The sequence below is a fragment of the Catenuloplanes japonicus genome, from assembly GCF_000717135.1.
Lineage (GTDB): Bacteria > Actinomycetota > Actinomycetes > Mycobacteriales > Micromonosporaceae > Catenuloplanes > Catenuloplanes japonicus.
Genome location: NZ_JNXY01000009.1, coordinates 461,372 through 543,678, shown reverse-complemented (window position 1 = coordinate 543,678; position 82,307 = coordinate 461,372). Strand labels below are relative to the sequence as shown.

The following is an 82,307-nucleotide window of genomic DNA, read 5'->3' as shown; positions in this document are numbered from 1 at the left end:
GCGGCGGTGCCGATTTCCGGTCAGCTTCCGGCGTCAGAGCGAGGATGAGGCGGGCCTCCAGGCCGCTATTTCACGAAATTTCGGGCACGGAGTGCCCGTACGATCACGGCGGCTCCACACCCCTACGCCGAAAGGTCAGTAAAGATCAAAAGGCCCACCCGAAGGCTGACGAAAGGGCTGCTCAAGATCCTTGCATACGCTACCGCTGTTATTCGGCCGGAATAGCAGCGGTAGCGTATGCAAGGATCTTGAATCCCGGATTCTGGAAGGATGCTCTCGGCCTGCGGGAGAGATCTGGTCGGCCGCGAGGGCGCTGTTGCTGGAATTCGGGCGCGAGCGCCGAACAGTCAGGCTTGGACCGAGCCGCCGATTATGAGAATCGCCCCGTTCAGCCGCGAACAGCGCCGCATGTTCGGCCCTCCGCCAGCCGAGGACGAGCCCTGCCATCGGGGGAACCGTCACCCGCGGGATGTCCGCCGCCTGCAAGCACCCGCCGCTACCAGGCCGACCGCTACCCACAGGCCACTTGCGACTCGCCGCCAGCGGGCCCCAAGTCGCGGGTCGCCGCCAGCGGGTCGCCGCCAGCAGGCCCTAACTCGCGGGCGCCACCAGCAGGCCTCCGCCAGCGAGCCGCCATTCATGGGCCGCAAGCCGCCCGCCGCACACGGGCGACTCGCGGCTCGCTGTCCGCAGGACGCAGGACGCAGGACGCCCGCTCCGGAGTCTGATCGACAGCCGGCGGCGCGTCGTGCTACCTTCCGGTCGCTCTTAATGGGAACGATTTTCATACGCGGGAGGTGGATATGAGGCGACGCGCGATAGTGGTTGTGGGGGTGCTGCTGGGCTGTGGGCTGGCGGGGCCGGCGCGCGCGGCTGAGTCGGTGGTGTTGTCGCAGGGGCATACGGATGCGATCGACGTACGCTACGTCGACGGGGTGCTGGGGCTGCGGGTCAATGACGACACGGTCAGCCCCGCGGTCTCCCGCGCCGTGGACGACGTCACGTTCCAGGTGCTGCCCGGCGCGCAAACCGAGGTGCCGGACCTGGACGCGTTCGCGTTCCTGGGTGCGCCCGGCACCCCGATCTGGATGCTGCCGCAGGTCCAGGACCCGAACCTGCTCTGGCCCGGCTGGAACACCACCACGCTCGCGTCCGGCACGTTCCGCAACGACTCGATCCGGCTCAGCCTGGTCGGGGTGGACGGGCCGGGCGCGGTCACGCTGTTCGACACCAGCTCGCTCGGTGCGCCGAACATCCGCTTCCGCAGTGCGGACGGTCTGCCGGACCGGCTCGACGTGCCGGTGCACACGCACGCGCACGCCAGCTGGGTGTTCGGCGCGACCGGTCGCTACACGCTGACCTGGCAGGCCGACGCCGTGCTCACGGACGGCACGGCGGTCTCCACCGGGCCGGTCGACTACCGGTTCGTGGTCGGGGACGCGGTGTCGCTCGCGATCTCCGGGCTCGCGGAGTCCTATGTGGCGGGTCAGGAGGTGACGTTGCAGGCGGTGCGGACGCCGCAGGGACCGTCCACCGGCTACCGCTGGTCGCGGCGTGCTCCGGGGGCGGACACCTTCACCGAGATCCCCGGCGAGACCGGTGCGGCGTACCGCTTCACCGCGACCGCCGCGCTCGACGACGCCGCCTATCGGGTCAGCCTCGCGGACGGCACGACCAGCGCACCGGTCACGCTCCGCATCAAGAGCGAAGATCCAGGCAGCGGGGGTACGCAGAAGAGCGTCACCGCCTCGATCGACGCCACGGCCGGCGCGCTCGTGATCAGCGTGCTGCCGGAGGACCGCGCGATCGTGCTCCCGCCGGCCGCGCTCTCCACCGGCGCGGACCGCTGGGAGACGGGCGGCGCGCTCCGCCCGGTCACGGTTACCGACACCCGTTCCGGCACGCCCGGCTGGAGCGTGTCCGGTCAGGTCTCCGGCGGATTCCGGTCCGCGGACGGCGCGGCGTTCGGCGGTGAGCACCTGGGCTGGACGCCGGCCGTCACGTCGCAGGGCGCGCGGCAGGGCGTGATCGCCGGGCCGGTCGCACCGGGGCTGGCCGCCGGCGCACTGCTCGCGTCCGCACCGTCCGGCCAGGGCCTCGGCACCGCGAAGCTCGACGCCCAACTGCGGCTGAGTGTGCCCACCGAGACCGCGGCCGGCACCTACACCGGCACGCTCACGCTCACGGCCATCTGACCCTCCCCTCAGGCGCCGGATCGCCGGGCCGGGCTGCGGCGCGGCTCCGGCGATCCGGCGCCTCGGCGGGACGGCGGCCGACCCACCCCAGGCGCCGCCGTCCCGCCGCCCTCTTCCGGATCGGGCGATTCCCCCATGCAGAAACACATTCCGTCACCGGCGGCACGAGCTCGCATCGGGCGATGCCCCGATGCACCAACGCCTCCCGGTGCCGCCGACCGCAGCACATCGGCGTCCGGCCACCGGCGGCACCAGCCCGGCTCGGGCGATGCCCTGATGCACGAACTCCTCTCACTGCTGGTGACGCCGCTGCCGGCCGTCCCGGCATCCCAGGCCGCAGCCGACCGGCGTCCGACCGCCGACGGCACGAGCCCGGATCGAGCGATGCCCTGATGCACAAACTCCTCTCACTGCTGGTGACGCCGCTGCTGGCCGTTCCGGTGCCGGCAGTCGCAACCCATCGGCACACCGCGGCGGGTACGGCCGATGCGGTGCTGAGCGGCGGATTCGTGTCGCCGGGTACGGGCGCGATCACCTGGTCCGTTGCGCCGGCCGGGCCGGCGGGGGCGGACGGGCGGGCCTCGCTCGACTACAAGCTTGATCCCGGTGCGACGGTCACGGACCGGGTGGTCGTCACGAATCACTCGGCGCAGGCGCTCACGCTGCGGATCTATGCCAGTGACGCGCTCACCACACCGGACGGCGGCTTCGACCTGCTGGCGGCGGACCGCACGCCGGTCGACGCCGGGGCTTGGATCACGCCGGAGCGGGACACGGTCGCGCTGCCCGCGTCGTCGCGCGTGGTCGTGCCGCTGGTGGTCGCGGTGCCGGGCAACGCGACGCCCGGCGATCACGTCGGTGGTGTGGTCGCGTCGGTGACGGCGCGGGCGACCGGGCCGGACGGGTCCGCGGTCGCGGTGGACCACCGGGTCGGCACGCGGGTGCACCTGCGGGTCACCGGCGAGCTGCGGCCGGAGCTGGCCGTGCGCGACCTGGGCATCGACAGCCACCAGAGCTGGGCGCCGTGGCGTCTGCCGGCGCTGACCAGCACGTTCACGGTCGCGAACACCGGGAACGTGCGGCTGATGGGTGCGCCCTCGATCCGTACCCGCGGAAAGGCCTTTGACGGTCCTGACCTGCCGCAGATTCTGCCGGGCGGGCAGCTGCGCGCCACCGTCGCCGCGGACGGGGTCTGGCCGCTGTTCCGGACCTCGGTGGAGATCGCGGTGACGCCGGTGGACCTGGACGGCCGGGCGCTCGCGCCGCGGGTCACGCGTACCACCGTGTGGCTGGTGCCCTGGCCTCAACTGGCCGTGCTGGGCGCGGTGCTGCTGCTCGTCGCGGCCGCGATCCTCGCCCGCCGGTGGCGCCGGAAGCGGATGGCGGTCGCGCTCGCCGCGGCCGAGCGACGCGGCCGTGAACTCGCCCTGACCTCGCACGACAAGGAGACGACGACATGAAGATCCTCAGTGCGGCGGTCGCGCTCGCGCTCGTGCTCACGCCGGGGGCAGCGCCGGCCGCGCCGGCCGACGGCGCCGATCTGATCACGGTGTCCGAGGACGGCGGCGGGTTGTCGCTGCGCTTCCGGGACGCCGCGGGTGCGGTGCACGATCCGGCCGCGATCACGCTCGGCCCCGGTGGCGGGCTGTCCGCGACCGTGCCCGACGACGCCGGCTACGCGTTTCTCGGGCCGCCGGGGCGCGCGGTGTGGTCACTGTCCGCCGGCGGGCCGCATTTTCCGAGCCTGGATGCCACGGGGGTACGGGACGGGAGCGCGATCTCGCTCCGGCTCGACTCGGTGGACGGTCCGGGTGGGTTCGCGGCCTACACGGTGTCGCGCTGGGGCGCGCCCACGGTGCTGCTGGACAGCGACGGACCGCGGAGCACCACGCTGCCGCGCGGCGAGCGGGTACGGAACGTGGCGTGGACGTTCGATGCCGGCGGGGTCTACCGGCTCGGGTTCACGGCCGGGCAGGGCGATCGGACCGCGTCGGCGGTCTACACGGTCGAGGTTCCGGTGATCGCACCACCGGCGAGCGGAGTTCCGGGCGGTGAGGGGCCGGCAGGCGGAACACCGCCGCACGGATCTCCCGCGGGCACTCCTCCGCCGGGCGAGGCACCTGCGGACGAGGCACCGGCGGGCGAGGCCCCGGTCGGCGGAGAGCCGCAGGGCACAGTTCCTCCGGGCACGGGCGCGGCAGACCGCGACCCGGCGGGCGAGGCTGAGCGGTCGATCAGTCTGCCGGCCGCGCCGGATGTGAAGGCGCAGGCCCGCGTGGCACCGTCCGCCACCGGTGCCGGCCGGGTGATCAGTGACGGGCATGTGGACCTGGGGCCGCAGTTGGAGGGCGGCGCCTGGCGGATCCGGTTGAAGGACGACGCCGCGAGCCCGCCTGCCTGGCTGGAGCTGTCCGATGTGGTGCTCAAGGTGACGGACAGGGCGAGGATCCCGGTACCGGCCGGCGACGGCTACGCGTTCCTCGGTGCCGCCGGCTCCCAGGTCCACCTGCTCCCGCAGACGCAGCAGTCCGGCATCGTCTGGCCCGGCTGGAACACGCAGCATGCCTCCGTCACCGCCGGCATCCGCGGCGACGTCACCTGGTCGCTGACGGGCGTCGACGGTCCCGGCGCGTTCGCGCTGTTCCTGACCAGCTCGTTCGGCACGCCGCAGGTGCTGTTCGACTCCAGGACGCTGCCGCAGAAGCTGTCGATCCCGCTCAACACGCACGCGCACGGCAACTGGGCGTTCACCGAGCCGGGCCTCTACCGCCTGACCGTGACGATGTCCGCGACCACCACGTCCGGCGCCCCGGTGACGGACACGCGCACGCTCACGTTCGCGGTCGGCGACGCCACCGATCCCGCACCGGGCTTCACACCGGGCGGCGGCCCTTCCGGTGGCTCCCCGGGTGGCTCCGGCCCGCTGCCGCTCACCGGCACGAACCTTCTGTCCGTTGTGGCCGCCGGCCTCGTGCTGATCGTGGCCGGTTTCGCCGCTGTCGTCATCGGTCGTCGCCGGACCGTGACCCAGCACACCCTTCCGCCCACTTAATGAAAACGATTATCGTTTGGCACGTGCTCGTCCACTGCGGACGACCATCACGAAGGAGACATTCAGTGCAGAGAACCCTCCGCCTGCTGGCCGGCACCGGCGCGGTCGCCGTGGCGCTGGTCGCGGCCGCGGGCCCGGCCCAGGCCCACCCGGGCCCGGTCGTGCTGAGCACCGGCCACGTCGACGCGATCGACGTGGAGTTCGAGGACGGCGCGCTCGAGCTCGCCATCCACGACGAGGAGTCCGACTCCGAGTTCGCCCCGTCCGACGCCGTGCTGCTGGTCAAGAGCCAGGCCAGGACCACGATCCCCGATGACCCGGCCTACGCCTTCCTCGGCACGGCCGGCGCGCCGGTCTGGCTGCTCCCCCAGGTGCAGAACCCGGACCTGCTCTTCGCCGGCCTCTCCGCCGAGGAGCTGGAGCCGGGCGTCTTCACCGGCGACCAGATCACGATCAACCTCACCGGGGTACGCGGCCCCGGCGACATCGCGATCTTCACGCAGGACGCGGTCGGCACTCCGACCGTGCTCGCGGACGACACGGACGGCCTGCCGGACGGCCTGCCGCTCGCGGCCGGCCAGCACGAGCACGTCAACTGGGCGTTCGGCAAGGCGGGCGTCTACCGGCTGACCGTCACCGCGTCCGCCACGCTGGCCGCGACCGGCGAGACCGTCACGTCCGACCCGGCCGTCTACACGTTCTCGGTCAAGCGATGAGGGCCCGCCTCGCCGCTGTCGCGCTGACCGCGGCCGTCGCCGGATCGCTGCTGGCCACGCCCGCACAGGCCGCGCCGATCACGCTGTCCGCCGGGCACGTGGACGTGCTCGACGTGGACTACGCCGGTGGCGTGGTCACGCTCGACCTGCGGGACGGCACCGGCAGCACGCCGGTCGACCGCAATCCGGCCGACGTGATCCTGGACGTTCCGGCCGCCGCCAGGACCACGGTGCCGAGCGGCACCGCCTGGTCGTTCCTCGGCACGGCCGGCAGCACCGTGTGGGTGCTGCCGCAGTCGCAGAACGCGAACCTGCTGTTCGCGGGCTGGGACACGACCGGGGCGACGGGCGCGCCCGCGCTCACGTTCCGGCTCACCGCGGTCAGCGGGCCGGGCCGGTTCAGCGTCTACACCACCGGGTCGTTCGGCACGCCGACGAAGCTGTTCGACTCCGGGGACGGGCTGCCGGACAGCCTGGCGGTGCCGGTGGGCACGCACGCGCACGCGAACTGGGCGTTCAGCGCGGCCGGCACGTACGCGGTGACGTTCGACGTGAACGGCGTCGCCGCGACGTACACCTTCCAGGTCTCCTGAGACCGGTCGCGCCCCGCGCGACGACACGGATCGCGGCCCACGCCGCAGAACAGATCGCGGCCCACGCCGCAGGACGAGGTCGCGGCCCGCTCCACCGGAATTGGAGCGGGCCGCGACGCCTACCAGCGTACGGAGTGACGGATGAGGGCATGGCTGGCGGCCGCGACCGTGCTGGCGCTGGGCGGGTGCGCGGCACCGCCCGCGTTCACCGGCGACGAGGACCGCGTGCAGGTGGTCACCACCACCGGCATCCTCGCGGACCTGGTCCGCAACGTCGGCGGCGACCGGGTGCTGGTCGACGCGCTGGTGCCGGACAACGCGGACCCGCACGGATACGAGCCGACGCTGCGCGACGTGCGCAACACGGTCTACGCGGACCTGGCGTTCAGCAACTACCTGCTGCTGGAGCCGGCCGCCGTGATCAAGGCGCTGGACGCGAACCTGCGGGCCGGCGTCCCGAACATCTCGCTCGCCGAGGGCGCCACGACGTACGCCGCGGAGATCATTCCGCTGGTCGAGGACGTCTCGCTGGACACGATCTGGCTGGGCCTGCGCGCGCACGGGACCGGCGCGAGATTCGGCGCCACCCGCTCGTCCGACGTGCGGCTCACGGCCACCGGCGTCGAGGGTCCCGGGGAGCTGACCGCCTACCTGACCGGCTCGTTCGGCAAGCCGGAGATGATATTTCACGGTAAAAGCGGCACCGCGGTCCTGCCCGCGGACGCGCACACGCACATGAGCTGGGCGTTCACCGAGCCGGGCATCTACCGGCTGACGCTGCGCGCGGACCTGGCCATCGCGCCCGACGCCGGCACCGTCCCGCTCGGCCCGCCGCGCACGTTCACGTTCGCGGTCGGCGTCGACCCGCACAGCGTGAACCCGCAGGCCGTGAACCCACAGGGCGTGAACCCGCAAGGTGCGGACGTGCTCGGCCAGGGCCACGCGGACCTCGCCGTCGACATCGACACCGGCGCGCTGTATCTCCACGCGGACCCGGACCTGCGCCTCGACCCGGCGACCACCGTGATCGAGGTCCCCGCGAAGGCGCTGCAGGAGATCCCCGGCGGCACCGCGTTCCGGTTCCTCGGCCGCGGCGGCGAGCGCGTCTACCAGCTGCCGCAGGCCGTGCTCGGCCGCCACGTGCACGGCGAGATCGACCCGCACCTGTGGCAGGACGCCGGGAACGCGCAGGCCTACACCGAGCTGATCCGGGACACGCTGATCGGCGTGGACCCGGCCGGCACCTCGGTCTACCGGGCGAACGCGGACCGCTACCTGTCCGAGCTGACCGCGCTCGACGCCTACCTCACCGAGACGATCGCGTCGATCCCGGTGTCCCGGCGCCACCTGGTCACCACGCACGACGCGTTCGGCTATCTCGCGCACGCGTACGGCATCCCGGTCGCCGGCTTCGTCACCCCGAACCCGGCCGCGGAGCCGAGCCTCGCGGACCGCCGGAAGCTCACCGAGACGCTGCGCACGCTGCGGATCCCCGCGGTCTTCCTGGAGCCGAACCTGCGCGCCCGCTCGTCCACGCTGGTCGAGGTCGCGCGCGAGCAGGGCGTCGCGGTCTGCGACATCTACGGCGACGCGTTCGACGACCGGATCACCACCTACCTCGCGATGATGCGGTTCAACGCGGACTCGCTCAAGCGCTGCCTATCCTGACGAAGGAATCCACTGTGTTGTCACTCGCGAGCCGCGTGCTGGTCGCCGCCGTGCTGGCCGTGCCGTCACCGGACGGCCTCTCCCAGAGCCTCGCCCCGGACCAGGGGCAGGCCACCGGGCCCGCCGTGCTGGAGGCCGGGCACGCCGACATCGGCCCGCGCTACCGCGACGGGGCCTGGACGATCCGGATCCACGACGACGAGCAGGTCCCGGCCGTGTGGCGCGACCCGGACGAGGCGGTGATCCGGGTCCGGGACGCGGCGTTGCAGCAGGTCCCGGACGATCCGGCCTACGCGTTCCTGGGCGAGACCGCGGGCGCGTCCGTGCACGTGCTGCCGCAGACGCAGCAGGAGGGCGTGGTCTGGCTCGGCTGGAACACACAGGACCCCGGCCTGCTGGAACACGCCGGGCGCGGCGTCACCATGCACCTGCGCGGCGTGCAGGGGCCGGGGCGGCTCACCGTGTTCCTGCAGTCCGGGACGCTGGGAGCGCCGCAGGTGCTGTGGAGCACGGACAACGCGTACCCGCAGGCGCTGTGGGTGGAGCGCAACACGCACACGCACGCGAACTGGGTGTTCGGGCGGCCGGGCGTCTACCTGGTCGCGCTGGACGTGACCGCGGAGCTGGCGGACGGCGGCACCGCCACGGCCCCGGCCACGCTGCGGTTCGCGGTCGGCGACGCGGCGAGCGCGGACCAGGCCCGCGCCGGGTCGCTCGACATCGCGCCGTCCGCGGCTCCGGCCGTACCCGCCGATGATCGTGATCTTCCGGTCTGGCCCCTCGGCGCGGCCGGGATCGTGCTGGTCGCGGCGCTGATCGGCGTGGGGGCACGCGGTGCCGTGGTGCGTCGCCGGGCCGAACGGGCGCGCTCGTGACCGTCCTCGCGCTGGAGAACGTGACGGTGCGGCTCGGCGGCCGCCTCGCGCTGGAGGACGTGACCATGAGCGTGGCGCGTGGCGAGTTCACCGCGCTGCTCGGCCCGAACGGTGCCGGCAAGACCACGCTGTTGCGTGCCGCTCTCGGTCTCACGCCGCTGAGCAGCGGAAAAGCCACGATCACCAGCGCGGGGTACGTCCCGCAGCGCCACGAGTTCGCCTGGGATTTCCCCGCGTCCGTCCAGGACGTGGTGCTCAGCGGCCTGGTCCGGCGGATCGGCCTGTTCCGTCGCCCGCGGGTGACGCACTGGACCGCCGTGTGGGACGCGCTGGACCGGGTCCGGCTCGCCGGCCTGCGGAACCGTCCGATCGGGGAGCTCTCCGGCGGGCAGCGGCAGCGGGTGCTGGTCGCCCGCGCGCTCGCGCTCGACCCGGCCGTGCTGCTGCTGGACGAGCCGTTCACCGGCCTGGACATGCCGTCGCAGGAGGTGCTGACCGCGCTGTTCGGCACGCTGGCCCGGGAGCGCGCCGTGCTGATGGCGACGCATGATCTCGCGGCCGCGGCGTACACCTGTGATCGCCTGGTTCTGATCAACCGCTCGGTGGTGGCGGCCGGCGCGCCGGAGGAGCTGCGCGACCGTGAGGTGTGGATGCGTACGTTCCAGGTCGGCGCGGACAGCCACCTGCTCAAGGCCCTGGGGATCTGAATGTCACCGCTGGACTTCCTGGCCGACCTGACCAATCCGGACCTGGCGTTCCTGCCGAAGGCGCTCGCGGTCGCGGTCATGTCCGCGATCATGTGCGGCGTGGTCGGCTGTTACGTGGTGCTGCGCGGCATGGCGTTCATCGGCGACGCGGTCGCGCACGCGGTGTTCCCCGGGCTGGCCGTCGCGTTCGTGCTCTCCGGCAGCCTGGTGCTGGGCGGCGTCACGGCCGGCGTGATCACGGCGCTGCTGGTCGCGGTCTTCTCGCAGAACCGGCGGATCAAGGAGGACTCCGTGATCGGGATCTTCTTCGTGGCCGCGTTCGCGCTCGGCATCGTGATCATCTCCCGCGCGCCCGGGTACGCCGGCTCGCTGCAGCAGTTCCTGTTCGGCTCGATCACCGGCATCCCGGACCGGGACCTGTTCGTGGTCGGCGGCACCGGCCTGGTCCTGGTGCTCGCGGTCGTGCTGCTGCACAAGGAGCTGGTCGCGGTCACGCTGGACCGGGAGATGGCCCGCGCGCTCGGCCTGCCCGTCTTCTGGCTGGACGTGATCCTCTACGTGCTGGTCACGCTGGCCGTGGTGATGGCGGTGCAGACCATCGGCAACATCCTGGTGCTCGCGCTGCTGGTCACGCCGGCCGCGGCCGCCCGGCTGCTCACCGACCGGCTGATCGTGATGATGCTGCTGGCCCCCGCGATCGGCGCGGGGTCCGCGCTGGTGGGCCTGTACCTGTCCTGGTCCTGGGACCTGCCGGTGGGTGGCACGGTCGTGCTGGTCCTGACCGCGGTCTTCCTGCTCGCCTACCTGCTGGCGCCCCGGCACGGCGTGCTGACCCGGCTGGTCCGGACCACCTGACCGGGTTCTCGCCGACCACGGCGGAGCCGGCTCCTCGCGACGAGCGGAGCGCCGGCGGAGCCCGACGCGGGGTGTGCCCGCGGGAGCAACGCTGATCCGGCCCGGCCCTGCTGTGCGGGCCGGCCGAGGAGATCAGCGGAACAGGCCGACCAGCGCCTTCTTCAGCGTGCCGTCGTGGCGCTCGCTGGACCAGAACGCGGTGTCCAGCGTGCGGCCCTCGCGGCGGGCCTGCGTGCAGTAGGCGCGCACCTCCTCCGCGACCGGCACGTCCGTGATGGCCAGCGCCGCGTTCGCCCGGTGGTGGTAGGCGGCCTCCTCCGCGTCGCGCACCGCGACCCGGCCGTCGTCGCCGTGCCGCGGCGCGACCGCGACCCGGCCGCCGAACAGCGGCACCAGCAGGATCCCGGACGGCCCTGAGTGCGGAATCAGCACCTCCGCGTTCGCCCTGGCCAGCGCCTCCGCCACGGCGCGCTCGTAGTGCGGCGCGACCGCGGCCTGCGCCTGCCGGGGATCCATCCGGGACAGCACCTCCGGCTGGACCCTGGCCGGGAGCGCGTCGTAGAGCGCGGTCGCGACCGGGCCGGGCAGGCGGTCGGCCAGCGTGACCAGCTGGTCGGCCGGCAGCGCGCGCAGCACGGTCACGGCGGCGTCGGTCGGCAGCTTCGCGGCGACGCCGATCAGCTGGGCCTCGGTCAGCAGTCCGACCACACGCTGTCGATAGTCGGGCTGCATCACCGGAAGCAACCGGGCCAGGTCGGCCGGGGTCAGCTCCTTGACGACCACCGGGAGGCGGTCGGGCGGCATGCCCTTCATCAGGGTCACGCCGTTAGCCGGCGGCGAACTCCTGATCATGACTATCAGCTGGGTAACGGGCATCATCCCGCCCATGAGCATAGTGGTCTCCCTATGGTCGACCGGCCTTGGAAGACCTGCTTACCGGGTGCTCAGGACTGGATAGCACGCCCAGGATGCGAGCGCCACTCACCGAATGGCGCTGATCACACGCTGTTCGAACAGAGTGGTGGCCCGGCAGATCTGCCGGGCCACCACTGTGCGTTACCTACTTGACGGTCCAGGACTGCTTGTCGTGGTGGACGCACCACCAGATGACGACCGGATTGCCGGCCTCGGTGCTGTTCCAGTCCATGCAGTAGTTGGCGTCCAGGTTGGTGTAGATGGTGTTGTCCGCGACGCGCCAGTTCTGCGCCTCGGTCGCGTTGCAGTTCGCCATCTGCACCCGGGTGTTGTCCGCGACCTTGGCCCACGCGACGTCCAGGCAGAGGTTGGACTTGTAGGACACGATCGTGCCGCCGAACCGCAGGTCCCAGCGCTGCGAGATGGCCGAGGCCGGGTCGCAGTCGGACAGCGTCAGGTAGGTGCCGTCCGTGCCCGCGCCCGCGTCGAGGCACTTCCCGGTGCCCTTGTGCACGATCAGCTGACCGGGCAGCGCCACCGGCGGCGGCGGGCTGGTCGTCTTCGGCGGCGTGGCCTTCGGGGACGCGCCCGCGGTCGGGCTGCCGGTCGGCGTCGGCGTGGCCTTGCCGGGCGTCGGCGTGGCGGACGTCGACGGCGCCGGACCGGCCGGCACGGTCAGCCGCGAGTCCAGCCGGTAGTACTCCGTGTAGTCGGTGACCTTCTGCAGGAACGCGCGGGTCACCGCGTCCGGCAGGCCACCGGCACGGCGGACCGTGTCCGGACCGGCGCGGAACGCGGCCAGCGCCAGCGCGTACGGGTCACCCTCCAGGCCGTCGAGCTCGTCGGTCAGGCGGCAGAGCACCTGGCCGACGGCCGGGACCGCGGAGGCCGGCTCCCAGGCGGACGCGCCGGCCGGTGCGTACTTCTCCCAGATGTCCGTGCGGAACTGCGCGACGCCGAGCCGCCCGTCCTCACCCAGCCGGCCGTCCTGGAACGCGGACGCGGCCATCAGCTCCGCGGCCACCGCGGCGGGCGTCACCTCCGGGCACACCTTGCCGGCGGCGTTCACCAGCGCGACGTAGTCGTCCGGCAGCGGCGTGGCCTCGGCCTTCGGTCCGGCCACCACGGACACGGCCTCGGTGATGCCGGCGCCGCCGAACTGCGGCAGGTCCGCGTAGTAGGCGGCGTAGCCGGCGGCCTCGCTGACGTAGAGCAGCGCCTCCTCCGGCACGTCGCCCGCCTCGGTCACCGCGGGCAGGCCCAGCCGGTACGCCGCGAGCGAGAGCCGCCACGAGTCACCGCCCAGCCCGGCCTCCCGGACCTGGCCGCTGAGGCTGCACATCTGGTGGGCGAGCGCGAGCGTGCTGGCCGTGATGTCGAACCGCGGCGCGTCCGCCCACGGCGCCCACTTCTTCCAGTCCTCGTCGTCCATGCCGGCGATGCCGGACCCGCCGGAGACCGTGCTGGTCGCGCCCGCCTCCAGACCGGACTCGGCCATCATCTGACCGGCCAGCCGGGCCGAGCTGACCGACGGGCAGGAGTGCGCGGCCTGCAGGATCGCGGACAGCTGGACGTCGGAGACCGGTTTACCGGTGATCTTCTCGTCGTCGGCGCGGGCGATGTCCCACCCCAGGACCGCTGCCGTCAGGACGGCGATGCCCAGGCCCGCGGCCAGGGCGGCCGTGCCCCGGCCACTGCCGCTCGGCAATCGGAGGCTGATGTTCGGCACAGTCCCACACCCTTCTACGCGCCGGAAGTCGCCCTGAGAACGAGATCCGGCACGCGAAGGTTCACGATGGGGTTCGGGTTTCGGTGGGGGGGGCGGAGCGAGGCGAGGTCCAGGTGTTGTCTGGGTGTGCGGCGTGGGCGCCCGGATACCGGTGTTGTATCCGGGTGTTCGCGCCGTGCGGCCAGGCGGCGCCTGGGCCACGCCGCAGCCCGTCCACCACCGAAACCCGAACCCCTAGGCGGAGGTACCTGCGGGAAGACGTGACATTGCGTGCTTGACCAGCGAGATCAACGCCTGCTTGCTCGACTGCCGGTCGCGGGCGTCGCACCAGACCAGCGGCACGGTCGGGTTGAGCTTGAGCGCGTCACGGATCTCACCCTCCGTGTACGGGCACTCGCCGAAGAACATGTTCACGGCCGCGACGAACGGGATCCCCCGCCGCTCGAAGTAGTCGATCGCCGGGAAGCTGGCGTCCAGCCGGCGCGTGTCCACCAGCACGATCGCGCCGATCGCACCGACCGCCAGCTCGTCCCAGATGAACCAGAAACGATCCTGGCCGGGTGTCCCGAACAGGTAGAGCACGATGTCGGCGTTGACGGTGATCCGGCCGAAGTCCAGAGCGACCGTGGTCTTGGTCTTGTCCTCGATGCCGGTCAGGTCGTCGATGCCCTCGCTCGGCGCGGTGAGCACCTCCTCGGTGGTCAGCGGCGCGATCTCGCTGACCGAGCCGACCAGCGTGGTCTTCCCGGTGCCGAATCCGCCCGCGACCACCACCTTGACGGATTTGCGGTTCACGTCAGTCAGTCCTTACTTGCCTAGAGACGCTGGAGTCGATCGAGAATGGTTTCGAGGAGCCGGTAGTCCGCCACCGTGCGCTCGGCGGGGTCGCCCAGCGCCAGGAAGCCGCGCTCGAGCAGCACGTCCACCAGCAGCTTCATCACGGTGAGCTGCGTGTTGAGGTACGCGGCGAGCTCGGCGACGGAGATCCAGCCCCCACAGCAGGACAGGATCTCCCGGTACTCCGGTTCCAGCGCCGAGGTGTCCACCGGCAGCGCCGTCACCTGGGTCGCGAGGTTGAGGCTGGTGTTGCGGGGCGAGGTGCGCCCGTTGACCAGCATGTAGAGGGGGACCAGCCGGCCCCCGGGCTCGCCGTCGTCTCCGTACCAGGTCTCGTCGGGCATTAGGCGGCGCCCTGGGGTACGCGCAACGTGGTGCCGAGGTACTGACCGATCCGGGTGACCAGACGGCCCATCTCGTACGCCACCGTGCCCATGTCCACGTCCTGGCCGCACAGCACCGCGAGCCGGGCGTGCGCGCCGGCCGCGGCCACGAACAGCGTGTGCCCCTGGTACTCGACGATCACCTGCCCGACCGGCCCGCTCTCGAACCGCCGACCGGTCCCGGCCGCCACGCTGTGCAGCGACGAGGCGCCGGCCGCGAGCAGCTCGGCGGCGTCCTGTGGCAGCTCGGTGGACTTCTGGATGATCAGGCCGTCCGCGCTCAGGACCACCGCGTGGAGCACGTCGGGGACCGTCACCAGCTCGTCGAGCATCCAGGTGAGATCGTTCTGCGATGTCGGGTCCATCAGGCTTTCCTGTCTCCGTCGGTACGTGGTCCGTCCGCGTCGTCGGCGGCGCGGCCGGCCTTCCAGCCCCGCTGGTACTGCGAGAGCCGGGATCGGGCCTGCTCCGGCGAGCGGGTGGTCTCCGGTGCCTGCGGGGCCTTGGCCGGTCCCGGCTCCTCGTCGCGCAGCTGCGGCGCGAGGTGCTCCTGCGGCCGGCGAACCGGCAGGTCCGGCCGTGACGGCGCCCTGGGCGCCGGCGGTGCGGGCGTGGGTGCGATCGTCTGACCTCCTACGGCGGGGATCCCGTCCTTGAGCGCCGGCATCTCGGCGGTGGGGTACGAGTCGTCCATCGGCGGTTCCGCCACGGCCACCGGAGCGGTCGTGGTCGCGGGGGTCTGGGTCGCCTGCGGTTCGGGCGCGCGGCGCGGCACGGCCGGGGGCACCGCCGCGGGCGGCGTGTTCCGCTCCCGGACCGCTCCGGTGTTCGCGGAGGCCGCGTCCGGCCCGGTCAGGATCAGGCGGGTGGGCAGCAGCACGATCGCCATCAGGCCGCCGTACGCGCTGGTGCGCAGCGAGACCTGGATGCCGCCGCGCTTGGCCAGCTCGGCGACGACCCAGAGGCCGACCTGCGCGCCGTCCCGCAGCGCGGTCACGTCCGGCGTGGGCGCGTCGGCGAGCAGTGCGTTCGCCCGCTGGAGCGCGTCGTGCGGCATGCCGACGCCGGCGTCCTCGATCTCGATGACCACGCCGTGGCTGGCCTGGCCGCAGCTGATGAAGACCTCGGACTCCGGCGGGGAGAACGTCAGCGCGTTGTCCAGCAGCTCGGCCAGCAGGTGCGTGGTGCCGGCCACCGCGGCCGCGGCCAGCGCCAGGTCCGGCGTGTTCCGCAGCGTGACCCGGCGGTACTTCTGCGTCTCGGAGATCGCACCGAGCAGCACGCGGCGCAGCGGCACCGGCTTGTGGAACCGGCGGCCGATCTGCCCACCGGCCAGGATGACCAGGTTCTCCAGGAAGCGCCGGGTCTGCGCGAGCTGGTGGTTGACGTCGAACAGTTCCGCGAGCACGTCCTCGTCGCCGAGCTTGTTCTGCAGCTCCTCGATGGTGCGCAGGCCGCGCTGCAGCGGGCGCTGCGGGCGCCGGGCGACGCCCATCAGCATCGCGGTACCGGCGGCGCGGGTCGCGGCCTCGTCCACGGCCGCGCCGACGGCCGCGGTCAGCGACCGGTTCAGCACGTCCGCGAGGCGGCCGATCTCGTCCTGGCCGTAGTCGCGCGTGGTCAGCTCGACGCGGGTGTCGACCTTCTCCCGCCGCCGCAGCCGGTCCATCATCTCCGGCAGCCGCTTGTCGACGATCGTGGCCGCATCCGCACCCAGCTGCTCCAGGCGGATCGAGAGCGCGCGGTCGACCAGGATCCGCGACTGGCGGACGGCCCAGACGATCGCGGCGATCGCGACCAGGACCGCGCCGAGGCCGACGACCAGCGCGATGATCAGCGCGGTGGTGCTCTCGTTCAGCTGGCGGGCGGAGACGTCACCGCCCTGGGTGATCGAGATGTCCAGCAGCGAGTCCGAGACCTGCGTGGTCGCGGTCTCCCAGGACTCCTGGTCGACGTTCAGCCCGTTGGGCACGCTGTTGCCCCAGGGGCCGGCCTCGACCAGCTCGTTCTCGGCCGCGATCAGGCGGGCCCAGGCCTCGCCCTTGAGCATCGCGTCGTACTTCTCCCGCGCGGCCGGCTCCAGCCGCCCGGACACCTCGTTCAGCGTCGCGTGGTACGACCCGACCAGGCCGGCGAACTCCCGGTGCTCCTCCGCGCTCAGCGTCTTCGCGCCGTAGGCGCTGCCGATCACGGAGCCGGCCCGGGACATCTGGTCGGCGACCCGGAACGCGTCGGTGGCGGTCAGACCGCCCAGCACACCGGCCTTGGCCGGGACCACGCGGGACTGCTCGTCGAAGAGCGCGGTGGCCGCGTCCATGATGCCGTTGTAGTACTCCGAGACCTTGTCCCGCGTGGTCGCCTTGTAGTCGATCGCGCTGCGCTGCTGCGGCAGCTGGTCCAGCCGCGCGACCAGGTCCTCCCACCGGGTGGTGATCGACCGCGGCGCCGAGGCCAGCGCGCCCTCCGCGGTGGAGCGCAGCGCCGCCAGCGTGGCGTCCGTGCGGGCGCGCTGCTGCTGCAGCTCCGGCCCGCCGGTGTTGGCCCGCGCGACGTAGTCGATGCTCAGCCGTCGTTCGCGCTGCACATCCGCGAGACCGGTGGCGGCCGGGATGGACACCTCCTGGACGCTGAGCGCGACCGCGCGGGTGTAGTAGCCGTTGAAGACCAGGTAGCCGGCGCCGGACAGCGCCAGAACCAGGGCCACGACGCTGGGGATGAGAACGAGCCGGATGACTCGCCGGCTGATCGACTGCTGTCGTCCGCCCTTCGCCGTCGAGGCTTTCGCCTGCGCAGCGTGGGGATCGGGTCGCTTCGTCACGATGCTGGGAGTCCTATGCCGTGGGCGGGCGTGCGACTGTGCCGCCGCACAGGATCACTGTGCGCCGGACAGCGAGGGCGATTCGCAGACCCTATCGTTCTCGCCCGGTTTGCACCACCCAGAGTGGACGATCCGGAGCCCCCAAAATGATGAGTCCACACAGGATGGTCGATTAGGGGTATTAGGGGGTCATCACCCGTTCCAGACCGTCCAGGATCAGGTCCAGCGTGAACTCGAACTCGGTCTGGCCGTCACACCATCCGAGTACCGGATCCGTCACGTCGTGCAATTCCGCGGCCACCATCGCGGTCACATGCGGCAGCACCTCCGCCATCGCCGTGATATCGGTCTCCGACGCCACGCCGGCCTCCGGCCGGAACAACTCCTGGGTGAATCCGAGCGCCATCGACCCGAACGAGTGAAGCGCCCGGTGCGCCAGCCGATACGACACCCCGTCCCCGGTCATCGTCCCCACGATCTCGTCGAAATACACGAACAGCCGCGGGGGTACGGAGGAGCGCGCGCCGAGCAGGGCCGGGCCCCACGGGTGGCGCACCATCACCTCGCGCGCGCCCAGGAAACGCCGCCGGAGCCGGTCCTTCCAGCCCGTACCCCCGCGATTCTGGTCCTGAATCTCTCTGATGAGCGCGTCGGCCAGGCCGTCGAGCAGCGCTTCCTTGCCCGGCAGGTGGTGGTAGAGCGACATCGCCTCCACGCCCAGCTCCGCACCGAGACGCCGCATGGTCAGCGCCTTCAGCCCTTCGGCGTCGGCCACGGCCGTCGCGGCGGCCAGCAGGCGGTCGCGGGTGAGCCTCTCTTGCGCCATGGGCCTACCTTACAACGTAAGGTTGCTACGTCCCTGGAGGACGCCATGCGCATCACCGGACTTCTCTACCTCGCCCTCGCCGTCGCGGGCGGTCTTGGATTCCTCACCGTTCGCCCGCGCCTGTTCGCCGACGGGGACCCCGCCGCCACGCTCGCGAACCTCACCGCGCACCCCACGCTCGTCTCGGCCGGCATCGCGCTGGAACTGCTGCTCGTGCTCACCCAGTCGCTCTGCGCGCTCTGGTTCTACCGGCTGTTCCGCCGGGTCGACTCGTTCGCCGCCGGCGCGATCGCCGCGTTCGGCCTGATCAACGCCGTGGCGGTGCTCGGCAGCGCGGCCACGCTCGGTGCGGCCGCGCAGGTCGCCGACGCGCCGTTCGGTGACGCGGCCGCCGTCGTGCAGACGCTCTACCTGCTCGGCGGCAACCTGTGGACCGCCGGGTCGCTGTTCTTCGGGCTGTGGCTGATCCCGATGGGCGCGTGCGTGCTGCGCGCCGGGATGCCGCGCGTGCTGGGATGGCTGCTGATCGCCGGCGGGGTGCTCTACGTGGTGAGCGCGTTCACCGCCTACCTGGTTCCGGGGCCGCTCACGGAGATGCTCGCGGTCCCGGCCTCGATCGGCGAGTTCTGGATGATCTTCTACTTGATCTTCTGGTCTGGGCCTAAAGACCTATCCGGTGGCGCCGAGTCGCGCCTACCATCTCCGCGGCCTGCACCGTCCGCGTAGTTGTTGGGAGCTCCCGTTGGCGTCGCACACCCCCGTCCCCGAGCCATCGGCCGGATTCTGGACCCGGCTCGGCCGGGACCGGCGGAGTCTCGTCGCCACCGGCTCCGGCGTGGCCGTGGTCCTGATCGCGGTCACCGCCGGCGCGGTCTCGCTGGCCTCGGCCTCCTCGTCGCCCGCCGCGTTGCCGCCGGCACCTTCCGGCTCCTCGCCTGCCGTCTCCTCCGCTCCCCCGGCGTCGGCCTCTCCGTCGCCGCCCTCGTCGCCCTCCGTGTCCCCCTCGGCCGCCGCCTCCCCTTCGTCGGCCGCCCCGGCCGCCGCCGCGCCCAAGACCGGCTGGATCCCGGTCGACCAGGCCGCGTGGAAGGCACAGCTGGCCTCGTACAACGCGCTGGGCTTCGATCCCGCCCCGGCCAGCGTCGGCAACATCCCCGAGTTCCGCGCGGACTGCACCTACAGCCACTCGCTCGCCGACGACCCGATCGTCGCCCCCGGTCTCCCCGGGGCGTCCCACATGCACACGTTCGTCGGCAACAAGACCACCGACGCCGGTACGGTCGCCGAAGACCTGATCAAGTTCACGGCCACCACCTGCGAGCCCAAGCAGGACCACTCGTCGTACTGGATCCCCACGCTCTACGACGCCGGCACCGGCAAGGCAGCCGAGCCCACCGGCTTCCGCGTCTACTACCGCTCGCTGATGTCGAACTCGACCGGCCAGCTCCCCATGCCCAACGGCCTCCGCATGATCGCCGGCGACGCCAAGAAGAAGAACCCCACACCGCGCGGCGCCACCGGCCAGTTCTACTGCGCCTACTGGGAGGCCGGCCACGACGCCGACGGCATCGCCCGCAGCACCAACGGCAACTGGCCCATCTGCGAGAAGCAGGCCTACCTCCACTACATCCTGCAGTTCCCCGACTGCTGGGACGGCAAGAACCTCGACAGCCCCAACCACAAGGACCACGTGGCCAACGGCTGGAACAACACCTGCCCCGCCAGCCACCCGGTGAAGATCCCCGCCATCGCCTTCGACATCCAGTACGGGGTCCAGGGCAGTGCGGCGGGTTATTATCTGGCCTCGGACAAAGAGGGTGCCAGCTCTTCTTCCATGCACGGGGACGCCTTTGTCATGTGGGACACCGACGTCATGAACAAACGCACCAAGAATTGCGTTCTGCAGCGCCGCACTTGCGATAATTACGGATATCTGAAGTAAGAGCGCCGACAGATACGTGAGCTACCTTATAGCCGGGCTATAAGGTAGCTCACGTATTTTCACGTGCGCAAAGCACACCATGGTGACCGCCTGGCTGCCGTATGCCGGCCGCTGCGCGACGGACCAAAGCCGGCGGCCCTGCCGATGACCTGCCCGGCATGTCCAGAGCCGATGGCAAACGGGGCAGACAGGCCGCGCGAAACCGGACCACCGCGGGGCTTGGCCAGCGAAGCCGGTAATTGCCTGCACCCCGCCCCGGCGTCGGTGGCTCTCGCCGGAGGCCCGCCGGAGGCAGATACCGCCGCCAATGCCGTCCGGCCCGGTCCGCTACGAGATCGGGCATTCAGTGCCCGAAATTTCGGCAAATAGCGGCCTTGGTACGACTACTCACCAGAACCTGACATCAGAATCGGCCGGCGGCTCAGGAATCGGAACCGATCCCGGTCAGCGTGCCGGGGGTGCTGCCTTACCGCGCGGCCGACACCGTCAGGCAGGCGTCGCCTGTGGCTTTGCCGATGACCGGGGTCTGGGACCGGGCGATGTCCGCGGACAGTGTGACGGTGTAGACCGCGCCGGAACGGAAGCGCTCGGGGGACGACACCGTGCCGAGGGCGGCCAGGCGTTCAGCGATGACCTTTTCGGTGTCGGTGCCGCCGGCCTGCATGCCTGCGTAGACCAGAATTCGGTGGTAGCCGCGGGCCGCGTCCGCGATCGGGTTGTGGCGGCAGTTGTTCTCCAGGACGCCTACCGGGCCCAGGGCGGGGCCGGCGTACCACTTCACGGCCGGCCAGGCGGACGGGTTGGCCAGGACCAGGTCTCCGGGGCGGTGGGCGGCAACGATCGCCTGCACGGCAGCGCGGTCGTCGAAACCGTTGGTGTAGGGGGCGGGGCCTGCGGCGGCGGCCGCGGCCGGGGCGATTCCGAATGCGGCCAGGGCGGCGATGCCGACCGCGCCCACGGAGGCGGGGATCAGGCGGGCCGGACGGCGGGCGGCGGTCAGCAGCGTGAACACGATCAGGTCGGCTGCGATCGCGGCGGCCACGAAGAGGGGCGGGAGCAGCTGGATGGCGAAACGGCCGTACAGCGGGACCGCGTGTGCCACGGCGGCCGCGAACGCGGTGGCGATCGGCGCCGCGAGGAGCAGGCCTCGCACCCACCGCGGGCCGGCCGTCCACCCAGGCACGGTCGACAAGGACGCGCCGGCGGAAGCCGGAGCAGAGGCGGAGGCAAGGGCGGCAGGAGCAGAGGCAGGAGAGGTCCCGCGGGGCCACCATGCGGCCGCGACGATGCCGATCAGCGCCAGCAGCCAGATGACGGCGGCGAGTTCCACGCGTACGCCGATCGGGTCGCCGGCCAGGGTGGCGGGGCGCTCGATCAACCATGTCACGGTGCCGCGTACGCCGGGCGGCGGGAAGCCGAGGCGGGCGTTCAGTGCGGCCAGCGTGTCGTCGCCGAGTGCGTACTTCAGCGCCAGCACGTAGTGGGCGATCAGGGCGGCGGCGAAGACGGCCACGCCGGCGGCGTGCTGCCGGATCGCGCCGAGCCAGCCGGCGGAGCGGATGGACACGATCACCAGGACCAGGGCAAGGCCGGGGGTCACCATGATGGCGGCGGTGCTGAACAGGCCGCTGACGGCGGCGGCGAGCCACCACAGCCAGGCGCGGTGCGCGCCGAGCAGGGCGAGGGTGAGCAGCAGGAGCACGGTGAACGCGTCGGCGGAGTACTGCTTGATCTCGGTGGAGTAGCGCATCAGGGAGCCGTTGACGGCCAGCAGCGTGACCAGGACCAGCGTGCCGGCGGGGCCTAGGAGACGGCGGCCGGCCCAGTAGGCGAGTACCAGGGTGCCGACGCCGAACAGCAGGGGGATGAGCCGCAGCGCGCGGCCGTCGTCACCCAGGGTGAGGAAGACGGCGCGCTGGGCCCAGAGCCAGCCGATCGGTGCGCTCTGGTCGTGGGAGAGGTCCGCGGCGAGCGCGGCGAAGCTCCGGTCCCTCAGGTTGATCGCGATCATCTGCTCGTCGAGCCAGAGCGGACGATCGGTGAACCAGCGGACCACCCGGGCCGCGGAGCCGAGGATGACGACGAGAATTGCCACTATGCGCACGATCGGGGAATGGTAGCCGAACGGCTCGACCGTCAGCCGAGCGACTTCAGCGTCCGGTCGAGCGTGCTGAAGACGATGTCGTCGCCGCCCTCCCAGGCGGGTACGGGATCGGGCTGTCCGGGCGCGGGAGAGTACAGCCACCAGAGGTTGCCCCACGGGTCGAGCAGTCGCGCGAGTGTTGACTCTCCGTAGAACGGCACGGGCGGGGTCACGACGGTCGCGCCGCGCGTGGCGGCCCGGTCCAGCACCTCGGCGGCGGATCGCACCCATACCTGCAGCAGGCCGGGGCGGGCGGGCCAGCCGTCGAGGCGGTCGGCGGCCATCAGGTCGACCGTGCCCATCCGTACCTCCGCGTGGATGAGTTTGCCGTCCGGCATGGGGGTGCGTGCCTCGGCGGTCTCGGTGACGTCGAAGACCTCGCAGACGAACGTGACAAATCCGGCCGCGTCGTCCACGATCACGAACGGGTTGAGCGCGGCGGCACCGGTGGGCGGGTTGAGGATCATCGGCCCAGCGTGGCAGTCATCTAGGTCAGCCGCTGACCGCACAGGCAAAGCAGGATCACGAGCGGCCGCGGGCGTACGACCGGAAAAGATTTTGATCCGACCTACAACCGGGCGCGGCCGGCTCGTGTCTTCCGTTCGTGACATGTCGACAGGAGCGGGCATGAGCGACACGACGGACGCCGATTACCTCGCGTACGTGCACGGTCGGATGGCGGCGCTGCGCCGCTGGGCCTACCTGCTCAGCGGCGACACGCATCAGGCCGACGACCTGGTGCAGGAGGCGCTGACGACCGTGTACTCGCGGTGGCACCGGGTGTCGAAGGCGGAGAACGTCGACGGGTACGTGCACCGGATCCTCGTGCGCACGTTCCTCAACGAGCGCCGCCGGGGCTGGTGGAAGGTGCGTCTGCTCGGCGGCGGGACCACCCCCGAGCGGCAGCCGGACCCGGAGGACGCGGCGGATCTGGAGGAGAAGCAGGTGCTGCGGGCCGCGCTGGCCCGGATCACGCCGAACCAGCAGGCGGTCCTGGTGCTGCGGTTCCTCTGCGATCAGAGCGTGGCCGACACCGCGCTGGTCCTCGGCGTGTCCGAGGGCACCGTCAAGTCCCAGACCGCACACGCACTGAGCGCCATGCGCAGGATCCTCGGCGAGCGGATGCCGAGCATGACCCTGGAGGTATCGCGATGAAACCGGATAACGAGGAAGAGCAGGCGCGGCGGATGCTGGCGCCGCTGGCGGAGGAGCCACCGGCGGACCCGCGCATCGACCTGGCGACGATCATGCGGGACGGCTCGCGCAAGCGGCGCACGCGCGCGATGGCGGGCGGTGCCGCGTTCGCGGCCGTGCTGGCGGTGACGGCCGGTGCGGGCTTCGCCGTGCTGCCGCTCGGCAACGCGGCGGGACTGCCGATGGCCGCGGGGAGCGCGTCGTGGGAGCCGTCCGCCCCGACGACGGTGCCGATCCCGACGACCGGTCCGGGTACGGCGCCGGAGGGCCGCAGCTGCGTGAGCCAGGATCTCAGTCAGGACTCGTCGCTGATGATCACGGATCGCACCGGCCGGTGGGCGGTGACCAGCACCGGCAAGTTCAGTGCGCCGGTGCTGGTCGAGAACGGCGATGAGCTCAGCGCGGTGCCGATGGAGGGCGAGGGCACCGGCGTGGTGCTGATCCCCACCCAGATCAACAGCGCCGGCGCGTTCGCCGCCTGGTCCTACAACACCGGACAGGCCTCGAAGGCCTGGGTGTACCTGAACAACACGCCGACGCTGCTCCAGGGCACGGACGCGCGCGCGGTCGCGATCGCCGAGACCGGCGGCGTCATCGGCGGCAAGGTGGACGAGCGGCCGGCGGTCTGGGCGTCTCCGGCCGCGGCGCCGACCATGCTGGAGCTGCCGTCCGGGCACAACGTCGGCGAGGTCGTGGCGGTCAGCGACGACGGCACCACCGTGGTGGGCACCACCGGCAACGGCCGGACCACGGAGATCACCTGGTCGGACTCGGTCGGCACCGGCACGCTCTGGCTGCCGGACGGCGAGGTCAGGGCGCTGCCGCTGCCCGAGGGCGCGGAATGGGTCCGGCCCACCGCGATGCGCGGTGACTGGGTGGTCGGCCTGGTCTCGGACGGAACCGCGTTCCGCTACAACATCGAGGCGGACGAGATCGAGACGCTGCCGTCGCAGATCGTCTGGCCGTCCGCGGTCGCCTCGGACGGTGCGGTCGCCGGCATGGTCGTGCAGACCCCGGTCGTCTTCCCGCAGGGTTACCGGTCGGTGCTGCTGGTCGGCGACGAGGTCCGGGCGCTGCGGCCGGACGACCCCGGCGACACCATCCACGAGATCTTCGGCCTCACCGACAATCTGCAGGTCATCGGCACGTTCGTGGTGCCGTCGCAGTCGCGGGGCGGCACGTTCGCCTCCGACTGCGCCTGAGGTGGGTCGCCTGATGGACGCCGCCCGGATCGCCGCGCTGCAGAAGGCCTTCCTGGAGGGCCGGGAGGACAGCTCGCAGCTGACAGCGCTCTCCCGGCCGGCCGGTGCGGCGGCGAGCAGCCCCGCCGCCGCACCCGGCGGGAGCGAGAAGCGCGTGGTCCGGCGCACGCGCCACGTCGCCTTCCTCGAACAGCCTTCCCCGATGCGTGCGGTGCGCGTGCTCCGCCTCCATGGGGGCCGGCTGATCGCGCTGAAGCCGGAGGCCGGAGCGGCCTGACCGTGACGGCCGGCCGTGATCGACCGCTCAGCGGGAGTGGTCGATCGCGGCCAGCCAGATCGGCGCCGCGTGCTCGTGGGCCTCGACGCCCTCGAAGAACGCCTCGGTGAGCTCCTCGAACTGGTCCTCGGGCGCGCCGTCGACCTCGATGAACTTGGGCCGGAAGACCGCGAAGCCCTCCGGCTCGGACATCGGCCGGTACGGAATGGCCATGCGCAGCAGGAAGTCGAACGGCGGGTGGCCCACCGCCTCCACCAACAGCGCGTCGGTCTCGCCGTCCGGCAGCTCGATGAAGCCGTCCAGGATGACCACGGAGTTCACGGCCTCGTGCGGGTTGTTCCGCAGCGACTGGTGCGCGGACGCGGCGCCGGCCTGCAGATCGCCGGGGAAGCGGTCCAGGCCGCGCTTGCCGTCCTGCTTCTCGTAGCCGTACATCGGCACCAGCACCTCGCCGTTCGACACACCCCAGACCGCGTGCGCCGCGAAGAACCCGGCCATCCGGGCGGTATCCCACATCCCCTCAGCCTGCCATGCCGCTCACCGTGACCGCTTCGCACTCCGGTCATTGACGCGTCCCCCGGCGCGCGCCTAGCGTCGGTGACCATGCGGGCACTCGTAGTACGTGGCGGCTGGGAGGGACACCGGCCGGTCGAGGCGACGGAGCTGTTCCTTCCGTTCCTGAAGGCCCAGGGATTCGAGGTGACGATCAGCGACGACACCACGGTCTATGCGGATGCGGCCGAGCTGGCGCGCACCGACCTGATCGTGCAGTGCGTGACCATGTCCGAGATCCGTGGCGAGGAGGTCAAGGGCCTGCGCGCGGCGATCGCGGCCGGCACCGGCTTCACCGGCTGGCACGGCGGCATCGCGGATTCGTTCCGTGCGTCGTCGGACTATCTGCAGCTGGTGGGCGGCCAGTTCGCCACGCACCCGAGCAAGGAGCCGTCCGCGTGCGCCGGCGGTCCGGAGGACAACTTCCTGCCGCACACCATCACGCTGACCGACGCGGGCCGGGAGCATCCGATCACCGCCGGCCTGGACGACTTCACGCTCACCACGGAGCAGTACTGGGTGTTGCACGACGACCTCAGCGACGTGCTGGCCACCACCACGCACCCGGCGCCGCCGTGGCACCCGTGGCACCGGCCGGTCACCTCACCCGCGGTCTGGACCCGGCAGTGGGGCGACGGGCGGATCGTGGTGTCCACGCCCGGCCACAGTCTGGATGTGCTGGAGCACGCCGGCGTGCGCACGATCATCGAGAGGGGCATGACGTGGGCGACCCGCACGGCATCGGCATCGTAGGGCTCGGTGTCATCTCCCGGGCATACCTGGAGACGCTCGCCGGCCACCCCGCCGTGCGCGTCGCCGCGGTCGCGGACCTCGACGCGGCCAGGGCCGGCGCGGTCGCGGAGCAGCTGCCCGGCACGCAGGCGCTCTCCGTCGACGCGCTGCTGGACAGCCCGGACGTGCAGACCGTGCTCAACCTGACCATCCCGGCCGCGCACGCGGACATCGCGCTGCGCGCCATCAGCAAGAACAAGGGGGTGTACGGCGAGAAGCCGCTCGCCGCCACGTTCGAGGAGGCGGAGGAGGTCGTGGCGCGGGCGGCCCGCGCCGGGGTCGCGCTCGGCTGCGCGCCGGACACCGTGCTCGGCACCGGTACCCAGACCGCACGCGCCGCGATCGACGAGGGCCTGATCGGCCGCCCGCTGTCCGCGCTGGCCGTGATGATGACGCCCGGCCACGAGCGCTGGCATCCGAACCCTGACTTCTACTACTCCCCCGGCGGCGGCCCGCTGCTCGACATGGGGCCGTACTACCTGTCCGCCTTGGTCCAGCTGCTCGGCCCGATCCGCGCGGTGACCGGCGTCGGCGCACGGCTGCGCGGCGAGCGGACGATCGGGTCCGGCACGCGCGCGGGCGAGCGCATCCCGGTCGGGGTGGACACGCACGTCACCGGCGTCCTGGAGCACGACGGCGGCGCGCTCTCCACGATCACCACGAGCTTTGACGGGGTACGGACGAGCGCTGCCCCGATCGAGGTGCACGGCGAGTCCGGCACGCTGGTGGTCCCGGATCCGAACACGTTCGGCGGCGACGTCCGGCTGTTCCCGCTGGGCGGCGACGACTGGCGCACGTTGCCGCCGTCCGCCGGTTACTCGGACGCGAGCCGTGGCGTCGGCCTGCTCGACATGATCACGTCGGAGGCGCGGGCCGGCGGCTCGCTGGCGCTGCACGTGCTGGACGCGATGACCAGCCTGCTGCGCTCCGCCGGCGAGGGCCGCCGGATCGCGCTGACCACCACCACGGACCGCCCGTCCCCGGTCCCGCTCACGCCCGCGGCCGCCTGGCAGCATCGCTGATCCCGTGATCGAGGCGTCCCTCGTTCCGACGGCGCCGGGGACGCCCCGATCGTCACGGGGTGGGGGACGCGTGCGAGGCGAACCACTCCGTGGCCAGCATCGCGAAGTCCAGCTCGGTGCTCCACTCGCCCTTGAAGAACTCGTTCTCCACCAGGCGGGCCTCCTGGCGCATGCCGAGGCGGTGCGCCAGCCGGGCCGAGGCGGTGTTCCGCTCGTCGATCCGGGCGATGATGCGGCGCAGGCCCAGTTCCTCGAAGCCGAGCCGGAGCAGCGCGCGGGCGGCCTCGGTGGCGTACCCGTGGCCGCCGTATCGGGGGTTGAGGATCCAGCCGACCTCACCGCCCGCGTGCAGCTGGGAGTGGTAGAAGAGGATCACGTCGCCGATCAGCTCGCCGGTCGCGGCCACCTCCACGCCGAGCGTGAGGTTCTGGCCCTCGCCGGTCAGCGTGTGGTTGGCGAACACGCCCTCCAGCCGCGCCTCGATGTCCGCCCGGTTCTGCGGCGGGAACGGCACGAACCGGCAGAGGTCCGGAATGCTGCGGTACGCGACGAGCGCGTCGACATCCGCCGTGGTGAGCGGCCGCAGCAGCAGGCGCTCGGTGCGGACGGGGTAGCTGGGGCGCAGTTCTGTGGGCATCGACTGCGATCCTGCCACCTCCCCGTCCGCGAACCGACCGGTTTTACGCGCGCGGCGTGCGTACCCTCGCGAAAAGAACGGTGAGCCAGGCGGACGCGAGAATGACCGCGCCGCTGAAGGCCCACAGCGTCCAGGACGCGCCACCACCGCCGGCCAGCGCGACGAAGGTCGCGAGGAAGACGACGCCGGTCACGGCCGAGAACAGCGAGAACGCGCGATCCGGCGCGAAGCGACGGGCGACCAGCAGCGCGGCGACGACGAGGCCGATGAAGCCGACGCCGCCGGATGCGAGGTGCGCGATGCCGTGCCAGCTGACGGTGGCGGCGTCGTCCGGCGTGCCGGGCGGGAAGCCCTGGCCGGGATCGGCACGGAAGACGCCGGCCGCGATCAGTCCGAGGCCGTAGAGGCCGATCCCGATCGCGGGCCCGCGCAGCCGTGCCCGGAGCCCGGCCGCGCCCGCGACGACCAGCGCGCCGGAGATGATCAGGTTGGCGACGTGGACCCAGCCCCAGGAGCCGTTGGCCAGCATGCTCCAGGCGTGCCGGTTCGGGTCGAAGCCGGGGCGCAGCAGCACTTCGGCGAGCGAGACGAGGACGTAGAGGGGGCCGGCGATCATGCCGAGCGCGTTGAGCACGGTACGGCTCCGTTCGAGGTGAGGAAGTCTTCTCCTCCTACCTCGAACGGACCGATCCGCTTTTCGACACGATCACTCGCCGGACGGGCCCGCGATCGCGACGCCCAGGCCGACCGGCGTGCCGAAGTTCGGCGTACCGTCCGCGTTCCAGGTGAACCTCTGGGCGCGGGTGGAGCGGTTCAGGTCGCAGCCGCCGGAGGCAGAGCTGTTGGCGTGGTAGACGAGCCAGTCCTCCGTACCGTCGGGGCTCTTGAAGAAGCCGTTGTGGCCCGGGGCGTAGACGCCGGCCGCGTTGTTGCGCTGGAAGACCGGGTTCGGCGACTTGGTCCAGGACGAGGAGAGCAGCGGGTCGCCGCCGTTGTAGGTCAGCATGCCGAGCTTGTAGTCGGGCGTGGAGCAGTGGCTGGCGGAGTAGACGATGAACGTCTTCCCGTTGCGTTGCAGCACCTCGCCGCCCTCGTTGACCGCGCCGCCGACCGTCTCCCAGCCGTACGTGGGCGTGGACAGCGTCCTGCGCGTGCCGCCGGCGGTCCACGGGTTGCTGAGCGGGCGGATGAACATCGGCTGCGAGCCGTTGTAGAACGTGCCGAGCAGGTAGAGGTTGCCGTTGAGCTGCAGGATGCTCGGGTCCAGCTCCCAGGTGTTGTTCTGGGCCGGGTCGAGCAGGTCGGCCTTGAACGTGTAGGGCCCCATCGGGTCCAGGCCGGCGCTCTCCAGCACGTGGATGCGCTGGGTGCCGAGGTTGTACGGCTCCTGGCCGGCGGTGTAGTAGAAGTACCACCGCTTGCCGTTCGGGCCGTCGAGCAGGAAGAACTCGGGCGCCCACATGGTGCCGGCGCCGTTCGGGCGGGTGAGCGTGAAGAGCAGCGTGTCCGGCGCGGTCTTGAGGCCGCCGAGCGTGGCCGACTTCCGCATGGTGATCCTGTTGGTCCAGGTCGTGGTGGCCAGGTAGTAGAAGCCCTGGTAGTAGGTGAGCCACGGGTCCGGGCCCTGCGCCTTGAGCGGGTTGGTGAAGGTGGCAGGGGCGGCGGGGGCGGCGGCCGCGGGTTGCGGGGGCGCGGCGACGAGGCCGATCAGCAGGGCGGCCAGCGCGGCGAGGAGTGATCGTTTCCGCGAGAGGGGCATGAGTCCTCCGGACATCGAAACGTATCGAAATCGTTTTCGACATCAGCCTAGCATTCATTTGCGTCTATTCAAACGTGCGCCTACATTGACGGTCATCAGTGTCAGACCGTCGAGAGGACCCCCGATGAGAGCTCGCCGATGGCTGGCCGCCCTGGCGCTCGTCGCCCTGGGCGCGGCCCCGATGGCCGTGCCCGAGCTGGTGCCGCCGGCCGCCGCCGCGGCCAAGTCGGTGTGGATCCCGGCGCGCTGGCAGAGCACCGGCGAGGTGCCCTGGGCCACGGACCGCAGCCGCGAGTCGACCAACTTCATCCTGCTATGGGGCGAAAAATCCGGCACGAATCCGCTGAACGCGTCCGGGGACTACCGCTTCGATCCGGACAACATCCTGAGCCAGCTCGAGACGCTCTACGCGTTCTACATCAACAGCATGCGCTTCACGACCGAGACCGGGCTGCTCGCCCAGCACAAGATCATCGTGATCGTGACGCGCACCTGGAACCGCACCGCGCTCGACGCCTGGGCGACCGGCGGCTCGACCGACAACACGGTCGGCGTCATCAACATTGCGCCCGCCGCGGCCCAGCCCGGATCCTGGGGGCTGGCCCACGAACTCGGACATGTCTTCCAGAACTACACGTTCCTCGGGCGCTCCGGCGTGGGCTTCACGCACGCGTCCGCGGGCACGTTCTGGGAGGCCAGCGCCGAGTTCATGGCCATGCAGGTGTACCCCCGGACCGCGGCCGGCGACCTCACCCGGTGGCTGCGGACCGAAAACCTTTACTACTCGTCGTCGCGACACCACTACGGCGCCTGGATGCTGCCGCAGTACATCAAGGACCGCGACGGGCTCGCGATGTTCAACCGGGTGTGGAACGAGGCGCTGAGCAGCGAACATCCACTGGAGACGTACCGGCGGATCAACAACATCACGCAAGCGGAGCTGAACCGGCGGCTCGGCGAGTACGCGCAGCACAACGTCACCTGGGACTACACCAACCGCGCGGACTTCCTGCCCTTCATCACCAATGTGTACGGCGCCGGGTTCCTCAACGCGTACAAGGGCGTGCCGGTCGAGGCCGTCAACGCGAGCGCGCGCCACTACCGGATCTCCGACGCGATGGCGCCGTCCGACTACGGCTACAACAAGATCCAGCTCAAGCCGGACACGGACGGCGGGCTGATCCGGGTGCGCCTCAAGGGCCACGCGGAGACCGGCGCGACCGGCTGGACGTTCGGGTTCGTCGCGGTCAGGAACGGCGTGCCGCGGTACGGCACGCTCGCCCAGGGCACGGACGCGGAGATCAGCATCCAGACGCAGTCCGGCGAGTCCGAGGTGTTCCTGGTGGTCACCGGCACGCCGGCGAACGCGGTCCCGAAGTACGGCTTCCTGGACGGCTGGCCGAAGAACCGCCGCTACCCGTACGAGTTCCGCGTCTCCGGCGCCTACCCGGTCGAGCACGCCCCCGGCTACGTCAAGCCCGCGGCGACGAACGGCGGCCGCTGGCACAGCAACGGCGGCGGCTGGGTGGCGGGCAACGCGAGCGTGGCGTCCACCGCCTACGTCGGCCCGCGCGCGGCCGTCTACAGCGGCACGGTCACCGGCAACGCCCGCATCGAGGATCTGGCCTGGGTCAACGGCGGCACGGTCAACGGCAACGCGGTCGTGCGGGGCAGCGCGATCGTCCAGGGCGGCGCCACGGTCGGCGGGTCCGCGGTGGTCGGCGGCGACGCGGAGCCCCCGGGCGGCCCGACCGGCACGAACTGCACGTCCGGCACGTACCTGATGTTCAACCCGAGCCGCGGCTGCGACGGCGCGGGCGGCGAGTCCGACATCAACCCGGCGCACGGCACGTTCTCATCCGACGCGCTGGCGATCTCGGGCACGACGAACCCGACGCCGACGCCCACCGTCGTGCCGACGAACCCGACGCCGAGCCCCACCGTCGTCCCGACCACGCCCGGCGCCACCACCTGCCGGGTCGCCTACACCGCCAACTCCTGGTCCACCGGCTTCACCGGCGAGATCACCGTGACGAACACCGGCACCGGCGCCATCAACGGCTGGACGCTGACGTTCGGCTTCGCCAACGGACAGACCGTCACGAGCAGCTGGAACGCCACGGTCTCCCAGTCCGGCACGACCGTCACCGCGCGCAACGCCGACTACAACGCCACGATCGCGCCCGGCGCCGGCGTCTCCTTCGGCTTCCAGGCCACCCACGCCGGCACCGACACCGCGCCCGCCGGCTGGTCGCTCAACGGCGCGGCCTGCGCTACCTGACCGCGGCACGGGTGTGGAGGCGCCGGCCGGTCGGCGCCTCCAGTACCGTGCCGAGGTGACAGGGAAACGCATCATTCTCAGTGGTTCCACGTTCGAGGAGCAGATCGGGTACGCCCGCGCGGTCGTGGCCGGCGACCAGGTCCACGTCTCCGGCACCACCGGGTTCGACTACGCGACGATGACCATCGCGGACGACGTGGTGTCCCAGGCGGAGCAGGCGCTGCGCAACATCGGCGCGGCGCTGGCCGAGGCCGGGTGCACGTTCGCGGACGTGGTCCGCGTCCGCTATCTGCTCCCGGACCGCGAGGACTTCGCGCCCTGCTGGCCGGCGCTGCGCGCCGCGTTCGCGGACGTGCGACCGGCCGCCACGATGATCGTCTGCGGGCTCGCCGACCCCCGGATGCGGATCGAGATCGAGGTCGAGGCCCGGATCGGCCTCACCTCCGACGCGCGATGACGCGGCCCGGCCTCACCGCGCATACGCGATCACGCGGCCCGGCCTCACCGCGAACACGCAATGACGCGGACCGGCTTCACGGCGAGTGCGCGACGACGCGGTTGCGGCCCTCGCGCTTGGCGGAGTAGAGCGCCTCGTCGGCCATCTTGATCAGCGTCTCGTGCAGGCCGGTGCGGTCCGGCGTGACGGCCGCGACGCCGACGCTGACCGTGACGATGGCGTGTTCGGCCAGCTCGTGCGGGTGGGCGAGGGCCGCCACCGCCGCGCGCATGCGTTCCGCGATCGCGATGGCGGTGTTCAGGTCCGCGCCGGGGAGGACCGCGACGAACTCCTCGCCGCCGAACCGGGCCACCGTGTCCGTGTCGCGGACCGCGCGCAGCAGCGTGCGGGACACCTGGCGGAGGCACTCGTCGCCGGCCGGGTGGCCGTAGACGTCGTTGAGCAGCTTGAAGTGGTCGATGTCGACCAGCGCCAGCGCGAGCGGCAGCCGGGGTCGGACCGCGCGGCGCCACGCCTCCTCCAGCACCTCGGTCAGGCGGCGGCGGTTGGCCAGGCCGGTGAGCGGGTCCGTGACGGCCAGCGTCTCCAGCTGTTCGTTGGCGGCGCGCAGCGCCTCGGTGCGCTCCGCGACCTTGCGTTCGAGACTGGCGTAGAGCAGCGCGTTGTCCAGCGACACGGAGAGCTGTCCGGCGATGAGTTGCACGGTCCCGATCCCGGTGACGGCAAAGGCATTGCGGCCGTGGCTGCTCTCCAGCACGAGCATGCCCCGCGGCTCGCCCCGGCTGAGAATGGGCACGAGCAAGAGCGATCTCCCGGGTACGCCGTGCAGGTACGGATCCCCGCGGAAACGGTCGTCGTCCGCGCTGTCGCCGATCAGGAGCGGGACGCCGGTGCGCTCCGCGTAGCGGAACGCGGTCAGCGGCAGGCGGTCCGCGGCCTCGGCCAGCGGCACGACATCCGGGGCGGCACCCGCACCCGCAGCAACCGCCGGGCCGGCAGCAGCCGCCGAGCCGGCGGTGAAACCGGCACCCGCGGCCGAGCCGTGGCCCGGACCAGGACCGACCTCCGCGACGGCATCCCGGCCCGCGCCCGGCGCGGCGGGTGACGGGTTGAGCAGGAACCAGGCGCCGGTCTCGACGTCGCGCAGGACCAGCAGGACGCCGGTCGCGCCGGTCAGCGCCTGCAGCACCTCGGCCACCTGCGCCTGCAACCGTCCCACGCGCGTCGACGAGCTGAGCGCCTGCGACGCCCGCAGCACGGCGAGCAGGTCCACGGTCTCGGACGTGATGCCGAGCGTCGAACCGGAGACGGCGCGGGCGGAGCGGCGCAGGAACGGGAACTCCTCGGCCAGGCGCGCGCTCTTTCCGGTCGCGCCCCAGGAGTCGTACCAGCGGGAGGCGTCTTTGATCATGCGCTCGCCGGCGAATCGCAGGCCCTGCGCCAGGTGGTAACGGCCGGCCCGCTCCGCGATGAGCGCACGGTGCCAGGGTCGGCGACGGCCGGCCAGCTGCAGGGCCTCGTCGTAGAAGCGGATCGCGGTGCCGAACGCGCCGTCCGCCGCGGCGCACTCGGCCTCGACGAACAGGTGCAGGTGCGCGACGTTCGCCGGTCCCTCCGCGGCGCGGTCGGCGAGCCAGCCGCGCAGCGCGTGCAGCTCCGCGACCGTGGCGGGGTCGAGGTGGGTGACGAGCGCGAGGCAGCGCAGGAACGCGCCGCTCAGGCTGGTCAGCGTGGACAGGCCGACGCGCATCGGATCCAGTTCGGCGGTGGCCCGGTCCAGCGCGTCGGCGTCGCCGAAGATCGCGGCACGGTGGGCCTCGGCCAGCAGGAGCTGGGCGACCGCGATCGGCACGTCCCGGACCTTGGCCAGGTGCGCCGCGGTGGAGAAGCCGTCGACGTCCATCGTGCCGTCGCCGCGCAGCGCGGCGATCAGCTGCGACCAGCAGGTCATCGAGTCCGTGGTCAGGCTGTTGCCGATGCGCGCGGACAGCGCGACCCCGCTCTCGATCTCGGTGACCACGTCGTCCAGCGTGGCCGCGCAGTCCAGCAGGATCGGCACGGTGGAGCCGTAGGTCATGCTCGCGCTCGCCTGGTCGCCGGCGCGTAACAGGCCCTCGCGGGCACGGCGGACCTGCCGGACCACCTCCTCCAGCGGCTCGAACCAGAGCTGCGACGTGAGCGCGAAGAGGTAGCGGGCCTGGGACGTGGCCGGCTCCCAGCCCAGCGTCTCGGCCTCGGCCAGCAGCTCGCGGGCGGCGACGTACCCGGTGCGGTAGTCGTTGCGGGCCGGGATGGTCAGCAGCATGACGAAGCCGAGCGGGCCGCACAGCGCGCGTGCCGGGCCGCCGTGCACGCGCAGCCGCACGGCCTCGGCCACCAGCCAGGGGACGACGCCGTCGCTGACCTGAAAGCCGGTGACCAGCAGCTGGTGGATGAGCGAGCCGGCCGCGGCCGTGTGCGGGTCGGTGTTCTCCGGCGCCGCGGTCAGCGTGGCCAGCAGGTCCACGCCGTCCAGGATCGAGGTCTCCAGCGCCGGGCCGTCCGGGATCGGGTGGCCGAGCGCGGCCAGCACGCCGGTGCCCAGCGCGAACGCCTCCCGGGCCCCGCCTCGGATGCTCAGGCTCCAGACCTGCAGCGTGGTGGCCTGCGCGAGCGTGGGCGGCGTGGCCTCGGCGACGATCGACGCGTAGATCTCGTCCGCCTCGGCGAGCCGTGCCAGGCCGATCAGCGCGGCGTGCCGTTCCAGCTGGATCGAGCGTCGCAGCGCGGTGTCCTCCGCGGGCGCGAGGCGGGCGGCCGCGGCCAGCAGGTTCTCCGTGGCGGCGAAGTTGGAGACCATCCGCGCGTGCCCGGCGGCCGCGAGCAGCAGCCCGACCGCGTGCCGGCACTCGGCCGGATCGGTCACGTCCGCGGCGGCCAGCTGGTACTGCTCGGCCGCGAGTCCGCCGCAGCCGGGGTCGGCCGCGAGGCGGCGGGCCAGGCTCAGGTGCCGGGCACCGCGTTCCCCGCTGACCGCCTGACGGACCCGGTCGTGCCGGAACCGCACGCCGTCGCCGTCCGCGACCAGCAGCCCGTCCTCCAGCGCGGGCAGCAGCACGTCGTCCGCGCCGAGCGCGCGCAGCACGTCGCCGGAGAGCGGCCCGCCGAGGCAGGCCAGGTCCGCGACCAGGTCGGCCGTCTCCGGGGGCAGCGCGGCGATCCGCGTGCGGAGCAGGCCGAGCACGTCACCGTCGCCGATGTGGCGGCGCAGCGCGTCCGGGTCCCAGTGCCAGCCGTCCGGGCTCGGCGTGAGCACGCCCTCCCGGCGCAGCGCGTTGACCAGCACGACCGTGTCGAAGGGATTTCCGCCGGTACGCGCGTGCACGGCCGCGGCCAGCCCGGCACCGTCCCGGGCGGGCAGTCTGAGCAGCTCCCCGACCAGGCCCTCGACGTCGGTGCCGGCGAGGTTGGACAGCGAGATCCGGACCGGGGAGTGCCAGCGGCGCAGCAGCGCGGTGAGCGGGTGGGCCTCGTCCAGCTCGCCGTCCCGGTACGTGCCGACCAGCAGCAGACCGGCCAGGTCGGTTGCCTCGATCACCTCGTCGACCAGCTGCAACGGCGCCGGTCCGGCCCACTGGAGATCGTCGAGCACCAGCACGACCGGCCGGTCCGGGCGCGCCACGACCTGCAGCAGCTTGAGCCCGACGCGGGCCAGCCGCGCGGTCGCGGTGCGCGGATCGCCCTCGTCGCCGGCCGCGGGCGGGATGCCGAGCACGGTCTGGAAGTCCGGGACGATCGAGGCGAGCAGCCCGGCCTCGGTGCCGAGCGCGTCGAGCAGCCGGGCGCGCGCCTCGGCCAGCGCCGCCTCCGGCTCGGCCAGCAGCATCCTGGCGATGTCCGCGACCGCGAGCCGGACCGGGCCGACGTCCGCGCCGCGGCGCAGGTGGTCGAACGTGGCCGCGACGAACCAGCCGCCCGCGCCGGTCACCATCGGCCGGAGCTGGTCGATCAGGCTGCTCTTGCCCACGCCGGGCGCGCCGTTGACCAGCAGGCAGCGGGTACGCCCGGCGACCGCGTCCCGGAACGTCGTGCGCAGCACGTCCAGTTCCCGATCCCGGCCGGCCAGCCGGGTCGGCGGCACCAGGCGCGCCGGGAAGTCGTGCGCGCCCGGCGGGAACTCCACGCCCGGCTCCGCGCGCATCCGCCGCAGGTCGTGCAGCAGCCCCTCCGCGCTCTGATAGCGGCGGCCGGGCTCCTTCTCCAGCAGCCGGGCCACGATGGCGGCGAACTGCGGTGGCACGTCCCGCAGCGGCGCGGGCACGGCGGAGAGGTGGCTGCGGATCAGGTCGAGCGGGTCGCCGCCGGCACCGAACGGCGGGGTGCCCGCGGCCAGCTCGTAGAGCGTGGCACCGAGCGCGTACAGGTCGGCGCGCTGGTCGACCGGCCACCCGGTGCGCCCGGTCTGCTCCGGCGCCAGGTAGGGCAGCGTCCCGGCGATCTCCGTGTGGTGCGTGAACCCGGGCCGCTCCTCCGCGAACGTGGTGGCCAGGTCGAAGTCGATCAGGATCGGACGCGGCGGCGTACCCTCGGCAAGGATGTTCGTGGGGTTGATGTCCCGGTGCGCGACGCCGCGCGCGTGCACGGCCGCGACCACCTCGGCCAGCTCGGTGGCGAATCGCAGCAGCGTGCCCGCGTCCATCGGCCCGCTCTCCGCCAGCGTGGGCGCGTCGTAGCCGGTCAGTGCGAGCCCGTCGTGCCGCCCGTCCGTCGCGGCGAGCTGCTGCGCGCGCGGCACCCCGGCGAGCCGGTGCAGGATGGCGCGCTCGTGCGCGGTGCGCCGGTGAGCGGACGTCTTGAGCAGCACGCCCTGCTCGCCGGGAGGCCGGACGATGCGGGTGCGGTCGCTTTCGTAGACGACGCTCATCGCCGGTCCGATCGGCGGTCCGGCCGCGATTGTGAGGCTTTCCGCCTCAGCCGGGCCGATTACCCGCCGATGGGCACGTCATGCGGCTGACCGCGGTTCACTGGGGCCGGCACGGTGCCGAGCCGCTGCTGGTGCTGCTGGTCGTGATCGTGCTGCGGCAGCTGGGGCTGGCCCGGACCGGGCCACTGTGGCTGATCGCGCTGACGCTGCTGGCCGGCGTGGTCTACCAGCAGCCGCAGGTCCAGCTGCGGCTCTCCGGCGGCGACCGCACCCGCCGGCTGTGGTGGCGGGTCGGCGGGCACATGCTGCTGCTGGCCTGCACGATGTACCTGCTCGGCTACGGCGCGCTGATGGCCGTGGCACAGTTCCACATCCTGTCCATGCATCTGGACTGGGCCGGCTCGCGCGCGGTCCGGCCTGCGCTGGTCTGCGGTGTGGGCTCGATCGTGCTCGGGCAGCTCGCCGTCGCGGCCGGGGTGGTCCCGTCCTACCTGCCCGCGCCGGAGGTGCACGCGATCGCGGTGCTGATCGGCATCGGCACGGCCAGTGCCATGCGCGTGCTCGGCGTCGCCGTCCAGCAGCGGGAACGGGAGCAGCAGCGCTTCCGGGCGCTGGTGCAGGACAGCTCCGACGTGATCACCGTGGGCGACGCGACCGGCCTCACCTACGTCAGCCCCGCGGTACGCGCCGCACTCGGCTACGAGCCGGAGGAGCTGATCGGCCGTACGCTCTGGGACCTGGCGCACCCGGACGACATCCCGCTGCTCGACGGCCTGCGCCGGCTGCTGCGGGAGTCGGACGCGAGCACCGATCAGGTGCGCGAGGTCCGGCTGCGACGGCGCGACGGCGACCACCGGTGGTACGAGCTGACCGTCCGCAACCTGCTCGCCGAGCCCGCGGTACGCGGTGTCGTCGGCCACCTGCGCGACGTGACCGAACGCCGGCTCGCCCACGACCGCGTCCGGCACACGGCCGCCCACGACACTCTGACCGGGCTGGTCAACAGCGGCGAGCTGAGCCGGCGGCTGGACCGTGCGCTGGCGGCCCGGGACACGTCCTCGGTCGCCGTGCTGTTCCTGGACCTGGACGGGTTCAAACCGGTCAACGACACCTACGGGCACGCGGTCGGCGACGAGTTGTTGCGCCGCATCGGCGCGGACCTGAGCACGGTGACCCGGGCCGGCGACGCCGTCGGCCGGATCGGCGGCGACGAGTTCGTGGTCGTGCTGACCGGCATCACCGACCCGGAGGAGGCGCGGGTCGTCGCGGACCGCGTGCGGGACGCGGTCGGCCGCGAGCGCGACGTGGACGGCTACCCGATCCGGGTCGGCGCCAGCGTCGGCATCGCGATCGCCGCCCCCGGCGAGGACACCGACGCCGCGACCATGCTCCGCCACGCCGACGCCGCCATGTACCGCGCGAAGCGCGGCGGCGCGGGCCTGCCCGAGCGCGCGGCGGACAGGATCGGGGCATGAGTGGCCGCCGCGCGCACCATCGGCGCTGACGGATGCCGGGCGACGTCCGATGTGGATGTCCGGGCGCCGGGCTACAGCGATGCCGCTCCTGACAAGCCGAAAGGCGACAGACCATCCGCACGAGGGACAACCCTCTACCCGAAAGAGCAGGAGTTGCGAGCGTGCGGGCCTTTCGGCGTGGAAGATCCACGCATATACGTGGAGTTCCCGGGAGGCCCCGCGCCATCGCCGAACGGAGGCCGGTAGGTTGCCTACGTCGTGGGGCCCGCTTGGACAAACAGATTCCCTGTGGGCGCAAGCATTCACTCCATGTGATGTGAATGCAATGCTCAGCTGGTAAGGCATTCACTACGCCAAGGCGATAGGAGAGAGACGGTGCAGCCACTCGCGCGGAATGACGGACCCGCCGTGTTCTGCGCCGCGCTCACCGAGGTGCTGCTCGAGATCCCGTTCATGAACGCGATGACCGACCGGCGCTTCCTCATCCGCCTGATCCGCACCGAGACGGCAAACCTGCCGGACATCCAGGAGCACGACGAGGCCCGGCTCCATGCCCTGCGGATCACGATGGCCTGCCACAGCCATGCACGTGGGATGTATGCGTTGCGCGCCGCGCTCAGCATCATGGCGCCGCATGTGCCTGCCACGATCAAGGCGACCGAGATGATCGATCTAGCACCGTTGCGGACCCTGCTGCCGGACTCACACCTTGTCGAGGGGATCGGCCTGGTCCGGCAGGCCTCCGCACAGCAGTCGGGTGACGCGTGGCGCGACAGCATCCCCAGCCCGGTGGACGCCGATGCCGATCTGGAACGGGTCTTCGCGGAGCTCCTGCGACGCCCGAGCGAGTCCGGGCCCCCGGCCGCGCTCGTCCTGGCCGAGCATCTGAGCAGGCACGTGACGCAGGAACTCGCCGCCGACCTGCAGCGTTGGACGAGCCAGCAGGTCGCGTGGCTCAACGTGCATCTCGCCCGGCCGTCCGGCGCAGCCGCCGAGGACACTCCGCCGGCCGAACAGACGCCCGAGGAGCCTGACCAAAACTTGACACAATTTGTGCCAGATTCGCCGGATTCAGACCGAATTGTGGTGATGTACGGTAACGATCACAACGGCGACGACACCACACTCGTACCGACCGACCTGGCGGACACCACAGCAGGAGACTCGATGCCAACCTCGACCGCGCCGACCCTGGAGCCGCTGCCGCAGGTGTGGGGATCCGTGCCTCCTCGCAATCCCAACTTCACCGGCCGAACCGAGCTCATGATCCGGCTGCATCGCCAGCTGAATGAGTCTCGCGAGACCGCGGTCCTTCCACAGGCGCTGCGCGGCATGGGGGGTGTCGGTAAATCCCAGCTCGCGGTCGAGTACGTCCATCGACATGCGCAAGATTACGAACTGGTGTGGTGGATCTCCGCCGAACAGGAGGGACAGATCAAGGTCGCGCTCACGACCTTGGCCGAACGGCTCAAGCTGGACAGCACCGGGCAGGCGAACGTCGCGGTCCCGGCCGTTCTCGAGGCGCTCAGCACCGGGCAGACCGGTTATCGGCGCTGGCTCCTCGTCTTCGACAACGCCGAGTCCCCCGAGGACGTCCGGCAGTACTTTCCCACCGGCGGAGCCGGAAAGATCCTGGTGACCTCCCGCAACCAGGACTGGGAGCAGTCCGCCAACACCCTTGAGGTGAACGTCTTCACCCGCTCGGAAAGCCGCGAATACCTCACAGGCCGGGCCGCCGCCCTGCAGCCGGCCGACGCGGAACGGCTCGCCGAGGCCCTCGGTGACCTGCCTCTCGCTGTCGAACAGGCAGCAGCCTGGTGCAAGGCCACCGGGATGCCGGTCCACCAGTACCTCGACCTGCTGACCGAGAAACAGGCGGACAAACAGCTGGAGCTGCTCCGCGCGATGTCCTCCGTCGGCTACGAGCTGCCGGTCGCCGCCGCCTGGGACATCTCCTTCGACCAGTTGCGCGAGCGAAACCCGGCGGCGCTCGAGCTGCTACAGATCTGCGCCTTCCTGGCACCCGAACCGATCTCCCGTGACCTGTTGACCGGCTCGCCCGCTGCCACCATCACCGCCGGCCTTGATGAGACACTGCAGGATCCGATCAAACTCGCGCGCGCCATCCGCGACATTCAGCGGTACGCTCTGGCCCGCTACGACTATCAGTCGCAGACGCTGCAGATGCACCGTCTGATCCAGCAGGTGCTGATCGGACAGCTGCCGCACGAGCAACGGGCCCGGATGCGACGAGGCGCCCAGGTCATGCTGGCGCTCTCGAATCCGTCGAACCCGCAGGATCCGATTCAGTGGCCGCGCTTCCAGGCGCTTCGACCGCACGTGGTGGTCTCCGAGGCGGGGACGGCAACCGACAGCATCGTCCGCAAGCTGGTCATGAACATGGTGCGGTTCCTCTACGAGTGGGGCGATCACCAGGGCTGCGAGGACATGGCTCGCCGGGCCTACAACCACTGGGCGGCCGAGTTCGGTGGTGGCGACTCTCTGTGCCTGCAACTCGGGCAGTTCCTCGGCTACATCCTCTGGGTGAACGGCAGATACGCCGAGGCGGAGGACTATCACCAACGAACCCTCGAACTCTGCCGGGAAGCAGGTGGGGACGAGGACGAGGGGACGCTGGACGCCATGAGCTACCTCGCGCTGAGCCGCCGCACGGCGGGCGATTTCGCGGCGTCTCTCGAACTCGACCAATCGGCTTATCAGACCGGGCTGCGCGTCATGGGCGAGGAGGATCCGTCTACGTTGCGCCTGGCGCACAACCTGGGTGTCAGTCTCCGCCAGCACGCGAAGTACCGGGAGAGCTACGAGCTCGATCAGAGCACGTACGAGCTACGTGCCGCCGTCATCGGCATCAGGGATCCGGAGACGATGCGCTCGCTGGTGTCCCGGGGGATCGACCAGCGAGAGGCGGGCGACTACCTAGGCGCCGTGACCAGCCTTCGCGCAGCGCACGACCAGGCGCTGGCCGCTTTCGGACAGGACGCACCGATCACGATCTTCGCCGCCCGCAACCTCGCGGTCGGCTACCGCAAAGCCGGCGAACACCAGGCAGCGCGGGCGCTGTCCGAACTTACGCTGAGCAAGTTGTCCCGCCGTTACGGCGACGACTACCCCGACTCGATGGCGACCGCGCTCAACCTCGCCATCGACTTGCGGCACGCCGGCGAACTCGATGCCGCGTTGGCGCTCGGCAAAGCCACGCTCGAGAGGTACCGGAAACTCTTCGGGGAGCGGCACCCGCACGCGATCGCGGCACGGATCAACCTCGCGGTCGCGCTACGGGCCGCCGGCCAGACCGGCGAGGCCTACCGTCACGATCATGAGTCATTCGACCAGCTTCAGGTGACCCTCGGACCGGATCACGCGAGCACTCTGGTCTGCGCGACCAACCTGGCGAGCGATCGGTACGTCAACGGCGACTTTCAGGCTGCGTACGAGCTGGATGTCGACACACTGGACAGATCCGCACGCATGCTGGGCGAGTCACACCCGTCGACGCTCGCCTGCGCCTCGAATCTCGCGCTCGACCTCCGCTCGCTCGGCCGCCTGCAGGAGTCGGAGAAGATCCAGTCGGACACGATGACGGTGTTCCGGCGAGTGCTCGGCGAGCGGCACCCGGCCACCCTGAACGCCCTGCAGAGCCTGCGTGCCGATTGCGACATCGACCCGATCCCGCTGTAGCCGTCGTCCTCTCACGCGCTCCCGAGTCCGCCCAGCCAGACAGCGACCCCGACCGGGTCCGGATTCGCACCGGCCGCCCGCGCGGCCACGAAGACCTCCCGGACCAGGGAAGGATCGCGCAGCATGGCGTGCCACCCGGGCAGCCGTCGGTCAGCGAGCCCCAGGGCAAGCTCGCTCCACCAGTGGTGGTCGCCAGGATCGGTGTAGCCAGCGGCCCAGGCCGTACAGTCGACCGTCGGCACCGTGGCATCGCGAGCGATCTGCTGCCGGATCACGGTAGCCCGGTGAACGCCGGGATAGGTGCCGGCGTCCGTCAGGCGGGCGCGGACCGGCTCGGAACCGGGTGCCCGGCCTGCCAGCCAGTCGCCGGTCAGCCTCGCCACGGACTCCGGCTCGACCGTGACGTTGCGCAGACGCCAGACAGTGCGGTGACTCGCCACTGCCAGCCAGGCTGCGCGTTCCAGTTCGACGGGCAACCGGACCGCGTTCATCACCCGGAGGTGGTCGACCATACCCTCGACGAACCGGTGTCCGATGCCGGTAAGCGCCGGCGAACGACTCAGTACGCGCATCGCCATACCGGTCTGCCGCCGCGCGTACGCGAACTCGAAGCCGAGCGACCTGGTATCCGGGCCGGTGGAAGACTCGTAGAGCCGCCGCCAGAGCTCCGACATCCCAAGGAATGCGTACGCGCCCTGGTGCAGTCCGCTGAGCGGCCGCGGGTCGTCTCGCCAGGGCGCGTAGAAGCGTCGTCCGTCGTCCGCCGTATGCAGTGGGATCATCCGCAGCAGTCCGCCCAGAAGAACGTGCTGCATCTCGTGGACGACCGTCACGGCAAGCATCGAACTGTCGACCGGCTGTTCCAGCAGCACGGCACCGAACGCATCCGCGGTGGAGGCGCTGCGAATCACGTTCGCTTCCGGATCGATCGGCAGTGGGGAGATCGACTTCAACCCGGCCGCGACGCAGCGAGCATAGGCCGGCCAGCGTTCACAAAGAATCTGCCAGGCCTCACCGAACAAGGCGGACCAGCGCGCGACAGAATCAGGAGTCAGCCGGTCCGGAGTGATCGCATCCGCCAGGTCCCGGTAGGGGTCGATGTCGTCGAGCCAGACCTCGATCCGTTCACCACCCGCCTGCGCCTCCATACGGCGCAACGCCCACCAGCCAGGCCCGTCACGTGACGGATCGGCAGGCAGCACGACCTGGCGATCCTCGAAGGTGACGGTCGCTCGCCCGCCCCGGACCTCGGCCTCCGCAACATCGCACGAGCTGTCATGACCGGCACTGACGAGACCCAAGGTAGGCAGCAGGACAGCCCCGTCACGGACCGGAACACGAGTCCGGATCGGAAGGCCGGCCCGCACCGCGGCGGCGAAAATCAGGGCGTACAGCCAGCCTGTCTCCGACCAGAGGGGCGCCCTCGGCCGGGCCACGTCCTTCAGCATCCGAAGCGTGCCGGCGAGCCAGGTTCCGACCTGAGGATGCATCAGGACGACGTCGAGGTCTGCGGCCGCGCGCTGCTGGACCGCAGTAAGCGCTTTCCAGGCCTGCTCGGTGCCGGGTAGCGGGCCGAAGGCGTCGGGCCGTTGCCCACACAGCCCGAGCAGGTGAAACAGCAGCATGAGCCTGCACGTTCGTTCTGCCGCCGACAACACCTGCACGGCACCTGCGCCTGCGTCGCTCCGGGCAAGCGCGTCGAGTTGCGCCACAGGCAAGTGGTGCCTAGACAGCCCGAAGGCACCGCCAGACGGGCTGGAGGCCATGTCGTTCTCCGTCATGCTCAGTCGATCCGCTGCCCGGGCGGCCCGGTGCCGAGATTGAAACGCGGCTTCTCGATCTGCTGAAGAATGCGGTCGAGAGACTCGGCGAAGATGCGCGGATCACATTGGCGAAGGTCATCCATGGATATCTCGGTGAGATCGATCAGATCACTCTGAACATCTCCGGAAAGATCGTCCACTTTTGCCCCTCCTCGCCGCCGAGCCCAACGACCAGCAAGATCGCAAAAGCACGATCAGCCACGGACCCCCACCCGAAGGTCATTCTATAGGGATCACGGCCGTAGAGACAGATGCCAACGACGGCCCTGAATTCGTCAAGCTTCAAGGAAATGATCCGTTCGGGGCGGTAAAGCATTATGGCGGAATGTCTATCATCGTGGAAGCCATGCGATCGGAGGGAACCGGCGTGGACCCCGAATTTTCCGACATTTCGATCGGTATTCTCGTGGCACTGCCAGTCGAGTGCGCCGCGGTCCTCGAGATGCTCGACGACCATGACCGGACACGCGTGCCGGACGACCCCGGCATCTACTACACCGGCTCGCTGCCCAGCTCCGACCCCGGCCGCCCACATCGAACGGTGGTCGCGCTCCAGGCCCGGGACGGGACACGAACGGCTGCCACCGCAACCACCCAGCTTGTCCGGAGCTTCCCCGCAGTGCGCTCGGTCGTGATGCCCGGCATCTCGGCCGCCGTACCGAAGGTGTGGTCCGTACCCGTCCGTCTTGGCGACGTCGTCGTCGCGACGGACGGCGCCGTGGACTACGGCCACCTCCGGGTCGAGGATGACCGGTCAACGGTCCGGCGGCACCTGGAGGGAGTCTCGGCCGATCTACTGCGCGCCGATCGCCGGCTACAGGTCGAGGATCCGGACGCGCCACAGTCCTGGCGGGACATTCTCGCCAGCGGTCGAGTCTCCGCACGGTTCGCCCGGCCCGGCCACTCGGACGAGGTACCCCACGTCCATCGAGGTGCGATCGGCAGCGGTGATCGGCTGCTTCGAAGTGCCACGGAGCGGGACCGCATCGCTACCGAGCACGGAGTGGTGGCCTTCGAGATGGAGTGCGCCGGGATGGCCACCGCGGCACACCTGGCGGGCCGTCAGTGGTTCATGGTTCGTGGCGTCGCCGATTTCGGGGACGCTGCCAAGAACCAGCTCTGGCACGCCTACGCGTCGGCCACCGCGGCGGCTTATCTACGAGGATTGCTGGCCGAATGCTCACCGCCGGCCCCGGCCGCCCGAGCCCTCCCCCCGATGCGGCTCGACGAACTCGATGCGGTGGTCACCGCGCTACTCGAACTGCCCGAGATGCGGGACGACAACGGACGGCACACGATTCTGAACGCATTGCCGCCGCACATCCGAGTCACGATCCCCCACCACGCGGTCGGCCGCTTGCACGTGCTCGATGCGGTCCAGACCTGCCTTCGGTTCCCCGACGGGGCTGGGGCGCTGCTCCGAGCGCTTCGCCTGGCCGTGGGTGGCACGCCGGAGTTCGCGAGGGTTGAGGCGAGCCTTCGGCCGCGTGCCATGCCTTGATCGGCAAGCCTGCGCCGGAGAGACAGTCGTGGCGTCCACCCCGGGGGTGGACGCCACGACGTGACACCGCGGTCAGTTGACGACCGCGAAGCCGCCGGACCAGGTGATCTTCTCGCCTGCGGCCAGGGAGATCTGCAGGAAGGCGAGCGCCTCCAGCTCGCGCGCCCGCTTGAGGCTGCCGGCGTCGACCGCGTGCAGGCCGCCGCCCTGGACCAGCGCGGAGACGGCGGACTTGGCGTCCGCGTCGTCGCCCGCGATCAGGACCGTGGTGGTCGCGGCGCCGCCGACCGAGCCGGAGACGAGCGTGCCGCCGAACGTGGTGTTGAACGCCTTGACGACCTTGGACTCGGGCAGTGCGGCCGCGATGACGGATGCGGCGGAGCCGTCGGCCGGCGTGACCAGGCCGTCGAACGTCTCGAAGTTGACCGGGTTGGTCAGGTCGACCACGACCTTGCCGGCGAGCTGCTCGCGGCGGGCCTCGACGATGCCGGCGACGGCCGCGTACGGCACGGCCAGCACCACGATGTCGCCGGTCACGGCCCTGTCCGCGTCTGCGCTGTTGAACAGCTCGACGGAGTTGCCGCCCTTGGCCGCGAGACCGGAGACGGCCTGGCCCATGTTTCCGCTGCCGATGATGCTGATGTGCGCCATGTTGACTCCCTTTAGTTGTCGCTACAACTATTAGAGCGAGTGCAGGTTGTCGTTACAACCATCCGTGGCAGAATGTGAGGGTGGACACGCAATGGCTCAGCCGCGAGGAGCTGGCGACCTGGGTTCGACTGCTCACCGTCGTCGAACTTCTCCCCAGCAGGCTCGACACCCAGTTACGACGCGACTCTGCGCTCACGCACTTCGACTACTACGTGCTCGCGATGCTCTCCGAGGCGCCGGAGCGCACGCTGCGCATGACCGCGCTGGCCGAACGGACCGCCGCCACGCTCGCCCGCCTCTCCCACGTCGTCCAGCGCCTGGAGGGCCGTGGTCTGGTCGAGCGTTTCCCCTGCCCGCAGGACAAGCGCGCCACGAACGCGCGCCTCACCGCGACGGGCTGGGCAAAGGTGCAGGAGGCCGCGCCCGGCCACGTCCGCACCGCCCGGCAGCTGGTCATCGACGCGCTCACGCCGGAGCAGATCGCCCAGCTGCACGAGATCACCGAAGCCGTGCTCGCACGCCTCGATCCCGAGGGCAAGCGTGCCTCGCTGCACCGGCACTACGACTGAACGCACGCTGCGTGACGACACTGTCGACCGCCGGACGAGCACCGGGTGACCTGGCGCCCGAGCACCGCACGGCGCACGCTGGACCGATGATCGACTGGGTCGGCTTCATCCCCGCCGCGCTGCTCGTCTCCCTGATACCCGGGGCGAACCAGCTGCTCGGCCTCAGCAACGCGGTCCGCCACGGCACGCTGCGCGCGCTCGCCGGCGTCGGCGGCCGTCTCGCCGCGTTCGTGGTCCTGATCGGACTGGTCGTGGCCGGCCTCGGCGCCGTGCTGGCCGCGTCCGCCACCGCGCTCGAGGTCATCAAGTGGGTCGGCGTGGTCTACCTGGCCTGGCTGGGCCTTACCGGCCTCCGCAGCGCGTTCCGCGCTCCCGCCGACCAGGCCGCCGCCTCGCCCACGGCCCGGCACGGCGTGTGGCCGATCGTCGCCCACGAGTTCGCGGTCGCGATCAGCAACCCCAAGGCGCTGCTGCTGTTCGCCGCGCTGCTCCCCCAGTTCACCGACACCGCCGCGCCGCACGCCGACCTGCACCTGGCCGCGCTCGGCGCCGCCTACCTCCTCATCGAGCTGGTGGTCGGCCTCGCCTACATCGCCACCGGCCGCCGCATCGGTGCCACCGGCATCCCCGCCCGCACCCAGCGCCGCGTCTCCCTCGGCACCGGCATCACCTTCCTCGGCCTCGCCACCCTCCTCGCCGCCGACGACCTCCGCTGACCGCCGGGCTAGAAGAGGGTCAGCGGGCCGACGGGCTCGGGCTCCGGGAGCGGCAGCAGGGACGGGACCTGGCGGCGGACCTCGGTGTGGAAGCGGCGGGCCAGGTCCGGCGCGTCGGCGTTGTCGGGGGTGTGGAGGAAGACCGTGGGGGAACGGCCCTCGCGGAGCCAGTCGGCGGTGATCCGCACCCAGCGCTGCCAGCCGGCGACCGTCTCGTCCGGATTGTCGCGGCCGAGGTAGCGGATGATCGGGCGGTCGGTCAGCGCCTCGGTCCGCAGCGGCATGCGGGGCTTCTTCGTCCAGGCGTCGCGCTCGGCGTCGCTGGTCGGTCGCGCGGCGAAGAACGTGGTGGTGTCGAACGGCACCCACTCCGCGCCGAACGGCGCCAGCGCCGCGGTCAGCAGCGCCGGGTTGTCGAAGAAGGCCTGGTGGCGGACCTCGACCGCATAGCGGTAGGTCTCCGGGAGGCGGCGCATGAACGAGACCAGCGCGGGTACGTCACCGGGCCCGAACGACCCGGGCAGCTGGATCCAGAGCGCGTGGACGCGCGGCCCGAGCGGCTCGACCGCGTCCAGGAACGTGTGCAGCGCCGGCGTCCCGGACACTGCCAGCCGGTGCTCGTGGGTGACCGGCTTCGGGAGTTTGAGCACGAAACGGAACGAGGACGGCGTCTGCGCGGCCCAGGTCGTGGTGGTCTCGCGGGACGGCGTCGCGTAGAACGTGGTGTTGCCCTCGACCGCGTCGCACCAGCCGGCGTAGGCGCGGAGGCGTTCCGCGGCGGTGGCGGGGTGCGGCAGGAACCGCCCCTGCCAGGGCTTCAGGGTCCACATCGCACAGCCGACGGAGAGACGCATGGGGTGCACCGTACAACGGCGCACCCCGTCGGGTGATCAGAGACCGCCGGTGCCGGGGACCTGCACGGGGAGGCCGCGGCGGCTGCGCTCGGCGCGGACCGCGATCTCGACGATGTCCCAGAGCGCGGTGATCGCGAACGTGGCCATCACGGCCAGGCTCGCCCAGTAGAGCGGCTCGCCGCCGGGCGCGAGACCGGGAAAGGCCGGGTTGAAGACGTGGCCGCCGACCGCGAGCCAGACCACGGGCGCCGCGACCAGGAGCGCGAGCACCGCGTTCGCCGCCGCGATGGCACGGGTGTAGACGCCGGTGCGGTAGACCCAGATCGCCCAGGCGATCTCGAAGCCGAGGACCACGATGAGGTACGGCCACCAGAACGACCAGTTCGCCGGGTCGAGCACGGGGACGTCGGTGAACGTGAACTGCTGCAGGACGAGCCCGGCGATGAGCAGGACGGGCCAGGCCACGTTCGGCACGAGCTGGCTGCGGCCGAGGCGGGTCGGCTCGTACTCCGGGAGGTCGGCGGGCGTCCACGGGCCGCGCAGTGCCCGCTGGTCCAGGCCCACGCGCTCCAGCAGCGCGAACGTGCCCGTGGTCCAGAAGCCCATGTGCGTGCCGACCGAGATGATCGTGGTGACCATGCCGCCGATGACCTTGCCTATCGCGGGGTCGTCGATCAGCTGGATGACGGTGGTGACGATGACGACGATCGGCAGCACCACGGTGAACAGCATGGTCATCATGCGGCGCCAGGCCGGGTAGAGCTCCGGGCCGATCAGGTGCTGCGGCCGGTCGGAGTATCGGTCCGCCAGCCGGTCCGGGTCGCCGAGCTCGAGCAGCGTGCTCTCCACGGCCGCGTCGTGCGTGGCGCCGGCGTCGACGCGCGCCTCCACCGCGTCCTCGATGGAGGCGCGCAGCTCACGGTCGATGTCGGCGCGCTGGCCCTCGGGGATGCGGCGCAGCGCGGTGGTCACGTAACGGTCGATGAGCGTGGTCACGAAGGGCTCCCGGGGGTGTCGAGGTCGCCGATGGCGAGGTTGAGGCGGGTCCATTCGGTGCGGAGGGCGCTCGCCACGGCGTTGCCCTCGGGCGTGGTGGTGTAGAACTTGCGCGGCCTGGCCTCGTCCGTGTTCCACGCGCTGGTGAGCAGGCCCTGCGACTCCAGGCGCCGCAGCAGCGGGTAGAGCGTGTTGGCCTCGACCTCGAAACCGGCCGCGGCCAGCGTCTCGAGCAGCGAATAGCCGTAGCCGGGCTCACGCAGCACGGTCAGGCTCGCGACGACGACCGTGCCACGCCGCAGCTCCTGCAGGTGACTTGAGAGCGCCGCATCCATTGTCATGCCAGAGACGATACTGTGTCTCACACACTATGGCAACGCAATACAGCAACGTGCGACAAAAGCAAAGCCCCCATGCCGTGGGTACGACATGGGGGGCGAGCCTGAGCTGCGCTAACGGACCGTGTCGACCGTGGTGACCACCGGGTGGAGCGGGAGCGCACCGTGGTTGATCCGCGCGGCGAACGCCTTGGCCGCGGGTGCCAGCCAGCTACCGGTGATCTGCGGGTCCTCGGTGATCACGGCCATCACGGTCGGTGCCGAGATCACCACGTTGTCCACCGTGATCGCGGCCTGCTTCTCCCCGACGGAGAGCTCGCGGGTCAGCTCCGTCCAGACCGGCCGCGCCGCGTCGGTGAACTTCAGGATCACGACCCAGTTTCCCGTCTCGTCGAGCTTCGCCTCGGCGCCGGTCAGACCGGTCCCGGTCACGCGGGGCGGATCGAGCAGGTAGCGGTGGAACTCGTCGTCGCAGGCAGCGGCCAGATCGGGCGCGCGGTCCAGCGAACCCGGCGGGCGGGCGGCGAGCGCGTCACAGCCGATCGACGGCACCGCGAACTGCATCGTCGGCGGCAGCACCGCGATCGCGGCGCAGGAGAGCGTGCCGAACGCGGCGAACGGCGCCGGTTCGACCAGGTCCGGCGTGGTCAGCTTCTCCGCGGCCGCCCAGGTCTCCTCGCCCACGGCGGCGCGGACGCTCTGCTCCGTGGGCGACTCCCCCGGTGCCCCTGGCGCGCAGGCCTCGCCGGCCTCGCCGTCGGCCACGGTGTGCACCGGACGGATCGTGAGGTTGCCCTGCGCGGTCAGCTCCACGGCACGGTCCCGGTCCTCGCCCGCGGCCGTGATCAGCAGCGTGCGGGTGCCGATCCCGGTGACGGTCGGGCGGGTCAGGTCCGCGTCGGCCATCCGGGTGAGCAGGATCCGGCGCGTCTCCGCGACCTCCGCGGCCGAGGGCTCCCGCCCGTCCGGGCCGGACAGCTCCACGGTGATCGCCACGTCGCCGGGCACGGGCTGCCCGTCCCAGCGGAGGAACAGCACGTAGCCGACGGTGCCGGCCAGCGCCACCAGCACCACGGCCAGCGCGCCGATCAGCAGCGGGCGCAGCCGGTTGCGGGGCGGGCGGGCCTGATCCGGCGACCGATACCCTTCCGGCACGTACCCGAGACCAGTGGGTGCTACCGGCTCCTGCTCCATCGACATCCGCTCAATGTAGAAGGTGTGTGCCCGGATGCGGCTCAGCCTGGATTTCGGCACCTCGAACACGGTCGGCGTGCTGCACCGGCTGGACGGGTCCGTGACCACCCTGCTCTTCGACTCCTCGCCGCTGCTGCCCTCGTCGGTCCACATCGGACCCGACGGTGCGGTGCTGACCGGCGCGGACGCGGACCGGGCCGCGCCCGGATTTCCCGCCGGGCTGGAGCCGCACCCGAAGCGCCGCATCGACGACGGCACGGTCTGGCTGGGCGAGCGCGAGGTCCCGGTGGTGGACCTGATCGCGGCCGTGCTGGCCCGGGTGCTGGCCGAGGCGCACCGGGTGGGCGGCCGCCCGCCGGTGGACGTGGTGCTGACCCATCCGGCGGCCTGGGGCGCCACGCGGTTGCAGGTGCTCACCGACGCGGCGGTACGGGCCGGGCTGCCACCGGTCAGGTTCGTGCCGGAGCCGGTCGCGGCCGCGGCGTACTTCGCCTCCGTGCTGGGCCGCGAGATCCCGGACGGGCGCGCGCTGATCGTCTACGACCTGGGCGCGGGCACGTTCGACGTGAGCGTGGTGCGACGCGGGCCCGGCGGGTTCGAGGTGATCGCGACCGGCGGCCTGAACGACGTGGGCGGGCTGGACCTGGACGCGACGCTGGTGGAGCACGCCCGGTCGCACAGCGGGGGCGCGGCGGACGCCTGGTCGCGGCTGGACTGGCCGGAGACCGCGGCGGACCAGCGCGCGCGACGGGTGCTGTGGCAGGACGCGCGGGCCGCGAAGGAGACGCTGTCCCGCCACGCGCGCGCGGACCTGCACGTGCCGCTGGCCGAGGCGGACCTGCACGTGACGCGCGAGGAGTTCGAGAAGGCCGCGCGGGCGCCGCTGGACCGGACCGTCGCCGCGACGCTGGATCTGCTGCGGGCCGCGAACGTGACCCGGGAGCGGATGGCGGGCGTGCTGCTGGTCGGCGGGTCGAGCCGGATCCCGCAGGTGGGGACGTTGCTGCACCGCCGGCTCGGGGTGCCGCCGACCGTGATCGACCAGCCCGAGCTGGTGGTGGCGCTGGGGGGCTCGGCCGCGGCGGGGGCGCTCTCGGTCGTACCCTCGCCGGCTCTTGAATTTGATCTTCCTGCGCCGGAGCCGGAACACGTGCCCGAGCCGGGGATCGGCATCACACCAAGGCCCCCGCTGCCGCTCAGCGCGCGGATGCCCGCCGTGGGCGGGATTCCGGCGCGGGGCGTGGTGCCGCCGGACTTTCCGGTGCATCTGATCGAGGTGGCGATCGGGAACGCGGTGGGGTACGCCGTGCGGACCTACGTGCGGGACGCGCGCGACGAGTGGGAGGCCGTGTTCGCGAGCGAGGACGGGCGGCTGCCGCTGTTCCCGCGGCCGGAGCGGGCCGCGGACGACGCGGCCGGCGGCGAGCAGCACACCATGACGCGCGTGCTGCACTGGGAGGCGATGGCCGAGAGCATGGCGAACGCGTTCCTGCCGCTGGCGAAGGAGCGCCGGTACCGGCTCGACCTGCCGCCGGTGACGCTGGCGCGGGATCCGAAGGACTGGCTGCTCGACGTGGTGGTGGACGCGGGCGATCTGGCGCGGGAGCTGGTGCACGCGCTGGAGATCGAGGAGGCGTACGAGCTGGTCGAGCCCGGTTCGATGCTGGACGTGCTGGACGACGCGCTGCGGGTGGCGCGGCGGTCGATGTTCCGCCGGCAGGCACGGCGCGACCTGGACGTCTTCGACCGGCGGCTGATCGTGGCGGACTGGCGGCGGGTGACCAGGCTGATCGAGGCGCGGGTGGACTGGCGCTCGTAGCCGTCGACGTAGATACTTGTCGATGTTCCCGAGCCGGGAGCGGTGGGGTGCCGGGCAAGCCTCCGCTGGAACGCGTCCGCGACTCGACTCGCCTAAGGAACCCTGCCCATGAGATTTCGCCTTCTCTCGGTTGCCCTGGTCGCGGTGCTGGCCGCGCTCGGGCTGGCCGCACCCGCGTCCGCGGCCGCGCTGACCGAGGTCACGTCCTTCGGGACGAACCCCAGCAATCTACGGATGTACCTGTACGTGCCGGACAACCTGGCCGCGAGGCCGGGGCTGCTGGTGGCGGTGCACTACTGCACCGGGACCGGGCCGGCGTTCTTCAGCGGGAGCCAGTTCGACGAGCTGGCCGACCGGTACGGCTATATCGTGATCTATCCGTCGGTGACGCGCAGCAGCGCGTGCTTCGACGTGGCGTCGCCGCAGGCGCTGGTGCGCGACGGCGGCAGCGACCCGGTCGGCATCAAGTCGATGATCGACTACGTGCGGGCGCGATATCCGGTGGACGCGGACAAGATCGTGGCGACCGGTGTCTCGTCCGGCGCCATGATGACAAATGTGCTGCTCGGGCTATATCCCGACGTGTTCAGCGCCGGGTCCGCGTTCGCGGGCGTGCCGTTCGGGTGCTTCGCCACCACGAACGGGTCGGAGTGGAACAGCGACTGCGCGAACGGGTTGATCACGAAGACGCCGCAGGCCTGGGGCGACCTGGTGCGGAACGCGTATCCGGGCTATTCGGGGCGGCGGCCGCGGATGCAGACCTGGCACGGCACGAACGACGAAGTCCTGAAATATCCTAATTTCGGGGAGCAGATCAAGCAGTGGACCAATGTGCACGGGCTGTCGCAGACGCCGTCGTACACGGACACGCCGCAGTCGGGGTACACCCGCACCCGGTACGGGAGCACGGGTGATCAGGCACAGGTCGAGGGCATCAGCATGAACGGCGTGCCGCACAACCTGCCGGTCGACGCGGCCTCGGCGATCCACTTCCTCGGGCTGGACACGACGGTGCCGACGACCCCGACACCGGGCCCGAGCACGCCCGCTCCCGTCGGCGCCTGCCGCGTCGGCTACACGGTCAACGCGTGGAACACCGGGTTCACCGCGTCCGTGTCGATCACCAACACCGGGACGGCCACGGTCAACGGGTGGACGCTCGCGTTCACGCTGCCCGGCGGGCAGACCGTGACGAGCGCGTGGAACGCCACGGTGAGTCCGGCGAGCGGGGCGGTGTCGGCGCGCAACGTGTCCTACAACGGGACGCTGGCGGCGGGGGCGACGCAGACGTTCGGCTTCCAGGCCACGCACACCGGCAGCACGGCGGCGCCGACCGCGTTCACGCTCAACGGGAGCGCGTGCACGGTCGCCTGACCCTGCGGCGGGCCGCAAAATCGGGGCGTCCCCCATGCATGGGGGACGCCCCGATCATGGAACGGGCGTCGGTGGGCGGCTGCTAGCCGAAGTCGCTGACGGAGTTCGCGTCCAGCGTGACCATCGCGGCCGCGACCTCCGGGCGTGCGTCGCCGCAGCGGTCGACCGGGATCCGGGGGCGTACCCAGTTGCCGGCCGTGTCGTGCACGACCAGCCAGGGCACCGTGCCGGGCTTGCCGGCGCACTCCTGCCCGCCGGCCGGCAGGTCCGGCGCGTCCGGCAGTCGCAGCGCCTCGGCCAGGTCGACGAGCTTGTCCCAGCCGCTGACCCGCTCCTCGACGTGGATCTCCTTGCCGGTGCCGTCCCAGCCGACGCCGCAGATGGTCGCCGCGACCGGCATCATGTCGGCCGGCAGCGGTGCGCCGGTCTGTTCCGCGCCGGGCATCGCGAGGCGGCCACCCCGGCTCGACAGCGGCGCGCCCTCGGCCTCGCACCCCCGCCACGTGGAGAAGCGCGGGAGCGGGTCGACGACGTTCGTGCCGCCGCCGGTGGAGCCGCCGGAGGGCCCGAGGTCGTCCTCGATACCGCCGCTGCAGGCCGTGGTCCCGGCCGCCAGGGCCACGGCCAGCGCCGCAACCGTCAGTCCGCGCATGTCGGTCCCTCCCGGATGAGTGCCGCACCGGCAACGCGCCGGACCATGATGGACAGTGCGCCGCGTCGCACGGACGCCATTATGCCGCCGGGCGGTCCGGGCAGGTCATGAGCATCGATACTCATGACCTGCAGGCTCCGGGGGCCGGCCATCAGTCCCTCCGGAAGCCGGGCTCCTCAACCGGCCCGGCGCGCCCCTCGCCACGCCAGCAGCACGCCCACGACCAGCACGATCGGGCCGATCACCGCCCACATCGTGACGCCGCTCATCGCACTGCCGCCGAGAACATTGAGTCCCTGCAGCGTCCACACCGCGCCGACGAGCACGAACAGGACCCCGAGAACCAGAAAGAGCCATCGCATGACGCCCAGCCTGCTCCTCGCGCGGCGAACTGGCAATCACGCCCGGCTCGCGTGCGCGACCATCTCCACGAGCGTGTCGACGAGGTCCTCCGGCGTCTGGGACCACTTCGGGTCCGCGAGCTGGCCGCTGACCTCCATGCCGGTGATGCCGCCGACGCTGCCGATGAGCAGTGCGCCGTACCGCCGGGCGTCCGCCGCCCCCACCAGCTCGCCGACGATCGCCAGGAACTCGTCGTGGCTGCGCCGGGCCGCGCGGGCCAGCGCGGCCGGATCGCCGGGCGGGTTGCTGAACATCAGCCGGTAGAGGTGCGGCTGCGCCCGCCCGATGTCGATCAGCGCGACCAGCGCGGCGCGCAGCTTCCGCACGGGCGGCAACGTCCCGTCCGCCCGCAGCGCCGCCGAGTGCTCCGCGATCCGGTCCCAGGCCGCGGAGCCGATCGCGATCAGCAGGCTCTCCTTGTCCGCGAAGTGCCGGTAGGGCGCGCCACGCGTCACGCCGGCCCGCGCTCCCACCGCACGCAGCGTCACCGCCTCCAGACCGCCGGTGTTGAGCAGGTCGGCGGCCGCGTCGAGCAGTGCCTGGCGGGTGGCGGCGGCGGATTCGAGGCGGCTGACCATGCGCTCATGCTACCCATCGGCCGATGACAGCGTCATCCGACTCAGTTGACAAAGTCATCGCAACGCCGCAGACTCGGAAAGGTGACAACGTCATCTGAAAATCAGGAACTCGTGGTCGTGACCGGCGCGTCGACCGGCATGGGCGCGGCCACCGCGCACGAGCTGGCCCGGCGCGGGTTCCACGTGCTCGCCGGCGTGCGACGCGAGGCCGACGGCGAGGCGATCCGGACCGCCGGCGTAGAGCCGTTCATCCTCGACATCACCGACCCGGAGCACGTCGCGGCGCTGCCGTCCCTCGTCGGGAACCGCACGCTGCGGGCCGTGGTCAACAACGCGGGCGTCGGCGGCATCGGGCCGGTCGAGGTGCTGCCGCTCGACGACTGGCGGCGCATCTTCGAGGTCAACCTGTTCGGCCACATCGCCGTCACCAAGACCCTGACCCCTTCGCTGGTACGCAGCCGCGGCCGCATCGTCAACATCAGCTCGCTGAACGGGAAGTTCGCCATGGCCGGCTACGGGTCGTACTCCGCCAGCAAGTTCGCGCTCGAGGCCACCAGCGACGCGCTCCGGCAGGAACTGACCCCGCACGGCGTGCACGTCGTGGTGATCGAGCCCGGCGGCGTCAAGACCGCGATGGCCGGCCACGGCCCCGCCGGCGTCGACCACGTGGCCGGGAAGATGACCAGGGACCAGTCGGCACGGTACGGCGGCCTGCTGCACGCCATCCCCGGCCACGTCGCCGCGTTCACGGCCGCGGGCGTCACCTCGGAGGTCGCCGCGCGGACGATCGCCCGCGCGGTGACCGACCGCCGTCCGCGCACCCGCTACACGATCGGCCGCCCCGCCGCCGTCCTGACCCGCCTCACCCGCATCCTCCCCGACCGCGCGCTCGACCGCCTGGCCGCCGCCGATCTGGGCCGGCACTACCCGTCCGCGTGACGGGTGGGCCGTCCGTCGCTCCCCTGTGGTCGGACGGCTGATCGACTCCGGCTGGAATCACGCTGCGCCACGGGTACGCTACGGGGAACAGTGCTGCTGAGCCGCCACACGGTCTCGGGAGGGCGGCGAGTTGACGGTCACCGCGCGGGTCTCGTTCGGGTTCTGGAGCGATCGGGTGGTCGCGGCCGACCAGCTGCAGTCGGACCTGCGGGAGTCCGGCGAGCAGGCGATCACGGTCGGCGGCGAGAACGGCCCGCCGATCGGGTGCCTGGTCGTGCTGACCCAGAAGCCACAGCTCGACCTGGCGGAGCTCGGCACGCTGGCCCGGCTGGCGAACCGCGCGAAGATCACGATCGCGGTCGACCGGCACCGTCCCGGCACGGACGACGGCCCGCCGTGGCCGAGGGACGCCACGCTCTACTGGGGCGGGCGCTATCCCGACCTCGCCGAGGTGGCGCAGGCGCTGGTCGACCTCGTCCGGCCGGCGGGCCTGCTGTCCAGCGCGCTGCCCGCGTTCCTGCCGACCGACCGGCCGCTGCCGGGCATCCCGCACGCGGGCGACCGGCACGAGCTGATCGCGCAGCTCCGCCGACCGGAGCAGCTGCGCGTCATCTCGCTCACCCGCGACCTGCACGACGAGTTGCTGCGGCCCCGGCGGGCGGAGAGCCGGGCCGACTACGACCTGCTCCGGCTGGTCCGGTGGGCGGCGGACGAGGCGAACCGGCCGTTCATCAGCCTGCGGCTGACCCGGTCGGAGCGGCCGTCGATCCGCCCGGAGCAGCCGCGCGCGCTGGACGCGGTGCTGCAGGATCTGCGTACCCGCCGGTTGGTGCTGTTGCTCGGCGAGCCGGGCGCGGGGAAGAGTCAGCAGCTGCGCTACTACGACGCCTGGGCCGCGCTGCACTCGCTCCGGCAGCCCGGCGACGGCCCGTTGCCGCCGGGCGCGTTCTGCGTGGCGCTCGCCGCCCAGCCCGCACAGCCGGACATCACGATGGACTGGCTGGCGCAGCAGTGGGCCACGGTCGTCGACCCGGAACGCTGGTGCGACCTGCGCACGTTCCTGGCCGACGGCGGCACGGTGCTGCTGGACGGGCTGAACGAGGGCGGCATGCGCGCGCTGCCGCTGCGGGAGTGGATGACCCGGTGGCGGGACGTGATCTCGCAGCTCCTCGGCGCCGGCGCGACCAAGGTCGTGGTCAGCTGCCGGACCCGGGACCTGGTGATCCCGATGCGGGCGCCGCGCAACGAGACGCCGACCGAGGTCAGCCTGCTGCCGCTGTCCAAGGACGACATCGTGGCGATCGCGACCCAGGCCGATCCCGCGATGGCGCGCCGGCTCAAGCCCGCGCTGGACGAGGACGGCATGATCGAGCAGCTGTACTCCAGCCCGTTCCGGCTGCGCCGCTTCCTGGAGACCGGCGCGGACGGCATCGCGCTCACCGACTCCCGGCTGTACGGCATGGTGATCGCGGCCGCGCTGCTGCGCGACTTCGAGCAGGACAACCTGCACGACGGGCTGGTCCCGGACCGGGTCGCGGCCGCGCTGCGCTCCCACTACGTCAACCCCTGGCCGGTGCTGGACACCATCGCGGTGATCAAGGCGCTCGCGGCGCTGGCCAAGGAGCTCACGTTCCCGGCCGTGCCGGGCGGCAACGCGCGGCTGACCATGCGGCGGTCCGCCGCGATCGGCGTGCTGCACGACGCGCTCGCCGAGGCGCGGGAGGACCCGTCCAAGGCCGGGCTGGCGCTGGACACCGCGGAGGACTTCCACATCCTGCAGGAGGAGCGCGGAGACATCCGGTTCGCCCACCCGTCGCTGCAGCACCTGTTCGCGGCCGCCGGCTGCACGGACGCGGAGATCGTGGCGCTGGCGGAGCAGGAGCGGCAGCCCGCCGTGCTTCCGGGGCGCCTGCCGCCGTCGTACGCCGAGCACCGTTACGAGGAGTTCTTCCGGTTCGCGGCGCAGCTGCGGCCGGACGTGCCACGGCTGCTGCTGCGCGTCGACCCGGTGCTCGCCGCGCGCGCCTACCTGGCCGCCGGGCCGGACGCGCGGCGCGGCGTCGACGCCGAGATCCGCGAGTCGCTGGCGAACCTGCTGGTCGACGAGTGGGCGCCGGCCCAGCGCGCCGCGATCATGACCGCGCTGGGCGAGCTGGGCTGGCGGCTGCCGACGCCGAGCTACCGCGGGTCGGAGGCGCTGGCCGCGGTGCCGGCCGGCGAGTGGCGACTCGGCCGCCGCGGGCACGACGACGCGCCCGAGACGGACACGGACAGCGAGCCCCGCACGATCGCGCTGCCCGGCTTCACGATCGCCCGGTCTCCGGTCTCCAACCTGGAGTACGGCGTCTTCGTCGAGGCCGGCGGCTACGACGACAAGGCGTGGTGGACGCCGGAGGGCTGGCAGTGGGTGACGAACTCCCGGGCCGTCGAGCAGTCCGTGATCGAGTGGACCCGCCGCCAGGACAATCTCCGACGGGACCTCGGCCAGATCGTCACGCTGCTGCGCGCGCGGCGGGCCACCCCCGCGTCCGCGGCCGCGCTGCTCCGGTTCGCCCGGCTGTCCGAGACGGAGATCGTGGCGTACGCGCGCTCCCAGCAGGCCCGCCCGATCCGGTACCCGCGCTACTGGCGGCGCGCCGCGCTGAACAACCCGCTGCAGCCGGTGGTCGGCGTGTCCTGGTTCGAGGCGAACGCGTTCTGCGCCTGGCTCGCGGATCGGCACGGCGTCCCGGTCCGGCTGCCGTCCGAGAACGAGTGGGAGGCCGCCTGCCTGCACTCGCTCGGCCTGACCGACAGCGCGGACGTGACCGGCACGCACGGCAACACGCTGGCCGCCGGCTTCCCGTCGACGACCCCGATCCGGACGTACGCCACCGAGGCGCAGCAGCGGAGCCGGCTGCCGGTGGAGATGCTGGGCAACGTGTTCGAGTGGTGCTTCGACTACTACGCTCCCGGGCACCACAACCGGCGGATCCTGAAGGGCGGGTCGTGGCGGCACGAGCCGTGGCGGGCGCACCCCGCCTACCGTGGGCGGGGCGACGTGGACGCGCAGAACGACGATCTCGGTTTCCGGTACGTGATGGAGGACGCGGAATCATGAACGGCGCGGAATCATGAACGGCGCGGAGAAGCCGGGCGACGATCAGATGCGGGGCGGCACCGAGGATCTGGTCGGGGAGATCGCCACCATGGCCGAGGATCCGGACAGCGACGAGGCGGAGATCCTGGAACGGCTGGCGCGGCTGGCGGACTCGTTCTCGCCGGACGAGGTGTTCGCGGTGCTGGCCCGCTTCGACACGCCGGATCTCCTGGGATAAGGACCTATATCCGGACATTTAACGTAAAATTGCGGTTAAATTCGACCCTTACGGCCGATGCCAGCGCAACCGGCGAAACGGGATCGTGCACGCGGACCCTCGCCGCTCGCTGTCCGCAATGGAGGCACACGTGCACCACCAGCCCGGTCTGCAACGACGCATGCACCGGATTCTCCCGCCCGGCCGCCCCGCGCTCTGGCTGCCGCTGGACGACGGCCTGATCTCCGGGCCCGAGCACCACCTGCACGACGTGCGCACACTGTTGACGCCTGACGTCGTACCCCAGCTGACCGCGGTCCTCGGTTTTCGCGGCGCACTCGCCAGGGCCTCCGACCAGCTGGTCGGCACGCCGCTGGTGATGAACCTCAGCGCCAGCACGACGCTCCACGAGCACACCCGGAAAGCCCCCGTGGGTACGGTCGCGGACGCGGTCCGGGCCGGCGCGGACGCGATCGCCTGCCACGTCAACATCACGTCGCCGTCCGAGACCGAGGCGCTGGAGCAGCTGGCCCGCCGCGTCTCCGAGGCGGACGAATTCGGCCTCCCGGTCGTCGCGATGATCTATCCGCGGTCACGCAACGTGAACGGTCTCGACAACAACCACCACCACCTGCGCCGGAACTCGCCGGAGCGCTTCACGGAGCTGGTCCGCCACTGCGCGCGGATCGCGATGGAACTCGGCGCCAGCGCCATCAAGACCATCTACACGGGTACGCCCGAGACGTTCCGGACCGTGGTCGACTCCGCCATGGGCGTGCCGGTCCTGATCGCCGGCGAGGCGCTGACCGACGCGGCCGAGGCGCTGGAGCGGGCGCAGGGCGCGGTCCAGGCGGGCGCGGCCGGCGTCGCCTACGGCCGGCAGATCTTCAACCGCGACGAGGCCGGCCCGTTCGTGGCCAAGCTGCGCGCGGCCCTGGACGACGCCTGATCATGCGCCGGCCAGGACGGTTGCGGTCACGCTGCGATCATGACGGGGCGCTGTTACGTTCGACCCAGCGGTATCGATTTCCACGGATCTTCTGGGGCGGAGATGAACGGTCGGACCCGGCGCGCGGTGCGGGCGATGGGTCGTCAGCTGCTCAGGCTGGCGCTGCCGGCCCTGGGCTGCATCGCCGGCTGGCTCTTCCTGCTCCTCCTGTCCGCCAGCCCGTCCCAGGCCGCGCCGGGCCCGGAAGGCGGGACAGAGGATCCGGCGGTCTCCGAACTGCCGGTCGCACAGGTGGTGCCGCGGGCGGCGGAGCTGCCGGTGACACAGGTGGTGCCGCAGGCGGCAGAGCTGCCGGTGAGACAGGTCGTGCCGCAGGCGGCGGAGGCCGTGCAGCAGGTCGCCGACGTCGTGACGTCGGGCGGCATCGCTGCCGGAGGTGAGGCCGTTGCCGAGGCCTCGTCTTCGGCAGGCGGCGTCGGCGCCGACGCGGCCATCGCACCGCTCGATCCGGTCGTCGACGCCGCCGCACCTGTCGTGGAAACCGTCGTGGATTCCGCCGCCGAGCCGCCGGACGAAATCGTCGCACCGCTGGACGAGATCGCCGCGCCACTGGACGAGGCCGCAGCGCCACTGACGCCAATAGTCGCGGCCGCCACCCCGCCGCTGGAGCGTGCCACGGCCCCGCTAGACCCTGTGATCACGGCCGTGACCGAGCCGCTCGCACCCGTGATCACTGCCGCCACCGCGCCGCTCGCACCTGTCATCACGGACCTGACCGCGCCGCTCGCACCCGCCGCGGCACCGCTGAACCCGGTGGTCGCCGCCGTGACGACGCCGCTCGTACCTGCCGTGGCGTCGCTCGAACCCGTGGTCCCGGAAGTCGCACCCCCGCTCGAGGCGGCGACAGCAGAGCCGCCGGCCCACCTCCCGGAACGGGCACGGACACCCGCACCCGCCCGGTCCGTCCGGGAAACCGGCACCGACGCGCCGGCACCGCCGGACGGCCTCGGTGGCCCGGCCGCCCCTGCCGGCATCCCCGCACCGGAACCCGCGCGCCCCGTCACCGCCGGCCCGGTCCTCGAACGCGCCGGGACGATCACGGCGCACCGCGTACCCATGGAAAGAACCCTCACGCCCCGGCACGATCCGCCGGATCAGCCGGCCCGGGACGGGACCCCGGCCGGTTCGAAGCACGGGCTGCGTGGCGGTGATCAGCCCGGACCGCACGTCGTCACGGACGCGGCCGGGCCGATGGTGCCGCCCACCCGGCCGGATCACGTGACCGGTCCCGTCGATCGCGGCCCCGCGGGCCGGACCGGCGTCGTGCCGGCATCGCCTGGCTGAGCGCTCCCACCGGTCCACAGCCGACCGGTTCTCGCGTCAGGAATCGAACTCCCCGGTATGCGCCGGCCCGTGGCCGCGCGCCGGGATCGCGATGGGAGCGATGACGGTGATTCGCACGCTTATCTACTCGAACCATGTGCTGCTGCGGGAATCCTTGCAGGCCGTGCTGTCCACGGAGCTCGACGTGTGGTCCGTGGGCGGGGACGACGGCGAGGCGCTGACGGCCGCGCACAAGCTCAGGCCGGACGTGATCGTGGTGGATCTGGACGGCCCGGGGCGGCAGGAGATGCGCACCGTGCGGCGTCTGGTCGGCGATCTGCCGGAGTGCGCGGTGGTGGTGCTGACCGGCAGGCACACGCCGCACGCGCTGCGGCAGGCGCTGGCCGCGGGCGCGCGCGGGTTCGCCTCGCGGGGGCAGCCGCCGGCCGAGCTGATGGATCTGATCCGGCGTGTGGGCGGCGGGGAACGGATGATCCATCCGGGTACCGCATTGGCGGCGCTCGCTGCGATGCACAATCCGCTGTCCGTCCGCGAGCGGGACACGCTGCGCCTGGCGGCGCGCGGCGTGCCGAGCGCGGCGATTGCGGCGGAGCTTTTTCTGTCCGAAGGAACAATTCGGAACTATCTATCTTCTGCATTGCGGAAGCTGAACTGCAGAAATCGTCTCGAAGCGGCACGACTCGCCGAGGAGGCCGGCTGGATATAAAAAGCAGAAAGCCTGCTCACCGGCGGGCTGACTACGTAAACGACGGTTACCCGACAGTGTCGCGAACGAGTTACCCGCCGGTTAGCGCACCGCCTTCCCGCATCGACTGTGCTTCAATGTGGACGGGTATTGCCATGTGGTTAACCCGTTGTGTCGATTTCGCGCAAGCGCGCGGGGAACGCAAGGGGGCGGGAACTGTGGTGCGCATTTTGCTCGCGATGCCGCACGGCCTGCTGCGCGGCGCGTTGAGGTACGTGCTCTCCACCCATCCGGACATGGACGTCATCGGTGAGCGGGACGCGGTGGAGTCGACCATCGAGGCCGTGCGCACGGACGCGCCGGACGTGACCGTGCTCGACCTGACGCTGCTGAACGGCCCCGGTCGTGACCCCGCCGGTGCGGCCCGCGCCGCCCACTCCGAGCTGCCGGACAGCAAGATCCTGGTGCTGGTGGACCCGCGCCGCCCCGGTTTCGGCAGTCAGATCTCGGCCGTGCCGCCGACGATCGGTTTCCTGGCCCACTCCGCGTCGCCGGAGCGGGTGGTGGACGCGGTGCGCCGGCTGGCCGCCGGCGAGCCGGTCGTGGACGCGGATCTGCTGGTGGCCGCGCTGACCGCGAAGATGCCGCTGACCGCGCGTGAGCTGCGCGTGCTGGAGGAGGCCGCGCTCGGCACACCGGTGAAGGAGATCGCGCGCACGCTGTCGCTGTCACCGGGCACGGTCCGCAACCACCTCTCCCGGATCATCGCGAAGACGCACGCGCGCAACCGCATCGAGGCCATCCACATCGCGAAGGAGAAGGGCTGGATCTGACCAGGCCCCGACCAGGTCGCGATAGGACGGTGAGGCGGCCCGCAGCCCGGCGTGGGTGCCGCGCACCGGCCGGGCCCCGTCGAAGAGCAGCACCTCCCGGCCGCGCGCGGCGGACGACAGCCGGTGCGCGATGACGATCAGCGCGCCCGGCCGCGCCGAGAAGGCCCGTTCCACGCGCGCCTCCAGCGCCGGGTCGAGGTGGCAGGTCGCCTCGTCCAGGATCGCCAGCGGCTCCGGCGCGAGGTAGGCCCGGACCAGCGCGATCAGCTGCTTCTCGCCCGCGGAGAGCGTGGCCGGGTCGATCGTCGCGCCGAGCCCGCCGAGCCGGTTCACCAGCGGCCACGCGCCCAGGAGCACGACCGCGCGCAGCACGGGCGCGGCCGGGGCCAGGTAGCGCAGATTCTCCAGCACGGTGCCGGTGAAGACGTGGGCCTCCTGCGGCAGCAGCACCCGCCCGGCGCACCGCACGGTCCCGGTCTGCGGCGTGAGCAGGCCGGACATCAGCGCGGCCAGCGTGGACTTGCCGATGCCGCTGGCGCCGACGATCACCAGGTGGTCACCCGCGGACACGTCCAGGTCGAAGCGGTCGAGCACGGGCGCGGCGGCCGGGCCGTACCGGAAGGACACGTCCCGCATCCGCAGCAGCCCGTGGTCCGGCGGGTCGAGCGACGGGAGCACCACGGGCGAGACGGAGAGGATGCGGCGGAGCGTGATGCCGTAGCGCAGCCCGCCGCCGGCCAGCCCGTGCATCAGCAGGTGGAGCGCGGGCAGCAGCCCGCCGCGCACGTAGACCATGGCCCCGAGCAGCGCGCCCGCGCCGATCCCCCGGTCCACCAGCCACGGCGCCGCGACCAGCAGCACCAGTAGTGGCCCCCATCCCCCGGCCGCCAGGCAGATGCCGCGCAGTGCGCCGGCCACGCCGACCGACCGTTCCGCACGCCGCTGCGCCTCGGCCGCGGCCGCGACCGTGCGCGCGGCCCAGTCACCGGCGCCGGCGGCCACGACGTCGCGGTGCGCGCGCAGCATCGGCTCCGCGGTCGCGGCCAGGTCCTCGTCCGCGCGCACCGCGCCGAGCTGACGCCGCGCCAGCGCCGGCAGCAGCAGAGCAAAGGATCCCAGGCCCAGCATCAGCGGTACGACCACGAGCGCGGCCAGCACCGGCGCGAGCACCACCAGCCCGGCGATCGCCGCGACCAGGCTGAACACGAACCCGCGCACGGTGGTGAGCAGTCCGGCGTAGGTGTCCCGGACCACCTCGACCTGGCGCGTCAGCCGGGCCGTCGCGGCCCGGTCCGGGTGGGCCGCGCCGCGCACCGCGTCCGTGACCACGCGCGCCACGAGGCGGTCCCGGAACGGTTCCACCACGTCGCCGAGCCGGCGGTAGGCGCCGCGCGCGCCGACCGCGCCCACGCCCGCGGCCACCGCGTAGGCGCCGAGCCAGCCCAGCCCGGTCCGCGCGTCCCCGGCGAGGAAACCGTCGTCGATCGCGCGCGCGGTGGCGTACCCGCTGATCAGTCCGGGGGTGATCTCCGCGAGCGACCAGCCGGCCAGCCGGGCGACCGCCCACCGGTCCCGCCACAGCTCCGCCCGCGTGTACCGGGTGGCCGCGCCCATCAGGCGCCCCCGTCCGGCGCGAAGACCGCGCGGTAGGCGGCGTCCGCCCACAGCCTGCCGTGCGGGGCCAGCGCGCGCAGGCGGCCGCCGTCGAGCCAGGCCACCAGGTCCGCGCCGGCCGCGGTGGCGCGCCGGTGCGTGACGACCAGCCGGGTGCGGCCGTGCGTCTCGTGCAGCAGCGCGGACGCGATCCGCGCCTCGGTCACGCTGTCCACACTGGAGGACGCGTCGTCCAGCACGAGCAGCCGGTCCCCGTGCAGCGCGCGGGCCAGCCCGATCCGCTGCGCCTCACCGCCGGACATGGGCGCGTCCGCGAGCGGCGTCGCGTACCCCCGGGGCAGTCGGGTGATGTAGGCGTCGATGGTGGCGATCCGCGCCGCGCCGGGCACGAACGCGTGGTCGCGCCCCATCGCGATCGCGTCGCCGATCGTGGCACCGGCCAGCGCGGGCCGCTCGAAGCCGTAGCCGACCGCGCGGGCCAGCGCCTCCGGGTCCAGCGCGGCCAGCGGCACGCCGTCCAGCCGGACCGTGCCCTGATCGGGGTCCCGCAGCCGCCCGGCGACCGCGGCGAGCGTGGACTTCCCGGCGCCGGACCGCCCGACGACCGCGACCGTGGCGCCGCCGGGAACGGTGAGCGTGAGCCGGTCCAGCAGCACGTGCCCGTCCTCGGCCCGGACCGTGACGTCGTCGAGGCGCAGCGTGCCGCGGCCGCCGGGCGGGAGGACACGCGTGCCGTGGGCGCGCGGGCGCGCACCGATGATCTCGGCGGCCCGGCCGGCGCCGCTGCGCGCGCGGACCAGGCGGTGCAGCGTGCCGAGGATCGCGCCGAGGCCGGCGCCGAGCGCGGCGTACTGCAGCGCGGCGACCAGCTCCCCCGGGCTGAGCCGGCCGTGCGTGAGCAGCACACCGGCGACCGCGACCACGGCGATCTGGGTGAGCGGCGCGAGCGCGGCCGTGCGTCCGGCCGCGACCGCGAGCGCCGCCCAGGTGCCCCGCCCGTGCGCGCCGAGCTCGGGCAGCGGTCGCAGCACGCGGCGGATCTCGGTCTCCGCGGTGCCGGCGGCCGCGATCGTGCGCGCGCCGGCCATCGCCTCGGCCAGCAGCCCGGCGATCATGCCCTGCACCCGCTGGTAGCCCTGGGCGGAGACGGAGGCGCGGACCACGAAGCCGCGCAGCAGCACGGTGAGCAGGACAAGCCCGGTGACGAGCGAGGCCGCGAGCCACGGGTCGATGAGCGCGAGCGCGACCAGGCTGCCGAGCGGCGGGAGCACGGAGACCAGGCCGCCGACGATCGCGCCGACCGCGGATCCGGCGTCCGCGGCCTGCCCGCCGATCCGGGCGACCAGGTCACCGGCCGGGCGGCCGATCGGGTGCGGGAGCGTGAAGATCCGGGTGAGCAGCGCGCGGCGCAGGTGGGCCGTGGCGCGGGCCGTGCCGGTGACCGCGGCGAACTCGGCCAGGACGTCCGCGCCGGCAGCGACCAGCACCAGCGCGGCCGTGACGACGATCCACGGCCCGGGGCCGCCGAGCAGGACGGCGTCGACCGTGCGGCCGATCGCCCACGGGATGACGAGCCCGGCCGCGGCGCCGAGCAGCGCGGCGACGGCCAGCAGCGCGGCGTGGCCACCGGCCGCGCGCACGCAGCCGAGCAGGATCCGGTTGCTCATCACACCCCCAGGACGCCGTTCCGCCCCGGTGCTCGGGGCACCGGGGCGGAACACGGACGGCGAGCCTCAGGCTCAGTTGCAGGTGGTGACGCTCAGCGAGCTGTCGCCACAGAGCAGCAGGCTGGCCTGGCTACCGCCGCCGCCACCGCCGTTGCGGTCGGTGTCCTCGATGTGCATTCCCTGCAGGTCGAGCAGCGTCATGCCCAACACCTTCTTCCTTGAATCGGACGGTCTTCCGCGCGCCGCGGAAGTCTCAGGCCGGTGCTCCGGCGGGGATGGCCGTTCGTGACGCGGGCGCGCGGTGCGTCGGGACGGCGGTCGGGGCGAGCAGCGGCAGCGCCGTGCCCTCGGGTTCGCGGGCCATGGTGAGCGCGAGCAGCACGCCCGCGGACCCGGTGGCCAGGTCGGTGGAGAGCCGCAGCAGCTGCTCGCCGGGGAAGACCAGGTGCTCGCGGTACGGCAGCGCGTGCCAGACCAGCGCGCCGGCCTGGCGGGCGAGGTCGGGCGTGTCCTCGATCCGGCCCAGCGCCACGCGTCCGGCCAGGTAGGCGACGATCCCGGCGCGCCCGGCGAACAGGCCGGACTGCGCGTAGAACGGGGACCGGGCGGAGCCCCGGATCGCGGCGGAGGCACGTTCGAAGTCCGCGGAGGCACGGTGGGTCAGGAAGCGGTCGAGCGCGAGACCGATGCCGGCGCTGCCGTGCGCGAGGTAGGGCATGGTGCGCCAGCCCTCGTTCACGCTCATCGTGCCGTCGTCGCGGATCACGCAGGCATGCAGGTCACGGCGGAGCGCGCGGTCCGCGAGGTCGAGCAGCGCCGGGTCGCGCGTCTGCTCGTACCGGCGCAGGAAGAGCATGGCCGGGCCGGTCCAGCCGCGGGTCAGGCCCGCGTAGGGGTGGTTCCCGCCGCTGATCTCGCCGGGCGGCGGCGCCGCGTCCAACCGGTCCACGCAGAGCCGCAGCACCTGGTCGGCCGCGGTCCGCAGTGCGGGGTCGTCCGTGGTGGCGGCGAAGAAGTCCAGGCTCAGCCCGACGCCGGCCAGGCCGCTGACCAGGTCCGTGTTCAGCTCGCGCCAGGGCTCGCCGAGGCAGATCTCCAGAAGATCCAAGGCCTCGGCGGTACGCCCGAGCGTGTGCAACGCATACGCCACGCCGTGCAGCCCGTCCCACAGGCCGAGCCTGCTGCCGGACGCCGGCGGCGCGACCCGGTCCGCGAGCCACTGCTCGTGGTCCGGGAACCGCCCGGCGCCGCAGGCCTGCAACGTCCAGAGGATGCCGGCCGCGCCGTAGCCGAGGCTCAGCCCGCCGCTGCGGAACTGCTCGATGTCACCGGGGAACAGCCGGTCCTCGCGCTCCGGCGTGGCCGTGGCCAGGATGCCGGTGGCGATCCGGTCGCGCTCCAGCGTGAGCGGGCGGGCCGGCGGCGCGTCGCCGCCGCGGATCACCCGGACCGCGTCGGCCAGATAGGACTCCGGCACGTCCGGGAAGCGTGCGCGGATGATCGCGGCGAAGTGGGCCGCCTTCTCCGGCGCGAGCCGCAGCACGGCCGTGAGCGGCAGGAACAGTGCGAGTCGCAGGCAGGCCAGCGCATACTCGTCGACCGCGAACCCGGTCCGGTCGCGGGGTGCCGCGAACGCCTGGTTGCGCAGCGCCGGGCGGGCGTCCTCGGCGACGTCGCGGGCCGCCTCGAAGTCGAGCAGCGTGATCCGGTCGTCCGGGCCGACCATCACGTTGAACAGGTGCAGGTCGCCGTAGACCACGCCGTGCCGGTGGATCTCCCGGACCACGCGCTCCACCTGGGCGTGCGTGTCCAGCGCCCACGCGGTGAACGTGCGCAGGTCGTCCGCGGCCGTGTCCGGTGCGGTGAGCGGGTAGCGGCGGACCAGCGCCCGGTTGAGCGGCTCGCCGTCGATGCGCTCCAGCGCCAGGAAGTCGTGGTCGCCGAGCAGGAAGTCGTCGTGGACGCGGGCGATCTGCGGCACCGCGGCCAGGCGGCGCAGCGTGTCGCGCTCGTGCCGCAGCCGGGTGACCGCGTCCGCGCCGGTGGCGTCCAGGCCGGCGTGCGGGCGGGCCTCCTTGAGCACCACCTGCGTTCCGGTGCGCGTGTCCCGGCCGGTGTAGAGCCCGCCACCGTTGGAGAAGTGCAGAACCTTCTCGATGGCGTACGGCACGGAGGCCACCTTCGTGTTGCCGCGCGCCTCGAGGTGCGGGCGGAGGAACGCGGGCAGCGTCACCCACTCCGGGACCGTGAAGACCGGGTCGCGGCGGTCCGGGACCAGCGTGCCGGTGCCGTCCTCGATCGCGGGGACGACCTTGCCGGACCCGTCCAGGCAGTACCGGGCCGCGAAGCCGCCGTACCGCACGTAGACCGGGCCGTCGCCGTAGCGCAGGTCGGAGAGGATGTACGGTCCCTCGCGGCCGGTGAGCAGCACGGCCAGGTCCTCGCACACGTCCGCGAGCTCGGCCTCGTCGTGCGGGTAGACCGTGATGAACTTGCCGCTGGTGCCCCGGCCGGCGTACTTGCTGTTGCGCATGAGCAGCATCTGCGGGCCGCGGAGGAACTTGAACCCGATCCCGCGGGCCGTGCAGTAGTTCCAGGCGATGGTGAGCACCTCGGCCGCGTCCTCACGGCGTGCGGAGATGTGCACCTTCCAGCCCTGGGGCGGCAGCGGATCCTCGTCGGGTCCGATGACCGTCCAGTCGTTCTGCGCCGCGCGCTTCCAGCCGTCCGGGAGGGACAGGCCCTCGCCGTACTCCGTGGTGGGCGCCTTGGTGTTCGTGAGGGCGTCGTAGAAGAGCGGGTCGACTGCACAGTACGAGTCGTATCGCTCGTCCATCTCATCCCCCTCGGCCGATCGGCTGCTGACAACAACCAATATGCCCTGCTCAAAGGGGTGCCTACAGTGCGTGACGTCATGGGATGCACGTCGGATCTGCACGCCAAGTCATGACAAAAAGCAGGTTTAGGCGGTGCGATTCTGGCTAACGACGGGGCCCTCGGGCGTACCCGCGAAGGCTGTTGATGGTGGGGTTTCGCCTTCGCGGGCTCGCCCGGTGCGTACGACAAGAATGTCGTACCCGTTGGATAGGTTGTCGTTGTCTTGGTGCGTGACCTCTGACGGAAAGGTGCTCCGATGCCCGCCGATACGACTTACCTCGAGCTCTCCGAAGATTCCGGGAGCGCGCACAAGTTCTATGAGGTGACCGTCGACGGCACGGATCTCACCGTCCGATATGGACGCATCGGCGACTCCGGTCAGACCACGAAGAAGTCGTTCCCCACGGCCGACAAGGCGAAATCCGAGGCGGCCAAGAAGATCGGCGAAAAGGTGCGGAAGGGTTACGCGCCGGCCGTCGTCGGCGGGCGCGCGCCGCGCTCGATATCGCGGCGTGCGATCGTCAGCACCGCCTCGACGTCGAAGCGTGCGCCGATCCTGTGGAAATACTCGTCCGGCAGCGCCGCGTTCGGCATCTTCGTCGACGACGAGGTGTGCATGGTCGGCAACGAGGCCGGCATGATCACCACGCTGAGCCACAACGCCGAGGTCATGCGCCAGTTCCGGTTGCCGGACGGTGTGAAGTGCATCGTCGCCGACGACGGCTGGCTCTACGCGGGCTGCGACGACGGGAATGTGTACGACCTGACCGGCAAGGTGCCGCGCCTGGCGTACCGGATCGACCCCTCGATCGACATCTACTGGCTGGACATCCACGACGGCGTGCTCGGCGTCTCCGACTCCGGCGGCGGCATCTCCGCCATCGACCACGAGGACGAGTTCCTCTGGCGGCGGTCCGGCCGCGGCACGTCCGGCTGGATGGTCCGCTGCGACGCCGACGCCGTGCACCACGGGCACTCGTCCGGCGTGACCAGCTACGACTGGCGCACCGGCGCCGAGGTGTGGAACGCGTCGACCGGCGCGGTCCTGTTCGGCTGGCAGGAGCCCGGCAAGCTGTACGCGGGCACCGCCACCCGGCAGGTCGTCGAGCTCGGCAAGGACGGTTCGCACCGGCGGACGTACCGGGCCGACGCCGCCGTCTACTCCTGCGCCGCCTCCGCCGACGGCCGCTACGTCTTCGCCGGCGACAGCAGCTCGTCCATCTACTGCTTCGACGACGCCGGCAACCGCCTGTGGAAGCTCGCGACCGGCTGCGGCTCCGCGTTCTCGATGCAGTACCACAACGAGCGCCTCTACATCGTCACCACCAACGGCACGCTGGCCTGCATCGACGCCAGCGAGGCCGCGATCCACGCCGCGCAGGGCGGCACCATCCCGCAGGCCGTCGACGTCAAGGCGCCGCCGCGCATGGCCCCGGTCGCCCCGTCCAGCACCGTCGAGATCATCCACGACCTGGCCGACTCCCCCGACGGCGTCGTGGTCGAGTGCATCGAGGACGGCGGCCGCCTCCGCATCCGCGTCGTCTCGTCCGGCTACCACCAGTCCTGGCAGGTCCAGTTCCCCAAGGGCATCCGCGAGCCCGGCGCCCGCTACGTCGTCACCGGCATCCGCGAGGCCGCCCGCGGCGGCTTCTACCGCGCCTTCGGCGACATCCGCCGCCTGCACTGAGCTGCTGCTTCCCGGCCGCGCCGGCGTCCACTCCCGGCGCGGTTCCGGACGGCAGGCGCGGTCCGACGCAACCACCTGAACCATCCTTCCCGCCGCGCCGGATTCACCTCCCGGCGCGGGCCCGGACGGCCGAACCGACGGGAGAAGCGGGCGCCTCGCGCCCGAAATTTCGGGAAATAGCGGCCTGCGCGCGGCTGGCCGCAGACCCGCGCTGACGACAGAATTCCTACATCGGCCGCCTGCGGCAGAAGGCCGCCTGCGGCAGAAGGCCGCCTGCGGCAGAAGGCCGCCTGCGGCAGAAGGCCGCCTGCGGCAGAAGGCCGCCTGCGGTGGACGGGCCAGTTCGGCACGCTGGCGGTGGCCCGGATCCCGGCGGCGAGGAGCGCGGCGCGGACGCCGGCCTCTCCTGCGGCGGCCAGCTCGGCGTAGGTGCTGATGCCCGCGGCCTGCAGCGCCTGCGCGGACTTCGGGCCGAGGCCCGCGATCTTGGTGAGGTTGTCGACCGACGGGGCCGAGCCCTGGGCCGGGACGACGACGGGCGCGGGCTCGACGGCGACGATCGGCTCCGGCTCGTCAGCGACGACGGGCGTCGCCACCGGCTCGGTGACCGGCGCCGCCACCGGCTCGGCGGCCGGGGTCGGCTCCGCGACGGGCGCGGGTGCCGGCTCGGCGGCGGCGAACGGCGACGTCACCGGCTCCGTCGAGGCGGGGGCCGCGGGCTGCTCCGGCTTGGAGGCCGGCGTGAAGACGACGGCCGGGACGGACTTCGCCACCGGGGTCGCCTTGGCTGCCGGGGTTGCCTTCGCTGCCGGAGCGGCCTTGGCCGGGGCAGCCTTGGCCGCAGCCGGGGCAGCCGGAGTGGCCGGGGCAGCCGGGGTCGCCTTCTTGGCGGCGGCCTTCCGGGTGGCGGTCTTCCGCGGCGCGGCGACCGGCTTGTCCTCGACGGCAGCGGCAGCCGCAGCGGCCAGGTCGGCGTCCGCGGTGGCCTCGGCCGGCATCGACTCGGCGGACACGACCTCGGCCTCCGGCGCCGTGACCGGTGCAGACACCCCCGCAGCCGACTCGGCCGGCGCGGTCTCGGCCACCGAGGCGGTAACCGATGAGGTCTCGGCCGACGCCGACGCCGGGACCGACGCGGGCGCGGCCGACGCAGCCGGGTCCTCCGCGGTGATGATCTCGGTCGCCGGGATGCCGGTGGAGTCGGACGACGGGCCCGTCCCGGAATCGTCGGGGGTGATGGTCGGCGCGACCTCGGTGGAGTCGTGGGACTCCGCGGCCGGGGTGACGACCGCGGTGATGCCGGTGGAGTCGCCCGAGTCGGTCGTGATCACCGGCGTGGTGTCGTCCGCGGAGGCCACCGCAGCGTCGGAAGCGGCCGGAGCAGCGGTGTGCTCGACGGCGGTGTCCTCAGCGGAGGCGGACGTCGTCGCGGCGGGCGCCACGTCCGCAGCGGCGGAAGAACCGGCCGGCTTCACCGCCGCGTCGGTCACCGGCTCGGCCACGGACGACGCAGTAGCCGGAGTCACAGCCGGCTCGGCCGCCGGCGACTCGGAGGACGCCTCGGCATCAGAGGTCGCCGCCGATGTGGCGGCGGCCGGCGCGGAAGCCGCACCGGCCGAGGAAGCGACGATCTCGTCCGCCGGAGACTCGGTGGTCTCGGACGGCGTCGTCGTGCTGGAAGCGGGGGTTATCGTGGTGGACGAATCCGAAGTGTCCGACTTAGTGGGCGGAACTGTCGTGGGCGCGGCGCCGGAGCCCGAGGGCTTGCGGAGCAGGCCCACCAGCCACCAGCCACCAGCCACGGCGACGACAAAGAGAACGGCAAGGAGCACGTACCGCATGTAAAGCCTCCCGGTATACGGAGGCGGCATTGTAGCAACGTTCTCGCCGGCGTCCCGAACGCAGCATCCCCGCAGGTCCCGCCGGGAACGATCTGCGAACGGAACAGGAAACCCGATCGAAACACCGCGCCGTACGTGCACCCGGAGAACGGCGCGATCAGTAACGGAACCCCGCGACCAGCGTATTCAGGTCGCTCGACATGCGAGCCAACTCGCTCGTCGCCTGCTGCGTGTCGGCCACGCCCTGGCTGGTGGTGAGCGCGGCCTGCGCGACCATCGTGATGTTCGCGGCGATCTCGTTGGTACCGCCGGACGCCTCGCTCACGCTGCGGTTCATCTCCGCCGTCGTCGCGGTCTGCTCCTCGACCGCGGACGCGATCGTGGTCTGGAAGTCGCTGATCCGCGCGATGACCGAGGTGATCTCCTCGATCGCGTCGACCGCGCCGGTGGTGTCCGCCTGGATGGCCTCGATCCGCTTGGAGATGTCCTCCGTGGCCCGTGCCGTCTCCTGCGCCAGGTCCTTGACCTCGGACGCGACCACCGCGAAGCCCTTCCCGGCATCCCCGGCGCGGGCGGCCTCGATCGTGGCGTTGAGCGCGAGCAGGTTCGTCTGCTCCGCGATCGCGGTGATCACCTTGATGACGTTGCCGATCTCCGCGGACGACTCGTTCAGCTTGCTCATCGTGGCCGAGGTCGCGGACGTGATGGTGACCGCCTCGGCCGCGACGCGCGCCGCCTCCGCCGCGTTCTGCGAGATCTCGCGGATGGACGCGCTCATCTCCTCGCCGCCGGCGGACACGGTCTCGACGCTGCGGGACACTTCCTCGGCCGCGGCGGACACGGCCTGCGCCTGCGTGGATGCCTCCTGCGCGGAGTCGGCGATCTGCACCGCGGTGCTGGTCATCTCCTCGGCGGCGCTGGCCAGCGACGATGCGGAGCCGTCGATGGTCTGCACGGTACGCCGCAGGTTGTCCACCGCGGTGTCCAGCGCCTGCGCCATCCGGCCGGTCTCGTCGGCCGAGGTCACGCCGCTGGTACGGGTCAGGTCGCCCACGGCCAGCCCCTCCGCGACGTCCTTCACGCGGACCAGCGACGCCACGATCCGGCGGGCCACGAAGATCCCGAGCGCGAGCGCGATCACCGCACCGGCCACCATGACGATGATCGAGGTGAGCCGGCCGCTCTTGTAGCCGGCGTCGGCCGCCTCCGCGTTCATCTTGCCGTCCGCGGTCTCGGCCGCGTCCAGCTCGGCCAGGTTCGCGTCGACGACCTTCATCAGCGGCGTGACCTTGTCGGAACGGACCTGAGCCCAGGAGGAGAACGCGTTGGCCGCGCCGAGCGGCAGCAGCTCCTGCTGCGCGATGGTCACGTAGGAGTCGAACGACGTCTCCAGCTCGTCGATCAGCGCGGCCTCACCGGCCGGGACGCTCTCCTGATAGGTGGTCATCGCGTCCTTGAACTCCTGCACGTGCGTGGCGAACGCCTGCGTGAACGCCTGCTCCTCCGCGTCCGACTGGGAGATCGCCTGGTTCGCCGCGGCCAGCCGGGACTGGTAGACCGCGGTCTTGACCATCGCGACCGCTTTGATGCTGGACACGTTGCTGGTGTAGATGAGCTGCGCGGACATGCTGCTGTCCCGCAGCTTCACCAGCCCGACGACGCCGACGATGACCGCGACCGCGACCGCGGTCACCACGGCGGTGAGGATCTTGACGTTGACGCTCAGGTTCTCGTAGGAGAGCCGTGCTGACATCCGTTCCTCCGCACCCCATCATCCAGAAGGCCGTCTTTCGCCACTATCGCGTCCGTCGGGTGCGGCTCGGGCCGAATCACCAAATATGTGTCAGCCCTCGATCCGGACCACCCTGGCCCACTCCGGCATGGCCGTCCACCGCTTGCGCGGGAACAGCCCGATCACGGTCCGCGCCGCCGGCCGCGCGCTCGGCCACGGCGTCTGCCCGTCCGTGAGCGCCACGATCACGTCCGGCCGGCGCTTCAGCGCGACCGTGAACCCGGCGCGCAGGTCCGTACCGCCGCCCCCGATCAGCGCGATGCCCTCGGCGTGGCAGAGCTTGCCGACCACCGGGACGGCCGCGTCGCAGGACATGACCGTGACCAGGTCGCGGCGGCCGCTGAGCGCGCGGCCGATCGCGGTCACCTCCAGCAGCGCGCTGCCCAGCTCACGGTCGGAGACCGAGCCGGACGTGTCCACGATGACGCACACGCTCGGCGGGTGGCGGCGCAGCGACGGCAGCACCACGCCGGGCAGGCTCGAGGCGCGCCGGGACGGGCGGCCGTACGTGTAGTCCTCCCCCACGCCCGCGGCCGTCACCGCGGACCGCATCGCGCTGCCGAGCAGGTCACGCCACGGCTGCGGCGGATGGAAGACCTGCTCGGCCCAGCGCTTCCAGCCGTCCGGCGCGGAGCCGGGCGCGCCCACGATGCCGTGCGCCACCCGGAACCGGACCGCGTCCCGTTCCTGCTTCGTGAGCCCGTGCGCGCCGTCCGGGCCGAGGTCCCAGGACCGGGCGCGGCCGTCCGCGCCGCTGCCGCAGTCGATCCAGGCCAGCCGTTGAAGGCGCGGGCCCACGCGGAACCGGCGCAGGTAGTACTCCATCACCTCGCCGGACTTCAGACCGAGATTCTCCGGGCAGACCGCGTCGGACGGCCGCGGCAGCCCGGCGTCGTAGATGTCGTCGTTGATCTCCGCGTCCGCCGCGAGGTTCATCCGCAGCCGCTCGCCGGGACCGTCCGCACCGTGCTCCCGCGCGTACGCGTCCCCGCGCCCGTGATGGTCGCGCAGCAGGTGGGACACCTCGTGCACCCAGACGCCGGCCAGGTCGTCCAGGGTGCGGCGGTCCACGAACGCGGGCGACACGTAGCAGCGCCAGTGCGGGTCCACCGCCATCGTCGGCGTCTCCGGTGACGCCACCACGTGCAGCGCGAACAGTGCGGTCGCCAGGTAGGGCCGCTGCCGCGCCGCGAGCAACCGGGCCGCGTACAGCTTGTCGCGATCCATCAGGCCGCCACCGCCCGCCGGGACAGCGCGACCGCGCCGGCCAGCCGGTCGATCAGCGCGGGCACGTCCCACTCCTCCCGGCGCAGCGCGGCCAGCGAGGTCGCGGGCACCACCACCAGATCCGGCGCGCCGGTGTCCACCGCGCGGGCCAGCACGGTCCAGGCCGCGTCCCAGCGTTCGCGCGTCGGCCGGTCGCGCACCGCGGACACCACACCGTCCAGCACCGCCTGCCGCAGGTCGCCGCGCTCCGGCAGCGCCGCGTGCTCCGGGTCCGCGAGCAGGCTCTCCGGGTCCGGCAGGTCGAGGCGGTCCAGGCCGGCCAGCAGCTCCAGACCCGGACCGTCGCCGACCGTGCCGCGGACCAGCATCGACAGCACCTCCCGCGACGTGCCGGCCGCCGTCCCGAACGCGACCAGCCGCAACGCCATCTCCCAGCTGCGCGGCGACGGCCAGGCGCCGCCCCGCTGCCCGTCCGCCGATGGCAGCCGGTGCACCAGCCCCGGACGCGCGGTCAGGAACGTCTGCAGCGCGCGCCGGGCATAGCCGACCGCCTCCGGCAGCCGCGCCGGGTCCAGCCGGGGCAGCGTCGCGCGCGGCCAGACACCGCCGAGCCCGCGCACCACCACCTCCGGGCTGTGTGTCCACTGCAGATGGACGAACCGGTTCGCCAGCGGCGGGCTCAGCTCCCAGCCGTCCGCCGCGGACGCGCGCGGATTCGCCGCCGCCACGATCCGCACGCCACGCGGCAACGTCAGCGCGCCCACCCGCCGCTCCAGCACCAGCCGCAGCAGCGCGGCCTGCACCGCGGGCGGCGCGGTCGACAGCTCGTCCAGGAACAGCAGCCCTTTCCCCTGCCTGACCAGCCGTACCGCCCAGTCCGGCGGCGCCATCGGCACCCCCTGCACCGCAGGATCGTCCCCGACCACCGGCAGTCCCGAGAAGTCCGACGGCTCGTGCACGCTGGCGATCACCGTGGTCAACGGCAGATCCAGGTCCGCCGCGAGCTGCGTCAGCCCCGCGGTCTTCCCGATCCCCGGCTCGCCCCACAGCAGCACCGGCAGGTCCGCCGCCACCGCCAGGGTCAGCGCATCCAACTGTTCGTCCCGTCGCGGCTCCGTGCCCGTGTCCCCCAGCAGCGCAAGCAGATCCGCCGCCACCGAAAGCTGTTCCCCAGTACCCATCAACGTCATCACCACGTTTTCTCTAGAAGATCAAATTCCCCATTTGGTACGACTCCGTACGCGCCCCCGCCCGAAGCACGCCCCCTCCCCGGCCGCACGACGCACCTCCCGCCACCCTTCCCAGCTCCGGACCCCGGCGCCGAAAGCCGGCGGGCACACCTTGCCGGCGGACACACGCCTTGCCGGCGGGCGCTCCGCGCCCGAAATTTCGGTAAATAGCGGTCTGTGATCGGCCGGAGGCCCTCGCCCGGCGCCGGAGCACGGCAACGCCCAAGCGGTCCGGCGCCGCTCGGTTCCGGCGCCGCTCGGTTCCGGCGCTGGTCGGCCCGGCGCTGGTCGGCCCGGCGCTGGTCGGCCCGGCGCTGGTCGGCCCGGCGCTGGTCGGCCCGGCGCTGGTCAAGGGCGCCGGTATCGGCTCCATCGTTTGTTGCGGCCGCGTTCGCGTCGTGGTTCGAGGCCGGCGTGGGCGAACGGGTCGTAGCGTGGCGCCTCCTGGCGGGCCGGGTCCGGCAGGCCGAATCGCGAGCCGGCGCCGGTCCGGTACAGCTCGTAGACCTCGCGCTGCTGGACGGCCGCTTCCAGCTCGTCGCGGAGCGGGCCGTCCCGCAGGACCGCGGCGGGGCCGAGCATCGCCTCGAGGCTGTCCAGCGCGCCGTCGATGTCGCCGTGGTCGAGCCGGGCCCGCACGTCGTCCAGGTGTGCCGGGCGCCGGTGCAGGTCGTCGATGGCCTGCACGCAGGGCAGCGGCATCCCGGTCAGCGCGGCCAGCGTCTCCTCGCGCCGGATCTGGTCGGCGTCGTGATCGAGCGGTCGCAGTACGCCGTCCACCAGCGCGATCCGGTGGTCGGCGCCGCGGCAGCGCACGATTCGTACCCCCGGCGGCTCTTCCTGGTGGTCCGCGGCCGGATCCGTCGCACGCCGGCCGGGCACGAGCGCGGCCGCGACCAGCGGATGCAAGGATCCGGGCGCGATCAGCCCGGCGCGGAGCAGCGCGAGATCGGGCGGCTCCCAGACCGCCGCGTCCGGCAGCACGGGCAGCCCGCGGCCGTCACCGGCGACGAGGCGCGGCGACCCGTCCTCGGCCAGACGCAGCACCAGGTGCTCGCGCGCGCCGGGCCGGATCACGACCGATCCCGAGGCTCGCCCGGAGGCGCGCAGCAGGATCGCGGCCTCGTCGGCCCACCGATCGACCGCGCATCCACGCTCCCGCAACCGCCGCAGCAGCACCGGATCGCCGATCGCGGGCTGCTCGGGTGGTTCCGGGGCACGGACCGGTTCACCGCTCGCAGCCGACGTGCGCGGGTCCGATTCCCACCGCACTCCGCCGGCCGAATCGCCGGTCTCGGACCACGTGTGCGGGTCCGAGTGCCACCGGGCTCCGCGAACCGGATCGCCGATCTGGGCCGGCGCGTCGCCGGCCACAGCCGGTCCGGACGGGTCCGGGAGCTGCGGGGAAGGCCGGGCCGCGACACGTTCCCGAAGGTCGGGGGCGTGGCGGGTGTCCCAGAGGTGGCGGTGGAGGTCGAGGCGGTAGCGCGGGTCGGGGCGGGGGTGCGGGTGGCGGGACTCGGCGGCGTCCGGCCAGAGGGACAGGGTGATCCGCTGGCCGGCGTCGGCCCAGGCCGGGGCCGTGCGGGCCACCAGCCATGGGCCGCGCGGGGAACCGCCGGCGGTGACCGGGACGGGGCCGTAGCAGGCCAGGCCGATCGTCAGCGCGGGGCGGAGCAGGCCGTCGGGGGCGATCCGGGGCAGGTGCCAGCGCAGCAGGTCAGGGGCGAGATGTCGCAGGTCGGCCTGGAGCGCGGCCTCGACGGCGGTGCCGTGGGCACGCGCGATCGACCGCAGATCCAGGTCGACGTCGACGCGGGACGCCGCGCAGGCTCCCGCCCAGTCTCCGGCGCGACGACGCGCGGCGGCAGAACTGATCATGGTGGGCGGCACCGCGTAGGCGCGGATGTGCCGCCAGAGGTGGAGGCGTGAGTCCGTATTCACGGCCGGGGAGCGCATCAGCACTCACCTTCGGTGAAACGGGCCCCCAATCTGTGTGAAGCGGAGGTCGTCATCGCGGCGAACCGTAGCACGTGCCGTCGAGCGCCGAAAGCCGTTAACGGACGCGGGCGTGATGGCCTGATCGACCCGTCCGCCCGCCACGTCCAGCCCGGCCGGCCATCACGCCGGCGTTCCGGCCGGAGAGTTGACCACCGGCCGCGACTTGATCACTCTACCGTCCACAGTGCACTGTTGGACAGCCGGTCGCCGATCGGCCGTTCCGCTCTTGGTAGTGGCTGCGGCACACTCGGTGAATGCCTTACCTTGACGTGATCGGCCCGTCGTTCAGCTTCACCTCCGCCGAGACCTTCGCCGTCCAGGACGAGAGCTGGTACGCGGACAGCCCCGTCGGCCCGGTCGTGCTGCGCTACCGGGAGGCCGGCGACCTGCTGCGCGACCGGCGCTTCGACCACGGCGGCGAGCACTACCTGCGGCGCAACGGCGTCGACGGCGGCCCGATCCACGACTGGTTCGTGCCGATGCTCACCAACCACGACGGCCCGGAGCACCGGCGGCTGCGCGGCCTGGTCCAGCGCGCGTTCACGCCGCGCACGGTCGAGGCGCTGCGCCCGTTCATCCACGCGCAGGCCGTGACGCTGGCCGACGGCATGGCCGGCGCGGACGCGGTGGAGTTCGTCGACGCGTTCGCGGACCGGCTGCCGCTGGCCGTCATGTGCGAGCTGCTCGGCGTGCCACCGGAGGACTACGACACGTTCAGCCAGTGGACCGGCGACATCGGCCTGGTCTTCGGGCTCGCCAACGGCGGCGACACCGCGGCCCGGGTCGAGCGCGCCGTGGCCGGCCTCGACGGTTACGTCGACGAGCTGATGGACCGCAAGGCGAAGGCGCCCGGCGACGACGTGATCTCCGCGCTGCTCGCCGCGACCGCGGAGGACGGCCTGGCCAGCCGCGACGAGGTCCGCAACCTGCTGGTCACGCTGGTCTTCGCCGCCCACGACAACACGAAGCACCAGCTCTCCAACTGCATCGTCTCGTTCGCCGAGCACCCGGACCAGTGGAGGCTGCTGCGCTCGTCCCCGCAGCTGTCCGACCAGGCCGTGGACGAGTGCATGCGCTGGCGCCCCTCCGGCGGCAACCTGTTCCGCCGCGCCGTCGTCGACCTGGAACTGCACGGCCTGGAGGTGCCGGCCGGCACGTTCCTGACCGCGGCCGTGCTGACCGCGCAGCGCGACCCGCGGGCGTACCCCGGCGGCCGGGTCTTCGACATCACGGTCCGGCGGGAGGCGCCGCTGCTCCAGTTCGGCGCGGGCCCGCACTACTGCCTCGGCGCCGCGCTGGCCCGCACCGAGCTGACCGAGGCCCTCCCGCTGCTGGTCAGCCGCTTCGGCCCGCCTTCCCTCCCACCCGAACCACTCCCCTGGCGCCCCGCCCTCGGCACCCAGGGCCCGGAGGCCCTCCCGATCCGCTTCGCCGCCACATCCTGAGCTGTCCTGAAGATCCGGGGCGGCTCACCTAGCCCTTCAGGCCGGTGAAGGCCATGGTGGCCACGAAACGCTTCTGGGCGAAGAGGAAGGCGAGGATCAGCGGGACGGTGGCGATGACGTTGCCGGCCATCAGCTGGGACCATTCGGTGCGGCGGGTGCCCTGGAAGCTGGCCAGGCCGACCTGGAGTGTGAAGCGGTGGTCGTCGGAGATGGCGACCAGCGGCCAGAGCAGGTCGTTCCAGCTGGACAGCAGCGTGAAGACGGTGAGGGTCGCGAGTGCGGGGCGGGCCAGCGGCAGCACGACGCTGACGAACGTGCGCCAGGTGCCGGCGCCGTCGAGCCGGGCGGCCTCCTCCAGTTCGCCGGGGAGCGACAGGAAGAACTGGCGCATCAGGAAGATGCCGAACGCGGAGGCCAGCCACGGTACGAACGCGGCCGCGAGCGTGTCCACGATGCCGATCCGGGCGAACATCAGGTAGGTCGGGATCATCAGCAGCTGCATCGGGATCATCACGGTCGCAACCACGGCCAGGAACGCCAGGCCGCTTCCGGCGAACTTGAGGCGCGCGAAGCCATAGCCGGCGGTGGAGCAGAGGATGAGGTGGCCGAGCACGGAGATCGTGGAGACCAGCACCGTGTTGCCGAGCCAGGTCAGCACCGGCGTCTCGGACAGCAGTGCGCGATATCCCTCCAGGTGCAGCGCGGTCGGGATCAGCTTCGGCGGGAAGTGGTTGATCTCCGCGCTGGTCATGAACGACGTGGCCACCATCTGCACCAGCGGCAGCACGAACAGCAGCGCCAGCGGCATCAGCAGCAGGTGCCAGGGGCTGAACGGGAGCTTGACGCGCATCAGAACACCTCCGCGCCGCGACGGCGGCTGTACCAGATGACCACGAGCGTGAGCAGCAGC

70 protein-coding genes (1 of these 70 cut by a window edge) are annotated in these 82,307 nt (G+C 72.1%); 35 read left to right on the top strand and 35 right to left on the bottom strand.

From position 1 onward, the window contains the following. Positions 1–803 precede the first annotated feature (803 nt). From OP04_RS17225 to OP04_RS17185, 9 genes are all read left to right on the top strand, one after another. Positions 804–2,195 (top strand): choice-of-anchor M domain-containing protein, encoded by a 1,392-nt coding sequence (locus tag OP04_RS17225; protein WP_033340613.1) that lies wholly within the window; start codon positions 804–806, stop codon positions 2,193–2,195. A 392-nt stretch (positions 2,196–2,587) separates the two neighbouring features. After that, positions 2,588–3,655 (top strand): WxL protein peptidoglycan domain-containing protein, encoded by a 1,068-nt coding sequence (locus OP04_RS17220; protein ID WP_051798113.1) that lies wholly within the window; start codon positions 2,588–2,590, stop codon positions 3,653–3,655. Next, positions 3,652–5,247 carry a TIGR03773 family transporter-associated surface protein gene (locus OP04_RS17215; RefSeq protein WP_033340612.1) on the top strand — a complete coding sequence of 532 codons (1,596 nt, stop codon included), beginning with the start codon at positions 3,652–3,654 and terminating at the stop codon, positions 5,245–5,247. Before OP04_RS17220 ends, OP04_RS17215 begins: the two co-directional genes overlap by 4 nt. Positions 5,248–5,312: 65 nt before the next feature. Continuing rightward, positions 5,313–5,963 carry a choice-of-anchor M domain-containing protein gene (locus OP04_RS17210; protein WP_033340611.1) on the top strand — a complete coding sequence of 217 codons (651 nt, stop codon included), beginning with the start codon at positions 5,313–5,315 and terminating at the stop codon, positions 5,961–5,963. Beyond that, positions 5,960–6,556 (top strand): choice-of-anchor M domain-containing protein, encoded by a 597-nt coding sequence (locus tag OP04_RS17205; protein WP_051798111.1) that lies wholly within the window; start codon positions 5,960–5,962, stop codon positions 6,554–6,556. Before OP04_RS17210 ends, OP04_RS17205 begins: the two co-directional genes overlap by 4 nt. Before the next feature lie 141 nt (positions 6,557–6,697). Further along, entirely contained in the window at positions 6,698–8,224 is a 1,527-nt protein-coding gene (locus OP04_RS17200; RefSeq protein ID WP_033340610.1) for an anchored repeat ABC transporter, substrate-binding protein, read from the top strand. Between the two features lie 14 nt (positions 8,225–8,238). Next, positions 8,239–9,099, top strand: coding sequence for a choice-of-anchor M domain-containing protein (locus tag OP04_RS17195; RefSeq protein WP_232323617.1), 861 nt, complete (start codon positions 8,239–8,241; stop codon positions 9,097–9,099). Beyond that, on the top strand, positions 9,096–9,806 hold the full coding sequence (locus tag OP04_RS17190) for an anchored repeat-type ABC transporter ATP-binding subunit (RefSeq protein WP_033340608.1): 711 nt from the start codon (positions 9,096–9,098) through the stop codon (positions 9,804–9,806). Before OP04_RS17195 ends, OP04_RS17190 begins: the two co-directional genes overlap by 4 nt. After that, positions 9,807–10,661: an anchored repeat-type ABC transporter permease subunit gene (locus OP04_RS17185; protein ID WP_033340607.1), complete on the top strand. Its 855-nt coding sequence runs from the start codon at positions 9,807–9,809 to the stop codon at positions 10,659–10,661. 132 nt (positions 10,662–10,793) lie between these two features. Here the strand turns inward: OP04_RS17185 and OP04_RS17180 are convergent, their stop codons facing one another. The 7 genes from OP04_RS17180 to OP04_RS17150 form a co-directional block, all read right to left on the bottom strand. Then, entirely contained in the window at positions 10,794–11,474 is a 681-nt protein-coding gene (locus OP04_RS17180) for a magnesium transporter MgtE N-terminal domain-containing protein (RefSeq protein WP_232323624.1), read from the bottom strand. Positions 11,475–11,721: 247 nt separating this feature from the next. Next, the gene (locus tag OP04_RS17175; protein ID WP_033340605.1) at positions 11,722–13,305 is read right to left on the bottom strand and encodes a ricin-type beta-trefoil lectin domain protein; all 1,584 of its coding nucleotides are present in this window, start codon (positions 13,303–13,305) and stop codon (positions 11,722–11,724) included. A gap of 234 nt (positions 13,306–13,539) precedes the next feature. After that, positions 13,540–14,100 (bottom strand): GTP-binding protein, encoded by a 561-nt coding sequence (locus tag OP04_RS17170; RefSeq protein WP_051798108.1) that lies wholly within the window; start codon positions 14,098–14,100, stop codon positions 13,540–13,542. Positions 14,101–14,120: 20 nt separating this feature from the next. Beyond that, positions 14,121–14,486: a DUF742 domain-containing protein gene (locus OP04_RS17165; RefSeq protein ID WP_033340603.1), complete on the bottom strand. Its 366-nt coding sequence runs from the start codon at positions 14,484–14,486 to the stop codon at positions 14,121–14,123. Further along, positions 14,486–14,890, bottom strand: a complete 405-nt coding sequence (locus OP04_RS17160; protein ID WP_033340602.1) for a roadblock/LC7 domain-containing protein — start codon at positions 14,888–14,890, stop codon at positions 14,486–14,488. The genes OP04_RS17165 and OP04_RS17160 overlap by 1 nt, the downstream gene beginning before the upstream one ends. Then, positions 14,890–17,229 (bottom strand): sensor histidine kinase, encoded by a 2,340-nt coding sequence (locus OP04_RS17155; RefSeq protein ID WP_232323616.1) that lies wholly within the window; start codon positions 17,227–17,229, stop codon positions 14,890–14,892. Before OP04_RS17155 ends, OP04_RS17160 begins: the two co-directional genes overlap by 1 nt. A 295-nt stretch (positions 17,230–17,524) precedes the next feature. Next, positions 17,525–18,169, bottom strand: a complete 645-nt coding sequence (locus OP04_RS17150) for a TetR family transcriptional regulator (RefSeq protein ID WP_033340601.1) — start codon at positions 18,167–18,169, stop codon at positions 17,525–17,527. Between the two features lie 45 nt (positions 18,170–18,214). On the opposite strand from OP04_RS17150, the gene OP04_RS17145 reads away from it, so the two are divergent. Both OP04_RS17145 and OP04_RS17140 read left to right on the top strand, forming a co-directional pair. After that, on the top strand, positions 18,215–18,895 hold the full coding sequence (locus tag OP04_RS17145) for a DUF4386 domain-containing protein (protein ID WP_033340600.1): 681 nt from the start codon (positions 18,215–18,217) through the stop codon (positions 18,893–18,895). Positions 18,896–18,911: 16 nt separating this feature from the next. Then, the gene (locus tag OP04_RS17140; protein ID WP_051798105.1) at positions 18,912–20,111 is read left to right on the top strand and encodes a DUF1996 domain-containing protein; all 1,200 of its coding nucleotides are present in this window, start codon (positions 18,912–18,914) and stop codon (positions 20,109–20,111) included. Positions 20,112–20,577: 466 nt separating this feature from the next. Here the strand turns inward: OP04_RS17140 and OP04_RS17135 are convergent, their stop codons facing one another. Both OP04_RS17135 and OP04_RS17130 read right to left on the bottom strand, forming a co-directional pair. After that, positions 20,578–22,206: a glycosyltransferase family protein gene (locus tag OP04_RS17135; protein ID WP_033340599.1), complete on the bottom strand. Its 1,629-nt coding sequence runs from the start codon at positions 22,204–22,206 to the stop codon at positions 20,578–20,580. Between the two features lie 41 nt (positions 22,207–22,247). Beyond that, positions 22,248–22,721, bottom strand: a complete 474-nt coding sequence (locus tag OP04_RS17130) for a VOC family protein (protein ID WP_033340598.1) — start codon at positions 22,719–22,721, stop codon at positions 22,248–22,250. A gap of 160 nt (positions 22,722–22,881) precedes the next feature. On the opposite strand from OP04_RS17130, the gene OP04_RS17125 reads away from it, so the two are divergent. From OP04_RS17125 to OP04_RS17115, 3 genes are read left to right on the top strand one after another with little or no spacing between them, the layout of a single operon-like run. After that, the gene (locus tag OP04_RS17125; protein ID WP_033340597.1) at positions 22,882–23,409 is read left to right on the top strand and encodes a SigE family RNA polymerase sigma factor; all 528 of its coding nucleotides are present in this window, start codon (positions 22,882–22,884) and stop codon (positions 23,407–23,409) included. Beyond that, positions 23,406–24,650: a hypothetical protein gene (locus tag OP04_RS17120; RefSeq protein ID WP_033340596.1), complete on the top strand. Its 1,245-nt coding sequence runs from the start codon at positions 23,406–23,408 to the stop codon at positions 24,648–24,650. The genes OP04_RS17125 and OP04_RS17120 overlap by 4 nt, the downstream gene beginning before the upstream one ends. 13 nt (positions 24,651–24,663) lie before the next feature. Continuing rightward, positions 24,664–24,927: a hypothetical protein gene (locus OP04_RS17115; protein WP_157239922.1), complete on the top strand. Its 264-nt coding sequence runs from the start codon at positions 24,664–24,666 to the stop codon at positions 24,925–24,927. A 27-nt stretch (positions 24,928–24,954) separates the two neighbouring features. Here OP04_RS17115 and OP04_RS17110 read toward each other — a convergent pair whose 3' ends face one another. Next, positions 24,955–25,443, bottom strand: a complete 489-nt coding sequence (locus OP04_RS17110) for a hypothetical protein (RefSeq protein WP_157239920.1) — start codon at positions 25,441–25,443, stop codon at positions 24,955–24,957. 87 nt (positions 25,444–25,530) lie between these two features. On the opposite strand from OP04_RS17110, the gene OP04_RS17105 reads away from it, so the two are divergent. Continuing rightward, the gene (locus OP04_RS17105; RefSeq protein ID WP_033340593.1) at positions 25,531–26,232 is read left to right on the top strand and encodes a ThuA domain-containing protein; all 702 of its coding nucleotides are present in this window, start codon (positions 25,531–25,533) and stop codon (positions 26,230–26,232) included. After that, complete coding sequence (locus OP04_RS17100) at positions 26,202–27,293, top strand: Gfo/Idh/MocA family protein (protein ID WP_033340592.1); 1,092 nt, start codon at positions 26,202–26,204, stop codon at positions 27,291–27,293. The genes OP04_RS17105 and OP04_RS17100 overlap by 31 nt, the downstream gene beginning before the upstream one ends. A 52-nt stretch (positions 27,294–27,345) precedes the next feature. Here the strand turns inward: OP04_RS17100 and OP04_RS17095 are convergent, their stop codons facing one another. The 3 genes from OP04_RS17095 to OP04_RS17085 form a co-directional block, all read right to left on the bottom strand. Continuing rightward, positions 27,346–27,930, bottom strand: a complete 585-nt coding sequence (locus OP04_RS17095) for a GNAT family N-acetyltransferase (protein ID WP_033340591.1) — start codon at positions 27,928–27,930, stop codon at positions 27,346–27,348. A gap of 43 nt (positions 27,931–27,973) precedes the next feature. Next, a complete protein-coding gene (locus OP04_RS17090; protein WP_033340590.1) occupies positions 27,974–28,564 on the bottom strand; it encodes a DUF998 domain-containing protein in 591 nt (196 codons plus the stop codon). Between the two features lie 72 nt (positions 28,565–28,636). Beyond that, positions 28,637–29,689 carry a glycoside hydrolase family 43 protein gene (locus OP04_RS17085; protein WP_232323615.1) on the bottom strand — a complete coding sequence of 351 codons (1,053 nt, stop codon included), beginning with the start codon at positions 29,687–29,689 and terminating at the stop codon, positions 28,637–28,639. Positions 29,690–29,813: 124 nt separating this feature from the next. Between OP04_RS17085 and OP04_RS55660 the strand changes: the two genes are divergently transcribed. Further along, on the top strand, positions 29,814–31,970 hold the full coding sequence (locus OP04_RS55660; RefSeq protein ID WP_063746618.1) for a DUF6055 domain-containing protein: 2,157 nt from the start codon (positions 29,814–29,816) through the stop codon (positions 31,968–31,970). Positions 31,971–32,025: 55 nt separating this feature from the next. After that, a complete protein-coding gene (locus OP04_RS17075; RefSeq protein ID WP_033340736.1) occupies positions 32,026–32,427 on the top strand; it encodes a RidA family protein in 402 nt (133 codons plus the stop codon). A gap of 76 nt (positions 32,428–32,503) precedes the next feature. Here the strand turns inward: OP04_RS17075 and OP04_RS48515 are convergent, their stop codons facing one another. After that, a complete protein-coding gene (locus tag OP04_RS48515) occupies positions 32,504–37,330 on the bottom strand; it encodes a diguanylate cyclase (protein WP_035086321.1) in 4,827 nt (1,608 codons plus the stop codon). Between the two features lie 80 nt (positions 37,331–37,410). Here OP04_RS48515 and OP04_RS49750 point away from each other — a divergent pair, with 80 nt between their 5' ends. Both OP04_RS49750 and fxsT read left to right on the top strand, forming a co-directional pair. Further along, complete coding sequence (locus OP04_RS49750; RefSeq protein ID WP_051798104.1) at positions 37,411–38,805, top strand: sensor domain-containing diguanylate cyclase; 1,395 nt, start codon at positions 37,411–37,413, stop codon at positions 38,803–38,805. A gap of 375 nt (positions 38,806–39,180) precedes the next feature. After that, positions 39,181–42,504 (top strand): FxSxx-COOH system tetratricopeptide repeat protein, encoded by a 3,324-nt coding sequence (gene fxsT, locus OP04_RS17060; protein ID WP_157239917.1) that lies wholly within the window; start codon positions 39,181–39,183, stop codon positions 42,502–42,504. 11 nt (positions 42,505–42,515) lie between these two features. Here the strand turns inward: fxsT and OP04_RS17055 are convergent, their stop codons facing one another. Continuing rightward, positions 42,516–44,285 (bottom strand): HEXXH motif domain-containing protein, encoded by a 1,770-nt coding sequence (locus tag OP04_RS17055; protein WP_033340589.1) that lies wholly within the window; start codon positions 44,283–44,285, stop codon positions 42,516–42,518. A 2-nt stretch (positions 44,286–44,287) separates the two neighbouring features. Next, on the bottom strand, positions 44,288–44,467 hold the full coding sequence (locus tag OP04_RS53380; protein ID WP_157239915.1) for a hypothetical protein: 180 nt from the start codon (positions 44,465–44,467) through the stop codon (positions 44,288–44,290). A gap of 185 nt (positions 44,468–44,652) precedes the next feature. On the opposite strand from OP04_RS53380, the gene OP04_RS17045 reads away from it, so the two are divergent. Continuing rightward, positions 44,653–45,828, top strand: a complete 1,176-nt coding sequence (locus OP04_RS17045; RefSeq protein WP_033340587.1) for an effector-associated domain 2-containing protein — start codon at positions 44,653–44,655, stop codon at positions 45,826–45,828. A gap of 72 nt (positions 45,829–45,900) precedes the next feature. On the opposite strand, the gene OP04_RS17040 is transcribed toward OP04_RS17045, so the two are convergent. Then, complete coding sequence (locus OP04_RS17040) at positions 45,901–46,479, bottom strand: NADPH-dependent F420 reductase (protein ID WP_033340586.1); 579 nt, start codon at positions 46,477–46,479, stop codon at positions 45,901–45,903. An 80-nt stretch (positions 46,480–46,559) separates the two neighbouring features. Here OP04_RS17040 and OP04_RS17035 point away from each other — a divergent pair, with 80 nt between their 5' ends. Together OP04_RS17035 and OP04_RS17030 are read left to right on the top strand one after the other, a co-directional pair. After that, positions 46,560–47,048: a MarR family winged helix-turn-helix transcriptional regulator gene (locus tag OP04_RS17035; RefSeq protein ID WP_033340585.1), complete on the top strand. Its 489-nt coding sequence runs from the start codon at positions 46,560–46,562 to the stop codon at positions 47,046–47,048. 86 nt (positions 47,049–47,134) lie between these two features. Then, positions 47,135–47,764, top strand: coding sequence for a LysE family translocator (locus tag OP04_RS17030; protein ID WP_033340732.1), 630 nt, complete (start codon positions 47,135–47,137; stop codon positions 47,762–47,764). An 8-nt stretch (positions 47,765–47,772) separates the two neighbouring features. On the opposite strand, the gene OP04_RS17025 is transcribed toward OP04_RS17030, so the two are convergent. The 4 genes from OP04_RS17025 to OP04_RS53375 all read right to left on the bottom strand — a co-directional run bounded on the left by OP04_RS17025 (position 47,773) and on the right by OP04_RS53375 (position 51,152). Continuing rightward, on the bottom strand, positions 47,773–48,594 hold the full coding sequence (locus tag OP04_RS17025) for a DUF72 domain-containing protein (RefSeq protein ID WP_198153866.1): 822 nt from the start codon (positions 48,592–48,594) through the stop codon (positions 47,773–47,775). Positions 48,595–48,654: 60 nt separating this feature from the next. Next, positions 48,655–49,614: a permease prefix domain 1-containing protein gene (locus OP04_RS17020; RefSeq protein WP_033340583.1), complete on the bottom strand. Its 960-nt coding sequence runs from the start codon at positions 49,612–49,614 to the stop codon at positions 48,655–48,657. Next, complete coding sequence (locus OP04_RS17015; protein ID WP_033340582.1) at positions 49,611–49,955, bottom strand: PadR family transcriptional regulator; 345 nt, start codon at positions 49,953–49,955, stop codon at positions 49,611–49,613. The genes OP04_RS17020 and OP04_RS17015 overlap by 4 nt, the downstream gene beginning before the upstream one ends. Positions 49,956–50,066: 111 nt before the next feature. Next, positions 50,067–51,152 (bottom strand): SecDF P1 head subdomain-containing protein, encoded by a 1,086-nt coding sequence (locus OP04_RS53375; RefSeq protein WP_157239913.1) that lies wholly within the window; start codon positions 51,150–51,152, stop codon positions 50,067–50,069. Positions 51,153–51,180: 28 nt separating this feature from the next. Between OP04_RS53375 and OP04_RS49740 the strand changes: the two genes are divergently transcribed. Continuing rightward, a complete protein-coding gene (locus tag OP04_RS49740; protein ID WP_051798096.1) occupies positions 51,181–52,965 on the top strand; it encodes an Hsp70 family protein in 1,785 nt (594 codons plus the stop codon). A 108-nt stretch (positions 52,966–53,073) separates the two neighbouring features. Continuing rightward, positions 53,074–54,339 (top strand): extracellular catalytic domain type 1 short-chain-length polyhydroxyalkanoate depolymerase, encoded by a 1,266-nt coding sequence (locus OP04_RS17005; RefSeq protein WP_033340581.1) that lies wholly within the window; start codon positions 53,074–53,076, stop codon positions 54,337–54,339. A gap of 82 nt (positions 54,340–54,421) precedes the next feature. Here the strand turns inward: OP04_RS17005 and OP04_RS17000 are convergent, their stop codons facing one another. From OP04_RS17000 to OP04_RS16990, 3 genes are all read right to left on the bottom strand, one after another. Beyond that, on the bottom strand, positions 54,422–54,991 hold the full coding sequence (locus OP04_RS17000) for a hypothetical protein (protein ID WP_033340580.1): 570 nt from the start codon (positions 54,989–54,991) through the stop codon (positions 54,422–54,424). A 176-nt stretch (positions 54,992–55,167) separates the two neighbouring features. After that, on the bottom strand, positions 55,168–55,353 hold the full coding sequence (locus OP04_RS16995) for a hypothetical protein (RefSeq protein WP_033340579.1): 186 nt from the start codon (positions 55,351–55,353) through the stop codon (positions 55,168–55,170). A 36-nt stretch (positions 55,354–55,389) separates the two neighbouring features. Then, positions 55,390–55,971, bottom strand: a complete 582-nt coding sequence (locus tag OP04_RS16990; protein WP_033340578.1) for a TetR/AcrR family transcriptional regulator — start codon at positions 55,969–55,971, stop codon at positions 55,390–55,392. An 81-nt stretch (positions 55,972–56,052) separates the two neighbouring features. Between OP04_RS16990 and OP04_RS16985 the strand changes: the two genes are divergently transcribed. The 7 genes from OP04_RS16985 to OP04_RS16955 all read left to right on the top strand — a co-directional run bounded on the left by OP04_RS16985 (position 56,053) and on the right by OP04_RS16955 (position 64,017). Next, entirely contained in the window at positions 56,053–56,910 is an 858-nt protein-coding gene (locus OP04_RS16985) for an SDR family NAD(P)-dependent oxidoreductase (RefSeq protein WP_198153855.1), read from the top strand. A 130-nt stretch (positions 56,911–57,040) separates the two neighbouring features. Then, positions 57,041–60,010: an SUMF1/EgtB/PvdO family nonheme iron enzyme gene (locus OP04_RS16980; protein ID WP_033340577.1), complete on the top strand. Its 2,970-nt coding sequence runs from the start codon at positions 57,041–57,043 to the stop codon at positions 60,008–60,010. A gap of 13 nt (positions 60,011–60,023) precedes the next feature. Next, the gene (locus OP04_RS16975) at positions 60,024–60,227 is read left to right on the top strand and encodes a hypothetical protein (RefSeq protein WP_033340576.1); all 204 of its coding nucleotides are present in this window, start codon (positions 60,024–60,026) and stop codon (positions 60,225–60,227) included. A 130-nt stretch (positions 60,228–60,357) separates the two neighbouring features. Then, positions 60,358–61,155, top strand: a complete 798-nt coding sequence (locus OP04_RS16970; RefSeq protein WP_198153854.1) for a class I fructose-bisphosphate aldolase — start codon at positions 60,358–60,360, stop codon at positions 61,153–61,155. Between the two features lie 135 nt (positions 61,156–61,290). Further along, positions 61,291–62,499 carry a hypothetical protein gene (locus OP04_RS16965; RefSeq protein WP_157239911.1) on the top strand — a complete coding sequence of 403 codons (1,209 nt, stop codon included), beginning with the start codon at positions 61,291–61,293 and terminating at the stop codon, positions 62,497–62,499. Positions 62,500–62,590: 91 nt separating this feature from the next. After that, complete coding sequence (locus OP04_RS16960; RefSeq protein ID WP_085066524.1) at positions 62,591–63,205, top strand: response regulator transcription factor; 615 nt, start codon at positions 62,591–62,593, stop codon at positions 63,203–63,205. A gap of 200 nt (positions 63,206–63,405) precedes the next feature. Then, the gene (locus tag OP04_RS16955) at positions 63,406–64,017 is read left to right on the top strand and encodes a response regulator transcription factor (protein WP_232323614.1); all 612 of its coding nucleotides are present in this window, start codon (positions 63,406–63,408) and stop codon (positions 64,015–64,017) included. On the opposite strand, the gene OP04_RS16950 is transcribed toward OP04_RS16955, so the two are convergent. The 4 genes from OP04_RS16950 to lanKC all read right to left on the bottom strand — a co-directional run bounded on the left by OP04_RS16950 (position 63,913) and on the right by lanKC (position 70,134). After that, positions 63,913–65,631 (bottom strand): ATP-binding cassette domain-containing protein, encoded by a 1,719-nt coding sequence (locus OP04_RS16950; RefSeq protein ID WP_033340573.1) that lies wholly within the window; start codon positions 65,629–65,631, stop codon positions 63,913–63,915. The two genes, OP04_RS16955 and OP04_RS16950, sit on opposite strands and share 105 nt — an antisense overlap. Then, positions 65,631–67,298 carry an ABC transporter ATP-binding protein gene (locus OP04_RS16945; RefSeq protein ID WP_033340572.1) on the bottom strand — a complete coding sequence of 556 codons (1,668 nt, stop codon included), beginning with the start codon at positions 67,296–67,298 and terminating at the stop codon, positions 65,631–65,633. Before OP04_RS16945 ends, OP04_RS16950 begins: the two co-directional genes overlap by 1 nt. Positions 67,299–67,370: 72 nt before the next feature. Further along, positions 67,371–67,499, bottom strand: coding sequence for a SapB/AmfS family lanthipeptide (locus OP04_RS16940; protein ID WP_033340571.1), 129 nt, complete (start codon positions 67,497–67,499; stop codon positions 67,371–67,373). A gap of 52 nt (positions 67,500–67,551) precedes the next feature. Then, positions 67,552–70,134, bottom strand: coding sequence for a class III lanthionine synthetase LanKC (lanKC, locus tag OP04_RS16935; RefSeq protein ID WP_033340570.1), 2,583 nt, complete (start codon positions 70,132–70,134; stop codon positions 67,552–67,554). A gap of 297 nt (positions 70,135–70,431) precedes the next feature. On the opposite strand from lanKC, the gene OP04_RS16930 reads away from it, so the two are divergent. Next, complete coding sequence (locus tag OP04_RS16930; RefSeq protein ID WP_033340569.1) at positions 70,432–71,862, top strand: WGR domain-containing protein; 1,431 nt, start codon at positions 70,432–70,434, stop codon at positions 71,860–71,862. Here the strand turns inward: OP04_RS16930 and OP04_RS53370 are convergent. After that, a complete protein-coding gene (locus OP04_RS53370) occupies positions 71,826–73,193 on the bottom strand; it encodes a hypothetical protein (protein WP_157239908.1) in 1,368 nt (455 codons plus the stop codon). The two genes, OP04_RS16930 and OP04_RS53370, sit on opposite strands and share 37 nt — an antisense overlap. Here OP04_RS53370 and OP04_RS53365 point away from each other — a divergent pair. Beyond that, on the top strand, positions 73,165–73,707 hold the full coding sequence (locus OP04_RS53365; RefSeq protein WP_157239906.1) for a hypothetical protein: 543 nt from the start codon (positions 73,165–73,167) through the stop codon (positions 73,705–73,707). The two genes, OP04_RS53370 and OP04_RS53365, sit on opposite strands and share 29 nt — an antisense overlap. 153 nt (positions 73,708–73,860) lie before the next feature. Here the strand turns inward: OP04_RS53365 and OP04_RS16915 are convergent, their stop codons facing one another. The 4 genes from OP04_RS16915 to OP04_RS16900 form a co-directional block, all read right to left on the bottom strand. Continuing rightward, a complete protein-coding gene (locus OP04_RS16915; RefSeq protein WP_033340567.1) occupies positions 73,861–75,456 on the bottom strand; it encodes a methyl-accepting chemotaxis protein in 1,596 nt (531 codons plus the stop codon). A gap of 90 nt (positions 75,457–75,546) precedes the next feature. Next, entirely contained in the window at positions 75,547–76,722 is a 1,176-nt protein-coding gene (locus OP04_RS16910; protein WP_033340566.1) for a vWA domain-containing protein, read from the bottom strand. Then, positions 76,722–77,903 carry an AAA family ATPase gene (locus OP04_RS16905; protein ID WP_408606757.1) on the bottom strand — a complete coding sequence of 394 codons (1,182 nt, stop codon included), beginning with the start codon at positions 77,901–77,903 and terminating at the stop codon, positions 76,722–76,724. The genes OP04_RS16910 and OP04_RS16905 overlap by 1 nt, the downstream gene beginning before the upstream one ends. A 396-nt stretch (positions 77,904–78,299) precedes the next feature. Beyond that, positions 78,300–79,910, bottom strand: a complete 1,611-nt coding sequence (locus OP04_RS16900) for a hypothetical protein (protein ID WP_198153853.1) — start codon at positions 79,908–79,910, stop codon at positions 78,300–78,302. 296 nt (positions 79,911–80,206) lie between these two features. Between OP04_RS16900 and OP04_RS16895 the strand changes: the two genes are divergently transcribed. Continuing rightward, positions 80,207–81,397, top strand: a complete 1,191-nt coding sequence (locus tag OP04_RS16895) for a cytochrome P450 (RefSeq protein ID WP_033340564.1) — start codon at positions 80,207–80,209, stop codon at positions 81,395–81,397. Positions 81,398–81,425: 28 nt separating this feature from the next. Here the strand turns inward: OP04_RS16895 and OP04_RS16890 are convergent, their stop codons facing one another. Both OP04_RS16890 and OP04_RS16885 read right to left on the bottom strand, forming a co-directional pair. Continuing rightward, a complete protein-coding gene (locus OP04_RS16890) occupies positions 81,426–82,247 on the bottom strand; it encodes a carbohydrate ABC transporter permease (protein ID WP_033340563.1) in 822 nt (273 codons plus the stop codon). Beyond that, positions 82,247–82,307: the 3' portion of a carbohydrate ABC transporter permease gene (locus OP04_RS16885; RefSeq protein ID WP_033340562.1), read on the bottom strand. 878 nt of this gene lie beyond the right edge of the window; the window shows 61 of its 939 coding nt (coding positions 879–939); its start codon lies off the right edge, out of view — the gene reads right to left on this strand; the stop codon is at positions 82,247–82,249. Before OP04_RS16885 ends, OP04_RS16890 begins: the two co-directional genes overlap by 1 nt.

Bases quoted from the DNA above. Each gene is read 5' to 3' on its own strand.
- OP04_RS16895 (WP_033340564.1), top strand. From the start codon at position 80,207: ATGCCTTACCTTGACGTGATCGGCCCGTCGTTCAGCTTCACCTCCGCC.
- OP04_RS17200 (WP_033340610.1), top strand. From the start codon at position 6,698: ATGAGGGCATGGCTGGCGGCCGCGACCGTGCTGGCGCTGGGCGGGTGC.
- OP04_RS17040 (WP_033340586.1), bottom strand. From the start codon at position 46,479: ATGGCGCACATCAGCATCATCGGCAGCGGAAACATGGGCCAGGCCGTC.
- OP04_RS16890 (WP_033340563.1), bottom strand. From the start codon at position 82,247: ATGCGCGTCAAGCTCCCGTTCAGCCCCTGGCACCTGCTGCTGATGCCG.
- OP04_RS17085 (WP_232323615.1), bottom strand. From the start codon at position 29,689: ATGCCCCTCTCGCGGAAACGATCACTCCTCGCCGCGCTGGCCGCCCTG.
- OP04_RS17160 (WP_033340602.1), bottom strand. From the start codon at position 14,890: ATGGACCCGACATCGCAGAACGATCTCACCTGGATGCTCGACGAGCTG.
- OP04_RS17205 (WP_051798111.1), top strand. From the start codon at position 5,960: ATGAGGGCCCGCCTCGCCGCTGTCGCGCTGACCGCGGCCGTCGCCGGA.
- OP04_RS17000 (WP_033340580.1), bottom strand. From the start codon at position 54,991: ATGCGCGGACTGACGGTTGCGGCGCTGGCCGTGGCCCTGGCGGCCGGG.
- OP04_RS17225 (WP_033340613.1), top strand. From the start codon at position 804: ATGAGGCGACGCGCGATAGTGGTTGTGGGGGTGCTGCTGGGCTGTGGG.
- OP04_RS17095 (WP_033340591.1), bottom strand. From the start codon at position 27,930: ATGCCCACAGAACTGCGCCCCAGCTACCCCGTCCGCACCGAGCGCCTG.
- OP04_RS16945 (WP_033340572.1), bottom strand. From the start codon at position 67,298: ATGAGCAACCGGATCCTGCTCGGCTGCGTGCGCGCGGCCGGTGGCCAC.
- OP04_RS16965 (WP_157239911.1), top strand. From the start codon at position 61,291: ATGGGTCGTCAGCTGCTCAGGCTGGCGCTGCCGGCCCTGGGCTGCATC.
- OP04_RS17110 (WP_157239920.1), bottom strand. From the start codon at position 25,443: ATGTGGGATACCGCCCGGATGGCCGGGTTCTTCGCGGCGCACGCGGTC.
- OP04_RS17125 (WP_033340597.1), top strand. From the start codon at position 22,882: ATGAGCGACACGACGGACGCCGATTACCTCGCGTACGTGCACGGTCGG.
- OP04_RS17145 (WP_033340600.1), top strand. From the start codon at position 18,215: ATGCGCATCACCGGACTTCTCTACCTCGCCCTCGCCGTCGCGGGCGGT.
- OP04_RS48515 (WP_035086321.1), bottom strand. From the start codon at position 37,330: ATGAGCGTCGTCTACGAAAGCGACCGCACCCGCATCGTCCGGCCTCCC.
- OP04_RS17220 (WP_051798113.1), top strand. From the start codon at position 2,588: ATGCACAAACTCCTCTCACTGCTGGTGACGCCGCTGCTGGCCGTTCCG.
- OP04_RS17150 (WP_033340601.1), bottom strand. From the start codon at position 18,169: ATGGCGCAAGAGAGGCTCACCCGCGACCGCCTGCTGGCCGCCGCGACG.
- OP04_RS55660 (WP_063746618.1), top strand. From the start codon at position 29,814: ATGAGAGCTCGCCGATGGCTGGCCGCCCTGGCGCTCGTCGCCCTGGGC.
- OP04_RS16905 (WP_408606757.1), bottom strand. From the start codon at position 77,903: ATGGGTACTGGGGAACAGCTTTCGGTGGCGGCGGATCTGCTTGCGCTG.
- OP04_RS17130 (WP_033340598.1), bottom strand. From the start codon at position 22,721: ATGATCCTCAACCCGCCCACCGGTGCCGCCGCGCTCAACCCGTTCGTG.
- OP04_RS16900 (WP_198153853.1), bottom strand. From the start codon at position 79,910: ATGCGCTCCCCGGCCGTGAATACGGACTCACGCCTCCACCTCTGGCGG.
- OP04_RS17115 (WP_157239922.1), top strand. From the start codon at position 24,664: ATGGACGCCGCCCGGATCGCCGCGCTGCAGAAGGCCTTCCTGGAGGGC.
- OP04_RS16960 (WP_085066524.1), top strand. From the start codon at position 62,591: ATGGGAGCGATGACGGTGATTCGCACGCTTATCTACTCGAACCATGTG.
- OP04_RS17180 (WP_232323624.1), bottom strand. From the start codon at position 11,474: ATGAAGGGCATGCCGCCCGACCGCCTCCCGGTGGTCGTCAAGGAGCTG.
- OP04_RS17005 (WP_033340581.1), top strand. From the start codon at position 53,074: ATGAGATTTCGCCTTCTCTCGGTTGCCCTGGTCGCGGTGCTGGCCGCG.
- OP04_RS17015 (WP_033340582.1), bottom strand. From the start codon at position 49,955: ATGACAATGGATGCGGCGCTCTCAAGTCACCTGCAGGAGCTGCGGCGT.
- OP04_RS17120 (WP_033340596.1), top strand. From the start codon at position 23,406: ATGAAACCGGATAACGAGGAAGAGCAGGCGCGGCGGATGCTGGCGCCG.
- OP04_RS17105 (WP_033340593.1), top strand. From the start codon at position 25,531: ATGCGGGCACTCGTAGTACGTGGCGGCTGGGAGGGACACCGGCCGGTC.
- OP04_RS16990 (WP_033340578.1), bottom strand. From the start codon at position 55,971: ATGGTCAGCCGCCTCGAATCCGCCGCCGCCACCCGCCAGGCACTGCTC.
- OP04_RS17165 (WP_033340603.1), bottom strand. From the start codon at position 14,486: ATGCCCGACGAGACCTGGTACGGAGACGACGGCGAGCCCGGGGGCCGG.
- OP04_RS49750 (WP_051798104.1), top strand. From the start codon at position 37,411: ATGCGGCTGACCGCGGTTCACTGGGGCCGGCACGGTGCCGAGCCGCTG.
- OP04_RS17215 (WP_033340612.1), top strand. From the start codon at position 3,652: ATGAAGATCCTCAGTGCGGCGGTCGCGCTCGCGCTCGTGCTCACGCCG.
- OP04_RS16940 (WP_033340571.1), bottom strand. From the start codon at position 67,499: ATGACGCTGCTCGACCTGCAGGGAATGCACATCGAGGACACCGACCGC.
- OP04_RS17055 (WP_033340589.1), bottom strand. From the start codon at position 44,285: ATGACGGAGAACGACATGGCCTCCAGCCCGTCTGGCGGTGCCTTCGGG.
- OP04_RS17185 (WP_033340607.1), top strand. From the start codon at position 9,807: ATGTCACCGCTGGACTTCCTGGCCGACCTGACCAATCCGGACCTGGCG.
- OP04_RS16930 (WP_033340569.1), top strand. From the start codon at position 70,432: ATGCCCGCCGATACGACTTACCTCGAGCTCTCCGAAGATTCCGGGAGC.
- OP04_RS53375 (WP_157239913.1), bottom strand. From the start codon at position 51,152: ATGTCGATGGAGCAGGAGCCGGTAGCACCCACTGGTCTCGGGTACGTG.
- OP04_RS16975 (WP_033340576.1), top strand. From the start codon at position 60,024: ATGAACGGCGCGGAGAAGCCGGGCGACGATCAGATGCGGGGCGGCACC.
- OP04_RS16910 (WP_033340566.1), bottom strand. From the start codon at position 76,722: ATGGATCGCGACAAGCTGTACGCGGCCCGGTTGCTCGCGGCGCGGCAG.
- OP04_RS17030 (WP_033340732.1), top strand. From the start codon at position 47,135: ATGATCGACTGGGTCGGCTTCATCCCCGCCGCGCTGCTCGTCTCCCTG.
- OP04_RS16950 (WP_033340573.1), bottom strand. From the start codon at position 65,631: ATGGGCGCGGCCACCCGGTACACGCGGGCGGAGCTGTGGCGGGACCGG.
- OP04_RS17045 (WP_033340587.1), top strand. From the start codon at position 44,653: ATGTCTATCATCGTGGAAGCCATGCGATCGGAGGGAACCGGCGTGGAC.
- OP04_RS16995 (WP_033340579.1), bottom strand. From the start codon at position 55,353: ATGCGATGGCTCTTTCTGGTTCTCGGGGTCCTGTTCGTGCTCGTCGGC.
- OP04_RS49740 (WP_051798096.1), top strand. From the start codon at position 51,181: ATGCGGCTCAGCCTGGATTTCGGCACCTCGAACACGGTCGGCGTGCTG.
- OP04_RS16915 (WP_033340567.1), bottom strand. From the start codon at position 75,456: ATGTCAGCACGGCTCTCCTACGAGAACCTGAGCGTCAACGTCAAGATC.
- lanKC (WP_033340570.1), bottom strand. From the start codon at position 70,134: ATGGACGAGCGATACGACTCGTACTGTGCAGTCGACCCGCTCTTCTAC.
- OP04_RS17025 (WP_198153866.1), bottom strand. From the start codon at position 48,594: ATGTGGACCCTGAAGCCCTGGCAGGGGCGGTTCCTGCCGCACCCCGCC.